Raw genomic sequence first — 115,343 nt, forward strand, 5'->3', positions numbered from 1 at the left:
TGGTTGTCGTTTCCGCCTTGGTTGTCGTTTCCGCCTTGGTTGTCGTTTCCGCCTTGGTTGTCGTTTCCGCCTTGGTTGTCGTTTCCGCCTTGGTTATCTAACGGCTTAATGCTACCTTTATCAAATGCAAATTGAATATCGTAAAAATGGTGATAATTCATTGAATCGATATCTACTTTTACTTTTGCATTTAACTTTTTCGATAAATCTGGTACTTCTACTTCCACTACGCGTGTATCAGCTTTTTTATCTTCACTTATTACATTTGCATCAACAAACGAACCATTTTTCTCAAATTCAAACTTTGTAATCCATGCACTATTCGTTAATGTGAATGATACATATTTTTTACCATTTTTCACCTTTAACACGCCTGGACTCTTTGTATACGTGTTCATCATTGAAATTTCTTCTGTTTGATCTTTTAAAGCTTTGAAATTGATGCTGTATTCACCGTCTTTAATTGTTTCAGCATCTGGTTTTTCTACTTCTGGCTTTTTATCACCGTCTGGTTGTTTTTCTTCATTCTTAATTGGCTCAAGCTTTTCTTGATCAAATTGAAGTTGTAACTCATGCGTTTGCTTATAATTTCTTGATGCAATTTCGATAAATACTTTTATATTTAGTTTTTTAGATAAATCGTTTACTTCAAACTCTACTACTCTTGTATCTTTTTCCTTATCCTCACTCACTACTTTTGCATCAACAAATGCGCCATCTTTTTCCGTTTGGAAATTTTTAATTAATGAGCTACTTTTTAATGTTACAATTGCTTTTTTCTTACCGTTTTCTACTTTTAATACTCCTGGATTTACCATGTAAGTATTCATCTTAGATTCTTCATCTGTTTGATCTTTTAACACTTTAAATGGAATGCTGTACGCACCATCTGTAATTGTGTTAGAATTTGGTTGTTGATCTGGGTCAGGCTTTTGGTCGGGCTTCTGACCTAGATCGGTAGTTTCATTTGGATCTGGCTTATTAGCTGGATCCTCTTTTTCATTTGGTTTTTCTACATGAATTGGTGTAATGCTATTTTGATCAAATGCAATACGAACGTCGTACTCATGATGATAATTTAAAAAATCAATATTTACTTTTACTTTTGCATTTAATACCTTCTCTACATCTTCTACATCAAATTCTACTACTCTTGTATCTTTTTCTTTATCTTCACTAATTACATTTGTCGCAACTAGCTTACCTGCTTTTTCTGTTTCAAACTTCGTAATCCATGAACTATTCGTTAATGTAAAGGATACTTTCTTTTTCCCATCCTTCACTTTTAAAGTTCCCGGGCTTACTGAATATTGGTTCATCATCGATTCTTCATCTGATGTATCTTTTAAAACTTTGAAGCCAATTGAATATTCACCGTCAGCCAACTTGGTAGCTGCTTGAACTGCAAGTGGTTGTAATGTTGATACGAATGTAAATATCATTAAAAACATAGCAACAATAATTTTTGTATACCTGTTCAATTGAACGACTCTCCCTTTTGAAAATTATTTAATACTGTTCCCATCAAATACAAAGCGAATATCATACGAAGCATTATAATTAATAATTGGAATATTAATTTTCACCTTGCCATTTAGTTTTTTTGACAAGTCAGCAACTTCAAATTCTACAACTCTAGTATTATCTTTTTTGTTTTCACTTAACACTGTTGTTTCTACAAATTGACCATCTTTTTCTACTTGGAAACTTTTAATAGAAGCACTATCTTTCACTTTAAATGAAACATATTGTTTTCCATTTTTAACTGTTAATGTTGCTGGGCTTTCAAAATAACTATTCATTCTAGACGATTCATCTTTATCGCCTTTCCATATAGTAAAAGCAATATTATATTTTCCATCAGCTAGTTTTGTAGCAGCCTTTGCATCTTGTAAACCTAGTGTTGCGATAAACGTAAATAAAACAGCAAATACGGCAATAATCATTTTAAATTGTTTAAACATATATTCATCACCCTTCAAAAGATTTATTTACTCAACTTCACTTTACGAATTAAGAAAGCACCTGAAATAAGAATTAACGCTGCAAACAATCCAATACGTGCTTCATCGCCTGTTTTTGGATTATCTGTTTTTTCAGCTTTTCCATTTTCATTTTTTGTTTCTTTGTTCGCTTCTTTAGCTGTTTCCTTACTCTCTACTTTTGTTTTCTCTTCTTTTACTTGTGTATCTGTTTTCGCTTGATCATTATTTTTTGTTGTAGCAGCTACGCCGTTATCGCCACCTACAGCTTTTACATTTGCATCAAAAGCAAAACGAATTGTGTAGTGGTGGTCATAATTTACGTTTGGTACAACAACATGAATTTTTGCAGCTGCTGGTTTAGATAAATCGTCTATTTTAAACTCTACAGTTCTTTTATCTGCTGATTCGTCTTTACTAACAACTTTTGCATCAACAAAATTCCCGTTCTCAGGTGCTTTAAATTCTGTAATCCAAGCACTATGGTTCATCGGAATTTGTACTCTCATCTCGCCATTTTTTACAACTAACTTAGCTGGTTTTTCAAAATAATCATTTGCCATTGAAGCTGAATCGTTTTCCGCTTTTTGAATGACGTAGTTAATATCATAAGTACCGTCAGCTAGTTGTGCTGAAGCTTTCCCATATGGCATAACAAGAAAAGCTAGCATACATACGAACGTTATAATAAAAGCAGGTAATACAGAAATCTTTCTCATTTGGCTTACTTCCTCCTTGTTTATCTTTCATCCGCACTTTTTGAAAATGATAATTATTCTCAATTTATAAGAAAAAAATAATAATCCTCTACCATTATTTTATTGTAATTTATTTATGTACTGTAGATATTATTGATTATCATTCTCACTTAATGTTAAAAATAATATCCCTCTCTATTCCGTATAAAGAGCGATTCACATTTTAACATAAGTCCCTATCTCTTTCGTTGATTATCATTCTCAATGAATCTCAAAAAAAATAAAACTATCCATTTTCCTACTCTATCACCTCTATTTACAAAAATGATATCGTTATAGAAAACTTTATACCTTTCACTCCTCACTTTCCTTCCAATATTTCCACAACTAAGTCAATCTTAGCCTACTCATAATTTTTTTGTCAACTATATTACGTATAAAATTTTAAATATCTAAATATCTCTATATACGGCTTTTTCTACAAAAAAAGAGGCTTTCTTTCATAGAAAGCCTCTTTACTCTATTTTTCTACAGCAATTTCCTGCTTTTGAAACTTAGAAACTATATAACCAAATCCTATACCGATTATGCCTGGAACTAACCAACCAATGCCTACACTATATAATGGAATCTTATCTAAAATAGGGGCTAGCGCTGCAATTTGAAGGTTTGCATTGTGTAATCCATCAAAGAAACTTATTGCAAATGCTCCTACAATACCTCCTACATACATCGCTAATGGAAGACGAACGTAGTTTTCAACAAGTGATAATACAATGAGCACAATACCAATTGGGTAAATTGCAATTAAAATTGGTAATGCTAATGCATTTAACTGCGTTAACCCAAGATTCGCTACCATAAATGCTAATACAGAGAAAATGAAAACAACTTTTTGATAAGAAAGCTTCGGTAATAAAGAAGAGAAATATTCTCCGCAAGCTGCGACAATCCCTACAGAAGTTGTTAAACATGCTGCTGTAATTGCGATTCCTAATAATAAAGTCCCGTAACTACCAAATAAATGATTTACAACGTTTGTTAAAATAATTCCTCCGTTTGCTCCCATTCCAAGAGATACACTAGAAGCTCCAAGATAAGCAAGCGCCAAGTAAACTAGTAGTAAACCAAGTGCTGCAATAAATCCTGCAAAAATTGTTACTTTTGCAATGCTATTCTTATTTGTAATACCTTTTCCTTTTAAAGCATTAATAACAACATTTCCGAAAACAAGTGCTGCAAGTCCATCTAAAGTTAAATATCCATCAATAAAACCTTTAAAGAGCGGAGCATTATATGCTTCTGTCGGTGCACCAAATTCACCCATTGGTGTAATAATTGCTTTCACTACAATAATTGCAATAACAGCTAATAAAATCGGAGTTAATACTTTACCAATACGGCCCACTAATTTTGATGGGTTTAAAGCTAAATAGAAAGTTACGGCAAAGAAAATGAATGTAAAGATAACAAGTGGATACGATTGACCCGCTATCTCACTTGGTAAAAACGGTGCAACACTCATTTCATAAGCAACAGTTCCTGTACGTGGCACACTTACGAATACGCCTAAACATAAATAAATTGCAGTGATAAAAACTAGAGCGAATATAGGGTGTACACGTCCTGCAAGCTCATTAATATCTCCCTTTAGAGCTATAACGATAACTCCTAATAAAGGCAATCCAACGCCTGTTACGATAAAACCAAATAACGCGATCCATACATCTGTTCCAGCACCTTGTCCTAATGCTGGTGGAAAAATCATATTACCCGCACCGAAAAATAGTGCAAATAACATTAAACTTATTGCAAACATCTCAGAAAACTTTAAAGATGATTTCATTTCTACTAACCTCCTAATCTTTTATTTAACAAAATATTCTGAATTAAAAACCGTCATATATCCTCTTTCAAGCATACTTCCCCGTAAAAGAACGCAAAAAACACCCGTCCCTAACAAAGGGACGAGTGTTGAAATCGTGGTTCCACCCTTATTCTAATAAAATGAATTTATAACGAAATAAGCTCATTTTATAGCTCGTGTAAATTGATAACGGTTTTATCCGCCAAGAATTACAATGCATCATGCATGCAGTTCACTCTTGAAGTTTAGAGGTGGTAAGCTTGTCTTTTCGTATTAGGAAGCTCACAGCCTAAGGCTTCCCTCTCTGAGAATCGTAGAAAACAACTCATGTCCTCATCATTACTTTTATAAAATATCTTGTCGAAACTTGTTGTTTTTTATTATATGGGCTATTTTTAAAAAAATCAATAGTTTTATTTTTTCTGACAAAAAAATATAGGGAGAAAATTTTTCCTCCCTATAACTGTCCTATTAATAATTTTAATTCTTCAGCTGTAATGTCTCGCCACTTTCCTACTTCAAGATCATTTAGCTCTATATTCATAATGCGTTCTCGCTTTAGTTTTGTCACAGTAAACCCGAAAGCACGGCTCATTCTACGAATTTGTCTGTTCATCCCTTGCGTTAAAACGATGCGAAATGTAGACTGATCCACTCTCGTCACTTTACATGGCTTCGTCATGCCATCTTTAATCTTTACACCACTGGACATCTCATCAATAAACCAATCTGTAAAAGGTTTATCGACTGTGACAACATATTCTTTCTCGTGCTCATGATCACCATGTAAAATTTGATTGGCAATCGCACCGTCATTCGTTAATAAAATAAGTCCTTCTGACGCTTTATCCAATCGCCCAACAGGAAAGATACGCTCTGGATAATTAATATAATCAATAATATTATCTTCAATGTGATCGGCTGCTGTACAAGTAATTCCAACTGGTTTATGAAAGGCGATATACACCTTTTCTTTCTCTTCTTTTGCAATCACCTGTCCATCAATCGTTACTACATCACCCTCGCTCACGAGTGCACCGTGCGTACATATTTCACCGTTAATTGCCACGCATCCTGCTTTAATAAGGCGATCTGTTTCACGTCTTGAGCAGGATTTTGCTTCGCTTATGTATTGGTTGATTTTCATGTTTTATTCCTTTTCATATATATTAAAAGCGTCAATCTATGGCAATATCACTCTGCCACGATTGACGCTCGTTTACTTCGCAAAAACAACTAAATAAATAACCCCAATCACCAAAAATATTCCGCAACAAGCTAACAATACTTTTGCAAGTTTGTCCATAAACATATAATGGTTTCCCCTTTGTTTCGTTGTTTTCTATTTTAATTCGACAACTGTTACGCCTAGGCCTCCCTCGCCCATGTCACCGTAGCGATAGTTTTTCACGCCGCGATGTTTCTTCAAGTAATCTTGTACACCTTGGCGAAGCGCTCCTGTTCCTTTACCATGAATAATTGACACGCGCGGATAGCTTGCAAGCTGTGCATCGTCTAAATATTTTTCAACGCGCATCATTGCATCTTCATAACGTTCACCACGAAGGTCAAGCTCTAATGAAACGTGATAATCTCTACCCTTCACACTTGCGACTGCTTTTTTCTCAGTTTGCTTCGGTGTATTAATGTATTCCATATTGGATTCTTTCACTTTCATCTTCAGAATACCAATTTGTACGCTCCACTCTGTATCACTTACTTTTTCAAGTAGTTGACCTTTTTGACCGAACGTTAACACTTTTACTTCATCGCCTGCTCGTAATTGTTGTTTCGGCGCAGTGTTTTTCACGTTTACTTTTTGTTTCTTCACAAGCTCTGGCGCTGCCCCTTCTAGGCGGCTCTTCGCTTCAATAAGCTCATGGTCTTTCACGTTTACAAGCTGTGCTTTACGCAATTGACGAAGTTCTTGAATAATGCCTTCTGCTTCTTTCTTTGCAGCTTCGACTTTTTCTTCTCCTTCTTTTTGCGCTTTTAATAATTTTTCATCGCGCTCATCGTTAAATTCAATAATTTGACGCTGTAATTCGCGATGCAGTTTTTCAGATTGCTTGCGAAGTGCTTCTGCTTCGTTCCAGTCACGCTCTGCGTTCTTTTGACTTTCTTCTAACTTCGCAATCATATTTTCAATTTTGTTTGTATCTGTACTAATGTGGTTACGTGCTTGATTAATCACGCGATCAGATAATCCAAGGCGTTTCGAAATTTCAAAGGCATTACTACGTCCTGGTACACCAATTAATAATTTGTATGTTGGGCTTAACGTGTTCACATCAAACTCAACACTCGCATTAATAACTTGCTCACGGTTATATCCGTATGCTTTTAATTCTGGGTAATGCGTCGTTGCAACAACACGAGCACCACGATTACATACTTCATCTAAAATTGAAATGGCAAGTGCAGCCCCTTCTTGCGGGTCTGTTCCAGCACCTAATTCATCGAATAAAACTAAGCTTTCAAAATCAGCTTTTTCTAAAATATCTACAATGTTCACCATATGTGAGGAGAACGTACTTAAACTTTGTTCAATCGATTGCTCATCACCAATATCAGCAAAAATATTTTTGAATACACAAATTTCTGACTCATCCATTACTGGAATATGAAGACCAGACTGCGCCATTAATACACAAATACCAACTGTTTTCAGCGTAACTGTTTTACCACCTGTATTCGGCCCCGTAATAACAATTGTCGTGAAATCTTTACCTAACATAATGTTATTTGGCACGATAATTTCTGGATCAATAAGCGGATGACGTGCTTGTCTTAAATCCATGTAACGCTCGTTATTTACGATTGGTTTCGTTGCTTTAATACGCTTCGCGTAAAAAGCTTTCGCAAAGATGAAGTCAAGATTTGCAACTACTTCTACGTTTGATAAAACGATATCCGCTTCTACTGCCACTTCTTCTGTTAACATCAATAAGATACGTTCTACTTCTTGTTTTTCCTTCACGCGTGCTTCTTGAAGTGCGTTATTTAATTCTACAATGACTTGTGGTTCAATAAATAACGTTTGTCCAGAAGCAGATTGATCGTGAACAATACCGCCATATACGCCGCGGTATTCTTGTTTTACTGGGATTACGTAACGTTCGTTACGAATCGTTACAATCGAGTCAGATAGCATCTTTTGCGCGTTTGAAGAACGGGTCATATTTTCTAGCTTTTCACGAATACGACTTTCCGCAGTACGAATTTGAGTACGAATGCCACGCAGTTTATCACTTGCGCTATCGACTACTTCCCCGCCGTCACCGATGCAATTTGTAATTTTCTTTTCTAAATCATATAAAGATACAATTTGAGCGACATGAGTTTCTAAAATGGGAAGCTCGACACCATTATCAACCATATCTTCAATGAAACGTTTCATATTGCGACTACCGTACATCGTATTGGCAATATCAAGTAGTTCATTTGGGCTTAACATACTTCCAATCTTTGCACGCTTCACATTTGAGCGAATATCCGTAATACCCCCTAATGGTGCATTACCTTTTAAACGAATGACTTTCGCTGCTTCATCCGTTGTATCTTGCATCTCTACAATTTCTTCAAAATCAGTGCTCGGCACTAAGTTCTTCACTTTGTCACGACCAAGTGAAGAGGCTGTATGTTCAAGTAATTGTTCTTTTACTTTATTGTATTCTAATACACGCAACGTTCTTTCTAACATGTTGCAGGTCCCCCTTGTGTTACTTATTACGTTTAATATAGTCTAATAAACGTTCGATATCCCACGTGTTAATCACGTTATCTTTTTGAATCCAGCCTTTACGTGCTGCCGCTACACCTGTTTCCATATCTTCTAACATTTCAAGTGTATGAGCATCCGTATTAATCGCTACTTTTACACCAGCATCTTGTGCTTGTTTTAATAATTTTGCGCTTAAATCTAGACGATTTGGATTCGCATTTAATTCTAAAACTGTATTTGTCTCTTTTGCGAGTTCAATTAATAAATCTGTATCTACATCATAACCCTCACGGCGTCCAAGAAGACGTCCTGTCGGATGAGCAATCATTGTGACATGTTTATTCTCAAGTGCTGTACGAAGACGTTTCATAATCGTTTCACGGTCTTGTGAGAAGCTAGAGTGAATCGCTCCAATGACATAATCTAATTCCGCTAATACTTCATCATCAAAATCAAGTGTTGCATCCGGTAGAATGTCCATTTCAATCCCGCGTAAGATTGTAATGTCTGGATACTTTTCGTTCATACGTTCAATTTCTTTCGCCTGTTCACGAAGGCGCTCTTCCGTTAAACCGTTTGCTACTTTTAAGTATTGTGAATGGTCGGTAATTGCCATAAATTTATAACCACGAGCACGACATGCCTGTACCATTTCCTCAATTGAAAAGGCACCGTCGCTCCACGTTGTATGCATATGTAAATCACCTTGTATATCAGAGAACTGAATTAAGTTTGGATACTCTTTAATTAATTCAATTTCCTTTCCATCTTCACGCACTTCTGGCGGGATAAATGGAAGACCGAAATGAGCGAAGAATTCTTCTTCAGTCTCAAATGTTTTCACTTCACCTGTCTCTAAGTTTTCCACACCGTACTCACTAATTTTCTCGCCTTTATCTTTTGCAATTTGACGCATTTTCACGTTATGGTCTTTTGAGCCTGTGAAATGATGAAGCGTTGTAATAAACTCTTCTGGTTTTACTAAGCGGAAATCGATTGAAATATCGTATTCATATTGAAGACGAACAGAAACTTTCGTATCACCGCTCGCGATTACTTCAATCATATTATCAAACTGTAATAAATGCTCACGCACTGCTGCCGGCTCTGTCGTTGCAATAATGAAGTCTAAATCCTTCACTGTCTCACGAACTCGGCGCAAGCTACCAGCGCGCGAGAAACGAATTACTTCAGCAATATTCGACAATTTCTCCTCTATTTCCCCGGCAATAGGCAATACCATCGCGATTGGTAAACGCTCTGGACGAGACCCTACTTGATCAATTGCTTCTAATATTTTTTCTTCTGTCTTCTTACCAAAACCTGCTAAAGCTTGTACTTTATTTTCCTCACAAACAGCTTTTAGCGATTCCAGATCAACAACACCAAGTTCTTTATATAACTTAGCTACCTTCTTACCACCAAGACCTGGTAGCTTTAATAACGGTAATAAGCTACTTGGCACTTCTTGTTCAAGCTCTTGTAATACTTCAGATGTTCCCGATTCTATATATTCTTGAATAACTGCTGCCGTCCCTTTTCCAATGCCCGGAATCTTCGTGAAATCTTCAATCTCAGAAAGACTACGATCATCACTTTCTAATGCTGCTGCCGCTTTACGAAATGCAGATATTTTAAATGGATTCGCGCCCTTTAATTCCATAAAAAGCCCGATTGTCTCCAATAATTTAATAACTTGTTTTTTATTTACTTTCATCATTACCCCGCCTTTCTTTCATAGAAAAAAACTCCTCTTTCCGAAAAAAGAGAAGTTATACTCTGCTACCTGTCTGCCATAGTTCCTTCACCTTTTCAGAGAGAATCGGTGTATCGTCTACAATTATTTTGCTAATTGATGATTTTTGTAATGGTGTTTGTACTTGTTCAATCGGAAGAATGTTTCCAATGATAATTAAGACAAACAAAATAATATATACTTCTAAAAATCCGAGGATTGCCCCCGCAAACGCATTTACTTGCTTTAAAACCGGTATTTCTGCAAACATATTTAACAAATTACCAAGTAATGAAAGTGCAATTTTTGTAATAATAAACAATATGATAAACGCAAGTGCTTGATAAAATACTGTCTCAATATTATTTGCATCAATCCATTCTGGAACAGATACGTTTTTATCAAATGGATACGGAATAAATTTCGCAAGTGCTGGCGCTAAATCTTTACAGTACCAGTATGCAACAAGGTATGCGATAATAAAGCTTGTTAACTTTACAAGTTGCAGAATAAACCCTCTGCGTAAGCCGAGAAAAAATCCCATAACAAGCAGTAAAATGATAATAATATCAATCATGTTATTCCATTCCTTTTTTTGTCATACTTTCTTTCAATTTCTCATGTTCTTCTTTTAATTTTATGTAATCGTGTATGACGTTTACCGCCGTCAATACCGCTAGTCTACTCGTGTCAAGCGAAGGATTCTTGGCATTGAGTTCGCGCATTTTATCATCCACAATCGCTGCTACCATGCGGATATGACTTGTACTTTCATCGCCAACAACTGAATATTGTTGACCATAGATTTCTACATTAATTCGACTTTTCTTTCCCTTTTGTTGTGACAACTCACCGGCCTCCAATCACGTACAGAATCCTAAAGTTTATCATACCATGAACCATCATATTATGGAAACAGAAAGAACAATCCGATATGATAAAAATAACAATATAAAAAAAGGGGTGACTCTTATGTCAAATTCTATCGTAATTCAAACAAATTCTACAGTAATTGAAGACATGAAACAACAATATAAACATTCGCTTAGCCCGAAAATTCCACAAGGCGGAATCTTCATGGCAAAGGTGCCCTCTTGCACAATTACAGCTTATAAATCTGGAAAAGTAATGTTCCAAGGTGGACGTGCTGAAGCAGAAGCTTCCCGTTGGCAAACTGTCTCTCAAACACCGAAAACAGCTGTAAAAAAATCTGTCGATTCACACCGTTATGCACCGCCTACTTCCATCAGTACAATGTCTATCGTAGGATCAGATGAAGTTGGTACTGGTGATTTCTTCGGACCGATGACAGTAGTTGCTGTATATGTGGATGCGAAGCAAATTCCACTACTAAAAGAACTTGGTGTAAAAGACTCTAAAAACTTAAATGACGATCAAATTACTGCCATTGCGAAACAACTTCTACACGTTGTTCCTTATAGCTCTCTTGTCCTTCATAACGAAAAATATAACGAGCTATTTGATAAAGGAAACAACCAAGGTAAGTTAAAAGCTTTACTACACAATAAAGCTATTACAAACTTATTAACTAAAATTGCACCTACAAAACCTGAAGGCGTCTTAATCGATCAATTCACACAACCTGATACATACTACAAATATTTAGCAAAACAAAAACAGGTACAGCGCGAAAATGTTTACTTCGCAACGAAAGGTGAAAGCGTTCATTTAGCAGTAGCCGCTGCTTCTATTTTAGCTCGTTACTCATTCGTAAAACAGTTTGACGAGCTAAGCAAAAAAGCTGGTATGCCACTTCCAAAAGGTGCTGGTAAACAAGTTGATATCGCTGCTGCTAAATTAATTCAAAGGCTTGGTAAAGAACGATTACCTGAGTTTGTGAAACTGCATTTTGCTAATACGGAGAAGGCGCTTCGCTTACTAAAATAGTATCGACAAAAACAGGAGCCTACAAACTCCTGTTTTTTGCTTCACCCTACTATCGCCCTTATATTTTTGTTACAATATAAATATACATATTATTCAAATTAAAGGAAGGGATTCCCATTTCTACTTCTACAAATGATTCTAAATATTTTACTAGGTGATCCACACGAAAGACAGTTTGAAATTAGAAAAAACCTTCAGCTACTAAGTGAACAACCAGCGTTCAACGATTTAATAGAGCGCTATGGTCGATCTTTCTTATTAAACTTTCGGATCCGCAGATTTATCGGAAAACACGATGCCCACTTGTTAATACATAATCCAGCAAAACTACAACACTTCTGTGAAGAACTTGAATGTATGATTAGAAAAAGGAGGTATTTCATATGAACGCTGTAAAAGTTATTATATGTTTCCGTACACCTCGTAGGTCCACTTTCTTACCTCACTATTTCTACCATTTGGGGTGCTTTTTTCACTACTAAATCCACATTCGAAAATATATCTGATAACCTCGGCGTTATGGCCATCTATTACGTGTTCATGAGTTTACTGTGGTTTTTCTATTTAGATCGATTAGACAAAGATGTAGATAAAATTACAAAAGAAATTAACGATAATAAGGTGTAATACATAAAAAAGGAGAGTCGCCAAGACTCTCCTTTTTATGTTAGCTTCTTTTCTGCTTCTTATTAGATGAAGATACTTTATGAGAACCTGTTTCATGTGTCGTCGTTCCTTGTCCTTCTACTTCCGGAGAACCTAGGCCTGATCTTGAATGATCTTTTTTCACTTTTTTACTCATTTATATTCACCCCTTCGCGTTACTTTTTGCTATGAGGTAATAAACTATACAAAATAAAAAGCGAGAGGAAATCCTCTCGCTTTTTTCATATTTTAGAATTCAGAAGAACCTGGAGTTCTTGGGAATGGAATTACGTCACGGATGTTAGCCATACCAGTGATGTACATTAGGAAGCGCTCGAAACCTAGACCGAATCCAGCATGTTTTGTACCGCCGTATTTTCTAAGTTCTAAGTACCACCAGTAGTCCTCTTCGTTCATACCTAATTCTTTAATTCTGTCTACTAAAACGTCCATTCTTTCTTCACGTTGACTTCCGCCGATTAATTCGCCGATGCCAGGAACTAGAAGGTCAGTAGCAGCTACTGTTTTACCGTCTTCATTCATACGCATGTAGAACGCTTTAATGTCTTTCGGATAGTCAGTTACGAATACAGGGCGTTTGAAGATTTCTTCTGATAAGTATCTTTCGTGCTCTGTTTGTAAATCAATACCCCATTCTACGGGGTATTTGAAGTCAGCACCTGATTCTTGAAGTACTTTAATTGCTTCTGTATATGTGATACGACCGAAGTCAGAGTTAATTACGTTGTTCATGCGCTCTAGAACTGTTTTATCAACGAAGCTGTTGAAGAAGTCCATTTCTTCTGGTGCATGCTCTAGTACGTATTTCATTGCATATTTCAGCATATCTTCTGTAAGATCCATTACATCGCCTAACTCAGCGAATGCAATCTCGGGCTCAACCATCCAGAACTCAGCAGCATGGCGAGTTGTGTTTGAGTTTTCCGCACGGAATGTAGGTCCGAATGTGTATACATCACGGAATGCTAATGCATAAGCTTCAGCGTTCAGCTGTCCACTTACTGTTAAGTTTGTTTCTTTGCCGAAGAAGTCTTTTGCTTCATCAACTTGTCCGTCTTCACCTTTTGGTACGTTGTTTAAATCTTGCGTTGTTACGCGGAACATTTCGCCAGCACCTTCTGTATCACTACCAGTGATGATTGGTGTGTGAACATGTACGAATCCACGCTCTTGGAAGAATTGGTGAATCGCAAATGCTGCGATAGAACGCACACGGAACGTTGCAGAGAATGCATTTGTTCTTGGACGTAAGTGAGCGATTGTACGTAAGTATTCAAACGTATGACGCTTCTTTTGAAGTGGGTAATCAGAATCTGATAGGCCCTCGATATCAATTTTTTCTGCTTTAATTTCAAATGGTTGCTTCGCTCCAGGCGTTGCAATTACTTTTCCTTCTACTTTCACTGAAGAGCTAAGTGGAAGTTTTGCAATTTCTTTAAAGTTCTCTAATTCTGTATCGAAAACGATTTGAACGCTTTTGAAGAAGCTACCGTCGTTTAATTCGATGAAACCGAATGCTTTTGAATCACGTAAGTTACGAATCCACCCTGATACTTGTACTGTTTGACCTGCATACTTTTCTGTATCTCTATATAGACTTTTTACTAATGTGTTTTCCATAGTGAAATTCTCCTTTGCTGATATATTTAAATACAAAAAAACCTTTCATCCATAAAGGGACGAAAGGTTAAACTTCGCGGTACCACCCAATTTGTCATAAAGACCAACTTTAACTCGTATGTAATACATACTTCCCGGTTTGTAACAGGCCGGATTCCCGTCTAAGTCTACTCTTGAATACAAAATTCAATTTCGGTTAGCAACTCCAAGGTGTTCTTCACATATACCGCCTCATCAGGCTCTCACCATCCCTGACTCGCTTTGGATTATAGTATATACTACTTTTCCTTATCATCGTCTTTCGTTTTGTTAAACTAAAATTAATGTACTACATTCGAGAGAAAGATGCAAGATGCCAGAAAATATATAAGCGATTTTTATAATATATCGACTTACCGACATCTTTTGACGATTGTGCAATAAAAAAATTGCCGGAATGAATCCGGCAATTTTCTAATTACTTACGTAACTCCGCACCAAATTTCTCTTCTACCGTTGTTAATACACGGTTATGTGCTTCTGTTACTTCTTCGTCTGTTAACGTACGTTCTGCATCGAAGTAGGTCATAGAGAATGCAAGTGATTTCTTGCCTTCTTCCATTTTTTCACCTTCGTATAAATCAAATAGTGTTACGTCTTTCAGAAGTTCTCCGCCAGCCTCAGCAATGACTTGCTTCATTTCACCAGCTTTTGTTTCTTTTGTTACTACAACAGCCATATCACGTGTCATAGATGGGAAACGTGGAATTGCTGAGTAATACGTTTCTTCTGCGTCTGCACCGAATACTTTTACAAGGGATAGTTCAAATACGAATGTATTTTTCACATCTAATTGTTTTTCTGCTTCCGGATGCAATTGACCGATGAAACCAATTACTTCGCCATCTAATACGATGTCAGCTGTACGGCCTGGGTGCATACCTTCACGTTTTGCTGGTGCATAAGTGATTTGGTTTGAAACGCCAAGTACGTCGAATAGTCCTTCTAGTACACCTTTCATAACGAAGAAGTCTACTACTTTCTTCTCACCTTGCCATGCATGGTGAAGAGCAAGACCTGTCATCACACCTGCAAGATGTTGTTCTTCTTTCGGAAGTTCTCCTGCTTCTGTCGGTAAGAAGATAGAACCTACTTCGTATAAAGCAACACTGTCGTTTTTACGAGCGACATTGTATGAAACTGCTTCTAACAATTGTGGCACTAAGCTTAAACGAAGTTGGCTACGCTCTTCACTCATTGGAAGTGCAAGGTTTACAGGAGCTTTTTCGTTTGGCTCAACCATATATTGCTTCGCTTTATCAGCGCTTGTTAATGAATATGTGATTGCTTCATATAAACCAGCACCTTCTAGGAAGCGACGTACTTTACGACGTTTCGTTTGTGCTGATGTTAATTTACCACGAGTCATTGTTCCAGAAGGTAATGTAACTGGAATGTGGTCATAACCGTATAGACGGCCCACTTCTTCTACTAAGTCTTCTGAAATTGTAATATCAGGACGACGTGCTGGTACATTCACATGGAATGTTCCTTCTACTTCTGTAAATGGGAATTTTAAGTTTGTGAACATTGTACCCATTTCACTTGCAGAAATATCTGTACCTAATACACGGTTTACTTTTTCAGCAGTAACAGATACTGTACGCTCTTGTACTTGTAAGTTATCAGCTTCTACTACACCTTCAAGTGCTTCTCCGCCAGCGTATTTCGCCATTAATGCAGCTGCATGTTGAATTGCTTCAAATGTACGTGTTGGGTCGATTCCTTTTTCGAAACGTGCACTTGATTCACTGCGAAGACCTAAATCTTTTGATGTACGGCGCACCGTTTGACCTGCAAAGTATGCAGACTCAATTAGAACGTTTACTGTCTCATTTGTAACTTCTGAATCCGCTCCGCCCATTACACCTGCAACAGCTAAAGCTTTTGTTCCGTTTGTAATTACAAGGTGGTGGCTTTGTAATGTACGTTCTTGATCATCTAACGTTTCAATTTTTTCGCCTTCTTTTGCAAGACGAACAACGATTTCTTTTGAACCTAATTTATCGTAATCAAATGCATGTAACGGTTGACCGTATTCCATTAAAATGTAGTTTGTAATATCAACTACATTGCTAATTGGACGAATACCAGCTGCCATAAGACGAGTTTGCATCCACATTGGTGATGGACCAATTTTTACGTTCTTCACCATTTTTGCAATATATAATGGGTTTTCTTCTTTCGCTTCTACACTTACAGAAATGTAATCAGCAGTTTTTTCTTTTGTTTCTTGTAAGTTAATAGCTGGAAGTTTTACTTCACGGCCATAAATAGCAGCTACTTCATACGCAACACCTAACATGTTTAAGCAATCTGCACGGTTTGGTGTTAAACCAAGCTCAAGTACTTCATCATGTAAGTTTAAAATTTCAAGTGCATCTGCACCAACTTCAGCGTCACTTGGGAAGATAAAGATACCATCTGCATATTCTTTTGAAACTAACTTTCCATCAATACCAAGCTCTTGAAGAGCACAAACCATACCGTGAGAAGCTTCACCGCGTAGTTTTGCTTTTTTAATTTTGAAGTTACCAGGAAGTACAGCTCCAACTTTTGCAACTGGTACTTTTAAACCTTTTGCAATGTTAGCAGCTCCACAAATAATTTGAACTGGCTCTTCTTCACCGATATCGATTAAGCATTTGCTTAATTTATCAGCTTCTGGGTGTTTTTCACATTCTAATACGTGACCAACTACAACACCTTTTACACCTTTATTTAATACTTCAACACCTTCTACTTCAATACCACTTTTCGTGATTTTGTCTGCTAGTTCTTGTGCTGTTACATCTTTAATATCTACATACTCTTGTAACCAACGATATGATACGAACATATTTATCCTCTCCTTCCCTTACGCTCGTTTGAATTGTTGTAAGAAACGTACATCATTTGTATAGAAATGACGAATGTCATCAACGCCGTATTTCAACATTGCGATACGCTCTGCGCCCATACCGAATGCGAAACCTTGATATTCTTTTGAATCATAACCAGCCATTTCAAGTACGTTCGGGTGAACCATACCTGCGCCTAAAATTTCGATCCAGCCAGTTCCTTTACAAGTGCCGCAACCTTTTCCGTGACACATCATACAAGAAATATCCATCTCTACAGATGGCTCTGTGAATGGGAAGAAACTTGGACGAAGGCGGATTTCACGATCTTCACCAAACATCTTCTTCACGAATACTTGTAGTGTACCTTTTAAATCACTCATGCGAATGTTTTTATCAATTACAAGACCTTCAATTTGCATGAACTGGTGTGAATGCGTCGCATCATCGTCATCGCGGCGATACACTTTACCAGGACAAATAATTTTAATTGGGCCTTTTTCTTTATTATTTTCCATCGTACGTGCTTGCACAGAAGATGTATGTGTACGTAGTAACGTTTCTTCTGTAATGTAGAATGTATCTTGCATATCACGTGCTGGGTGATCTTTCGGTAAGTTTAATGCTTCGAAGTTGTAGTAGTCTTTTTCTACTTCTGTTCCTTCAGCTACTTCATAACCCATACCGATGAATACATCTTCAATTTGTTCAACAACAGCTGTTAACGGATGGTGACAACCTGTTTCAACAGGACGACCTGGCAGTGTAACATCAATTGTTTCAGTAGCTAATTTCGCTTCAATTACTGCTTTTTCTAAGTTACCAATTTTGTCTTCTAGACGCGTTTGAATCGCTTCACGTACTTCATTTACTAACGCTCCCATACGTGGACGCTCTTCTGCTGATAATTTTCCCATGCCGCGTAATACTTCTGTAATTGGACCTTTTTTTCCTAAATACGCTACGCGTACGTCGTTTAAGCCTTTTAGCTCTTTCGCTTCTTCAATCAGCTCTAACGCTTTTTGCTTTAGCTCTTTTAAACGTGCTTCCATTTTGGAACCCTCCTAATTTTAAAAATAAAAAAACCTCGCTCCCAAAAAGGGACGAGGTAAATTCGCGGTACCACCCTAAATTGACAGAACATGTCTGCCCACTCATTAGTTATAACGATCAATTCTGACCGGAACGCCTTTACATATACATGGTCCTGGCGTCAACTCCAGAGGTGAATTCACTTCCGTCTACCATAAGAATGCTTTCAGTCTACGGCATTCTCTCCCTATATGGCGATTTTGTAAGCTACTCTTCTCTATCAACGTTTTTCGTTATTTAACTTTTATTATATGTTCATTACGAACATGTACTTCAACTTATTATAAGAAGTTTTTTATTTGTTCGCAACTGGGCTTTGTAAATAATACGTTAAAATCCCTGCTGCAACCGCAACATTTAATGATTCTGCCCCGCCGTAAATCGGAATATACAAGTTTTGATTTGTTTTTGCAAGAATTTCTTGGCGTACGCCATTTCCTTCATTTCCTACAATTAATGCAAAACTTCCGGCCGGCGTTACTTCACCATAAGGAACTCCATTTTCAAGAGCTGTTCCATATACAGGAACGTTATTTTCTTTTAGCTTGTCTACCCATTCTTCTAAGTTCCCTTTTACAATTGGTAAGTGGAAAATAGAACCTTGTGTAGAGCGGAGTACTTTACTATTGTAGACATCAACACAACCTTCTCCAAGCACTACGGCATGAATACCAGCTGCATCAGCTGTACGAATAATCGTTCCTAAATTACCTGGGTCTTGCAGGCCATCTAATAGAAGAAATTTCCCATCAGTAAGAACTACTTCTTTCTCATGCTTCTCACAAACAGCAAATACACCTTGCGTCGTTTCTGTTTCACGAAGTACTTTTACGATTGCTTCAGGCACAATATACATTTCCACATCATTAACTGTCCAATCTTTCGGAAGATCTGTCTGATCTGAAACGATAAGTTCTGTTACAACCCCTGCCTTTAAAGCTTCCTCCACTAAATGGAATCCTTCTACAAAGAACAACCCTTGTTTATCGCGTTCTTTTTTCGTTTGCAGCTTTTTCCACTGCTTTACACGCGGATTTTGTAATGAATCAATGTTTTTCATAATATGTATTTCCCTCTCTTCTTGTCTTATCATTATAGCCTATTTTTCATACATATTTACATAAAAAAGAACAAAAACTAACGTCAGTTTCAATTCTGAAGAAGAGGTGAAAGCAATGAGTTTTAATTTACGCGGTGCTGTATTAGCAAATGTATCTGGAAATTCACAAGACCAATTACAAGAAACAATTGTAGATGCAATTCAAAGCGGTGAAGAAAAAATGCTTCCAGGTCTTGGTGTTTTATTCGAAGTCATTTGGAAAAACGCTGATGAAAATGAAAAGCACGAAATGTTAGAAACGTTAGAGCAAGGATTAAAAAAATAAACAATTTGAAAATCACCTTTGCATAAGCTAAGGTGATTTTTTGCCGAAAATTTTTTTCTTTCCCTAAACATTTCTACTTTACTAACGCTACTCGATGGAGTACAATGTTCAAAATACATTTAAACCGATCGATTTTTCTTCATATACACCATTAGATAAAAGGAGTGAATGTTTTATGCACCGTATTACGCTTGAACAAATTTTTAAACACCATATTACACAAAAATACGTAAATCGTTCTGGGATGGTCCACGCGATTGCTGTCGCTTACCATGCGTTTCACTTAGCTAAAAAGCATCACGCCTCAGTCGATGCTGCGACAAAAGCTGGTTTCCTTCATGATATCGGACATCATACGTGGTACACAGGCGGCGAATGGGACTATGACTTATATAAAAAGAATGATATCCATGCAATTAAAGGAGCGGAACGAGCTCATAAGTTATTAATCCGATTAGGCGAACATCCAAAGCAAGCAAAAGAAATTTCTGTTGCAATTCTATTGCATACTGATTCTTTCCTAGTAGAACAATCACTTGAAAGAACACCTCTACAAAACATTATTAAGTGGGCAGATGAAGCAGATGAAGAACCGGGAGGAGCGCACCATTACCGGACTATCTCTTATGAAAAAGCACTAAAAGCAATTCAGCAGTTAGATCGATTGGTAGAGCGTGAATTGCAAATAGAGCAATCAAAATCGAATAACAAAGCAGAACATAGTTATCAATAAGAAAGAGGCATCACTATAGGGTGATACCTCTTTTATTATTTTATGGAAAATAAACCTTTATATGTAATATTTAAATGTTACATTCAAAAACGAAATACTTTATAATTAAATATACAAATATAAAGAGGTGATTCTAAATATGCAACCCGCTACACAACTTCCTTATGAACAGAAACACTCTATGTCATGGGGACAATTCATTAGCTCCGTTTTATTTGCTTTTTTTGGAACCGGACTTATTACTGTGTTCCTCGCAATGCCCTTAACAATTTATACAGCAGGTCTTACAGATAAAAAACAAATTGCCCTGTACGAATCTATTGCCAATACTGCAAGTACCGTATTACAACTAACCGTGTTGTTATTCTTCATTTTTAAATTCGAACCCGCAAAAAATTTACTATTAAAATCTTTTAACTTTAAAGCACTGAAAGAATGGCGCACATACGTATACTTACTTCTTTTCTTCGTTATAAACATCATACTCAATTACATACTGTTAAATTATGTGTTCCAAGACGCAACAAAGCAGCAATCTTCCGCACTAAACTTAGACATTTTTAAGCAGTATCAAATATTATTACTTCTCAGCTTTGCAATACTCACACCAATTTTTGAAGAGCTTATTTTCCGTGGTTTTTTACTTCACTTCTTCTCTGAACGCTTTCCATTTTGGATTGCAGCCATCGTAACAAGTTTCTTCTTCGGGATCGCTCATACATACTCACTTGGGGTAATGGTAATTACTTTCTTCTTGGGATTATTAATGGCTATTTTATGTAAAAAAACAAAATCCATTATTCCAGCTATGTTACTTCATATTATGAATAATATGTTGGCATTCTTAAGTTAAAAAGAGGTATCATCGCGATACCTCTTTTTACTCTTTTATAACAACTTCAAACTCTTCTTCCGTTAGCACTTTTCGATAATTCGTTTTCTTTTCTCCTTCTTCACCAGAAGTTAGGACAGGCGTCAGTATAATTTTCGTTACACGATCTTCTAGCTTTTCAAATCGCCAATAACTATTTTTTGATAATGTAAGGCCTGAATGTGGTATTAGCTCGTTTCCATCTTGATCTTTCGCGATAAATTTCACCTCTAATTTTGTTCCATTCAACATTTTATAGTTCAACTTCGTAGATATAGGAGAAACTTTTAAATCTTCCACTTCTATTTTTTGACCATTTTCTAATTTAAAATGTTTATGGATTGGGATTGTCTTCGTTTCAGCTTTTAATTTGTCTCCAGATGCTTTAAAGGAAAAGCCCCATTCTCCTTTCCATGTTGAATTCTCTTCTTTTAAAGAGATATCTCTATATACAACTTGTATATCACATTCTCCATGAATTTCTAGAGGGTTCATTTCACCATCTTTTAAATCTATATTTGAGAAAAATGTATACGTGTATTCATTTATTTTCTTGTCCCCGCCGCTACCGCTACCATTTAACTGTTTTCCATTTATATAAATATCAGGGCTAGGATAAGAGCCCTCTAAATTGATACGACTAGACTTAAACGTACTATTAACAATAATCTGCCCCTCATCTATCATCACTTCATCTAATCGTACTTCTACACCGTTATCATAAACTGTTTGTCCTATTGTCGTTTTATATTCTTTTAAAGGTTCGCCTCTACTGTTCACGTAGTCTTCCATTTTACTTCCGATTAACGGTATATCTGCAATCATCCTTCTCATATCTACAGTCATCATCATGATAAATAATGCCGCAGCCGTTGTTACAATAGCTATATTCCGTTTCGTATGAGCTTTGTTCGTTTTTATTTTTTTACGAATTCGCTTTTTTATTTTCTTTTTCTCTATGTGCGTTAAGTTAACCTCTTCATATTCATTCTCATCCATTTTTATATCATTTAACATTTCATATGGATCTTTCATTTTCTTCACCTCTCTTCTTATTTATTTCATCCGGTTATGTAAAAATAATGCCCTTAGCTTCTTTCGACCTCTCGATAGACGATTGTATATAAAAGAAGTTTTCACTCCCATTTTCTCCGCAATATCTTCTACACTATCCTCTTGCACGTAATGCTTCATAAAGATTTCTTTATCGTTCTTCTTTAAATGATTTAATATATGTTCCATATCATTACTCATTTCATTTTTAGTAGTATCGGTATGCATCGCTATTTCACCTATTTGATCTAATCCTTTTTCATTTACTGTCTTCGCATATTTCCTCGCATAATCGATAGATTTATATTTTGTAATAGCTGCAATCCAATTTTTTAACGTATTTTTCTCTTCATCATACTTTTCAATATGATTCCAAATCGCCAACAACACATCATCCATACATTCCTCTTGCACATCTTGAAAAGAAGCTAAATGCTTCTGAACAATACTTTTTATAAGTCCGCCGTACTGGTCGATAATAAAGTATAACGCTTTTTCATCCCTTTTTCTTAGCTGCATTGCAACGTTCTCTTCTGTAATTTTCATATGCCCACTCCTCTCTAACATGCTCTATATCTATTAATTCGTATCGGTACTACTCATTTCTATCAATTTATACATATTTATTAATAATATCCAAAATAAACCTCATGTAGTAAAATATAACTTAATTCACATAAAGGAGTTTACATATGTTCAGTATTATTTGGATGCTTTTTACGCCACTTCTCTTACTATGCGGGATTGTTGGTGGTATTTTTTTAATAGTAACAGGGATTAAATATCGGAAATTACGCGTTGGTTTAATGGGGCTACTTAGCCTATCCTTTGTCATACTACCTTTTGTTCTTTTAAGTGTAGGGATTCATATCGATACAATTTTCCCGATTCCAACTGCTCTTTACTGGACCCTATTTTCTTTAACTGGATTATTAGCAGGGGTAAGTGGAGTACAAGCAAAAATTAAAAGTATACGTAATATGGGATTCATTATTTTTACCACTGGAATATTAGGTGTTATCTTCTGGGAGCTCATGTCTGTAGGTGATTCATTCTATATATAATATTTTTAGCAACTTACAAATCGGAGGTAATGCAAAAGTGTTTGGAATATTAACTTGGATGATTTTAGCTCTTACTTTAATGTTATGCGCATTTATCGTTGGTATTTTTTTAATTATTGCTGGTATGAAATGTCGTAAATCACTTACTATTATAGCTGGTTTAATTAGCATATTACTTATCGTTGTTCCTATCATTTGTATAGGCTCTGGAATAGATTTAGAGAGGATTGTTCCAATTTCGGGAACTTTATATTGGTGTTTCTTCTCTTTAGCTGGACTATTAGCTATTATAAGCGGAAGACAAATATCGAGTATTCGTTCTATGGGGACGATTTTGGTTATAACAGGATTGTGCTCTGTAACTGGTTATCATCTTTTATATCTAACTGCATAAAAAACACAAAAAAGCAGGGAAATTAATTCCCTGCTTTTCTATTTGGCTTATTGCCTGATGGTAAGAAGAACGATAACACCCAAGCAACACCTGCGAGTATTGTTGCAATTAAGAAGGCATCGTTAATACCATTAATTGCAGATAGCTTTGAAATTTGTCCATATAATAGTTGTGTGCCCATCGCATCTCCTGCTTGCGCTGATCCGGCTAAGGCCGCTAAGCTTTGCCCCATACCGTGTACTTTATCAACTAAAATTGGATTTGACGTTGTTAACATATTACCGTAATCTGCTACGTGAGCAGTTGTTTGTTGCGTCATAAGTGTAATTAAAATCGCTGTCCCAATTGAACCCGCTACTTGTCTTGACGTATTTTGCGTTGCTGTACCGTGAGAAATTAATTTCATCGGCAGTGCGTTCATACCTGCTGTCATAATTGGCATCATAATGAATGACATACCAATTGAACGTATAATATAATCCGTCATAATAACGCTATACGGTGTATCCATCGATAATTTTGTAAATTCATATGTCGCATACGTCGTAATTGCCAATCCAATTATTGCTAATGGACGAATGCCATATTTATCGAATAATTTACCCGCTACCGGTCCCATGATTCCCATAATTAATGATCCTGGAAGAAGTAGTAAACCAGATTCAATTGGCGTAAAGCCACGAATATTTTGTAGATATACTGGAAGTAATAGCATACCTCCGAATAATGCCATCGTTACGATTGCGTTAATTACTAAAGTGAAAGTAAATACTGGATATTTAAACACTTGTAAATCAAGCATTTTATTGTCCGTTGTTAACTCTCTCCAAATAAATAACGCTAAACCAATTACACCGATAACAAGTGAAATAATGACTTCTGCACTAGTCCAACTATTATTTCCAGCTTCACTAAATCCATACAATAAGCTTCCTAGTCCAATACTTGAACTAACCACACCAAATATATCTAATTTCGTTTTAGACACTGGCTGAGCTAGTGTAAAGAATTTTAAAGATAGGAACGTAATAATTAAACCAATAATAAACATCGCATAGAACATTAAGTTCCAGCTGTAATTTTCAATCACCCAACCTGTTACAGTTGGTCCGATAGCTGGTGCTAAAATCATCGCTACACCTAGTAATCCCATCGCTGCTCCGCGCTTATGAGGCGGGAATAATGTCATGAAGATATTCATACCAACCGGCATTAAAATACCCGCACCAACCGCTTGAATAACGCGGCCCGTCATCATCATTGTAAAGTTTCCTGAAATAGCACAAATGATAGATCCTACAGTGAAGAATAACATTGCTGCTACGAATAATTTACGATACGTAAATCGCGAAACTAAAAAGGCACTAATCGGTACTAAAATACCATTTACAAGCATGAAACCTGTAATTAACCATTGTGCTGTTGAAGTTGAAACGTTAAATTCATTCATTAACGGTGGCAATGCAACGTTAATGATTGTTTGGTTTAAAATAGAAACGAACATGCCGAGAATTAATACAGCTACAACTGCTTTTACGTTCACATTCTCTACAGGCATAGACATTTGTTTTTTCGGCACTTCTTTTTCTTGTTTTACTTCTTCTTGATTTCCTGTTTCTAACTCAACTACATTAGAGATTTCCGATTCTTGCTTCCGTTCAATTTCTTTCTCTTCTGTTTCTACTTTACTTACTTCTATTTTACTTACGGCTGGGACTTGTTCTTCTCCCACATTCGTTTTTTTCTTTCGTAAAAGACGATTTACAAGGAAGAAGACGATTATACAAAATAGTGCATATCCTGCAATTATGATTGAGGACATCTCATCTCCCCCTTACTTATGAATACGAACTGTCACATTCATGCCAGGAACAATATTTACTGATTTACTATGATCTAAAGAAATTTTAACTGGTACTACTTGTGTTACTTTCGTATAGTTCGCTGTTGCGTTGCTTGATGGTAACATAGAGAATGTGTTCGCTGTTGTTAAGCCCACTTGCTCTACTTTTCCTGATAATGTTGTATCTGGGTATGCATCTACATACACATCTACATCTTGACCTTTTTGAACATCATCAACATCTGTTTCTTCAATGTTTGCTGTTACCCATAAATCGTTCATGTCAAATGCGTAAGCGATCGGGCTACCTGCTCCAACGAAAGCATTTGTTGTTGCGTTTGATTGTACAACTGTTGCATTTTGCGGAATTGTTACATCTACTGTTTGTTCTCCATTAGCTGCTGCTACAGTGACAGCACCTAATTTATCATTCTCATTGTAATTCTTACCTACCTCAGCTTTCCAGTCCGTTAATTTACCCGCTACTGGTGATGCAATCGGAATTACCTTTCCATCAATTTTTGCATTGTCTGTTTTCAAGTAATTTTCCGCTTGATTGTAATAGTAATAACCGCCAATACCGCCGCCAACTAGTACAATTAATGTGATAATGTTGATAATCACCATTCTTCGAAACTGATTCATTGCATTCCTCTCCTTATATCGCATATAATTTTTTTCTAAACTATTTACGCCCTTATTGTTTAGAGTGTTTAATTGTTAATTATGTTAACCTTTAAACAAAAAAATCACACCATCTGCGGTGTAAATCGAAATTTATCTACCTGCGAGCGGTGCTGATTTCTGAAGGACTATCGTTTATAATTATAAATAATTATTTTGAAACTACAACCAACAATTTACGTATGAAATGTCGCTTAAACAACAATATAATACCAATATGTTGTTTAAGTACAGAAAATTAAACGGGGAGAAGTAAAATGTCTATTAAAAATACAAATGATCCACGTGTTAAGCGGACGAGACAACTCATACAGGATGCTTTTGTCGCTTTAGTAGGCGAAAAAGGTTTTGAAAATGTAACTGTTCAACATATCGCCGAACGTGCTCCTGTAAACCGCGCTACATTTTATAGCCATTACCATGATAAATATGACCTATTAGACAAGAGCATTGAAGAAATGTTAGAGAAGCTAACAGAAGTAATTAAACCGAAGAATAGAAATAAAGAAGATTTTCAACTAACATTTGATTCACCTCATCCGACCTTTTTAGCTTTATTTGAACACATCGCAGAAAATGTGAATTTCTATAATGTTATGCTTGGAGATAAAGCTGCCGGAAACTACTCTTATAAAATGATGAAAACGATACAAGTACATTTAACATTAAGCTTATCTATTTCACAACCAGATGATAAAGATCTTATGGTTCCTCGTGATATTTTGATTAGCTATGTAACAGGAGCTCATATCGGGATGATTATGTCATGGCTAAAAAGAGGGATGATATATACCCCGCATTTCATGGCTATGCAATTAACTCGTTTAATTATTTTAGGAGCTCATACTGCTGCAGGATTAGAAAGACCTTTTTAAAACATAAAAAAGCGAAGGAAAATCTCCTTCGCTTTTTCTATTAATTAAATGTAATGTTATGTACAGCCTCTTTATCAAGACGTTTAATAACTTCTACAATTAACTTCACTGCATTTTCATAGTCATCACGGTGCAACATTGCCGCATGAGAATGAATGTAGCGCGTTGCAATCGTAATTGCCATAGACGGAATACCATTTACAGCAATATGAATTGCACCTGCATCCGTTCCTCCGCCAGCTACTGAATCATATTGATACGGAATTTGTAATTCGTCAGCAACATCAACTACAAAGTCACGTAAACCTGTATGTCCAATAACAGAAGCATCATATAAAATGATCTGTGGTCCATCACCCATTTTACTTTGCGCTTCTTTTGCCGTTACACCTGGCGTATCTCCAGCGATACCAACATCTACTGCGAATGCGATATCTGGTTTAATATAGTTTGCAGATGTTTTCGCACCACGAAGACCGACTTCTTCTTGTACAGTCCCTACGCCGTATACAACGTTTGGATGCTTTTCATCTTTTAATTGCTTTAATACGTCAATTGCGATTGCACAACCAATTCGGTTATCCCATGCTTTTGCAAGTAACATTTTTTCATTCTTCATCACTTGGAATTCAAAGTAAGGTACAACTTGATCTCCTGGTCGTACGCCCCACTCCATCGCTTCTTCTTGGCTAGAAGCACCAATATCGATGAACATGTCTTTAATTTCAACCGGCTTCTTACGCGCTTCTGGAGGTAAGATGTGCGGTGGTTTTGAACCAATTACACCTGTTACATCTCCTTTACGCGTTACAATTGTCACGCGCTGTGCAAGCATAACTTGTGACCACCAGCCACCAACAGTTTGGAAACGAAGGAAACCTTTGTCATCAATTTGCGTAATCATAAAGCCAACTTCATCTAAATGACCAGCAACCATAATTTTCGGGCCGTTTTCTTCCCCTACTTTTTTCGCAACTAAACTTCCTAAATTATCAGTAGAAAGTTCGTCCGCAAACGGCTCAATATATTTCTTCATTACTTCGCGTGGCTCACGCTCGTTACCCGCAATACCACGTGCATCTGTTAATTCTTTTAGCATTGTCAATGTCGCGTCTAATTTTGTCATTGCCAACACCCTCCTTTTTCTTCAGTCACTTCATTATACAAAACGAAATTGAAATATTCAAAAATTAAATTAGTATCCTTGTGTTTGACGCTGATGATTTACTTCGTTTTTATCTAAATATGCCTTTTCAATCTCTTCTTGTTCAAACTCAAGCGCTTGTCCAAGTCGAAGATAGCTTGTAAATAATTCAATATAGTTCGTAATAGATGGTTGATCTGTAAAACGAATTACCTTCGCATATGTGTCTAAGAAAATTTCTACTTGTGTTTTATTCGTTTGTGCACATTTATAGAATAGGAAGTTTTTATCGATACCTAAATCAATTCCAATTGATAAAATAAAATGCAAACCATCTACGTATTCTTCTAATATTACTTCACGTTCTGATGCTGGTTTGTTGCTCCAATATTTAAAACAACGTGTTTCGTTTGCTAGTTCTCCAATTTCTACAAGAAGAGCTAACATTTTTTCTTTTAACAACTTTTTCGGTTGTAAGTCATGTTCTTTCGCAATACGGTCATCTAACTCTTTTTGTAATTTAAATAGTTGTAGTAAGTCCATTCTATTGTCCTCCTCCAACATCGCATTTTACGCAACAATGTTGTTTCATCTCAAAGTTCATTATTATTTTTCGTTTCTTATTAACAAGTCAGCCATTTACCTCTTTACAAAATAGCTTGTCCTTAATTTACAAATACGTTTCAATCATCACGATTAGATTGTTCACTCCGATTGGTGATAGTTAATAATTATCCCGGGATTGCCCACTGATAAAAAATTTATTTTATCTGATGAAAGTTCCATATCATCTTTCCATTATAGCAGTGTCGTTTCACCTAGGAAAGATACTCTTCTTTCCAAAGGGGTATAATAAAAAAAAGCCAGGAGGATTCTCCTGACTTCATATGTATATTCTTCTATATCGCTATTACTTTTATATTCCTTTTGTCATATCGATAACAGCATACTTCTTCTCTTTGCATACAAATAAAAAAACCTTAGAAGAAAAATCTTCTAAGGTTTCAACTAATTAATTAGTTAATGTTGTTTTTTGCAACTGTTGCTAATTCAGCGAAAGCTTTTTCGTCATGAACAGCTAAGTCAGCAAGCATCTTGCGGTTAACTTCGATGCCAGCATTTTTAAGACCGTGCATTAAGCGGCTGTAAGAAAGACCATTCATACGAGCTGCTGCGTTGATACGTGTAATCCATAATTTACGGAAGTCACGTTTCTTTTGACGGCGGTCACGGAATGCATACATTAGAGATTTCATAACCTGTTGGTTAGCAACCTTGAATAATGTATTTTTTGAACCGTAGTAACCTTTTGCTAATTTAATTACTTTTTTACGACGTTGACGAGTAACTGTACCACCTTTTACTCTTGGCATAATATTACCTCCTAATTGTTCTATATATCAGCCGAACTTATTTTAAGTTGTCAAGCATTTGACGAATGCGTTTGAAGTCACCAGCGCTTACTACACCAGCTTTACGTAGTTTACGTTTAGCTTTTGTAGATTTGTTAGCGAATAAATGGCTTGTGTAAGCGTGAGAACGTTTCAGTTTACCTGATCCAGTCTTTTTGAAACGCTTTGCAGCGCCGCGATGAGTTTTTTGTTTAGGCATAGGTATTTCCTCCTCTATCTATTACTTATCGTTTTTCGGTGCTAAAACTAAGAACATACTGCGTCCTTCCATTTTAGGCTTAGATTCAACTGTACTAACTTCAGCACAAGCTTCTGAGAAGCGATCTAAAACACGTTGACCGATTTCTTTATGAGTAATGGCACGTCCTTTAAAGCGAATTGACGCTTTAACCTTGTCGCCTTTCTCTAAAAACTTGATAGCATTACGAAGTTTTGTGTTAAAGTCGTGTTCATCAATTGTTGGACTTAAACGAACTTCTTTCATGCTAATTACTTTTTGATTTTTGCGCTGCTCTTTTTCTTTTTTCTGTTGCTCAAAGCGGAATTTACCGTAGTCCATAATGCGGCATACTGGCGGTTTCGCATTTGGAGCAACTAATACTAAATCAAGATTAAGATTTGCAGCTAAGTCTAAAGCGTCATTACGAGACTTGATTCCAAGTTGATCGCCATTTGCGCCAACTAAACGTACTTCACGTGCACGAATTTGCTCGTTAATCATCATATCCTTGCTAATAGTAAGCCACCTCCAAGGTTTTTTCAGAACATATTTTGTAGTCATAGAACCCGACAAAAAAAGTGCGGGCATACGACACCCACACTTGTAAAATCTTAAGTAAGAAATACATTACCTGTTAACTGCGAATGCGTCCATCAGGTGAGAAGCGGGTGCTTCTACTTGTTCCACAAAACAATATTCTATTATCCTTGATGAGTTTATCATAGGACATAACGTCTGTCAAGAAGACGCGATGTGTTTTACTAACAACAAGAAATATTGTAACAAACAACTAACATACTTGCAATACTTTTTTATGATAAGTGTTACATAGTTATTTTTTCCAATTCATCTAGCTTATATTACATAGAAAAGCCGCGGTATACCGCGGCTCTTTCTTATCGTTTACCTTCTACTTTAATCATATCAACAAAAGCATCTAATGCGATTGTTTCTGATTTTTGTTCACCATATTTACGTACGTTTACGCCGTTTTCAGTTACTTCATTGTCACCTACTACAAGCATGTACGGAATTTTTTGCATTTGTGCTTCACGGATTTTGTAACCAATTTTCTCTTCACGAGTATCTAATTCAACACGGATACCAGCACGGCGTAATTCATCTTGTACTTTCTTCGCATAGTCTAAATGTACTTGCGGAGAAACTGGAATTACTTGTGCTTGAACTGGAGCTAACCAAGTTGGGAATGCACCTTTGTATTCTTCAATTAAGAAGGCTACGAAACGTTCCATAGTTGATACAACACCACGGTGAATTACAACTGGACGGTGTTGTTTACCGTCTTCACCAACGTAAGATAGTTCAAAGCGTTCTGGAAGTAAGAAGTCTAATTGTACAGTTGAAAGTGTTTCGTCTTTTCCAAGAGCAGTACGAACTTGAACATCAAGTTTTGGACCGTAGAATGCCGCTTCACCTTCAGCTTCGTAGTAATCAAGACCCATTTCATCCATAGCTTCTTTTAACATACCTTGTGCTTTTTCCCACATCTCATCATCAGCATAGTACTTTTTAGTATCTGCTGGGTCGCGATAAGATAGACGGAATGAGTAGTTCTCTAAACCGAAATCTTTGTACACTTCTAGCGTTAAGTTTACAACACGTTTTAACTCTTCTTTAATTTGATCTGGGCGTACGAAAATGTGCGCATCGTTTAAAGTCATTCCGCGTACACGTTGTAATCCAGATAACGCACCTGACATTTCATAGCGGTGCATTGTTCCAAGTTCCGCAATACGGATTGGTAATTCACGGTAGCTGTGAATATCGTTTTTATAAACCATCATGTGGTGAGGGCAGTTCATTGGACGAAGAACTAACTCTTCATTATCCATTTCCATTGATGGGAACATACCATCACGGTAGTGATTCCAGTGACCAGAAGTTTCATAAAGCTCTCTGCTTCCTAATACTGGAGTGTATACGTGATCATAGCCTAAGCTCGCTTCTTTATCAACGATGTAACGCTCGATAATGCGGCGGATTGTTGCACCCTTTGGTAACCAAAGTGGTAAACCTTGTCCTACTTTTTGGCTATTAGTAAATAGTTTTAATTCTTTACCTAATTTACGGTGATCGCGCTCTTTTGCTTCTTCAAGCATACGTAAGTGCTCATCTAATTCTGCTTTCTTAACGAATGCAGTACCGTAAATACGTTGTAGCATTTTATTATTGCTATCACCGCGCCAGTAAGCACCCGCAACGCTTAATAATTTAAATACTTTAATTTTCCCTGTAGATGGAAGGTGAACACCACGGCAAAGGTCGAAGAATTCGCCTTGCTCATAGATTGAAATAATCGCATCTTCTGGAAGATCGTTAATTAAATCTAATTTTAACTCATCGCCGATTTCTTCAAAGCGACGAAGTGCTTCTGCACGTGGTACTTCATGGCGAACGATTTCTAAGTTCTCGTTCACAATTTTTTGCATTTCTTTTTCGATTTTCTTGAAGTCTTCAACTGTAATTGCTTCTTCCATATCAATATCGTAGTAGAAGCCGTTTTCGATTACTGGGCCAATGCCAAGCTCAAGCTTAACATCTTTATATAAACGTTTTAACGCTTGTGCTAAAAGGTGGGCTGTTGAATGGCGTAAAATGTATAAGCCATCTTCAGAATCTAATGTAATAATAGAAACTGCACCATCTTCTTCGATTGGTGTAACAAGATCGATCATCTCATCGTTTAATTTTCCAGCCACAGCTTTTTTCTTTAAGCCTGGGCTAATAGAAGCTGCGATTTCTTCAGTTGTTACGCCTTTTGGAAACTCCTTCACAGCTCCATCAGGGAAAGTAATTTTAACTACATCTGCCATCACTGGTCACTCCTCTTTTTCTCAAAATAAAAAACACTCATCCCGTAAAAAGGGACGAGTGTTGAATTCGTGGTTCCACCCTTGTTCCAATTAACCTTATTGTTAATTGCTCAAGTTCAACATAACGGTGTTGTCCGTTAGCAATTACTAGAAAAACCGTTCACTGCTAAAGTTTAGAGGTGGTAAGTAATAATCCCGTACTAGGAAGCTCACACCCTAAGGCTTCCCTCTCTGAAAATCGTAGAAAACTACTCATGTCCTCATCATAACATTTCAATATATTTCATTTATGTAGGTAATTATATGCTCAAAAACTTAGAAAATCAAGGGCGTTACCTTTATTTTTTAAATTTTTCACATTGCGCTCAAACTCATGTAAGCCATGTAATTGGACCCGTTCTTGAAATACATTTCGCAAAGTAATAATCATATTATGATCTTGTTCTTTCGTATATAAATAAATTTTTTTTGGCGAAATAGAAAGAAGTGGTGCAATTACTTTCGTATCAATATATACATCCTTTTGCTTCAATAATTCCTCATCTATATATTGGACCAATTTCTCCTGTTTTAAACGTCTACCTTTATCATCATAGAAAATAAAACTTTCATCAAAAATAAGATGCACACAGGACAAACGTGATTTCCGGCTACGTACTTGTTGCCGGAGCGTCTCAATAAACATTTGATATTCTTGCTCCAACTTATACTCATCAATCGCCACTTCAGCAAGCTTAGCTACCATTTCCCTATATGTACGAAGACGAAAACGAACATATGATGAAAACGAGAATGAGAGCGGATCACAAAGCCAATTATTTAAAGAAGACTTAATATATGATTCAAATGTGTGACGTGTTAATTCACGAGCAATCCCTTTTCTTCTTCCCTTTAAAATCTCTTGTGCCATATGCAATATTTGATGACACTCTTCTTGTTCTTCATAAAAAAACTTTTCTTTTAAAATTGTATAAATCCACTCATTTTGCTTTACATTCACAATGAAATACACCATTACTGGCAATAAAATCTTTTCAATATAATTCGATTCACCTACCGGTATGTGAATTACAATCTTTTGTTCCTGTAAATACACACTCGTTTCCTTATATAACAGTTCCGCTCTTTTCAGTAGTTGTCTGTATACATGCATAGCATCATTTTTTTCTTCGAAGCAAATTTCAATCACTCTTGTCCCCCCTTTTATCCCCGCTCTAAAGGATTGTATCTATACGTTACAAATCCTATAAGAGTCCGACCTGTGGAAGTTCACTCTTAGTAGAATTACATTTCCTATCGTTAGAAAATCCACTCGATATGGCTTGCTAATTTTATATATATTAAGGGAGGGAGAAAAAAATGATACAAGCTACAATGAATTTTCCATAAGAACTTTTCGTTTTACAATTCATCTAGTCTAAAAAGTGTTCAAAACGAAAAAAGAGCAAGCTTTTCAGCTTACTCTTTACTTATGACGTCGGTTTTTCCCGCCAATTGTAATTGGCTTCGCTAAATATTTAATTCGTTCCATAATACGCGCTGCTTTCATTTGTTCTGCTTCACCACGCTGTGTATACGTTAAATGATGTTCCAATTCCTTGAAATCAAAGTTAGACGTAAAGAACGTCGGTAAGTTTTCTAACATACGGAATTGCAAAATTGCACCAAGCACATCATCACGCACAAAGCTTGACATCGCTTCCGCTCCAATATCATCTAACATTAAAACTTGTACGCGTTTCACTGCATCAATCTTTTCCCCAATCGAATTATCTTGAATCGAACTTTTAATTTCACGTAGAAATTCAGGGAAATATACGAGCATCGAACTAATTTTCTTTCGAGCAAGCTCATTCGCAATTGCTCCTAATAAATACGTTTTCCCTACACCAAATTTACCGTACAAATATAAACCTTGTACTTTTTTACCAGGTTCATATGTACTTAAAAATTCATTGGCTGCACCGATTGCATCAATACGCGCATCTAAATCAGACGGATCTAAGTTTTCCATCGTTGCCTGTAAAATGTCAGTTGGCATATATACACTTTGAACGAGTTTTTCATATTTCTTTCTCTCGTCATATGCTACTTTTCTAACGCAACGATCGTATTGAATATCAATCATCTTCCCTTGAATAACAAGCTTTGGCTCATATCCTTGCAGCATGTTTTTACACGAACCTAGATCTGGACAATCTGCGCAACCTACACTTTGTCCAATATATTCGTATAATTTTACAAGACTGCGCTCAATCATAGAAGTTGTTACTTCACCTTTATGTTCGTCTATAAATTCTTTCACACGCGGATGTGCCATTACTTCCGCCTTTAATACTTCATATCTATTTTTAAAATTTTCATTTTCCATTAACTTTGCAAATGAATTTTGAATATGCTCCATTTTCTCACCTCAAAGAGCGTTCATTCTCTTCTATTAATCACGCTTATATTTTTTCAACACTTCTTCTAGTCGTTTTCGTTCATCATCTAACGTATTTGCATCTTTTTTCTTACTTACATCTTTCTTCACTGTTTCTGTTTCTTTCTCTTGTTCTTCCGGCTCTTCTTTCAGCCAATCTGGTACCATTTCTTTTCGGACCGTTTTCTTCGACGTACGGCCTTTCTTCTTCGTCTCAGCCCATTCTTGATATTGACGGTTTTCTTCTTTCGCTAACGCCATTGCTTCAGCTACTGTACCAACCTTTTTGCGTGCCCAATGCCCTGCAATCTTCTCCACATACGTTTTCGCAAGTTTCATATCTGAGCGTAGCATAACGTAATAAATAAGTACATTCACAACACCTGGCGTTAACTTTTGATTAATCATTACATCTTCAACGATTTGCAAGTCAGCCTTCGTCGCCTCTGCACCACCAGAAATCTCTTTCAATAGTTGTTTTGGTGAGATTTCCTCTAACTGTTTTATTAACATCTCTTCTTGCGTAGAAGGCTCTTTCTCTTTCATCATACGTGCAGCGTGAGGCTGTACTCTTTCACTTAATACAGGTAATGCTTGACCGTTTTCGAACTGATACCAATCACGTGCTCCTTTTCTAAGCCTTTCAATATCAATTGTCTGCATCTCTGTCACCGCACCAAGAACGATATTTTGCATCGATAACACATCTACACCGTATACGTAAGCAAGCGTAATGACGCATTCCCGCACTTGATCTGTAATCGCCTTTTTAGGAACAAGAGCGGACAAGCCATCTACAAATAAGGAGAAATCAAAGAAGTCATTCCAAACTTTCGGAGCGTCCCCCTTCTCGTTACTTGGCATAGCTGTCGTTTTTGGAATACGAAGATCTTCTTGCGCATGCTCAAGCTGACCTGGATTAAACGAACCAAACACATCATTGAAAGAACGTGTAACATTTTCATAAGATACAAAATCAAATTCTTCTTCTAAGAAATATTGCTTTACTTGATTATATTTTGTCCGACTCAATCGATTGTATAAAAAGATACTTAAAACAATATCATCAAAAAACTGTTTCGGCGATAAAGGTGGTTGCAGCTCGTATATAAACATTCGAATATCTTTTTCTTTCTTAATATATACTTTCAAAAGCCCAATTGCCTCTAACTTTACCCGTTCCTCATATATTTCGGGAAGCTGCATTTGCATGATCACCATAAGGGAATGATGCGTATTCTCTTTTCCAAACACACGATCTTGCTCTAACTCTCCCCATAGCGTCATGTACAAGCTAAACGCTCTACTACCTATTAACGGCTGATACAACATCGTTAACACTTTTCGGTCGTAATTATGCAGTAACCCTTTCGCACTTACTTTATAACGATCAATTGGCAATAGCTCCATCCATGACTGTTTTTCCATTCTTGCTTTTCCTTTCTCTCATCCAATCTATCCTCTACTTCATTCGTTCTATCTTCATTATATAATTTCTTAGCGAAAAAGAGCTATTAGCTTTCGCTTCTAGCTCTCTTATCTCATTACTTACGGTATGTAAAGAGAATACAATACAGATTCTACTCTCTTTCTTTTTGCAGTATATCTTTTAATTCTTCAATAAATACATTTAAATCTTTAAATTGGCGATATACAGATGCAAAACGTACGTAAGCAACATCATCAATATCACGCAGTTCTTCCATAACAATTTCGCCAATCATATCACTTTTCACTTCTGATATACCTAAATTACGAAGTTCACGTTCCACACTTTGAGTTACTTCTTCTAATTGCCTTAAAGATACTGGTCTTTTTTCGCACGCTTTAATTAAGCCACGTAAAATCTTTTCTTTATTAAACTCTTCTCGTGTGCCTTCTTTTTTTACAACGATAAGAGGTGACTCTTCTACTCTTTCGAATGTCGTAAAGCGGCTTAAACAACTTTCACACTCTCTCCTTCTTCGAATAGAGCGCCCCTCGTCTACCGGACGCGAATCTAACACTCTTGTACCATTATGAGAACAGGATGGACAACGCAATATATTCACTCCTTTACACTATACTCTTTATTTTTTCTCAACTTACTTCATCTGACAATATATATACAATATTATATAACTCATTCTAACTCTCTTACCACTTTAAGTTTAAGCGCATTATTTTATCATCCCGTTTTCAAAAATAAGATGGTAGATAGGGTGCTAACTTATTCGTAAGAGCTCAGTTTATCTAACTAACAAGTACGTTATATTTTTCCTTTTTTATAAACTAAAAAAGAGGTGCATTATACACCTCTTTACATTTTAAATCAATTATGTTCTTTTTTAAAGAGCTTTTGTTTCTCTCTGCTTAATTTCGAAGCTACCAGTGCCTCGAGGAAGCTCGATGCTCTCACGCGTTTTCGCGTTTAAACCTTCTGCAATATATTCTGCAGCAACATTTGGATCAATACGATCCCCACAAGTATAAACATCAATACTTGCGTAACCGTGCTCCGGAAAGCTATGAATTGTTAAATGTGATTCCGAGATAATTACTACTCCACTTACACCTTGTGGTGCAAATTTATGGAAAGCAACCTCACGCACTTCAGCACCAGCTCTTAGTGCTGCATCCACAAATAATTGTTCAATATACGGCATGTCATTAAGCTTGTCGAAATCGCAATCCCAAAGTTCAGCGATTACGTGACGACCCATCGTATCCATAGTATCCATTCTACAGTTCCCCCTTGTAAATTTATTCTAACTGTTCGAATTGAAAACTAATTTGCAATTTGGCTTGCTCCACTACCACGGGGGAAAGTTAGTCCAGAGAGGTCCTAACCCTTTAAGTAGTGACTACGTACCTCAGCTCTTAAGTTTACGAGTGTTAGTATACTTTGTTTATTTTCATTTTGCAACAACAGTTTTTTCGATTTTCTGTCATATTTTCCTCTTTACTTTTCCCTAAAAAAAAGAAATGATTCACAAATACAGTAATAACAACGCTTCGTGGTATGTCCACTTTCCAAAATATACTCATATAATTTTTTTCCTTTTCAGAAAAAATTAAAAAAAGAGAGGGCAATATTCACTTGCCCTCTCCCTTATTCACTTAAATATGTTGCACATTTTTTTGTTTCGCTAATTCGTCAACAACTAACGTTACAAGATCTACAACACGACGAGAGTAGCCCCACTCGTTATCATACCAAGCAAGTACTTTTACTTTACGATCACCCATTACCATTGTAGATAAACCATCAATAATAGCTGAGTGTGTATTTGTATTAAAGTCAATAGATACTAAAGGCTCTTCACTGAATTCTACAATGCCTTTTAACGCACCGTTTGCAACAGTTTTGAATGCATCGTTAATAGCTTCAACTGTCACATCACGTTTTACATCTACTACTAAGTCAACAAGAGACACGTTTGGTGTTGGTACACGAAGTGCCATACCATGCAGTTTTCCGTTTAAATGTGGAAGAACCTTTGCTAGCGCTTTCGCAGCACCTGTCGTTGTCGGAATGATTGATTGTCCGCAAGCACGTGCTCTTCTTAAATCTTTATGTGGGTTATCAATATTTTTTTGATCATTTGTATAAGCGTGAACAGTCGTCATTAAACCGTTTTCAATTCCAAACTGCTCATCTAACACCTTCACAACAGGTGCTAAACAGTTTGTTGTACAAGATGCATTTGAAATAACGGTATGTTTTGTAATATCTAATTGGTCTTCGTTCACACCAACTACAATTGTTACATCTTCATTTTTACCAGGCGCTGTTAAAATAACTTTTTTCGCTCCAGCTTCAACATGAAGAATTGCTTTTTCTTTTGAATTAAATTTACCAGTTGCTTCAATTACAACTTCAACACCTAAATCTGTCCAAGGCAATTCCTTTGGATCGCGGTTGTTTAAAAGGCGAATCATTTTCCCATCAACTAATAAGTGATCTTCAAATGCTTCTACTGTTCCGTCAAACTTACCGTGAACTGTATCATATTTAATTAAATGTGCTAACGTTTCAGATGGATAGCTTGCATTGATTGCTACAATTTCGAATGCGCTTTCTTTTATTGCCTGACGAAATACCATTCTCCCAATACGTCCAAATCCATTAATTGCCACACGAGTCATAATATGTTATCCCCCTTGAATGCGTTATACTATTTATCTCCAATCCCAATAATAGTATAACACAAAAAGGGGATATGTCACTAAGCATTTTCATTAATTTCACAATTTTTTAGTCAATAATGTTCCAATTCTTTAAAATAACCTGCAATTGTGTTTTCGTTCCCATAATTGTGCCATCATTATTTATCACTTCATCTGCATTCTTCACCTTTTCTTCTAATGGCATTTGAGATTGAATGCGAGCTGTTGCTTCTTCTTCTGAAAAATTATTTCGCTTCATTAAACGTTCTAATTGCGTTTGTGGCTTAACTGCTACAACTAAAACGCGGTCAACGAGACTTGTTAATTTGCTTTCAAATAAGAGAGGAATATCTAACACAACCGCTTGCATACCTTCTTTTATGTACATTTCTTTTTGCCTATTCATTTCCTCACGCACTGCAGGATGAACAATTTTATTTAACTGCAATCGTTTTTCTTCATTATAGAAAACGACACTTCCTAGTTTTGGACGATCTAATTCTCCATCTTCTTGTAACACTTCCGTTCCAAATGCCTCTACAATTTTGTTATATGCAGGTTTTCCTTGTTCTACAACTTCTCGCGCAATAATATCTGCATCAATAACTGGTATACTCAGTTCACGAAACATTTGAGACACTGTACTTTTTCCACTTGCAATGCCTCCCGTTAATCCAATTACTACTGTCATCATAATCCTCCTCACAATATAAAAGGCGCGAAACTAATGTTCCACGCCCATACTTACATTTTCCAAATTCCAATAATAATGAGTAATACCCCAGGCAGGAATGTAAATTTTTGTAACCATTTCATATTTGATAAAACTGTTCCAAGTTTCATTCCAATAAATAAAAACAAAGAACTCATCACTGCAACTAATATCGCCATCATAGCCGGTGCATACCCTAATAAAGATGCACCAATTCCAGCACCGAACGAATCTACAGATAGAGCAATACCAAGAAGCAATGCTTCTCCTGCAGAAATGGTGCCTGATTTATCGAAATCTGCTACAGTCGGTTTCCGTAAAATTTGAATCACTAACCCAAGCGAGGCAATCTCTAATTTCCAGACCTTCTCCTCTTGCTTCAGCTCTTCTTTTTTCTCACTTCGAAAAAATTGATATAATACCCAAATTCCTATTCCAATAAGAACAAGCCCACCGATACGCGTTGCGATAACAGGTGAAAATATTTTCGCGATCATATGTCCAATCCCCATTGAAACAAGCATAACAGCCGCTGAACACATTCCGATAATTATAATTGACCTTAGTGGAATTCTTACACTTCTTAAACCATATGTTAGCCCTACACTACAGCTATCTAAGCTTAATGTAAAAGCTAATAAAATAAGAGATAAATAAAGGTACATCGGTAAGCTCCTCCCTTATACATAGCTCTGCTGTATGTATATGACAAATGCCTATCCGATGTTATCTCTTTTCTATATTCTCGGCTGACAAATTGGGCAGTAATGCGTTCCTCTTCCGCCAACAACTGTTTTTTCTAATATCGTACCGCAAGTCACACACGGTTCTCCTTTTTTTCCATATACATTTAGAAGTTCTTGGAATGAGCCAATTTGCCCTTGTGAGTTGATATATGTTCGAATTGTACTTCCGCCTCGCTTTACCGCTTCGCCTAGCGTTGTAACAGTCGCCTCGTAAATTCGTTCGATTTCTTCTGCTGTTAAAGACGACGCTTCTCGTTCTGGGTGAATTTGAGAACGGAATAGAACTTCATCTACATATATATTTCCAAGCCCCACTAAAAGACGCTGGTCTAATAATACAACTTTTATTTTGCGATTTGTCTTTTGCAATCTTTCTTGTAAATATTGCGGTGTCAATTCAGCATCAAATGGCTCCGGACCTAAGTCAGCGAGAGGCATTTGATTCAACTCTTCACCTTTCTTAAAGAGATGCATCGTACCAAACTTTCTCACATCTTTATAATGTAATTCAGTTCCATCTGTAAATAAGAAACGGACGTGCGTATGCTTATCAATTGGCTCATCCTCTTGATGCAGTAAAAACTTACCTTCCATACGCAAATGTGAAACAATAACATAATTCGTTACATATAAAAGCAAAAACTTTCCTCTTCGCTTTATATTTTCAATCTTCTCGCCTCTTAGCATTTCTTTAAAGATTTCTGCATCATCCGGTCGTTTTACTATTTTCGGATAGGTAACAATAACATCTTCAATCGTTTTTCCTGTTACAAGATTTTCAAGTGTCCGTCTGACGTTTTCAACCTCTGGTAATTCAGGCATTTCATCACTTCCTTATTTTGCGTCGTACCAAGTTGGACCGTACGAATAATCAACTTTCAGCGGAACTGCAAGTTCAATTGCATGCTCCATCACTTCTGGTACAAGCTTCTCTAATTTTTCAATTTCTTCTTTTGGTGCTTCAAATATCAATTCATCGTGTACTTGCAGAAGAAGACGCGCTTGTAATCCTTCTTCTTCTAAACGATCTGCCATAATAATCATCGCTTTTTTAATAATATCTGCTGCAGTACCTTGAATTGGTGTATTCATAGCTGTACGCTCAGCAAAGCTACGTAAATTGAAATTACGACTCGTAATTTCCGGAATGTAACGGCGGCGATTTAATAATGTAGCCACATATCCTTTTTGCTTCGCATCTTTTACGATGTCATTCATGTATTCTTGTACACCAGGGAAACTTTCTAAATACTTCTCAATAAATTCCGCTGCTGCTTTTCTTGTAATTCCTAAGTTTTGTGAAAGACCATAATCACTAATACCATATACAATTCCGAAGTTAACAGCTTTCGCTTGTCGTCTCATATTTGAAGTTACTTCATCTTTTTCAACGCCAAATACATCCATAGCTGTTTTCGTATGAATATCCATGTCATTTTGGAAAGCTTCAACTAGCCCTTTATCGTTTGCAATATGAGCTAATACACGAAGTTCGATTTGTGAATAATCTGCCGCATACATAATCCATCCTTCTTCTGATGGAACGAATGCCTGACGAATCTTTCTTCCTTCTTCTAATCGAATCGGGATATTTTGCAAGTTTGGATCCGTTGAACTTAATCGACCTGTTTGCGTTAATACTTGATTGAAACGAGTATGGATTTTAGATGAATCTTCATGTACAACTTTTAATAAACCTTCAATATAAGTTGAGTTTAGTTTCCCTAATTGACGATAATGTAAAATGTTTGGAATAATTTCATGGTGATCCATAAGCTTGTCTAGTACATCAGCTGACGTAGAATAACCTGTTTTCGTCTTTTTAATAACTGGTAAGTTTAAGTTCTCAAACAGAATAACACCAAGCTGCTTCGGTGAATTAATATTAAATTCTGTTCCCGCAAGCTTATAAATTTCCTGTTCCATTTCCTTTAATCTACCTGCAAGTTCTTCTCCCATACTACGAAGACGTTCCGTATCAACTTTTACACCTTTTACTTCCATATCAGCTAATACACGCGCAAGTGGTAATTCTAACTCTGTAAACAGGTCATATTGCTCATTCTTTTCTAACTCTTCAATGAATGTTTGCTTTACATCATATAATACATGCACTTTACGAGCTACATGCTCCGCTACTACCTCTAGCTCTGGAACAGCACGCTTCGCGCCTTTTCCGTAAACTTCTTCATCCGATTTCACAGCATGCGTTTCTTTCATTTTCGCTACAGTACGGAAATCTTTATCTGTGTCAGCCGGGTCAAGTAAATAAGCAGCGATTAATAGATCAAAATCAATCCCTTGTATATCTATACCGTTCCATTTCAGTGCAACGATTGCACGCTTCGCATCAAATGTATGCTTTCTCATCTCTCCATCTGCAAGCCAGTCTTTAAATGCGTCTGACTTAAGAGCAATGTCTGTCTGAATAAAGTAGCAACCATTTTCATTTTGAATACCAAAACCTTGAATGTCTGCTTTATGATAGTTATCTTCTTGTACTTCAACAATAAGCGCACTATCTTGCTGAAGCATTTCTTCTGTAACTTCTTCCACAATATCAAATGTAATATCATCTAATTCAGCTGGAGCCGTTTCTTCTGGCGTAACACCTAATTTATTTAAAAGAGATGTAAATCCTAAATTCTCGAACATTGGAATGACATCGCTCGGTTCATACCCTTTATATTCCATATCATCTACATGCACAGTAATCGGTGCATCTATAATAATAGTAGCAAGATCTTTACTCATAAGAGCTTGATCCTTATTCGCTTCCAGTTTCTCTTTTAATTTCTTCCCGCTTACTTGATCTAGATTTTCATACACTTCTTCAACCGTTCCAAACTGTGTTAACAATTTAATCGCAGTTTTTTCACCAACTCCTGGTACACCTGGAATATTATCTGATTGGTCTCCCATTAAACCTTTCATATCGATAATTTGCTTTGGTGATAAGCTGTATTTCTCAAATAAAGCTTCTTTCGTATATTCATCTACTTCCGTAATCCCTTTTCGAGGAATACATACAAGCGTGTTATCAGAAACAAGTTGCAGTAAATCTTTATCTCCTGAAATAACTTTTACACTTGCTCCTTGTTCACTCGCTTCTTTTGCTAGCGTTCCCATAATGTCATCCGCTTCATAATTTTCTAATTCATAACGCGGTACGTTGAATGCATCAAGCATCTCACGAATAAACGGGAATTGTTCTGATAATTCAGGCGGAGTCTTTTGACGCCCTCCTTTATACTCACTATATGTTTTATGACGGAATGTCGTTTTACCCGCATCAAACGCTACTAACATATGCGTCGGTTTTTCTTCCTCTAATATTCTCATTAACATCATTGTAAAACCGTAAATTGCGTTCGTATGTATACCTTTGTCGTTATTTAAAAGCGGTAGTGCAAAGAAAGCACGATACGCGATATTATTACCATCTACTAATACGACTTTTTTTTCCAAATCAGAAACCTCCCCATACAAATTTGAAATGATTTTTTTCACAGAAAAAAACCGTTCCTTTCCTCTCTCTATATTAACATGACTAATAGAGAGAAGAAAAATAACGGCTATTTTCTATTATATATACAAACGTTTACTAACATAAAAGGGAAGTGACGAGAACAGCGTAACTATTCTCGTCCAAAATTACTCCTTGGATGAAGGGGTTTTCATGTATTATATTAACAGAGCTTTATTAATATTTAATTAAGCCATTGTTAATATATTGTAAACATCCTTCATCCTATTTTTCAGTTGCTGATTTTGGTAAAACAACTGTAAATGTTGTCCCTTCCCCAACTTCACTATCCACTGTAATTGTACCGTGATGTGCCTCTACTAAATGCTTTACAATTGATAATCCAAGGCCTGTACCACCAGTATTTCTACTTCTCGCTTTATCCACTCGGTAAAAGCGTTCAAAAATACGCGGAATTTCATCTTTACTAATACCAATTCCAGTATCCGATACTTTTATATAAGCATTATATTTATCTTCTGCTAATTCTACAGAAACAACGCCTCCAGCCGGCGTATATACGATTGCGTTATTCATTAAATTAATAAAGATTTGCTGCAAACGACTCGGATCTCCAATGACAGAGACACGTTTTATCGTATTTACTTGTAAGGAGATTTCTTTTTCTCCTGCTTTATTATCAAGCACCATATGAATGTCTTCAAGAAGTCCCTTCATATCAACGGTCCCCATACTTAATTTAAATCCTTGTTGCTCAATCTTTGATAAATCTAATAAATCTTCAATTAATCCTTGCATACGTTCACTTTCTTTTAAAATAATGTGCAAGAAATGTTCGCAGAATTTTTTATTATCCATAGCACCGTCTAAGAGTGTTTCTGAAAAACCTTTAATAGAAGTAATCGGCGTTTTTAGTTCATGAGAAACATTCGCTAAAAAGTCTTTTCTCATTTGTTCTAACTTTTTCAGCTCAGTAATGTCATGGAATACAAGGACAATCCCTTTCCATTCATGGTTCGTCCCGATAATCGGTGCCCCATATACCTCGAAATGCTTTCGCTCAATTCCAAGTGGCAATAACATTTGTTTACGCACTTTCACTTCTGTCATAAAGATTTCTTCTACAAGCTCTATAATTTCCGGGTGATGAAACGACTCATAATATAATCGATCTAAATATTCTTCATCTGTTACATGGAAGGTCTCCTTATACGAACGGTTTACAAGGTTTATATAACCGCGGCTATCAATTAAAATCATTCCACTTCCCATATTTTCAATTAACGTATGCAGACGATCTTGTTGCATTTCTTGCTCAAGTGTCATCTCTTGTAAATTACGGGCTAAAATATTAATCGCTTTACTTAACATTCCCGTTTCATCCGAATGACTTTCATAAGCGCGCGCTTTATAATTCCCTTTCGCTAATTCAATAGCAACTTTCGTAACAGATTCAATTGGCCTAATATATTGCCCTGTAATTTTCATACCTAAAAATACAACTACGAGACAAGCGATAACAAATCCGATAATTAATAATCCCCACGTTTTTTGATGAACAGCTTTCAAAGGCTCAATTGTACTTTTTACCAAAATGTACCCTTGTTTCCCTGCTATATCTTGAACGAATACCGCATGGTAAAATTCGTTATTCTGATCTGTTTCTTTCGTAATGACTTTATTTCTTTGCTTTGTTGTTTCAGAGGAAAGTTCTTTAATTATTCCTTGGCTAAACGCAGACTGTTCTCCCCCGCTATATTGAACTTTCTTTTTTTCATCTACAAATGCAATAGAAGCCTGTATTTTTTCTTCTAACTTTTCAAATACATATGGATTTTTTAAAACATCATCAAAACCTTGTTCTTCTGCTAATACCGCAACATACTCTGTCTCTTTTACCATTCTCTCTTTGGCATGATCTATATAGTAGTTTTCAAACACGGTTTCTAGCAATAAACCGAGTCCGACTAAAATAAACACAATAAGAGAAACAAATGTAAAAAGAAGCCTGGAACGAAATTTATTCATCCCCTTTTGGCTCCTCTAATTTATATCCTAAACCACGTATCGTTTTAATGTACGTCGGTTTTTTCGTATTTTGTTCAATTTTATCGCGCAAATGGCTAATATGAACGTCAACAATTCGTGTATCACCAGCAAAATCATAATTCCATACAGCACTTAATAATTGATCACGTGTCAACACGCGACTTTTATTTTTCGCAAGATAAACAAGTAATTCAAATTCTTTTGGTGTTAATTCAAGCTTTCTTCCTTGGAAATATGCCTCATAAAACTCTGGTAAAATTTTAAGTTCAGCAATCATGATGCTCTCTTCATCTGACGTTTCTGCAACTTGCTCTTCTTGTTGTAATTTCGTACGACGCAAAATCGCCTTCACACGAGCGACAACTTCCCTTGGGCTAAATGGCTTCGTCATATAATCATCTGCCCCAAGTTCAAGACCTAGCACCTTATCAAACTCATCATCTTTTGCTGTTAACATTAAAATCGGCGTCATAATACGCTGCAATCGTAATTCTTTACACACTTCCATACCATCCATTTTCGGAAGCATTAAATCTAATATAATTAAATCTGGACGTTCTGTTGTCGCTTTTTGAAGCGCCATCTCACCATCCATCGCTGTTATTACTTCAAAACCAGCTTGTTGTAAATTAAATTCGATTAAAGTTAAGATAAACTCCTCATCATCAACTACTAAAATACGATTGTTCATTCTTTTCCTCCAAGTTATAGACTTGAAACCTTCTTCATCCTAGTATTTTCCCCGTTATTCTCATCATACTAGAAAACAAGGTCCCTCTCAATATAATTGTCTATTCACGAATTCGGATTGCGCAATTAACTTGTTGTGACCCATACTTTATGCACTTTTATATCGTTATTAAACTCAACACTCGTATGGATATTAAATTCTCGATTTTGCGCTTAAAAAAACGTGAGAGCATATGCAATTTTATAGTCTAGCGTTTCATATCCATTAAATACTCTTTCATACATTTCATTTGCGACCCCGTCTGCCCACACTTCAGCTTCTCTTATCGTATCAAAGATAACTTTTTCTCTTTTCCACCTCATCTTAAAAAACCACCCCTTTAATTGACTTCAATTACCAATGAATATATTATTAATTTTAATATATAAATAAATATTATACAGGGGGCTATTATGCGAATATTACTACCTATTTTAACTTTAGTAGTAACATGTTTCCTTACTTTTAACGTACCAAGCTGGGATACGATTAAAACAGGTTGTTCAGATTTCGCTGAAGGGTTCAAAGAGGGATTCTTCAACTAAAAATAGCGCTAGCACCCTTATAAAAGGTACGCTAGCGCTATTCATATTTTCATGTTTTAAAAATTATCTAATGCTTTTTCCATAATAGAGACTGATTTATAAGGTGGCGTTACCGTTAATGAGCCTTTCACAACAGTATTCCCTTTTTCGTCATGAGCAGATACAAGCATATCAATTGTATGTTCCTCCTCAGAAACAGCCACAACTTCAAAGTGGATTTGTAACGTTTCATAATGGTGAACATGCTTCACGAATGTAAGGTCCTTTCTCGTAATATGACTACCTGGACCTGGTAAATATTTCGTAACTGCCGTTGTAATCATTCCAGTTAGCATAATGCTTGGTACAATCGGCTTTTCATACGGAGTTTGGGATGCGTAATCATGCTGAATATATAATGGATTGGCATCATTCGTTAACCCTAAGTACAATAACAAATCTTTATCCTCAATTTTTTCAGTGATAGATAATTTCTCTCCTACTGTAATTTCATCCATTTTACGACCAATTTGAACTTTTTTCTTTAACATGTTACAACCCCCTCCGATTTTTTCACCTTATTATCCTACTAAAAGCGATACCTTATCCGAAATTTACTATGATGAGGGCAATGTATAGTATAAATCTATAGTTTCATTATAGGATATTACAAATGATAGCGTTTTCATATTATTTCAAAAAAACATTTCAATAAATAGTAGAAAAAGATTCGGGACCCCGAATCTTTTTCCGCTTATATTTAATTATTAAACAAGAACCTTCATAACATTACGTACAGATTCTACAGAGCGATCTAACGCTTCTTTTTCATCTGCAAGAAGTTCTAATTCAATAATTTTTTCAATTCCGTTACCACCTAGAATTACTGGTACCCCTAAGTAAAGGTCACTATAACCATATTCACCTTCAAGGTACGCAATAGCCGGTAATACACGGCGTTGATCTTTTAAGATTGCTTCTGTCATTTCAACTAAAGAAGCAGCTGGTGCGTAATATGCACTACCGTTTCCTAATAAGCCTACAATCTCGCCGCCACCTTTACGGGTACGTTCTACGATTGCTTCTAAACGCTCTTTCGGAATTAACGTTTCTAACGGAATGCCACCTGCATAAGAATAACGTACAAGAGGTACCATATCGTCACCGTGTCCTCCAAGAACAAATCCTGTAATGTCTTTCACAGAAAGATTTAATTCTTGCGCGATGAATGTACGGAAACGAGCTGTATCTAATACGCCCGATTGGCCAATAACACGCTCTTTCGGGAATCCTGCTTCTTTAAATACAGAATATGTCATTGCATCAACTGGATTTGTTAATACAACAATAATCGCATTTGGTGAATGTTTTGCAATGTCGCGCGTAATACTTTTCATAATTTTAGAGTTTGTTGCTACTAAGTCATCACGGCTCATACCAGGCTTACGTGCAATACCTGCTGTAATAACGACAACGTCAGAATCAGCAGTATCTTCGTAGTCAGATGTTCCAATAATGTTAGCATCAAAACCTTGTACTGGGCTCGCTTCTAACATATCTAACGCTTTCCCTTTTGTTGGATTTTCCAGTTGTGGAATGTCCACTAATACAACATCTGCAAGTTCTTTTTGTGCTAATAAGAATGCTGTTGTTGCTCCTGTAAATCCTGCACCGATGACTGAAACTTTCTTGCGTTTGATTGTCATAATTTACCCCCCGCTTTAATTATGCGTTTTTGATTATCGCTACATCCATGTTTTTAATAAGTTCATTAGCGAACTCAGAACATTTCACTTCTGTTGCACCTTCCATTAAGCGTGCGAAATCATAAGTTACTACTTTTGAAGCAATTGTTTTCTCAACTGAAGCAGTTACTAATTTCGCAGCTTCGTTCCATCCTAAGTGCTCTAATAATAATACACCAGAAAGAAGAACCGAAGATGGGTTTACTTTATCTAAACCTGCATATTTTGGAGCTGTACCGTGTGTAGCTTCAAAGATAGCATGTCCAGTCACATAGTTAATATTTGCACCAGGTGCAATACCAATTCCACCTACTTGTGCAGCAAGTGCATCAGAGATGTAGTCTCCGTTTAAGTTCATTGTTGCAACAACATCGAACTCACGTGGACGCGTTAAAATTTGTTGTAAGAAGATGTCTGCAATAGAATCTTTTACGATGATTTTTCCAGCCACTTCAGCGTCTGCCATCGCTTTATTCGCTGCATCTTTACCATCTTTCTCAACGATGCGATCATATTCAGCCCAAGTAAATACTTTGTCGCCGAATTCTTGTTCCGCTACTTCGTAACCCCAGTTTTTGAAAGCACCTTCTGTAAATTTCATAATGTTTCCTTTATGAACTAATGTAACAGAAGAGCGTTTTTCGTTAATTGCATATTGAATTGCAGCACGAACAAGACGCTTTGTCCCTTCTTCCGAGATTGGTTTAATACCAATACCAGATGTTTCTGGGAAGCGGATTTTATTAACACCCATTGCTTCTTTTAAGAAAGCAAGAACTTTTTCTGCTTCTGGAGATCCTTGTGCATATTCAATTCCAGCATAAATGTCTTCTGTATTTTCACGGAAAATAACCATATCAGTATCTTCCGGACGTTTTACAGGTGAAGGAACACCTTCAAAATAACGAACTGGACGTAGACATACATATAAATCTAATTCTTGACGAAGTGCTACGTTTAGAGAACGAATACCACCGCCAACTGGAGTTGTAAGTGGACCTTTAATCGCGATTAAATATTCACGGATTAAATTTAAAGTTTCTTCTGGTAACCACTCGCCTGTTTGGTTGAATGCTTTTTCCCCTGCAAGCACTTCTTTCCAAACGATTTTCTTCTCACCATCATAAGCTTTTTCAACTGCTGCTTCTAGTACACGAGATGCAGCTGCCCAAATATCAGGACCAATTCCATCTCCTTCGATAAATGGAATAATCGGATTGTTTGGTACATTCATAACACCATTAGTTACAGTAATTTTTTCACCTGTCGTCAATGTGATAACCCCCATGTTTGAAATTTCATATGTATGAAACTGAGGGAATAACCCCTCAGTTCAAACCGTTAGTCAAATTAAAATATTCTAATCATTACATCTTTCCGAAAAAATCAGACTTTTGAAAGCGTATTTTTACTATCGAAATAGTGTTATTCGCTTATCGTTGTGCAATTGGAACATACACTTGATGTGTTGGTCCATTATAATCTGCACGCGGACGGATTAAACGGTTGTTTTCATATTGTTCTAGAATATGAGCTAACCAGCCTGACATACGGCTAATTGCAAAAATAGGTGTAAATAAGTCATGGTCAATTCCTAAACAATGGTATACAGAAGCTGAATAGAAATCAACATTTGGTGGAAGACCTTTTTCTTTTGTTACGATGTCTTCAATTTTGATAGACATATTATACCATTTTTCTTCTCCTAAAAGCACGCATAATCTCTTAGACATTTCGCGTAAATGTTTTGCACGCGGATCACCCTGCTCATATACACGGTGGCCAAAGCCCATGATTTTCACTTTATTTTGAAGAGCATTATGAATATATGATTCTACATTTTCTTCTTCACCAATTTCAGTTAACATCTTCATTACATTTTCATTTGCCCCGCCGTGAAGAGGACCTTTTAATGCACCAATTGCTGCTGTAATACCAGAATACACATCTGAAAGTGTAGCTACACAAACGCGTGCAGTAAATGTAGAAGCGTTTAACTCATGATCTGCGTGAAGTACAAGCGCCTTATCAAAAGCTTCAATTTCAACTTCATTTGGCTCGCGATCATTTAACATGTACAAGAAGTTTGCAGCTAATGATAAATCGTTTCTAGGCTCAACAATATCTAAACCTTTACGAATTCTTGCATAAGCAGCAACTAAAGTTCCCACTTGCGCCTGCAATTTAACCGCTTTCAAATAATTGGACTTTTCATCCATAATTTCAGCGCTCTCATCGTATAATGATAGCATGGAAATTGCAGTTCGTAAAACAGACATCGGATGTGCGATTTTTAAATCTACTTGTTTCAAATATGTTAAAATCTCACCTGGAACTTTATAGTATTCACATACAATTTCATTAAATTCCGCTAGTTCTTTTTCATTAGGAAGCTTGCGGTGCCATAATAAGTACACTACTTCTTCAAACGTAGCATTCTCAGCTAAATCATCAATATTATACCCAACATAAGTTAATGTATCATCAATAATAGAGCTCACAGATGATGTTGTTGCTACTACCCCTTCTAAACCTCGAATAACAGTCATGACATTCTCTCCTTTTCCTGAAAATTCTCCCAACCTTGCTCCTTATATCTATTTGCTCCCCTTTTGAATTATGAACGCCCGTTCACTCTTTAGGCAAGCAAAATGCACGATCATGCAAATTTGTTGCGATGTTCCCCTCTTATTGTCCATTGTCTACATGGAAAGCATGAGCGTGAATGTCTCCCCGAATCCTCACGCTCAAAACAACAAGTTAGTGAGGAAAATTAATTCCGAAGAGTTTTATGATAAAAACAACATAAAACAATATCATTATAAAATTGTTTTATGTTGTTTTTATTTTATCTGGTGTAAAGTCTCTGCTGTTATGTAACTTTTCAAAGTTTCTAATCCTATTATAAACAATTATCTGACTTTTGTGAACAGAAAGAATTCAAAATTTTTATATTACTATAAAATTCCTTATTTAAACATCTGTATAATACTCATAACTGCATAGGCAATTCCAGCCCCAATTAATGGCCCTACAGCAACCCCATTAAATAAAGCAACTGCTATAATTGTCCCGAAAACGAGCGCAGTTGTAATATGAGGATCCGTTGTCAATAATTGTACGCCGCCTTTCGCTAGCAAAGCAACCGCTACCCCTGAAGCTAAAGCAATCCATGCATAATACGACTTCGCTGCTTCTCCAAGTTGTTTAAACCCTATTTCCCCCGTTGCAATCGGTACGAGTACCGCTATTGTAATAACCGTAACACCGAGGTTAATCCCTTTCGTTTGTAGATAAGGAAAGACTTTATCTCCTAGAAACGTAAATTTCAATAAAAATAACACACCAATAGCTACAGTAAGCGATTGGTTTTTCGCAATAAGTCCTATAATAAGTAGTATGAATAAAAATAACGTTGACTGACTAATCATGTTTGCACTTCCTTTCTGAAAATAATGAACTCATTTCCAAACAAAAATACCTTTAAACCGATCGTTATACATGATATACGGATGCCTATTTATCAATAACACCTTCAATTTTTTATGCATTTTAAAATTGAAAAACGAGACTTTCACCAAAAAAATTCAAGCATGTATACATGTTTGAAAACGATCGTCTCTTCTTTCTTTTCTAATAAGAAACAGGTAAAATAAAAAGAAGAGAAAATGAAGTTTTTACCATATAGTAGAAGCATCAACATCGAGCTTTTACAGTCACTCATATACTGAAAAAGCAGGAAAAAATCCATCATTCCACTATAACATAACGTGAAACTTTAATCAGTGCATTACACTCGTTATAAGTTGAACGAATCAAGATAATCCAAATTGGAATGGGAGGTATACATCTTTGAATCGAAACTTACTATATATGATATTGCGACTCATATTTGTCATCGTAGCGACGGTAGTCGGGTTCTATGCATTACTATATATGTCAGGACTTATCTATCCTTTTATTATCGCTTTCGCATTTGCTTATTTGATTAACCCTGTCGTCAATTTCCTTAATCAAAAACTACAATTTCCTCGTGCACTAGCTGTGCTCGTTAGCTTAATTCTCGTGTTCGGAGCTATCGTCGGACTCGTTACATACCTTGTAACGGAAGCCATATCTGCCACAACATACTTACTACAACTTGTTACAGTAAAGTTTCCGGATATCGTTACCTTCGCTCAGCAGTTTGCACTTAATCATATTATGCCTCTCTATGATGATTTAATTTCTAAATTTAATCATCTTGGGGAACCACAGCGCTATACGATTACACAAAACATTCAAAACTTAGGAACCGAAGCAACGACGCAAATGAAAGATCTTTTATCAGCTATTATAAGCGGGTTAACAAATTTCATTAGTGCACTACCAACAACGTTAACTGTCCTTGTATTCGTTTTATTAGCCACTTTCTTCATTAGTTACGATTGGCATCTTCTTGCTCAAAAAGTAAGAAAATTTTTACCCACCCGTGTTCACGGCTATGGAAAAACTATTTTTGTCGATTTAAGAAAAGCTTTATTTGGTTTTGTTAAAGCACAACTAACGCTCGTATCTATGACAACTGTTATTGTACTAATCGGCCTTTTAATATTACGCGTACCATACGCCATTACGATCGCGATTATTACAGGAGTTGTAGATTTACTCCCGTATTTAGGAACAGGAGCTGTCTTCGTTCCTTGGGTTATATACGTATTTTTCACTGGCGACACTGCTTTCGCCATCGGTCTTCTCATTTTATACATCGTCGTGATTGTCCAAAGACAAATTATGGAGCCTAAAGTGCTTTCATCTAATATCGGCCTCGATCCATTAGCAACACTGATCGCTCTATTTGTCGGCTTTAAACTCTTCGGCTTTTTAGGATTAATCATCGGTCCAGTCATCTTAGTACTACTTAATACATTGCACAAAGCTCGTGTATTCCATGATTTGTGGAAATATATTAAAGGCTTACCTTCAAAATAATAGTTTCTAATTCATATACAACAAAAAACTTACATGTAATCAGTGGGCATTTCCCACTGATTATTCCTTGTACTTATTTTTCACACTCATTACATACAACAAGAGGATTTACCGAAAAAAAGGATAATCCTCTTGTTTTTTTGCATAAAAACACATATTTCGAGGTATTTTTACATATTTATTCTATTTATTTTATAATTATTACTTACATTTATTACTTTTTATGTAAATGAATAAATATACAAAATAGCGTGGAATGAGACTTAAACTAACAATCCCCTACTCTTATCTAACTTTTTTCCATACCAATTGATTCATTTTATACTTAAAAATAAACTTTAGTTCAGAAGGATCTTCCTACAACACACTCATTACGAGCCACCAAACCCTAAAATCACATAAATACACAGTACATATAATAAATTAAAACTTTAATTAACAGAACTTTGACCAGCCTCTCATCCTTTTGCAGGCAAAAAAAAATAGTACTTAGATCGCTATAATCTAAGTACTATTTCTGCACAATAATAGTAGAGTTCTTTCTAAACTTCCATTCCATCCACTTCATAACAAACGGTTTCAACAAAGCCCTCGTCACAGGAATAACAAAGATAAAACCCATTATATCCGTTACATATCCAGGAAGCACTAAAAGAATACCTCCTACAAAGATAAAAATACCATCTAGCACTGCCCCTCCTGGCATTTCTCCTCTATTCAGCTTAGATTGAATCTCTCCAAGCACTTTAAACCCTTGCCTTTTCGCTAAATAGACACCTACAACACCCGTAAATACAATCATAGCGAACGTAGACCATAAACCTATTACATGACTTGATCCAATTAAGACTATAATCTCAATCGCCGGTATTAAAATAAACAAGAATAGTAACCATTTCACAGTTCTACACTCCTTCCATATATCATCACTTTAAACACCCTCACAACACCTGTATACACCATGTAAAAACCTAATACATTTCCGTATCAAACTCATAGTAAACAGCTTTTAAAAGCAATTTCAGGCGTTTCAAGCTAGTTCTAACTTATTTTTTGTGTAAAAAAAAGAGAAGGACTCCGATCCTTCTCTTCGTATTACTTATAGCACTTCCGCATGTCCATTATAAACAATTCCGCGCGCTGCATCAACTGTTACTTCTTGGCCATTTTTTAAAGTTGCTGTTACGCCGTTTACACCAACGATAACAGGAATACCGATTGATACGCCTACAACAGCAGCATGGCTTGTTAGACCGCCTTCTTCTACAACTAGAGCAGCAGCTTTTTCGATTGCAGGAATCATATCTTTATCAGTACTTGTTGTAACAAGGATATCACCTTCGTTTACGTTCGCTACAGCTTCAGCAGCTGTTTTTGCTACAACTACTTTACCTTTCGCAGCTTTACGTCCGATTCCTTGTCCTTTAGCAACTTCTTCACCCACAACGTGGATTTTCATTAAGTTTGTTGTACCAGTTTCAGCAACCGGAACACCAGCAGTGATTACAACAGTGTCTCCAAGTCCGATTAGACCTGCATCCATACCTGTTTGAATTGCTGTATCTAACATTTCGTCAGTAGAAGCTGCGCGCTTCTCAGCCATAAATGCTTGTACACCCCAAACAAGTGCAAGACGACGTCCTACTTGCTCGTCAGATGTTACAGCAACGATTGGAGATTTCGGACGGTATTTAGAGATCATTTTCGCAGTATATCCACTTTCTGTTGGAGCTACGATTGCAGCTACATCAAGAGCAAGTGCTGTATGCGCAACAGATTGGCTAATTGCATCTGTAATTGTTGGAGTGAACTCTTTAATACGTTTTTTGAACATATCTTCATATTGTAATGATTTTTCAACACGTACTGCAATGTTAGCCATCATAGTTACTGCTTCTACTGGGTATTGTCCAGCAGCTGTTTCACCTGAAAGCATAATCGCATCTGTACCATCGAAGATTGCGTTAGCTACGTCACTTGCTTCCGCACGAGTTGGACGTGGGTTACGTTGCATAGAATCTAACATTTGTGTCGCAGTAATAACTGGTTTACCTAACACGTTACATTTTTTGATTAGACGTTTTTGTACTAATGGTACTTCTTCTGGTGGAATTTCTACACCCATGTCACCACGAGCTACCATTAAACCGTCAGAAACTTCTAAGATTGAATCGATGTTGTCGATACCCTCTTGGTTTTCAATTTTTGGTACGATTTGGATGTATTGAGCGTTATGCTCTTCTAATAATTCACGGATTTCTAATACGTCAGATGCTTTACGAACGAAAGATGCTGCGATGAAATCAACTTTTTGCTCGATACCGAAGATGATATCTTTTACGTCTTTTTCAGTGATACCAGGAAGCTTAATGCTTACGTTTGGTACGTTAACACCTTTTTTATTTTTTACAGTTCCGCTGTTAAGAACTTTTGTACGGATGTTTCCGTCAGCTTTTTCGATTACTTCTAGTTCGATAAGACCGTCATCGATTAGAATACGAGAACCTGGGTCTACATCGTCATAAAGACCAGCATAAGATACAGAGAACTTCTCTGCAGTACCTAATACTTGCTCAGTAGAAAGAACTACTTCTGCACCTGTTACAAGCTCAGCTTGTCCGTCTACGAAGTCATGAGTACGAATTTCTGGACCTTTTGTATCAAGTAAGATACCAACTGTTTTACCAGTTTTCTTTGAAGCTTCACGGATGTTTTTAATACGAGCGCCGTGCTCTTCATGGCTACCATGAGAGAAGTTTAAACGAGCAACGTTCATACCCGCTTCCATTAATTGTTCTAATTTCTCAATACTTTCACTAGCAGGACCTATAGTACATACAATTTTAGTTTTACGCATATTGCACCTCCGAAAATTATGAAACCGTTCCCAAATATCCGACATTAAGCCGATTAGATGGATAATTCTTTAGATAATTGATACATATCTTTATCGATTGTATGCTTTTGAGCTAACGCTTCGATAATATCATGATCAACAAGTTTGTTATCTTGAATACCTACACAACGTCCACCTTTACCAGCAATTAATAATTCAACTGCTCTTGCGCCAAGACGACTTGCTAATACACGGTCTTGTGCACTTGGTGATCCACCACGTTGTACGTGACCTAATACAGTTACGCGAGTATCAAAGTTTGTTGCTTCTTCAATGTGCTTACCGATGTCAATTGCACTTCCAACACCTTCAGCCACAATGATAATACTGTGTTTTTTACCACGTTCGCTACCGCGCTTCAGACGAGCGATAACATCATCCATGTCATACTCTTCTTCTGGAATTAAGATTGTTTCTGCACCATCAGCTAAACCAGCCCATAATGCGATATCACCAGCGTGACGTCCCATTACTTCGATAACATATGTACGTTCATGAGATGTAGCTGTGTCACGGATTTTATCAATTGCATCAATAACAGTGTTTAGAGCTGTATCGAAACCAATTGTGAAGTCTGTTCCAGGGATATCATTGTCAATTGTACCTGGTACACCAACACACGGGAATCCTTGTTCAGTTAATTTTTTAGCGCCTTGGTAAGAACCATCTCCACCAATAACAACAAGTCCTTCGATACCGTGTTTCTTTAATTGCTCGATACCTTTTAGTCGTACTTCTGGGTCTTTAAACTCAGGACATCTTGCTGTATATAATTTCGTACCACCGCGGTGGATAATATCGCCAACAGAACCAAGTTCTAATTTTTCAATGTGACCAGAAATTAATCCAGCGTATCCATGGTAAATACCATATACTTCAATATCATGGAAAATCGCTTTACGAACAACTGCACGAATGGCAGCATTCATACCAGGTGAATCTCCACCACTTGTTAATACACCAATACGTTTCATTTGTACTCACCTCATAAAGATTATTTGCCTTATAATAAAATAACACGAAAAAATATAAAAACACAATGGAGAAGATGTGTCTTTTCATAATAAAAACGTGCATTCGCGAAGAGGAACGCACGCTTTTCTTATTTTATCCCAATGGAAGCGTTTGAAAACGAAACTTGCCCAATTTTCATATATTTTTCATAACGTTTTTCGATTAATTCATCTTTCGAAATTCCGCTTAATTGTTCAAAAGTTTTTTTAAGCATTAAATCTATGTTTTCTGATTGTTTTAAAAGATTACGATGTGCTCCGCCTTTTGCCTCTGGAATAATTTCGTCAATTACACCTAATTCTTTCAAATCCGCTGCTGTAATTTTCATCGCTTCTGCAGCTTCTTTTGCTTTACTAGCATCTTTCCAAAGAATTGCTGCCGCACCCTCTGGTGTAATAACAGAATACGTGGAATTTTCTAGCATATGAATGTAATCTCCTACTCCAAGACCTAACGCACCACCGCTACCACCTTCACCGATAACAATACAAATAACAGGTACAGTTAAACCCGCCATTTCAAATAAATTACGGGCAATTGCCTCACTTTGTCCACGCTCTTCAGCTGCTTTACCAGGATAAGCTCCCTTCGTATCGATGAAACAAATAATAGGACGATTAAACTTTTCCGCTTGTTTCATTAGACGCAGTGCTTTTCGATATCCTTCTGGATGAGGCATCCCAAAATTACGACGAATATTTTCTTTCGTATCTTTTCCGCGTTGGTGCCCAATTACAGTTACAGGCATCCCCTTATATTTCGCAATGCCGCCGACAATCGCTGCATCGTCGCCAAATAGGCGATCTCCATGACATTCAAAAAAATTAGTAAATAAGTGCTCAATATAATCGAGCGTTGTCGGTCGTTCTGCATGACGAGCAATTTGAACACGGTCCCATACTTTCATATTGCCGTATATATCTTCCTCTAATTTTTCTAGCTTGTCTTCCAAAATACGAATCTCCTCACTGAAGTCCATCTGGCTGTTTTTCGTATAGTCTTTCAGTTCACGGATCTTATTTCTTAGCTCAACAACTGGTTTCTCAAATTCTAGCTCTGCCATACAGCCATTTCCCCTCCTTGATGAACTTCTAAAATCTTACGGAGCGATTCTCTCATATCATCACGATGCACCACCGCATCTAATTGACCATGTTCTAGTAAGAATTCTGCCGTTTGGAAATCTTCCGGTAGTTTCTCACGCACAGTTTGTTCAATTACACGTCTACCAGCAAATCCGATCAGTGCCCCTGGTTCTGCAAGATTATAATCACCAAGTGAAGCGAAACTTGCTGAAACCCCGCCCGTCGTTGGGTGAGTCATAACAGAAATAAATAATCCTCCTGCATTACTATGCTTTTTCAAAGCTACGCTTGTTTTTGCCATTTGCATTAAACTTAATATCCCTTCTTGCATACGGGCACCACCCGAAGCAGTAAAGATAATAAATGGAACTTGTAAGTCGTATGCCTTTTCAACCGCACGGGCAATTTTTTCTCCTACAACAGAGCCCATGCTCCCCATTCGAAAACGAGAATCCATTACTGCAACAACAACAAGCATGTCATCAATTGTTCCTTCACCAGTTACAACCGCTTCGTTCAATTCAGTCTTCTTACGATCGCTCTCTAGTTTCTCTTCATAATCTGGAAACTCGAGTGGATTTAATGAAACCATTTCTTTGTCATACTCACGGAATGACCCTTCGTCCAATATACTATCAAGACGTTCCCATGCATTCATAGGATGATGATATCCACAATTCACACATACTTTTAAATTTTTTAGAAGTTCTTTCGTATACATGATTTTTTTACATTTCGGACATTTTGTCATAACGCCATCTGGTACATCTTTTCGTACTTGTTCTGAAGGTATTGCAGCATACTTTTTCTTTTTCACGAATAAATCTCTTAGCACAATTTGACCCCCTTCGTTGAGAGCTAAGGTTAGCGTAAGAAGAAAATTGGGCTAACACCAAAGTTTGATGTTAGCCTTATCTTCTCAATCTGTCTAATAACCTCACTCTTTACGTTTAACTTTAACCGCTACGCGATAGAATGTTTGTCATAACGTGTCATGGTCATTTCGACAAATTTTATACATTACGAGTGAAACTGTATATTCTCTACTAATTCATCGTAAATTTTTAGTGCATCATTTTCTTGTTTTTCTTCCAAAGTAGCATAAAGCTTTCTATACATATCGATAGAATCTCCTGAAACTTTACAAGAAAGAGTTGCTACGTAATCATTTACGATCATCCAAATGCGATATAGTAAATAATTATCGACTTGTTCAATAAGTGTTTTAAAGAACGTTTGATGAAGCGTCGGAATTGAATTTTCATTTTCTTCAAGCACTTGATGTAACTTACTTAGCACTTTAGAAAACGTTTCTTTCGGTAAATTACATACAATTCGAATCATATCTTTCTCAAGCAATCGTTTTGTTTGTAATAAATCACGAATTGTTTTCTCATCTTGCAGCAAGAACGGAGCAATCAATTGTACAAGACCGTTATCGTAAAAGTTTCGAATAAACGTCCCTTCACCACGTCTCGTTTCAATCAATCCTACAAGTTCTAAAGCACGCAACGCTTCTCTTACAGAGGAACGCCCTACATTTAAACGTGAACTTAACTCACGCTCAGACGGCAAACGATCCCCCGCTACCAATCCATCCTCTTCCATAATGGAACGGATTTTTTTTACAATTTCGAGATATACTTTTGTGTTTGATGATGTCAATGGAAATTCCTCGCTTATTCTTTACCAATCAGCGCTAATTGTTTTGTTTTCTCAGCAATCTCATTTGGATCTACTTGACGGCGAGCTACTCCTGTTTCCATTGCTGCTTTCGCAACGTAAGCTGCCACTTGAGGCGCTACACGCGCGTCAAACGGTGCTGGAATGATATAGTCTGCATTTAACTCATCTTCTGCTACAAGCTCAGCAATAGCCTGTACAGCTGCCATCTTCATTTCTTCGTTAATTTGTGTCGCATGAACGTCAAGTGCACCGCGGAAAATACCAGGGAACGCTAGTACATTATTTACTTGGTTTGCAAAGTCAGAACGACCCGTTCCAACAACAGCTGCGCCCGCTGCTTTTGCCAATTCTGGCATAATTTCTGGAACTGGATTCGCCATTGCAAAAATAATTGCATCGTCATTCATTGTACGAACCATCTCTTCTGTTAATGCACCTTCTGCAGATACACCAATGAATACGTCCGCACCTTGTACAACATCAGCTAAAGAACCTTCGATACGATTCTTATTTGTATATTTTGCAACTTCATCCTTCACCGGATTCATACCTGTAGGACGACCATCATAGATTGCCCCTTTACGGTCACACATAATAATGTCGCGTACGCCATAGCGATATAAAAGTTTAATAATTGCGATACCTGCTGCACCTGCGCCATTTGCGACAACTTTAATGTCAGACATTTTCTTTCCAACTAATTTTAGCGCGTTCACAAGACCCGCTACTGTTACGATAGCTGTTCCGTGTTGATCATCATGGAAGATAGGAATATTTGTTTCTTTTTTCAAACGTTCTTCAATAATGAAGCAGTTTGGTGCTGCGATATCCTCTAAGTTAACGCCGCCAAAAGTTGGCTCCATTAATTTTACAGTTTCAACAATTTTATCTACATCGTTTGTATTTAAGGCAATCGGGAATGCATCTACACCAGCAAAGCTCTTGAATAATACAGCTTTACCTTCCATTACTGGAAGAGATGCTTCAGGTCCAATGTTTCCAAGACCAAGTACAGCCGTTCCATCTGTCACAACTGCTACCATATTTCCCTTCATTGTATATTCATATACCTTACTTTTATCGTCATAAATTTCTTTACAAGGCTCTGCAACCCCTGGAGAATATGCAAGGCTTAAATCTTTTGCATTTTCTACTTTTACTTTTGATACAGTTTCTAATTTTCCTTGATGCACTTTATGCATGTGAAGTGCTTCTTCACGAAGTGTTGACAAACTATCCACTCTCCTCAAATTATTCTAGCTGATATCAATTTCTCCAAGTGGTCTGACCACGAACACTACTACTATAATAATCGAAGTGTAGGGAAATTGTCCATTATATTTTCACAACTACATTTTCTTCCCCGACAATTTCACGAAGTGCTCCTAAACATTCTTCACTTGGATGAATCGATAAACTTCGAGATAATTGTACCATTTTATGTTCCTTTTCATAATAAATTAGTACTTTCGCAAAACCTGAATAGTCAAACAATATTTTAGTAACCTGATTCAAAAGCTTTTTCTCATACTGAGACGGCAATTTCACGTAAACAGATGCATCTTTCTTTTCTTCATACACATCCATTTCTTCTAACGGATATAGTCCATTTACAATCCATTGCAACTTATGATTTCTAAGCTCAATCATGCCGTCAACTAAAACAATCGCTCCTTCTTGTAACTTATCTGAGAAATGTATATACGTTTCAGGGAAAAGCACTGCTTCCATTTCATCATTTTGGTCACAAAATGTAATAAACGCCATCTTTTGCAACTTTTTCGTACGAATCACTCTCACGCTTGTTATATACACGATAGCTCTTTGTACTTTTTTCTTATGTCGCATTGCTTGCGCGAGAGATGGAATTTCTAATTCTTTCGCTAACTTCACATACTGCGCTGTCGGATAACTTGATAAATAAAAACCTAGTGCTTCCTTCTCTTTATTTAATTGTTCAATAAAAGGGAGTTCTTCTCCTTGTACATATTTTGATTTTGGAACCGCATCTCCTAAATCACGTGCAAGGTTTGCGTACTCTAACGCCCCTTTAAGACTTTTCCATAAATTCGTTCTTGAAACGCCAAAGTCATCAAAACATCCAGACCAAACGAACGCCTCTAAATTTCGCTCTGTTACAAACTTTGATGGCATGCGAAGACAAAATTCAAATAAATCTTCAAACATTTTTTTCTCTCGTTCTTCTAACAAAGCTGTCACTGTAGCCATTCCGATATTCCGAATGGAAAGTAAACTATAACGTATCGCATTGCCTTCTATTTGGAAATTGTAACCACTCCTCTGAAGGGACGGCGGCAAAACGTGAAAACCTTTTCGCTTCGTTTCTCGTATATACTGTACAATCTTATCTTCATTTCCAATTGCACTTGATAATAGTGCTGTCATAAATTCCAGCGTATAATTCGCTTTTAAGTAAGCAAGCTGATATCCAATCATACTGTAGGCTACAGCGTGACTTCGGTTAAAACCGTAATCCGCAAATCTTACAATTAAATCATAAATTTTCTCTGCGGATGTCTCGTCATAACCGTTTTGTAAACACCCTTGTACAAAATGCTTACGTTCCTGATCTAAAATATCACGATTTTTTTTACTCACTGCACGGCGTAATAAATCTGCTTCTCCAAGCGAGAATCCCGCCAACTTCGACGCAATTTGCATAATTTGTTCTTGGTATACAATTACACCGTATGTTCTTTCTAAAATCGGCTTTAAATCTGGATGTAAATATTCAATTTGTCTTTTTCCGTGTTTTGATTCAATAAAGGTTGGAATTTGTTCCATCGGTCCTGGTCTATATAACGAGTTAACAGCGACAATATCTTCAAATTCATTCGGTTTTAACCCGCGAAGTACATTTCGCATACCACCTGATTCAAGCTGGAATACACCTGTTGTGTCCCCTCTACCTAACAATTGGAACGTCTTTTCATCTTGAAGTGGTAAATTTCTTATATCAATTTGTGTCCCAGTCTTTTTCACGATAAACTTTATAATATTTTCAAGTAACGTTAAATTACGTAATCCTAAAAAGTCCATCTTGAGCAATCCAAGTTCTTCTAATGCATCAGCTGGGTATTGCGTAACATACACATCGTTATGCCCTTCTTGAATTGCAACACTTCCGGTTAACGGCTCTTGGCTCATAATAACGCCAGCTGCATGGATAGACGTATGACGTGGTAAGCCTTCTACACGTTTTGCAATTTCAAACACACGCTCATGCAGAAGATTCCCTTGTATAAACTCACGAAGTGATTGCGATTCCTCATATGCATCTTTTAACGTTATACCAAGCTTTGATGGGATAAGTTTTGAGAATATGTCAATATCTCGCGGCGGAAGCCCCATTACACGCGCAATATCTCTAATTGCCGCTTTCGCTGCAAGCGTCCCGAACGTTACAATTTGTGCAACACGAAGCTGACCATATTTATCTTTCACATATCGAATCATCTCATCACGTCTTATATCCGGAAAATCGATATCAATATCTGGAAGTGTCACACGTTCAGGGTTTAGAAACCTTTCAAATAATAGATCGTATTCAATTGGATCAATATCTGTAATTTCTAATACGTAAGAAACGAGTGAGCCAGCTGCCGATCCACGGCCTGGCCCTGTTAAAATATGATTTTCATGCGCATACTTCATAAAATCCCATACGATGAGGAAATAATCACTAAACCCCATACTAGAAATAACGTTTAATTCATGATTCAAACGCTTTATATGTACTTCTTTCGGCGTACCATAACGTTTCTGCAACCCTTCTTCACAAACGCGGCGTAAATACATATCATTTGTCTCGTTAGCTGGAACAGGGAATTTCGGTAATTGATTTACATGAAACGGTATTTCTACTCTGCAACGTTCTGCAATTTCTACTGTGTTATAAATCGCTTCTTCTACGTGAGAAAATAGTGCTTCCATTTCATCTGATGATTTTAAATAATATTGATCTGTTTTCAGCCTCGGTCTATCTGGATCCGTCATTTTCGTTCCACTTTCAACAGATAATAAACATTCATGAACAAGTGCGTCACTTTGATTGATGTAGCGTACATCGTTTGTTGCAACGACTGGAACATTTATCCTACTCATAAATTCAGGTAATTTCTCTTGCAGGAGCAGTTCATCTTGAATCGCATGATGCTGCAAACTCATATAAAAATTGCCGAACATATTTTGATATGTGCGAGCTACTTCTTCAGCCTGACTTTCTTTGTCTTCTAATAATAATTGTTCAATTTCCCCATCTTTACCTGGTGAAATAGCAATTAGCCCTTTCGCATAATGCGCAAGCCATTTCTTAGGAATACCTTCTTTTGACTTTGTCATAATGCTACTAGAAATCTTTAATAAATTTTGATAGCCCATTTCATTTTCAGCGAGTAAGACAAGCGGATAAGACTTTTCTTCTTCTTCACTAAAAATAGAAGCTGTTAAACCGATAATAGGCTGTATATCATGTTTCTTACATGCTTTATAAAACGGAATAACGCCATACATAACATTTTCATCTGTAATAGCCAACGATGAATAACCGAGCTCTTTCGCCCTGACTACAAGCTCATCAATTTTACAAGCACTTTTTAATAAACTAAAAACGGTTTGACATTGTAAATGCACAAACTTCACTGTTGTACCCTCTCTTTACCTATTTGACTACTTTTATTATAGGTGAAGAGGAAAGCGGAAATCAAAACATACTTCTTATACTTTGTCCATATATATGAAGAAGAAAGGGGAATGACGATGGATGTAAGAGAACATACTTTTTTCTCTCTGCTTATTATTAGTTATTTTATTGCCTTTGGGGTTATACTTGGTGGTTCATTAATTGGTGGATTTGGTGCATTTCTTATCGGAAAACCAACTCTAACTTACATTAATCAATTCGCCCAAAATTTAAGAATTTGGGCACTCGTTGCAGCGATTGGCGGAACATTTGATACCTTTTATAGCTTTGAAAGAAGTTTTTTTGGCGGGGATATGAAAGATATCGTAAAACAAATTCTCCTTATTTTTTTCGCAACGGGTGGTATGCAAACCGGTCTTACTATTATTAAATGGCTAACGCAGGAACATGTATGAGAGTACCAAGTGCCAATACAGCAAAAAGATGGTATTTAGTTTTAGCTGGTGCTGCTGTTGGGGGCGTGTTGAGCTGGTTCATTTTTTTGTACATATACGGTGTTTTTCAAGAAGAACAAACTAGTAAAATAGCAGAACAAAGAGAAATTATAGAAAAACAAGAAGCAAAGCTCCACGTCCTTCTCGAAGATCAAGAAAAATTGAATACAGAAAATAAACGGCTCTTAACCATTCAAGAGATTAAAATAAAAATTATAAATCGGGAAAAATACGATTTAGACAACCTTACACTCGAAAATATGACCACTTCTATCCATAATGACCTCCAGCATCTTTTAACGAAAAACATACAAAGTATCGCAAAAAATAAAGACCTACTCAAAAAAGCAATCGAAAATAAAACGTATAAACATTACGATCGTCTATATCGTTTTAAAGTCGACACCATATCTTTCGATACCGTGCTTGAAATTAGCATTGCTATAGAGAAAGAAAAATAAAGAAGGAGGGCTTTAGCGCCACTCCTTCTTTTCGTTTTAATATATACTCTCTTATTTACAAATCTCACGTAAATCAGCAAACAGACGATCCGCTTCTTCCCAAGAAGATGCTTTTGCACCAGAAGCCATCGGATGCCCTCCGCCATTATATTGCATTGCTAATTTATTTATCACTGGTCCTTTTGAACGAAGGCGAACACGAATCACATCGTCTTCCTCTAAGAATAGAACCCATGCCTTTAATCCATCAATATTACCAAGCGCTCCAACAACACCAGATGCTTCAGAAGGAAGTACATCAAATTCTTCTAATACTTCTTTCGTTAATTTAATGTAAGCTGCTCCTTCTTCTACCATCGTAAAATTCTGTAAAATATAGCCGTTTAAACGAGCGATCTTTTCTTTCGTCTTATACATTTCATTGTATAAATCTGTGAATTTCACACCCATATCAACAAGCTCACTTACGTAACGAAGTGTTTTTGCTGTTGTATTCGGGAATAAGAAACGTCCTGTATCTCCAACAATTCCTGCTAAAATAAGGCGAGCAGCTTCTGTTGTTATTTGTAATCCTTTATCTTTTCCATAACTGTAAAACTCATAAATCATTTCACTTGTAGAACTTGCTGTCGTATCTACCCATGTAATATCTCCATATGGATCTTCATTTGGGTGATGATCAATTTTGATTAACATTTTCCCTTTTGTATAGCGTTGATCGTCAACACGTTCTTGGTTCGCGGTATCACAAACGATAACAAGTGCATTTTCGTATACACTATCTTCAATATCATCCATTACTCGTAAGTATGCTAGTGACGGTTCATTATACCCAACCGTATAAATATTTTTCTCTGGAAACGATTCTTGTAGAATTGTACTAAGACCGCCCTGTGAACCTAGTGCATCTGGATCTGGACGTACGTGACGATGAATAATAATCGTATCAAACTCTTTAATTGCTCCTAAAATTTGCTCATGCATATGTATAATCTCCTTTTTATTCAACTTCTTCACTTGATTCCGCATTAACGTGCAGTAAAAGTCCAATTGGTGCGGGCTAATCATTAGCGCGTGGAAACATCCTCACACTAATTAAAGTTTCACTTTATCCTTCATTATAACGGAAAGTATTTCATACATGCGAACAATTGCTTTATAATAAAAGTTAGAAAGTTTAGATATTTCTTTTTTCTCCACTATTATTTTTCACAAAACGATGGGAGTGTGTATTATGCCAGTATTAGTCTTCTGTATTATCGTCTCATTTATGTTGTATCTCTTCTACAAAACAAAATACTTTCGTACAAGCCGCCCAATGGAGAAAGGTTGGCTCTCCGGAAAATCTGCAATGGCACTCGGTTCATTCGTCTTATTCTTCGGGATAAACCAATTCTTTTTAGAACTTTCAACCGCTCGTATTATCGTTGGTGTCTTATTTGTTCTATTTGGTAGTGCAAGTGTATTTAATGGATTTCGCCAATATAAACATTTCTTACCATTAGCAGTTAAAGAAGCAGAAGGCTATGAAGCAACGTAAAAAAGCATCAACATTGTGATGCTTTTTTACGTCCTCTAACTTTCAAAATCATATATGCGACAAAAGCAGAAGGTATATTAAATGGGTTGCCTTGTACGTGAAAATGTAATTGTTCTTCTTCAAAAGACATTTTTTCATATAGTTCTCGCTGAGATAATCCTGTTTTTTTCTTTTTTTCATGTAATCCTTGTAAGTATAAATATTGAAGCGGTATCATCACAAGAAAGTAAAATAGTGCGATACTACCAAAAAAGAGTACTGTTGATGACATAATGCATACCACCTTCCTGTAATCCATTTTCTTACAATTTAATTATAACATAGTCTAGGATCTAATTAAATTAATATTCTGTTTTTTAATCAGACAATTGTCTCACCACATAATTCTTCTTCGACATACTGAATATACCGCCGAATAAAACTTCCGGGATTCTTTTTAATCGGTTCAATATCAAGTCTTAATGGTATTTTTCCGGCCATATAAAAGATTCTTGAAGCGGTCCCAAGTCGAATGGCTGCTTCCGAAATATTTTCCCCATATCCCATCATGAAGTTCCCCCATACTTCTTCTAACTGTCCCGAAGCAATTAAATGCAATCTCGGAACACCAATATCAAACTCTTTATACCCAAATCCACATTCATCAAAATCAAGTAAATACCAATCCTCTTTATCTACAAGAACATTGCCAAAATGCATATCGCCATGAACAAATTGTTTTTCTCCTAGTTGAGTTGAATTTGTAAGTTCTTGTATTCTTTCTGCAATTCTCAAGCATTTATTTTTATCCGCATAAGATAAAAATGAAGTATGTAATAAACGTTGTAAAGGCTCGTGAATTGTCTTTTTCTCGCTATATATAGGCCTTTCATAACCTCTCCAAGTTTGCGGCATTCTTTTGAGCACTCCATTTGTTTTTTCATGAAACATTCGCATTAATGATCCAAGCTTTTCATAATCTTTATCCTTTGGTTCTAAAATTTCACTTCCGCTTATAAACCTAAAGACAACAAAATACTGGATACTTCCCACATCTTTCTTAACAGATGTGATCCAACCACCATTTTTATTTACAACTACTTCTGGTACTAACATTTGTTTTTGTATCGCTATTAACCAGTGTATTTCAGCCTCTATTTGCTCGGCTGTATAACGTCCTCCTCTATACTGCCTAACTACAAATTTATTTTTTTCCGATTCGAATATATATGTTTGATTTTCTCCTCCATGCAATAATGAAACTTTCATAAGACTATTTAAATTATATTGCTTACATAACTGCTCTTTAATGTGAAAATCCATTCTTCTCCCCCCTAGTACATATAGTGCAGCATAGTTTCCCTTTAATAATTAGTAGTGTAAGCTTTTCTATCGACTAACAACCAATTCTCTAACCTGATATAGATTAGCTAAAGTCTCCAACATATCCTGCTATTTTTGCACTTCACTACCCAAACTCTTACGCAGCTTAAATAACAGCTTCAAAATCCAATAAAACAAAATAAAGTTAAAGAAAAAGCCTAATGGATGAAACGAAATTTCCCATCCGCCATAATAAATGAAATTTTCTGCTGGCATACCAAAGTAAAGAAAATCGCTATTATTTTCTCCAGTTGTAGGGATAAAGGAAAAAATAATAGCGAAAATCAAACTTATTACATACAATTTCTTTTTATTTGAATCCATTATTCTATGAGTTATCACATGAACAGTAATTACAGATATTAAACCTAAAAAGAAAAATATTACTCCCATTCGACACCTCCACAATTATTGTCCAAGCATCTTCAAGTGATTGCATGCCCTACTTATAAATATGAAACAGAACGTGATTTAATTTTCTCTTTTGCAGTTCAAAACATAATGGATTCAGTTGATAACTAAATTTTAAAACGCCCTACTGTACCTTCTAAAAAAAAGGAACAAACCAAAGCGGTCTGCTCCATCTTTTTATTTATCAATCAACTGCACCATAAGTAATGCTTTCCCAACAACATTACCTTCATGATGCACTTCTACATCAACCTTACCAAATTTACGTCCAATTTCTAATACTTTCGGATGAACCGATACAACATTATCAATTTGGACTGGCTTCACGAAATAAATTGTTAAGTTTTCAACAATTAAATCGCTTTTCTTTTGCGCACGAATAACGCGATTCGTTGCTTCCGTCACAATTGTTGCGAATACACCGTAAGATAACGTTCCAATTGAGTTCGTCATTTGCGGCGTCACTGAAAATTGATATAGATGTTCATTTTTCGCTTCTTTCGGCGTCATAAATTGATTCGTTACAATATCATCAATTGTTTCGCCGACTTGTGGTTGACGCTGAATCATTTGCAACGCCTGAAGTACATCTTGACGGCTAATAATACCTTGCAACTTATTTCCTTCATCAACAACAGGAAGTAACTCAATACCTTCCCACACCATCATACGTGCCGCCGCTGCGACAGACATTTTTCCATTTACCGTAATTGGATGCCTTGTCATTACTTTATCAATTGGTGTTTCTTTTGCAACACCAATCATATCCTTAGAAGTCACAATACCTAATACCTTTTTATTTTCATCAACAATTGGATACCTTCCGTGCATCGTCTCTTCGTTATATGCATGCCATTGCTGCACTGTATCATTTGGTTTTAAATATAACGTTTCTTCAATAGGTGTTAAAATATCTTCAACGAGTACAATTTCTTTCTTAATCAGCTGATCGTAAATCGCACGGTTAATTAACGTTGCAACTGTAAATGTATCGTAACTACTTGAAATAATCGGCAGTTTTAATTCATCTGCTAATTTCTTCACATGATCTTCCGTATCAAATCCGCCCGTAATTAACACCGCAGCTCCAGTTTCTAACGCTAATTGATGTGCGTTCGTACGATTACCGACAATAAGTAAGTTTCCAGCTTCTGTATAGCGCATCATCGCTTCTAATTTCATTGCCCCGATTACGAATTTATTTAACGTTTTATGTAGTCCTTCTCTGCCTCCAAGTACTTGACCATCGACAATGTTAACGACTTCTGCATATGTCAGCTTTTCAATATTTTCTTTCTTCTTTTGTTCAATTCGAATTGTTCCGACACGTTCAATCGTACTAACATACCCTTTATTTTCTGCATCTTTAATTGCACGATAAGCTGTACCTTCACTTACACTCAAATCTTTTGCAATTTGCCTTACAGAAATTTTATGCCCTACTGGCAGGCTATTAATATGTTCTAAAATTTGGTTATGCTTGGTAGCCAAATGGTTTCACCATACTTTCTTTTCCCTAAATTCTTCATGTGTTGTATTTTCAGTATACTATATTTTCAAAACTGTTACACTCTCTCTTTATATATCTGTACTATTTTTTTTATAACAAAATACGCCTTACATTACACCACTTCTTCCATTACAACAATGTAATGGTATTGTCATCTCGTTCGATAGTTTGTCCAGCCGCTTCAATATACAATGAAGACAAGAAATGAAACAAAGGAGCGGATAGATGATGAAAAAATTATTAGAAGTTGTAGGTGCTGTATTTTTAGCTTTCGTAGACGGGAAAAAAGTTGCAATGGAATTAAATGAAACACCTGAACAACCACTTCCAAAAAGAAAAGAATCATCAAAACAATTACAACCTTTAAAAGCTGCCCTACACACATAAAAAACCCTTCACTTGTCTTTTCAAATGAAGGGTTTCTTTTTTATAGTGTAATACTTTCTCCAGCTTCTAATACTTTCCCTGTACAATTTTGTAGCTTTTCTACAAATTGATATGGATCTTGTTCAATTACTGGGAACGTATTGTAATGCATCGGTACAACAGTTTTCGCCTGAACCCATTTTGCTGCTAAAACAGCATCTTCTGGTCCCATTGTGAAATTATCACCAATTGGTAAAAATGCTACATCAATGTTATGTAGTTCCCCAATTAATTTCATATCAGAGAATAAAGCGGTATCCCCTGCATGGTACACAGTTTTCTCTTCTGCTGTAAATAAAATACCCGCTGGCATACCTGTATATGTAATCGTCTTATTTTCTTCATCAATATAACTAGAACCGTGGAATGCTTGTGTAAACTTCACTTTGCCGAAGTCAAATTCATGTGAACCACCAATATGCATCGGATGTGTATTCACACCTTGCCAACTTAAAAATGTCGCTAGTTCAAATGGCGCTACAACAACCGCATTATTTTTCTTCGCAAGCTCTACTGTATCTCCAACATGATCACCATGACCGTGCGATAAAAGAATCGCATCTACTTTTACATCTTCAGCCTTTAAATCTGTTTTCGGATTTCCTGTTAAAAACGGGTCAATTAAAATGACTTTTCCATTCGTCTCAATTTTCACAACTGAATGTCCATGATAAGATACTTTCATTATTACATTCCTCCCCTTATTACATTCACACTTTTTATTCTACATGATTTTTCAATTCCCTGTCTTTTCTAACATCTATTTACTTGTCATAACACTTTCCTCCGATGTAAAGTTATATTTGTAATTAAATATCTCGGGGGTGCCAATCAATGAATGCTAGATTAGAAAATTTAATGCAATGGCTAAAAGAAAAAAACGTAGAAGCTGCGTTCCTAACTTCTACACCAAACGTCTTCTACATGACAAACTTCCACTGTGAACCACACGAAAGACTTCTTGGTATGTTTGTATTCCAAGACAAAGAGCCTATTTTAATTTGTCCTAAAATGGAAGAAGGTCAAGCGCGTAATGCTGGCTGGGCACATGAAATTATCGGATTTACTGATACTGACAGACCATGGGATATGATTGCAAAAGCAATTAAAGACCGCGGTATCAATGCAAATGCAGTTGCAATTGAAAAAGAACATTTAAACGTAGAGCGCTACGAAGAATTAACAAAACTATTCCCAAATGCAGCTTTCAAATCAGCTGAGGAGAAAGTTCGTGAACTTCGTTTAATTAAAGACGAAAAAGAACTTTCTATTTTACGCGAAGCAGCTAAAATGGCAGACTATGCTGTTGAAGTTGGTGTAAATGCAATTAAAGAAGATCGTAGCGAGTTAGAAGTATTAGCAATTATTGAACACGAATTAAAAACAAAAGGCATACATAAAATGTCATTCGATACGATGGTATTAGCAGGTGCAAACTCTGCCCTTCCACACGGTATTCCAGGTGCAAACAAAATGAAGCGCGGCGATTTCGTACTATTTGATTTAGGCGTAATCATTGACGGTTACTGCTCTGACATTACACGTACAGTAGCATTCGGTGACATTTCTGAAGAACAAACTCGCATTTACAACACTGTACTTGCTGGACAACTACAAGCAGTTGAAGCATGTAAACCAGGTGTTACACTTGGCGCAATCGATAATGCTGCTCGTTCTGTTATCACAGATGCAGGTTACGGAGACTTCTTCCCGCACCGCCTTGGTCACGGACTTGGAATTAGCGTACACGAATATCCAGATGTAAAAGCTGGTAACGAATCTCCATTAAAAGAAGGTATGGTCTTCACAATCGAGCCTGGTATTTACGTACCAAACGTAGGTGGCGTTCGTATTGAAGATGATATTTATATCACAAAAGACGGATCAGAAATTTTAACGAAATTCCCGAAAGAATTACAATTTGTAAAATAAGAAAAAGGCAGCGTGAGTGCTGCCTTTTTTATTTCTCTACTATTTCAAATTTCTCTACAATCATTTTTGCTGGATAACTCTCAAGCGTTTGAGAAGACCATACTTTTATTTTATCCCCTGTGTTCAATTGATTATATGCGTCTTTATCCTTAAAACTCAACACTATATCTGATGGATGCTCTTTATTCATTTGTTGTTCTATATAATGTTGCAACTCTACTTTTGTATGAAACGTTTTATCACCGACAAAAAATACCGCATCATTTCTTACTACGATATACCCTTCTTCAGGCACTTTTTTTACCTCTACTTGTTTTGTAGTACACGCTGATAATACGAGTAGCAATACACTAAAAAATATATACATAGAAATTTTCACATGCCTATTCATTCTTAACTCCTTATCCTACACTATTTCCGCTTTAACACCATCTTCTCTTCATACTTATCATCCCATTTAATCACAATCTCTATCGGTTCATCTTTAGAAAGCGGCGCGCAACTTACACAAGAAGACTTCATTTCAATTCTTGCTCCTTTATGAACTTCTAACGTTTGTGTCATTGTACTAAAGGTCCCATGAATAGAAATCTCCAAATTTTTAAATTCTGTATTCCCATCTCCGCCCTTATACTGAAATATAAACATTCCATCTTCACTGTCATCCTTAATATGGCCTTTATATTGTCCCGTCCAACTTTTGCTCTCGCTAGAAAAAGTAAAATACCAAATTGAGCAGCTTCCTAAAAAGAAAATACTAATGAAAAAGAATAATGCTCTCTTCATCATGCCCCTCCATTCAAATGCACTTATTTATCCCGCATTAACGGGCAGTAAGACCCCCACCTCAAAATTCGGTGAAAGCAAAGAAGTTAGGTGGGGGATCAACTGTCCGTAAAAGCCCGATTAGTTCAACTAATAATCAGCGGGGGATGACCCCCCCACTGATTAAAGTTTCATTTTATTGCCTATTTCTTCCTCTTATTATACTATTAAAATACAGAATTTTCTAAAATAGGAGGTTTATATGTTACAACAACAGTTAGAAGAAATTCGTAATAATAATTACGTAATCAATGGTACTCTCAATATTGATTCCTTAAGTTCCAGTATGCTTGAGCATATTGGGGATACTGATAGCTATTTAAGAGACAAACTTATTTACTCTACTTTTTATCATCTCATCAAAAAGGAATACATTTCACACACGCAATTACAGAGACTATTATTAGAAAGCAGCGGTGAAAAATATTTATTGTATAAGATTCATTCGGATAACGAAGATGCGGTATTTACCCGTGCATTTACAACATTATTAATTGCACTTATTATTGATGCCGATACGAATCATAATTTCTTATCACAGAATGATATTTTAACTGTAAAAGATCAATTAATTCTATATATGAACAATGAGCATGATTTCCGCGGATATGTTCCAGACCACGGCTGGGCACATAGTATTGCTCATGCTTCTGATACGTTTGAGGCACTTGTTCGTAATCCTAAACTGGAAACTTTATATTACGAAGAAATATTACAAACTTTATTAAACAAAGTTTGTGTCCATTCTATTTACTACAAATATGAAGAAGATGAACGTCTCGTTTATCCAATTGTCGCAATGCTACAAAATGGTCTAAAGGAAGACGTACTCATATTAGCCCTTCATGACTTAGTAGCCCAATTACCAGTCCAAAAACAAACACTACATATTAAATCGTACGAGTTTCTATATGGAAATATAAAATCTTTCTTACGTAGCTTATTTTTCAGACTACGTACACTGTCTATATGTGAAGAAACTGAATGCGAAATTGAAAAATTGCTACAAGAGCTTCCAAAATATTATTAAAAAAAGAAGGCCACTTAGAAAGTGCCTTCTTCTATTTCACTAATATTTAATTGAAATTTCACGATCCAGACTGAGAAAAGGTGGACAAGAAGCGCAAATGCCATACATGCTCCGCTTAAAAAAGTTAGTATAGGATGCGAATACACGTGCCCTAATCCATAGGATATTGCCACGAAAAACATTGTTATGTAAATATAAATTGCTCCATGTATTTGCCTCATATTAACCTCCTTTTCATATAGTATAACATAAATTTTCTGATTATTCACATTAATAGACTGTAATTAATATTTCTCAACTGTTACACCTCTAACAGCAGCCTTAATATATAGTGCTCCTTGTAAACTTTGTAAATCCTCTGTTTTATCTGTTACAACTACACCGTATATCGCTAATTCTTTTGCTTCGAAGTTTTTTATCTCATTATATTTTTCCCTAAAATATTTTTGATATCCCCCTTTATTTTCACTTAAAGATATCTAAATACAACTTTCCTTTAAATTTTTTTCAAAATAAAAAGCACATCTATTTTGATGTGCTTCTCTCAAAAATACTATTCTATTATTTCATCGCGTCCTTCACAATATCCTGAATCATAACAACTTCTGTTTTCATATCAACAGAGGGTGCTTCTTCATCAATACATTCATACCAAAACGCTAAGTGCTTTTTATCAATTTCATGATGAGAATTTTCGACAGGAGCTTCTCCTTGTACAGAATACCAATATAAGTATTCTTCTCCATCTCTTATTTCCCGGAAAATTGTCTCTACATACATCTTTTCGTCGTTTAATGTCAAAAGCACTTCTTTCATATTGTCATTCAGAAGCTGCATCCATTCATCTACTCGCTGACTTTTACCCGGCTTCACTTTAAATCTCGTTAGTTCTACATTCATTTTTATCCCCCCGTTTTCTTACGTACAAATAAACTATATTCTACTGGATGATGAAAACTTAATTTACTAGCTAATTTTTGCGAGGGAATATTGTCTACATAACAATCCCAGCACGGTGTAATATCATTTTGTATGCAATGTTTAATGAACCGTGTTGCAACAGCTTGGGCTAATCCTTTCCCTTGATATGTTTTATGCGTCGCAATATCAATTTCAGCAAATCCATTCCCGCTAAATATCGAAACACATTCCGCTACAATCATTCCCCCTTGTTCTATACAAAATCCAAAACCACCGTTTAAAAACGTTTCTTTTGATCCCCAATATTCTTTGTAGTACTCCTCTGTAAATTCACTGCTTCGTTCTATATCTCTTCTATCAATACGTTTTACTTCATATGTATTTTTGTTACAATCTCGTTTTCTCTCTTCAAAGGTTACGCTTTGAAACTTCATTCGCGTGATGTTCCGAAGTACATTACTAAAACGCTCTTCTATCATCATTTCCCACTCTTCACTCGAAGTGCATAATGTAAATCTCTTCTCTGTTTTTTCAATAGACTTTTTTATATACGAAAATAAATCTTCGTTATAATTTTGATCACAAGTATCACCAAACAAATAATAAATACCATTAGCTGTACGAATTAGTCCTGCTGTTAACTCCTCGTTTGCAAAAACCTCACCATCTATCATTTGATCACATACCGCATAAGCAAAAGTCGTGGTTCTTGTATCACTTTCTAAAATCGAAAGTACTTGTCTATACTCAGCTACAGATAATTCCCTCATAATTGCTCCACTTTAATCGTATCAGCCTCTATATTTTCAAAACAAAGATTTACCGTTCTCTTTAATGCTCTCGTTCTATGAATCTTGCATGCTGGAATTAAAATAGAATCATTTGGCTTTAATACCGCTGTTTCTCCATCTTCAAAATCAATAAGTAATTCTCCCTCTAACACAATAAATAATTCATCCGAATTAGAATGATAGTGCCAATCATATTCACCAGTAAATACGGCGATTCGTAAGCAATGATTATTTATATTTGAGACAACAAAGTTTTTGTGTTGATCTTGAATATCCTTTGTTAATTCTATTAAGTTCACAGTTTCCATCTTTCGTCTCATCCTTTCATTAGTCGTTCTTCTGAAAAACTAACTTAGTCGCCACCACCTCCGCAGTCACCTCCACTATCACCTGAGCTGCTACAATCATTGCTACTATAGTCACCAAATCCACTTGATGAGCTTGAAGCGTACGAAGATTTTTTGCTCCTTTTTCTTTGCTTATCTTTCTTACTTTCATGACTAGGCCATACTGTATCAAAAAATATAAAGAATAAGACTAATTCTATTGCAACAAGGAGAAATTCTAAAATACTCTCAATAATATTAGGAGTTATCTCAAAACTGTAAAACACTCCAAATGAATACATACACAAAATTACATACAGAGCCATACAAATATACCGAAATGTTTTCTCTATCATAATGACTACTTTTTGTGAAAAAGGTATGTTCTGTTCCTGTTTTTTCTTTATATATTTTTGTCTTTTAGCTTGCTTTTGCTTCCTCTTTTTGCTTCCCATCCAATTCCCTCTTTCGACTTCTATTTTTCATTTAATTCCAAATTATCACAAAAAATAACATTATAACAAGCTATATTTCACGTAAAGTTTTGTTTACTTTTTGTAAAGTTTCATTTACTTATTACCTAAAAATGGATATAATGAATGTAACAAATTTACAAAAAGGAGACTTTGTATATTTGATTAAAAATAAGGTAAAACAATTCCGCGTCGTTAGAGACATCACCCAAGAACAATTAGCTTCCTCTGTTCAAATTACTAGACAATCCCTCATCGCTATCGAGAAGAATAAATACAACCCAAGTTTAGAATTAGCATTGAAATTATGTGAGTTTTTCAACTGTAAAGTAGAAGATTTATTTCAATTAGATAAAACTGGGGAGGAAAAGAATGAAAAATACTTTTAATCAAAAGTTCATCTCACATCTTACTATTTTATTGTTAGGATCATCTTTTTTGTATTTCAATAGTAATGACGAAGAAAAGATTAGTTCTGTCCTTCTATTCGTTGGCTTATACATACTCTTAGATTTAATACTATTAGTAGTAAAAAAAATATTCTTTAAGAAAAAAAAGAGCGTTTCTGAGAAATATCCATTACCTGAGATGGATGAAAGAATCGAGAAGATGAGTTTAAAACTTATGGCACAAATTTTCGGTCTCTCTCATTTAGTCGGCTCTGCGATACTATTTATTTTATATATCACTGACAAAAATTCGATGATACGAGTTGAGTATGCCTTATATTACTTGTTCGGCATTCTTTTCTTTACAATGATGTTCGGATTGAAAATTATAAAGAAACTAGACAATTAATTTAAATAAAAAGCCCCTCCTTACGAAAGGAGGGGCTTACATGTATTTCTATTATGATAAAGCAGGAGCTTTTTCAAGTAGCTCTTTCGCATCAGCATATTGTAAACCGTGTGCTTCTGCAACTGCTTCGAATGTTACATAGCCATCTAATGTGTTAATACCTTTTAGTAATGCAGTATTGCCTAAGCAAGCATCTTTATAGCCTTTGTTCGCAATTTGTACTGCATATGGTACTGTTACGTTTGTTAATGCAAGAGTTGATGTACGTGGAACCGCACCTGGCATATTAGCAACTGCATAATGAACAACGCCATGTTTTTCGTAAGTTGGGTTGTCATGAGTTGTAATACGGTCAGTTGTTTCGAAAATACCACCTTGGTCAATCGCGATATCTACAACGACAGAACCTGGTTCCATTGATTGAATCATTTCTTCTGTTACAAGTTTTGGCGCTTTTGCACCTGGAATTAATACCGCACCAATAACAAGGTCAGATTCTTTTACAGCTTCTGCGATGTTATATGGATTAGACATTAACGTTTTTACTTGGTTACCGAAAATGTCATCTAGTTGACGAAGACGTTCTGCACTTAAGTCGATGATTGTTACATCTGCACCTAAACCTACTGCAATCTTCGCTGCGTTTGTACCAGCTTGACCACCGCCGATAATTGTTACTTTTCCGCGTTTTACCCCTGGAACGCCTGCAAGTAAAATACCTTTACCACCTTTGTTTTTCTCAAGGAATTGTGCACCGATTTGTGCAGACATACGACCAGCTACTTCACTCATAGGTGCAAGTAATGGTAATGAACGATTGTCTAATTGTACTGTTTCGTATGCAATTGATACAACTTTGTTATCAATTAATGCTTTCGTTAATTCTGGTTCTGGAGCTAAGTGTAAGTATGTGAATAAAATTAAACCTTCACGGAAATAGCCGTATTCACTTGCTACTGGCTCTTTTACCTTCATAACCATATCTTGATTCCATGCTTCTTCAGCAGTTTCAACAAGTTTTGCACCAGCTTGTACGTATTCTTCATCCGTAAAGCCAGATCCTAAACCTGCTCCTTTTTGAACAAAAATTTCATGACCATTTTGTACTAAATGTACTGCTCCCGCTGGCGTCATTGCCACGCGGTTTTCATTGTTTTTAATTTCTGTTGGAATACCGATACGCATTATTAGTTCCCCCTTGAGTTATGAAATGACCCCTGAATCATTTTTTAAAGCGCTTTCTATGCTCTTATATTTTAACATAATATCTCAATATTTGACAAAAAAATAATACAAGTTTTCCGATAGATTTAATCTTACATTAAAGGACAGTATTATCCGCACCTATCAGCACAAAGGATAAACTGTCCAATTATTCGAAACTTCACTTCACTTTATTTTACTCTATCGATGTCTATGAATAACATCAACTGCACCCGTTACTTCAATAATTGTGCCGGTAATCATATCGGAATCGTCCTCACATAAAAACGAAATCGTTCTTGCGATATCTTCGCCTGTTCCAGATCTACCAATTGGTGTGTTATGTTCTTTCAACTGACGTGCTTCCTGAATTGTTGCTTCTTTCATTTCACCAATAATATCACCAGGACATACCATGTTTGCAGTAATACCATACTCTGCTTCTTCGTAAGCAACTGTTTTCGTTAATGAAACAAGTCCTACTTTCGCTGCTGCAAAAGCTGAACGATAAATCCATCCCGGTGCGCTATCTGCCCCTTGGAATCCGTAATTAATAATACGGCCAAAGTTCTGTTTTCTCATAACTGGAACGACAAGTTTCAACAAATGAAACACCGCTGTTAAATTACCCTGAATCATTTCATTCCATTCGTCTTCTTCATAATCGACTAACTTTTTTCGTTCAAATACATATGGACCAGCATTATTAATTAAAAAGTCAATTTTGCCAAAACGGCTTATCGCTTCTTCTACTATTTTATGTAAATCTTCCTTTTTCGTGACATCCGCTTGCACGAATTGTAGACGCTCTTCCATATTTTTATATGTTTCTTTCATCGTTTCCATAGCTGCTATATCGCTATGATATGTTACTGTTACTGAATATCCTTTAGCCAATAACTTTTCTGTTACTTGCTTTCCTAAACCTTTCGTACCGGCTGTAATGAGCGCGTGTCTCACAAACATGCCTCCTTTTAAATTGCTATACTTCATATGTAACAAGTTCTCGCACCAATTACAACTAAAATGAATCAAAACAGAGTTTTCGAAATTCTGTAACGTTTCCGACAAGCATATTACCAAAATTTGTTTTATAATAAAGTTGTAAACGGTAATAAAAATGATTGGGAGGAATTTACTATGAATAATACATATACAAATATTTTAATCGCGGTGGATGGTTCTAAAGAAGCAGAAAGAGCCTTTAAAAAAGCAATTCAAGTCGCAAAACGAAACAACGCAACATTAACAATTGCTCATATCGTTGATGTAAAAGCATACTCAGCAGTAGAAGCTTATAGCCGTGCAATTGCTGAACGTGCAAATCTATTTGCAGAAGACTTATTAGAAGACTACAAAAAAACTGCGCTTGAAGCTGGCCTTGAAAAAATTGAAACTGTATTAGAATTCGGTAATCCTAAATCTAAAATTTCAAAAGAAATCGCTCCAAACCATAAAGTAGATTTAATTATGTGTGGTGCAACTGGTTTAAATGCTGTTGAGCGTTTCCTAATTGGTAGCGTCTCTGAACATATTATTCGCTATGCGAAATGCGATGTCCTTGTTGTTCGTGGTGATGAAGAGCAAGGTGAGCTTTAATTTATAAATAAAAACACCAAGTCCACATGGGCTTGGTGTTTTTTATTTCACATATTTTACTATAAATACAAGACAAGCCACAATAACAACAGTAATTGCTAATACATAAGGCGGAAGAAATTTTAAGGACCACAGTGCCATCATGATCGTAGCTACCGTTAAATAAGATTGCTTTGCATCTTCTGTCATTTTTTTACGAAATAAGAAAACATACAAATAGCCAATTGGCGGCGTAATAAAGCAAAGAACATATATGATTTTTGATTTCAAATATCATTTTTGTTCCCCGAGCTTCTTTATGTCTTCTTCTATTCTCTTATGCTCTTGTTCTCTCGTTTCTCCTACAAGCGGATCTTCCTCTTCTCCTCGCTTTTCTTTCATATAAGGAAGAAAGTGCATGAAAAAATAGTATGCAAATACGAACGCTCCAAATCCAATATTTAATCTTTCTAATGGAATATGTTCACTAAAAAAAGCAGCAATAAGCACTAAAGATAAACAGTACGTCATCATCCAAAATGAACGTTTTCTCTTTTTTCGTTCCATTTCTTTTTTATCTTGTACATGTTTTCTTTTCGAAAGCCATATCGAAATACAGCAATCTACTACAAATAGAATAAAGATAAATATCCCGATGTGTACTATTTCTACATCCTCAAATGAAAAGATATTTGGGAATGCAACGTGTAATACAATTAGCGTGTACAAAATTAACCGATACGATAAACTTAACTAAATCTATACAATTCAATCAAATTTACACAAGTTAGTGCTCCATCGTGTTCTCGCAGCCCCAAAGGGACGAGGGGTATAACACTCCACACGAGGCAATATCGTTACCTCCTATTATCAAGCATTTATTTTACCCATCTTGATAAATTTATCGCAGCATTTATATCCCTATCGTGATGGCTATTGCACCCAACACAGTCCCATTCACGAATCTTTAAACTCCACTGTCCTTCTGGTTGAACTGAATGGTCGTATTTAACTCCGCAACATGAACAAATCTTGCTTGAAGCGAACCATTTATCAGCTTTTACATACTCAATGCCGTACTTCTCACACTTGTATGATAAACATTGAAAGAAGAAGTTTAATTTTTGAAATGAAAATGCTTTCGATAGTCTTTTGTTTTTTAACAGGTTTGAGATAGATAAGTCTTCCACAACCATCCTCATTGGTTTTCACCAATTTAGCTGTTGCTTTATGGATATGGTTATTTCGGATATTCGTAATTTTCCTAGATAACCGCAGGTGCTCAGCTTTCGCTTTTTCATATCCAGCAGATTGAATTTTTACACCTTTTTTAAATCTCCTAGACATATCTCTTTGCGCTGACTTTTTCCTTTTCAAAAGTTTTTTAACCTTAGCATCTTTGTTTATATTTCGTTCTTTCATACCATTAGAAGCTACAAACAGCTCTTTTAAACCAACACCCACACCAATCGACTCATCGGTTAATTCTTGTGCTTCAAAGTCTTCTTGGAACCCTACACTAATCCACCAGTGATGACCATCAAAGGTAACTCTTGGATTGGATGTTTTTTTGTTTCTTGGTAGTTGTTGGCTTGTTTTCACTTCCCCAATGGACTGAATATGAACTACTTTCTTTCCTATAATCAGTCTTTCATAATTGGCATAAAATCCTTGGATTAAATCTTTTTTGGATTTATAAGAAGTGTGATAACCATTTTTGTACTTTTTGAACGAATGTTTTCTCGCCGTATCAAAATCTTTTGAGGCCTGTCTGGGAACTTGTGCATTGATGTATTTTAACCACTCATATCTCTTTCGCTTCTTGATCTTTGTAAATCGTTTCTGTAAAGCTAACTGTGAAACAGATTTTCCAAATAGCTTATAGTATCTATCACTCATTCTTTTACAATAGTTATAAGCGAATCTTGAAGCGCCAGCATGGTCTCTAAGCACTTTTTCTTGTTCAGGCGTCGGAATTAGTCTGACTTTCTTCGCCAATATCATCAGAATGTAACTCCTTTAATGAAAGATTTGTTCTTCTGAATCGTAGCGTGTTCCACCAGCATTCTCCTTAGACTACTCGGATGCAAACCTGTTAATTCTGATACTTGACTAACTCGTGAAAATTTCATTATTATTCTCACCTCATTGCATTTACCATCATGCATAGGTTCGGTAGATTCAATGAGACTTGATAGATTTAATTAAATTTATCTCGTTCAACTAAGGGCGCAATTCCTTAGCCAGTTCTCTTATGAACTTCTCATGTTTTCACATGAGCGCAGACTATATGTTTATCTACTTAAAGATAGAGGATTTTTCCACCACCATAGGCTTGTGATGTACTCTCGTCAGCTATACGAGATAGTCGTTGAACGTTCATCTTATCCATTTTGACTTAGATGATTCGAGGCGGAAGACCCATTGTTCTAATGTTTAGGATTTAACCTTGCATCATCTGATTGATTTTTTCTGCTTTCGCGACATTCACGCTCGCTATTTCTAGCCACGTTGTAGTTCAATCAGCTTTAGGGATTGCCCGCAGTTAACCCTCACTACTAGCCAATCACTTGACTAGCAGGGCTTACTGATATATTTAATTAACTATGGTTATAATTGGTTAAATAAATCGTAACAGTTAGTTACCCTACAAAATAAATACGTCTCATTTTCCATCCCTTTCTTATTTCCTAACTTTAGGTTAACATACATTTTTTAGAAATAGACGGACAAAATATATATGTTTAAAAAAGGAGGATGCTACATGGATGATTCTGAACGTATTATTTTAGATGTGAATGGGAAAGAACTCGAAATGCTAGATATGATTCGTACTCATTTTAAAGAGAAACACGGCGTGGAACTAAGTAATGGTGCATTGCTGCGAGATTTGATGGATATTGAGTATATTCGAATTACGGAAGATCGACATAAGTATGATTAATTTTGGGCTATAAAAAAAAGAAGGTAAGCTTATCTCCATCAAGATTAGCGTACCTTCTTTCCTATCAATTAACTTCCTACAAACTCTCCAACTAATCCTTTCGCCTTCTCCAAAGCTTTTTCAATTTGCTCAAATCCAGTCCCGCCAGCACTGTTACGACGCTTTACAGCTGCATACGGCGAAAGAACTTCATACAAATCTTCTTCAAATAACGAGCTCATTTCTTTATACGCTTCAAGTGGTACATCTAATAAATAAATTCCTTTTTGTGTGCAGTATAGCACTAACTTCCCAACAATTTCATGCGCTTGACGGAATGGTAGTCCTTTACTTGCTAAGTAGTCAGCAATTTCTGTTGCGTTAGAGAAATCTTGCGTTACAGCTTGCCCCATCTTTTCTTTGTTGACAGTCATCGTCTCTAACATGCCTGCCATAATATGAAGGCAGCCTTCTACTGTTTTTACTGTATCAAACATTCCTTCTTTGTCTTCTTGCAAGTCTTTATTGTAAGCGAGCGGTAATCCTTTCATTACTGTAAGTAAACTAAATAAATTACCGTACACTCTGCCTGTTTTACCACGAATAAGTTCCGCCATATCTGGATTTTTCTTTTGTGGCATAATACTGCTTCCCGTTGCGTATTGATCGCTCATTTCAATAAATTGAAACTCTTGGCTACTCCATAAAATAAGTTCTTCGCAAAAGCGTGATAAGTGCATCATGAGCATGGATGAGTTACTTAGGAACTCCAGTATGAAATCACGATCGCTTACTGCATCTAAACTATTTTCATAGATTCCATTAAATCCAAGAAGCTCCGCACTATATTCTCGGTCAATCGGGAATGTTGTACCAGCTAACGCCCCTGCTCCTAATGGCGACACGTTAATACGCTTTAACGAATCTTCATAACGATTCACATCACGCTCTAACATCCAAAAATAAGCGAGAATATGATGAGCAAATGAAATTGGCTGGGCACGCTGCAAATGCGTATAGCCAGGCATAATGGTTTCAATGTTATTTTCTGCTTGATGAACAAGAACCGTTTGCAATTGTTTTGTAGCTTTTATAATATGTTCTACTTTTTCTTTTAAATATAAATGCATATCAGTCGCTACTTGATCATTACGGCTTCGACCTGTATGAAGTTTCCCTCCTACTTCGCCGATTTGTTCAATTAACATTTTTTCAATGTTTAAGTGAATATCTTCAGCTTCAACTGAAAAATGCAATTTATTTTGTTTCGCTTCTTTTAATAAATACTGAAGCCCTACCTTTATTTTCTCTGCTTCTTCTTTCGTAACGATGCCTTGCTTTGCTAGCATCGTTACGTGTGCAATACTACCCTTTATATCTTGATTTACTAATTGTTGATCGAAGGAGATAGATGCTCCAAACTCTTCAACCCACGCTTCCGCTTCTTCTGTAAAACGTCCGCCCCAAAGTTTGCTCACGCTTCCACCTTCTTTTGATTCACTTGGCTGTATACTTTCGTCGGTAAACCGAATAATGAGATGAATCCAACTGCTGCATCATGATTAAATTCATCCTGGGCAGTATATGTTGCAAGCTTTTCATCGTATAAAGAGTACTCAGATTTACGTCCTTCTACAATCGCATGGCCTTTAAATAATTTCACACGCACTGTACCTGTTACATTCTTTTGCGTTTCTTGTAAGAAAGCATTCAGCGCTTGTTTTAAAGGAGAGAACCATAAACCGTTATAAATAAGTTCTGTTATTTTCTGCTCAATCATCGGTTTAAAATGCGCTACTTCTTTTACGAGTGTTAAATCTTCCAGTTCCTTGTGCGCCGTAATTAATGTCATTGCTGCTGGGCATTCGTATACTTCACGCGATTTTATACCAACAAGGCGATTTTCTACGTGATCGATACGTCCAACGCCATGTTTTCCAGCAAGCGCATTTAACGTTTTAATTAATTCTGAAAGTGGATATGCAGTGCCATTTAAAGTAGTTGGTACGCCTGCTTCAAACCCGATTTCTACAAATTCTGGTTTATTCGGTGTATCTTCTAATGCCAATGTCATCTCATATGCATCTTCTGGCGGCGCTGCCCATGGATCTTCTAAAATTCCACATTCATTACTGCGTCCCCATAAATTTTGATCGATTGAAAACGGGCTATCTAAATTAATCGGAATCGGTACGTCGTTTTCTTTTGCATAGGCAATTTCTTCTTCACGTGACCATTTCCATTCACGTACAGGTGCAATTACTTCTAAGTAAGGATTTAACGCTTGAATAGAAACTTCAAAACGAACTTGATCATTCCCTTTCCCTGTACATCCGTGTGCAACTGCAGTCGCTCCTTCTTGTTCTGCGATTTCTACTAATTTTTTCGCAATAAGCGGACGAGATAATGCAGAGACAAGAGGATATTTCCCTTCGTATAACGTGTGTGCTTGCATCGCCATCAATGCATATTCATTTGCAAATTCTTCTTGAACATCAATCATATATGATTTAATTGCACCTACTGAAAGTGCCTTTTCTTTTACAAATGCTAAGTCTTTACCTTCCCCTAAGTCTAAACAAAGCGCGATAATATCATAATTCTTCTCTTGTAACCATTTAATTGCGACGGAAGTATCAAGACCTCCGGAATATGCTAATACAACTTTTTTCTTCTCCATTTTGCATCCCCCTAAAGAATAAATATTCATTTTCTTTTATAATAATTCACACTTTAACACCTTTTACAAAATGTATCAAGAGTCATTTTCAAATTTTTTCAAACAATTTCGTCGAACTTCTTTCTGTTTTTATGTACAATATAAGCAGGAAAACGGGGGTGAACTTATGGAAAAGTATTTCTTATACAATGAACATCTAGGAATTGAAATTCCACATTTACAAGAAGACTGGGAAGATATCCCCGAAAAAATGCAACATGCGATTTTATTAAAATGGGAACAAATTCGCGGGAGAATCCCTGATCGTATAAAAGAACTGGAACACTATATAAATGCAAAGCAACATCATTTAAATAACGAAGAAGACTTCGAAATTTCTTGCAAACTTAATTCAGAAATTGCCGATTTCGCTTCCATTATTAATGACCTTTGGCTTTGGTATCGACTCACTCAAAATGTATCTGAGGGAAAAGCACACCAATGAAAAAAGCATGCCCCTCAATTACTTTGGGTCATGCTTTTTTGTCGTAACACGATTTACAATATATCTCTTGTGCTGTTTTTGCCAAACATACATCAAATGGACCTACCAACAGATTTCTCTCCTTAGGCAGTTTCACAAAAGCAACTAGCTCTTCTTCATATTGAATCTTTTTCTGACATGAAACGCATGTTAATTCTTTTCTTTTGAACATGTCTTTTAGCATACCTTCAATCTCTCCTTTATCTATCTATATTAATATATTCTCATAATAGTTAAGACTTGTAAAAAAATGACACATTCTGAATTGAATCATTCATATACTATGTACAAAAGGAGGTCTAAAGCTTATGCGCGCTTTCATTATTATCGCTTTAACTTTTTTAAGTGTGATTAGCTGGGATGCGTTTTTTAAAGATAAAAGTGATGAAAAGAATACAACTGAATAAAACTCATTTTTTCTTACTTATTGGACAAACCGTTAAAAACTGTCCAATTCCGCAAAATAACTTAGGCTTTTCTACAAAAATATTTAAACATAACAATTTTTGTAGATTCCCTCCGTTTATTGTCGGTTTCCATCCGCATACATTTTTTGAAAGTATGATATAATAATATAAATCTTGAAGGAAGGGATTTTGATATCATGATCGCTCGAAGGAGCATGTGGCATCGTATTGACGAATCATACACGTAGCGTATTTTTCAGCTTAGATACTTTAGTCTAGCGAAAAAAATACGAGAGTGGGGAAATTATGATTGCCCGAAGGATAATTTGGCAAAAAAAAGACTCTTCTTACACATAGCGTTTTGTTTAGGACTTAATTGTTACTAACTAAACAAAACAAAGAAGAGCAGGATTGCTAAATGAAGAATCCTACTCCACGTTTTGTTTAGTCGTTTTTAAGACTTAAACTAAAACGAAGGTAGGGAGAATTGATGGACGAGAGGATTATTCGTTATTTCTTCAGCGACATATAGCGTAGTTAGTTTTTTCGTAAACTAACTGAAAGCTACATGTGAGCTCGTAGTTAGTTTACAACACAAAAAGGACTACTAACTACGGAAAGAAGGAATAACGATGAGGAACATCCAAAGTCGACAAATTATTAAAGAAGTTTTTATGGTTTTAATCGGTTCATTTATTTTAGCAGCAGCGCTATATCACATTCACTTCCAAAACCACTTAACAGAAGGTGGCTTTGTAGGTATTGCACTATTCATCCAAAATTTTTATGATATTTCACCATCTATTTCAACTGTAATCATGGATATCCCAATTATTTTACTGTGTGCTTCATTTTTAGGTAGAAAAATGGTTGGTTATTCATTTCTAGGTTCGATTTCATTCGGAGTATTTTATTCTCTTATGGAAAATTATTCTCCATTTACGGTAGATTTATCAAATAATTTATTTGTAGCTGCAATAGTTGGCGGTGCGTTAGCTGGTATTGGACTCGGTTTTATATTGCGATTTGGCGGTGCAACCGGTGGAGACGATATTTTAACAATTGTAATAAGTAAACGAACTCGCTTTACAATTGGGCAAATTTTCTTCGTCTTTGACGCGATTGTTCTTGCGCTTTCATTATATTATTTAAATTGGACAGAAATTGCTTTCACTATTCTTTCGATTGCTGTACAGGCAAAAACATTGGATTTAATTTATTATCCAAAAGCAGAAAAAACAGCAGAAAAGCAACCAGTATCTGTTCCAATGCCAAAAAAACATGCAACAAATTAAAAAGCGAAAGGCTTCGGCCTCTCGCTTTTTTTTACGCTCTCTTTTCTTTTTCAACTATGTGGCGCACTTGATAAAATCTATTGGCAAATTCAGTAACGTTTCTTGTTAAACGATAATTCACTGTAGATCCAATTGCCATCCCAATTACCGGAATACCTTGGAATAATTTACGACGAAGAGCATAAATCGAAAATGTTTTCAAAATTTGTTTTAACACAACTTCAGTAGAAGCTGGTTGTAACACTGCTTCATCTCCTTCATAGAAGAATGAATCTTCTTGCTCTAGCTCTTGCAATAAATTGTACCATGCGTATTGCTGAAGTCTTCCTGGTAGTAATGACGCATGAAATACCTTTAATGCAAGCATCATTTCATAAGGCTTGTTCACATCATGCCCAAATGACGTTGCAATAAGTTGGACAGCCTTCACATTTAATGCGATCATAACCGGAAAATCAGCCGTTAATAATAATAAACCTCCAGCACCCGTTGCTCCGCCTTGCACGAATGAATATAGGCGATGACGTGCTGTTTGCTGCTCTGCTATGTATGTTAATTGATCAATAGATAATGCTTTCAAATCTTCTAGTTGCTCAATCGATTCATCAAATAATCTCGATGTTCCTAAAATACGATTACGCGCATCTAACTGTGATTGTGAACTTTGGATCAATGCATGCAAATGAAAGAGCCATCCATCTGCTTTCGTAAAGAAATCTTTTCGTTTTTTCTCAGGCAATTTTGCAATTGTATTATGTACCCATTTATCAAACATTTTTTGAAAATCAGTCGCCTCTTGCTCAACTAATTGCAATTCCCATTCTTTTATATTGTCTAAAATGGCTTGTTCTCGCTTCGATCGCATCGTAACAACCACCTCGTTCGATTTTTTTCTATTGTAACATATTTCCGCTTATTCTTTGCAAATTTGCTTGTCTATCTTCATTCACATACCATTTTTTAATGACATAAAATATTAACAAAAAGGATGAGATGAATCACATGAATCTATCCAATATAAAAAAAGAATATAATGCCGTATTCAGCTTAGGACAAAACTGTTGGCCTGCTTGGGCGTTATATCAATTCGGATTATCACCATTTTTTGGCGTTATTGATTTTATGTTAAGCCCTTCATTAGAAAAAGTGAACTTATTATTACAAAATCGATTTGACCGTTTTTTACATTTCGAAAACTTATCCTTCATCTCATTTTGGGATGATGCTGCCAAATTAAGACTAAGGGACAACCTATATGAAATCGACTCCTGTCACGATTTTAAAACAGATGTAAACACACCAACTTCTTGGCCTTCTTATTCAGAAATCAAGCTAAATTATGAGCATCGAATTACTCGTTTTCTAACTACAATTGAAATAGAAAAATCCATATTGTTTATTCGGACTGGAGGAACATACGAAGAAGCACGATCTCTGGAACAAATTTTATCTCAACTAGTCAAACATAAATTCTCCGTCCTATTACTGATTCCTGCGGATGTAACAACTGTCACCCAAGAAGATTGGGGATTACAAAATATTTGCGTTATAAAATGCCCTATTATGGATGTATACCAATACAATGAAGGATTTTGGAATGACTTATTTGATGGGATCTCAATTAGACCGCACGCTTAAATACACGACACTTTTTATCAAGCAATACATTATAATCATCCTTATACAAAATAAATAAGGAGTGATTCTATATGTATCCACGTGCAAAAGCATTCGGTCTTGCCACACATCACGGTCGCCTTCTCGTACAAGAATATCATACAGGCGATGAAATGTATTACCGACCTCTTGGCGGCTCAATTGAACTTGGCGAACAATCAGCACATACCGTTATCCGTGAATTTAAAGAAGAGCTTCATACAGAAGTGGAAATCACCAATTATTTAGGCTGCTTAGAAAACATCTTTCAGCTAGATGAGGAAATTGGTCATGAAATCATTCAGCTATATTCTTTATGCTTATTAGACACATCACTATATGAAATGGAAAAAATAAATATACAAGATGAGCAAACAGTATCGTATGCGAAATGGATTCCCTTTACAGCATTCATTCAAAAAGAGAAAGCACTATATCCAGATGGAATTTTGAAATATCTCCAACAGAAAAAAGACGAAATCCTATAGGATCTCGTCTTTCTTTTCATATAGTATATTAACCAATATCTCCAAGACGTAGTACGTCACGAGCGATCATAACTTCTTCGTCAGTTGGAATTACGATAATTTTTACTGGAGAGTGTGGGAAGCTGATGAATGCTTCTTCACCAAATACGTTATTACGTTTTACGTCGAAGTATACGCCCATGTACTCAAGGCCTTCTAATACGCGCTCACGAATAATTGCACTGTTTTCCCCTACACCAGCTGTGAAGATGATTGCGTCTACACCTTTCATACGAGCAGTGTAAGAACCGATGTATTTGTGGATACGGCTTACGAATACATCAAGTGCTACTTTCGCACGGTGGTCGCCTTCTTCTTCTTTCGCAATAATGTCACGTAGGTCACTAGAGTAACCAGTAAGACCTAGCATACCACTCTTCTTGTTTAATACGTTAACTACTTCTTCTACTGTTTGGCCTGTTTTTTCCATGATGTATGGAATTAACGCAGGGTCAAGATTACCAGAACGTGTACCCATTGTTACACCAGCAAGTGGAGTGAAGCCCATAGAAGTATCGATAGATTTACCGCCTTCTACTGCTGCGATACTTGCACCGTTGCCTAAGTGACAAGAAAGTAAGCTTAAGCTTTCAAGTGGACGACCTAATAGTTCAGCCGCACGCTCAGTTACGTATTTATGAGAAGTTCCGTGGAAACCGTATTTACGGATGCCGAATTTTTCATAGTACTCATATGGTAAGCTGTATAGGAATGCAGATTCCGGCATTGTTTGGTGGAATGCTGTATCGAATACTGCTACTGCTGGTACGTTTGGTAATACTTCTTGGAATGCTTTAATACCAACAATGTTTGCTGGGTTATGAAGTGGTGCTAAATCGCTTAATTCTTCGATATCAGCTAATACTTCATCAGTAATTAAAACAGAGTCAGCAAATTTTTCGCCGCCGTGAACAACACGGTGACCGATACCGCCAATCTCGTCTAGAGATTTAACGATTCCGTTTTCAGTTAATTTTTTAAGAAGCATATTAACTGCTACTGCGTGATCTGGAATGTTTGTAATTTCTTTTTGTTTTTCGCCATCTACAGTAATAGTGAAGATACTATCTTCTAAACCGATACGTTCTACTAAACCTTTTGTTAATACTGTTTCACTTGGCATTTCAAATAATTGGAATTTTAAGGAAGAGCTTCCTGCGTTAATCGCGATGATTTTTGACATCTAGTCTTTCGCCCCTTTTTCTCTTGGTAGTTGTGTGGATGTTTCCACAAACCGCTCGATTTTATCTAATTAAATTTACTAAATATGAAAACGTTTCATCATTAGCAAATTTTATACTCACGATTTTAATTTAAACATCGTACGACATATATTTCAAGTGAAAAAATTGTAACACCAAGAAAAAAAATATATTACAGATTTCAAAAAAATTCAGTTAAATCTTGTATATATTTAAAAATATGACATATCATATAAAACTGTACTACATGAATTACTAACCCTGTTACATATACCTAGCCTTATTTATGCGTTGCAAACCAAGTATTTAATTGGTCCATAATGTTCTCCATCGCCTTCATGTTGGAGAATTTAGGTAACTCCACTAATAACGCCTGTTTTGGCATCGTTACACTAGGGCCTTTCTTTTGGAGAACAAATATACTTTTTGCATTTTTCTCGTTTTTAAACATGGAAACAGGTAGTTGCAATAGTCCTTGAATAAAACATGTTTCTTTAATAAATGCATGTAATTTTGGTGCTTGATCACTTTCAAAAATGAAGTTTGGTACTAAGAAGAATAAGTATCCGCCTTCTTTCGTATGTTTCACACTTTGTTCAATAAATAAGTGATGTGCATACGACATTCCTTCATCTGCTTTTAACTTATATTCACTTGCACCGATCTCATTTGGATAATAACCAATCGGTAAGTCTGAAATAACTGCATCAACTGGATCGATATAAAGTGGCGCTAGTCCATCTTGATGGAAGAATTCGATTGCATGCTTTTGTAAATTCGCATTTACTAAAGCAAGTTTAATTAGCACTTCATCCACTTCTACACCAAATCCACTCATTGCTAGTTCTTCTTTGGCGCTATTAAATACAGTAGTCATTAAATTACCTGTTCCAATTGCAGGATCTAAAACAGTAATTTCGTTTTGCCCTTGCATAAATTTATGGAATAAGTAGCTCATGAACATACCAACTGCATCAGGCGTCATTTCGTGATTCGCTTGTACGCCTTCTTTCATTCCTTTTAGAATGGCTAACTGAAATGCTTTACGAATTTCTTCACCTTTATATGTTTCTTCATTAAACGTACTATATTCACGATTCAGCCTTTCAATTGCTGATTCGGATAATTCCTCTTGTAAAATCGCTCCTTCAAACAAGTTATCCCCTGTTTCTACAAGCGCCTCTAAATATGTTACATCTAATTCTTTACGTAAAACTACCGCAGAAGAATCAAAAATAGAAAATAATGTTTCCACTGTCTGACTCACGTACATTCCTCCTTCTCTCTTTTACACATAACTTATATCATACCACAAAGTGATTTTTTCCAAAAAGAAAAAGCGACCTCCTGTCAAGAGCTCCCCTTTTAATTATATATGATATAACGTTTTTTCTCATATATTGGTACCATTACGCAGCAATATATGAGAAAAAACGACCTCTTTATAAGAGGTCATTTTCTTCACATTACTTCGCAGATTTTGCTGCTTCTAATGCTGCTTCATAGTTTGGATGGCTTGTACCTTCATTTACGTATTCTACGTAAACTACTTTGTCATTGCTATCTACTACGAATACTGCACGAGCAAGTAAACGAAGTTCTTTCATTACTAAGCCGTAAGCTTCACCGAATGAAAGGTCGCGGTGGTCAGAAAGTGTAACAACATTTTCTAAACCGTTTGCTGCACACCAGCGTTTTTGAGCGAATGGTAAATCAGCGCTAATTGTTAATACTTTTGCGTTTTCAATACCTGCTGCATCTTGGTTAAAACGACGTGTTTGTGCATCACACACACCTGTGTCGATTGAAGGTACAACACTAATTAATTTTACTTCGCCTTTGTATGTTTCTAAACTTACTGGAGATAAGTCATTTGCTAATACTTGGAAGTTTGGCGCTTGATCGCCAACTTTAACTTCTGTTCCAACTAAAGTCATTGGATTACCTTTAAAAGTTACGTTTGCCACTTGAGAATCCTCCCTTATTTAAACAAAATATGTACAATGTAAATGATAGTTTGTCCCTATCGATAATGCAAATAAAATCGCTTTATTTACAAAAAAATTAAAGAAGCTAATCTATTGATCAGCTTCTTTGTTCGTTAAATTTGAAATTCAGGATCGTCTTCTTTTCGTTTATCCATCATTTCCTTCACTTTATCAACAGCTTGTGGCGCTAATTCAATTATTTTATCGATGACATGTGTTTGCTTATCTAAATGCAACACTTTTACACCTTCTCCATTTATAACAAGAAAAGCAACAGGATTAATAGAAACTCCTCCACCGCTTCCACCGCCAAATGGATGACGGCCTGAATGTTCTACTTTACCAAATTCACTTCCACCAGCAGCAAATCCGAAACTAACTTTCGAAACAGTAAGAATTACACTTCCATCTGCCGCTTTAATTGGGTCACCAACAATTGTATTTACATCAGTCATTTGTTTTAAATGCTGCATTGCAGTTGTCATTAAACCTTGAATTGGATGGTCCATTCTATATCCCCCCTATGCTTGAACAGATTTTTCTGTCGTACCAGATCTTTGTCTTCTCATAAACACGAGTAATTTCACCGCTGTTTTTATAGTACGGAATATACGAAAAGATGCTGTTAACTCACATCTTGATGCAAATCCTTTCCCTTGAAAAACAGGAGTAATTTCAAATTCTGGTACGTCGACAATATGCATATATTGTCCTACAACTCCAGCAGCCATTCCTTTTGTCCCCCATGCATATCCAGTGACAATTCCAGTACTAGCTGCGTCGCCTGCTCCTATTTGCGTATGCCATTTCCAACCATTGATTTTCACTCGTTTGAGAAAATCTTTAACAATAGTATGAACTTCTTGAAGCTTTTTTATCAGTTCCCCCATGCTATCAAGTTGTGCCATAATTTTATTATCTAGTCCGCCGTCCTCTTCAGCTTTTTCGATTTTTTGTCCTGTTTTCTTCTGCTGTTTTTCAATTCTTTCCAACACATCAAATGTATATCGAATCATCCATATTTTCACTTGAAGCAAACATTGCTTTTCCATTTCTGAATATAAAAATGTCACCTTAAGCTTTATTTTCGACAATAGTATAAACAAAATAAAAAGGAGAAGAATTATTATTCCAATTGCGAGCCACTTCATACGTATCATCCTTTCACTCCGTACCCATTATCGACAACTTTATTCATCATTAAACAGAGTTCCATAAGATTGAATATAAAAATTTTTCTAAAAATAAAAAGGTATTTTGACAATTTATATCGAAATATATTATTTGAACATATCATCAGGGAACGGACTCTAATGATATGTAGCACGAAAAACAGAAAATTTAACTGCAGTGGAGGGATACATAATGGCAGATCGTCGCAATTTATTTTTCTTTTATGGTGATGACAAAGCAACGCTCGTTGAAAAAATGAAACCAATCTATCGTATTTTAGAAGAGAATGGATTTACCATATTAGATCATCCAAAAAATGCAAACGCTATCGTCAGTGTTGGAGATGATGCAACTTTCTTACAAGCCGTTCGTAAAACTGGTTTTAGAGAAGATTGTTTATACGCAGGGATTTCTACGAAAGATGAAATTTCGTTCTACTGCGATTTCCACCTTGATCACATTGATACAGCCCTTCAAGAAATTACAAAAAATGAAATTGAAGTGCGAAAATATCCAACAATTCAGGTAGATGTAGATCACGGTACATCTTTCCATTGTTTAAATGAGTTCTCATTACGTTCTAGCATTATTAAAACATTCGTTGTAGATGTTCACGTTGATGATTTATATTTCGAAACATTTAGAGGTGACGGTTTAGTTGTTTCTACCCCAACAGGAAGTACAGCTTACAATAAATCATTGCACGGTGCAGTTGTTGATCCGCTCATCCCTTGCTTCCAAGTAAGTGAATTAGCATCTTTAAATAACAACACATACCGTACACTTGGTTCACCGTTCATTTTAAATCACGAACGTACATTAACTTTAAAACTAAGACCAGACGGTAACGATTATCCTGTTATCGGTATGGATAATGAAGCGCTCAGCATTAAACAAGTGGAAAAAGCTGTTGTACGCTTAAGCGATAAACAAATTAAAACAGTTAAACTAAAAAACAATTCTTTCTGGGAAAAAGTACAGAGAACGTTTTTATAGCATGAAAATAACCGCCGAATTATGGAATTCCATAATTCGGCGGTTATTTATTTCTCTCGCTATCAGTCACTATTCTTGTCATTTCTTGTCGGTAAGTCGATATAATTTAATAATCGCTGATATATTCCGGATTGTGGTCGATATATTCCAATAATCGCTGATATATTTCAAGTTGCGGTCGATATATTCCGAAAATCGCTGATATATTTTCACTCATCTTTTCTATAGACGATCCGGCCATCTATTACAGTCATTGCTGCTTGTACTTCTTTTATTTCTTCTGCTTCTATTTCAAAAATATTGCGGTCTACTATCGTAAAGTCTGCTTCATATCCTTTTGTAATCTGCCCTCGCTTCGCTTCTTTTCCGATTGCATAGGCACTCCCTGTTGTAAATAAAGAAACAGCCTCATATACCGTTAATCTTTCTTCTGGCATATAACATACGCCGTCAATAAAACTTCTACGTGTAACAGCGCTATATATGCCTAGAAATGGATTTACTTGTTCAATTGGAGCATCTGAGCCACCGTTACAGTGTAATCCTGCTTCCAGTAACGTCTTCCAAGCATACGCATAACGAAGACGATGCTCGCCTAGTTTTTCAATGACTGATGGAAAATCCGATGAAAGAAAGACTGGTTGTATATCAATAATGGCTTGCAAGTTTTTCATTCTTTCAATCAACTCTTCACGGGCAAGCTGACAATGAATAATGCGGTCACGCAATCCGTCTGCTGGTGGATATAGTTCAAGTGCATCAATAACATACTGGAGCGATAAATCACCGATTGTATGAATCGCAACTGGCATATGTAAGTCTCGTGCTTTTTTCACTAACTCTGCAAGCTCTTCACGCGAGAAGATTGCAACCCCATTTGTTTCCTTCGCATCTTCATATGGTTCACTTAATAAAGCTGTTCTTCCGCCAAAAGAGCCATCAGAAAAAATTTTCATCGCCCCAAATTCAATATAGTGCTCATTTTCATATTCTTTTCGCTCATGCGCTACTTCATGGTGAACGAGCAAATGCGCTTTAAATGGCATTTCTTTTATAACATGAGAAAACGCATTATGCGTTTTTCTAAAACCACCGTAATAATTTAAATCTTCCGTATGCCCACCAACGAGTCCATATTGCCAACAATCTTTAATCGCTGTTTGCAAAGCGCTTTGTAAGTAGACTTCATCAATTTCAGGCTGAACATGTTTTATTAATTCTTGTCCTTGTTCATATAAAAGCCCGGTTAACATATTGGATGAATCTCGGCCAATTCTTCCACCCTTCGGATCTTTTGTCGCTTCTGTTATGTTCGCTTCTTGCAGTATGTATGAATTCACCCATGTGACGTGGCGACAAATGCGCTTTAATAAAATCGGATGTTCTTTCGAAATCGCATCTAAATCTTTTGCATGAACATCTTTCGTATCTGTAAAATTATTTTCATTCCAGCCTTCTCCAATAATCCAAGAGCCTTTTGGTGCTTCTTCTACTCGCTTCTGAACGAGAGTAAGCATGTCACTATACGATGTGCAATTTGATAAATCTAGACGAAGTAACCTCTCTCCATGCCCAATAAGGTGCATATGGCTATCAACAAGACCTGGAATCATTGTTTTCCCTTTTAAATCGTACAATTCTATCGCAGCATATCGGTTTTCTAACTCTTCCTTACTCCCAATATCAACGATCCTGCCATTTTCAACATAAATAGCTTCCACTTTTTCATTTTCTTCCCTCATCGTGTAAATGATGCCGCCGTACCAAATTTCTCCCATATATCCCATCTCCTTTGTTTTATTGTATAAAAAAAAGCACCATTTCAAAACATGGTGCTTTTCTAAACATTACTTTTGTTCAGTAGTAGACGTTGTAACTTGCCATTCAATATTAAATTTATCTTTTACTTGTCCGTATGCTGGGCTCCAGAACGTTTCTTGAAGTGGCATGATAACCTCTCCACCTTCTTGTAACTTATCGAATACTTCTTTCGCTTTTTCCGCGTTACTAATTTGAATTGCGATTGTTACTTGAGATCCAATTGCATGCCCTTGACCTGGGAATGTATCAGAAATCATAAGTTCCGTATTACCAACTTTTAAAGTAGCATGTAGAACGCGCTCTTTCGCTTCAGCTGGAATCGGGTATTCTGGATTTTCAGGCATGTCACCAAAAGTTTGCATGACTTCTACTTTTGCGTCTAACGCATCTTTATAAAACTGTACAGCTTCTTGCCCACTACCATCTAAAACTAAGTAAGGATTAATACCTAAAATCATACGGACACCTCTTTTTTAAGTTTATAAAATCGAACTTGTGTTCGTTTTTATATTATCATTGTTTTCCATTTCATTCAACTATTTCCTTCACTGTTTTCAAAATTATTTTGAGGGTAGCTCCATCTCTTGTTTTCTAAGTTCAATACGGCGAATTTTTCCAGAAATTGTTTTTGGTAGTTCATCTATAAATTCAATTTTGCGAGGGTATTTATATGGTGCAGTGAGTTCTTTGACGTGTTGTTGGAGTATTGGAATTAATGTTTCTTCGTTCTTTTCTATATTCTCTCTTAATACAATAAATGCCTTCACGACACTTCCGCGAATTTCATCAGGGCTTGCGACAACCGCACACTCTCTTACATAAGGATGTTTTACAAGCGCATCTTCTACTTCAAACGGACCGATTGTATAACCAGAGCTAATAATAATATCGTCACCGCGCCCTTCAAACCAGAAATAGCCATCTTCATCTTTCTTCGCTTTATCACCGGTAATATAATAATCACCGCGAAATTGCATCGCTGTGCGTTCATCGTCTTTATAATATTGTTTAAAGAGGGCTGGTGTTTCAATGTGAACTGCAATATCACCAACTTCTCCTACCTTTACCGGCATACCTTCCTCATCTACAATATCAACGTGGTTGCCTGGCGTTGGTTTCCCCATTGATCCTGGTCTAATATCCATCCCTTTCATTATACCAACAAGTAATGTATTTTCCGTTTGCCCATAGCCGTCTCTTACTGTAATATCAAAGTGTTTTTGGAACGTCTCAATGACTTCTCTATTTAACGGCTCACCTGCGGATACAGCGCTATGTAACGCTTCTAAATTATACTCACTTAAATTCTCTACTTTTGCCATTAATCTATACTCAGTCGGCGTGCAACAAAGCACATTCACCTTATTATCATTTAATAAATTTAAATATGTTTTCGGTTCAAACTTACCGTTGTACACAAATCCTGTTGCCCCAGAGCCTAGAGTTGCTAAAAACGGGCTCCAAATCCACTTTTGCCAGCCTGGACTAGCCGTTGCCCATACAACATCATTCTCTTCAATTCCAAGCCAATTTGGGGCGCTCGTACGTAAATGAGCGTATGCCCACGCATGCGTATGAACAACACCTTTTGGATTTCCTGTCGTTCCTGACGTGTAAGATAAAAAGACCATGTCCTCTTTATCTGTCTTCGCCATTTCTAACATGTCACTTTCTGTTTCTAACGCTGTTTTTAAATTGATCCATCCATCTACTGACTGCTCGCTCAGAACGAATTTTCGAAGAGATTCCATCACTTCTATATCATCAAACTGGCCAATGTACGGCTCATAACTTACAATTGCCTTTACTTCACCATGCCCGATTCGATATTCAATATCTTTTTTACGCAACATTTCCGAACTTGGAATTACGACAAATCCTGCTTTAATCGCTGCGATATACGTCATGTACGCTTCAATTAAACGCGGCATCATAATGAGGAGCTTGTCCCCTTTTTGCAGACCACTCTTTATAAAAGCGTTTCCAATTTTATTCGCACCTTGCATTAACTCAGCGTATGTAACTTCTCTTCTATTCCCTTTATCATCTTGCCAAATTAAAGCAAGCTTCTCTTTATCACCTGTATATTTCTCTATTTCAGAAACTAAATTATAAGACGGCGGTGCCAACAATTGTTCTCTCTTCATAAACATCCTCCTTTTTTATGCCTCCCTTATATAATAAAGAATTTTCTGTCTATTTTGAACCCTCTTCTTTTGACAAATTTTTTAGTTCTGTCGAATTGGTAAATGAAATTGTATCGACGATTTTTTAAATATATCGAACACAACTTGGAATATATCAACGATTTTTGGAATATATCGACGTTTCGACAAAGGATATTGACTTACCGACAAATAGCGACACAACACAAAAAAAGAAAGAGCGGGAGAACCCGCTCTTTCTAAGCCATCGTATATGGGATTATTTTTGGAAACCGCCTAATTGTTGCTCAGCTAGTGAAACTAGACGTTTAGTAATTTCGCCACCAACAGAACCGTTAGCGCGAGATGTTGCATCCGCTCCAAGTTGAACACCAAACTCTTGAGCGATTTCGTATTTCATTTGGTCTAATGCTGATTCAGCACCAGGAACCGCTAATTTATTTGTGCTACGTGCCATGTTATATCACCTCCTTGTGAGTATAGAGTGTGATAAATAACATGACTTCATACACGGTTTAGATATGGTAATTTATGGTTTTAGAAAAGTTCTTCGAATTTTTCTTCTTCCGCCACTACTTCTACTGTTTGCAATACCATTGTTTCTTTGTTCGCTACAGCTTCATCAATTAATGGTGTGAAATCATATTTCGCTTCAAAACGATTCGCTTTTTCACGCTTCGGCTTCGTCGCTGGGCTTGCTGGTGTGAATACTGTACAGCAATCTTCGTACGGACGAATTGAAATCTCATATGTGCCAATTTCTTCAGCGATTTTAATAATTTCTAATTTATCCATCGTAATAAGTGGACGAATAACTGGATAGTTTGTTACTTCGTTAATCGTATGCATACTATCTAATGTTTGGCTTGCTACTTGTCCAAGACTTTCACCAGTCGTGATTGCAAGTGCATTACGCTCCTCTGCGATACGCTCTGTAATACGCATCATCATACGGCGCATAACTGTCATTGAATAGCTAGATGGAATTTCTTTATTAATCGTTTTTTGCACTTCTGTAAATGGAACAAGGTGAAGTGTTACACGTTTACAGTATTTCGTTAACTCTTGTGCTAAATCGATTACTTTTTGTTTCGCACGCTCGCTTGTGAAAGGTGGGCTATGGAAGTGAACTGCTTCCACAGATACGCCGCGTTTCATCGTTAAGTAAGCTGCTACCGGGCTATCGATACCACCAGAAAGAAGTACCATTACTTTTCCGCCAACGCCAACTGGTAAACCGCCAGCTCCCATACGCTCATCGCACATAATGTAGCTATAACCACTGCGAATTTCTACACGTACATTTACATCTGGATTATGAACATCTACTGTAATATCTTCTGTATTTTCTAGAATGTGCCCACCAATCTCAGGTAATAATTCCATCGTTCTCATTGGGAAATGCTTATAAGAACGGTGTACAGTAATTTTAAATGTTTTCACATCGCCTTTTACTTGTAAGAAAGCTGCTAATGCACCTTTTTTAATATCTTCTAATTCTGATGGTACTTTCATCGCTAAGTTAAACTTATGAATACCAAATACATCTTTCAATCTTTCAGAGATCGCTTCATGATCTTCACCATTTAATTGGATGTACATACGGTCATGTGTTGCATCGATTTTAATATTTGGGAACTTTTTCAGTTTGAACTTCACGTTATCTTTTAATGTGCTTACGAATTTAGAACGGTTCTTACCTTTAGTCGTCATCTCTCCGTAACGAACTAAAATATATTCATATGTCATCATATTCCTTTACCTCATCACTTCATATAATTTTGGCATTGTTTGTTTCACAATACCTTCAAATTGTTTTACTTCTTCCATCGTGTTTTCTGGTGCCAAACTAATACGAATCGCACTTGCAGCAGCGGCATGCGGTACTCCCATTGACACTAATACTCTGCTCACTTCATTCGCTTTTGAAGAACAAGCAGACTTCGTCGATACATATACACCGTGTTCTTCTAAAGCATGAACGACCACTTCTGGTTTTAAACCAACAAATGATACATTTAAAATGTGCGGTGCTGCATATGCAAGCGACGTATTGATCGTTACATCTTCCATCTCTTTAAAGAAACGGACAAGCTCTGCTTGTAAACTTTGCAAATGAGCTACCTTTTCTTTCACTTGTTCCATTGTCATGCGAAGTGCTTTCACCATCGCTACAATGCCAGGTAAGTTCTCTGTACCAGAGCGATACTTCAGCTCTTGTTGACCACCTGATAAAATTGGATCTAACCTTACGCCATCACGTATATAAAGCAGACCTGTTCCTTTTACACTGTGGAATTTATGTCCAGATATTGAGCAAAGATCAATATGAGAAGCGTATAAATCAAGCGGTACTTTTCCTATCCCTTGTACATGGTCCACATGGAATCTTATTTTCGGATAATTCGATAATAACGTTCCAATTTCAACAACAGGCTGAATCGCTCCAGTCTCGTTGTTCACGTGAATAATTGACACAAGAATCGTATCTTCACGAAGTGCTCGTTTTACATCCTCTACCGATACAACACCATGCTCATTAACCGGTAAATATGTTACATCAAAACCGAGATCTTCTAACTGTTTATATGCTTCAAACACAGACGCGTGTTCAATATTTGTTGTAATGATATGTTTACCGCGCGAACGATTCCTCATCGCTATCCCTTTAATCGCAAGGTTATTCCCTTCCGTTCCACCTGATGTGAAAATAATTTCAGAAGGTTTAACGTGAAGAAGTTGCGCTGCAATCGTTCTTGATTGTGTTAATAGACGCTCTGCCTCTCCTCCAAGCGAATGAATAGAAGAAGGGTTTCCAAAATATTTTCCAGCAACCGTTACGTACGATTGAAGAGCTTCTGGATATGGCTTCGTCGTCGCACTATTATCAAAATAGATCATCGTTCTTCCCCTTTCAGCGCTATCACATCATATAATCATATCACAAATACGTGTAATTACGCTAAGACTACTCAAAGGTTCCATTTTATCCCGATTGTGAAGGACAATAATTAGCGAGGATGCCCACACTGATTACAGTTTCACTTTATTTTAAAACGAATAACCTTACTGTATTCCGCTATTCATTATAGCAACATCGCCCTCAAAATTACACAAAAAAACAAACCCTTTATGAAAGGGTTTGTTCATTGTCTACATATTCAGCTATTTTTTGAACAACGCCAGGTTCAAGTTGCTCTAGTATAGAAGCCGCTTGTTCTAAAGCTGCATCGTATTGATATTCACGGAATAATTTCTCCGCATAATTTAAGCTCTCTGCAAGACTCTCATCATGACTACGGTAACGATTACCGTATTGAATTAATTTTTCAACTAAATACGCTTGTCCAATTAACTCTTCTGTCATTTCAGCTACACCATTAACAGTTGTGTATGCTTCTTCTAAACTGCTATTTACAGCGTTCATATTTAATGGCTTCACTTCTAATTGATCATATACAGCTTGCATTGCCATTTGTCCTCTTTTTAAATCTTCCATAATACTCTCTGGAAGACCTGGCAAATTCGACTTTTGCATAAATCGTTTCGTTTCGAAAATGATATTTCGCATTTCTTGTAATTTCTCACGCGCTTCAAATTCTTCTTTACGCATCGTTTGCAGCATTTCTTTATATTCTGCATGAAGTACTTTCAATGTTTCACATTGCTCATAAACCTCTTCTAATTCCTCACGAATAATAGAGAAGGCAATATCTTGTTCAGCAACGCGTAATTGTAGCATTTCAAAACGTTTCGTTAAAATGTGCATTTGCTTTTCAATTACTTTTTGAGACTCAATGTCCTTATCTTGTAACTGATAACTTTGTTTCACAAGTTGTGTTTCTGCTTTTGTTTCAATCGTTTCAGTGCGAATTTCTTCTAAATCTTCATAAACAGAAAGTGTTTTTTGCTCCACATAATGTCTCGCATGCACCTCTTGCTCCAGCTGATCATAGAAACCATCTAAACGCGTTTTTAAGTTTTCTACTTTTTCAGTCGCTTCCGTTATATGAAGCTCCTGTATATCCATTAAACATGTGTGTAGTTGTGTCGTCATATCGCGAACTTCTTTAGGGATTTCCAAATACTCTAATACATAACCTTGTCTTACCATATCGTTATGTCCGTGCAATAAGTCTTCCAGCTGAACTGGTAACGTCGCTTGACACTCTACCAATAAATCTGGAATTTGGTGAATAATGATTTCTAAATCTGCTAAACCTTCTTCCAAACTAATAACAATTTCTCTCGCTTTTAAATAGTCACCATTATCTGTTGCCTCTTCAAAGCTTTTAAATTTATTAGATTCAGCATCTAGCATCTCTTCAATTTTCTGCTCTGCTGCTCCATACATATGTCTATGGGCAAGAACACTCTTCTTCATACTACGATATGTATCACGTAACTCTTCAATTTCCGAGCTATTTTTTTCATGGCTTTCTAACAATTGCTGTAATTCATTTAAAATGTCTGTAATACGATTATCAGCGTCATCTAAACCACTTATGGATTCATTCATCGCATGCTTTGCTTTTCGGAAGGAGAATTGCGAGGCGAATTTTCGCGCTTGCGCTAAATCTTTGTCAGCTTTCGGAAGGGTTGTTGATACAATTTCATCCCATTCTTCACGCCATTTGCCAAACAGCTCTTCTGTTTGACCCGTCATATTTAAATCTTTTACCCGCTTTAGTTCATCTGCCACAGGTTTATCTTTTATCTCTTGTTTCCACTGCTCCAGTGCCTCAATATCTTTATATGAACGATTTCTTATCACAAGCTCTATCATGAGCAGCACTAGAATAGAGCTTACTACAATGATAACGATCGTCAGGATAGAATCCATGCAAAAAAGCCTCCTAGTTATATCTCTTTTTTTGTCCGTTCCGTTTATGAAATGGAAGGCATTATGTATAAAAAGGGAATCCCCCTATATTTAACAACTAACAATGTACTAATCATACCATGTAATGGCTTGTTTTTGACCTAGTTTTTTAAAATTTCATGTTTCTTTCAATGCAATTGTAATCTTTCTCAATATTCTATTTGGATTATCTCTCATCATCAAATAAATGCAATAAAGTGAAACTTTAATCAGTGGGGGTTGTTTCCCACCCACTGATTATTAGCCCTCACCAATCGGGCTTTTACGGGTAGTTGATTCCCCACCTAACTTCTTTGCTTTCGCTGAATTTTGAGGTGGGGTCTTACTGCCCGGCAAATAGCGGGACAAAGGGCCTTCTTCCATATGAGATGCGAAATAAATTTTCCGCACAAGTGGTGGCTCAATAGAAATCGCATGCACATTCCCTTGCTTTACCGCTTGCTCTACTGACATTTCTGGAAGTAACGTGATACCAAGTCCAGCACCGACCATCGCAAGCATCGGTTCTGCATAAGAAGTTTCAAATGCAATGATTGGTTTCGCACCTATCCCTTGAAACATATTCGTAATCATTTTCCTTACATCACAGATTTCTGGATATACGATTAACTTTTCATTTTGAAAATCTTCCATTCGGATTACTGTTTTTTCTTTATAAAGATGATCATTTGAAACGACACAAACAATTTTTTCTTCTCGCATTTCTTTTATACATGTAGCGCCTTCTACTACTGAATCAATGAACATCGCTTCAATCTTCCGTTCTTTAAAGAGTCCCATTAGTACTTTCGTATGCTCAATTCTCCATTCTACTTCGAACCCGTCACCTAATATATCTTTACATTTTGATATGTAATGTGCTGCTAAACTTGGCAATATGCCTATAGAAATGCTCCGCTTCTCTTGAAACTTCTTCATTTCGGCTTTCACTTCATGTATGTGTTCCAAAACCGGTAACATTCTTGTTATAAATAACTCTCCAGCACTTGTTAATTCGACTCCTTGCGCGGAACGCTTGAGTAAAGTAACCTCTAAATCCGCTTCTAACCTTTGAATTTGTTTACTAAGCGCCGGTTGAGAAATATGTAAAAGCTTACTTGCCTTTGATAAACTTCGCGTGTTCTTTACTTCAATAAACGATCGTACTGCCTCTAAATCCATCGTACACACCTCTAACAAAAAGTTATAACTGTCATAAGAAATCGGTATTTCCTTCTATAAACAATTACTCTTTATACTTATTTCATCAACTTACTATAACGAAATGTAAAGGGGAAAGATACTCTTGAACAAAAAACAAATGCTACTCGGATCCCTCCTATGCTTACTTGCCGTAACGGCTTGGGGATTTATGTTTCCTGTAATGGCAAACGCCTTACAGTTTATCGATCCGTTCTTCTTCACAACTATCCGATACGGATCAGCAGCTATTATTTTTCTTATTCTGTTATTAATTACCGAAGGGACACAGTCGCTCCGCTTAGAAAAGAGAACACTTTCGTTATTCTTTTACGGAACAGTCGGTTTCGCTGGATATGGTTTTCTCGTTTTCTACGGACAACAACTTGCCGGACCTTCTGGAGCCATCCATGCGGCTATGATTCAGTCTCTTATGCCACTCATCGCTTTATTATTGCAGTGGATAACAAAAAACAAACGCCCACAAAACTACACATTCCTTTGTATGTTCGTTGCACTAATCGGTGTTATGCTTGTCATTTCAAAAGGAAATATTCACTTATTATTTGGAGCTGCCAGTCACGTCTCAACAAATATACTTATGCTATGCGGCGTTACTTGCTGGGTCATTTACACGAACGGTGGTGCTCGTTTTCAATCTTGGTCACCACTTCGATATACGACGTTAACTTGTTTATTCGGCTCAATTTCACTCATCGTTATTGTCACTTTCTTCACTTACACAAACGTCGTTACTGTACCGTCACTCTCTACAATTATGAGCGTTCGTTTTGAACTCTTATATATGTCGATTATTGCAGGGGTTATCGCTGTATTTTGCTGGAACACAGGAAATCGCTATATTTCATCTATTAACGGCATATTATTTATGAATTTAGTTCCTGTCCTTGCACTTATCGGTTCCATCTTTCGAGGTTATACAGTCGACAAAATTGAAGTTACCGGAGCCTCATTAACAATTATCGCGCTATTATGCAACAATTTATGGCAAAGAAAAGAAAGCACAAGAATCCCCACCTCAGTTCGTTAGGTGGGGATTTTTCACATATGAACGGCTCTTGGCAATTCATAATACATATTCGTTATACATAATGTTTGTTCCATCCATTGTTCAATTTCTTTCGTGTACATTTCTAAGAAAAATGTTTCAGACGGAAAAGAATGCAGTACTTCTGATATATATTGCGGATATAAAAACGGCATATTCATCATGCCTTTTAATTGCGTCATAAACATTGTAAAAGATACCTTTCTAAACTCTTGCTTCATTTGTCCCTGTCTAATTATTTGCTCTATATAATATCTTTCTTTAGAAAAATAAACGGTCATCACTTCACGAATTAATGTCGTATCAAGCGAAAGCTCTCGGTAGAAGAAACGTGTCAGTTCCCTATTTTCAAATTGATATCGTAAAATTCCGCGCACCATTTGCACCATCACATCTTTAGCTGACAAATACTCTCTCTGTTCAAACGACATTTCAATCACATGAATATATCCTTCTAAAAAATCAGTAATAAGCCGTTCTAATAAACCTTGCTTTCCAGCAAAATAATATGAAATATTCGCTACATTCACATCCGCTCGCTTTGCAATGTCTCGCACCGAGGTTCCATCATAACCTTTCGTATTAAACAACGATATTGCCGCATCAATTACTTTTTGTTTCGTCTGTTTCATGCGCTCACTTCCTCTCACTGAACAGCTATAGTTTAAATTTCTTGACTTTTAAGACAAATTCCTTTAATTTTCTATCGACAAAGTCATGTGAAATACATCGTGTTTTGCTAATATTTTACACATCTCGATAAAAAAGGAGCTGTTTCCATGTTTACTAAAGAAAGTTATGCAGGATCTCGTGAAGAGCAATATGAGACAGTAATTAAACAACTGGATGCATTATTAACTGGCGAATCAAACGTAGTCGCAAACTTATCAAATGCGTCCGCATTATTAAACCAATTTTTAGATCGTGTGAATTGGGTTGGCTTTTACGTAACAGAAGGAAATCAGCTTGTTCTTGGACCATTCCAAGGAATGCCTGCTTGCGTACGCATCCCATTTGGACGAGGCGTTTGCGGCGTTGCAGCTGAAACGAAAACAACGCAGCTTGTAGCAGACGTTCACCAATTCCCAGGACATATCGCTTGCGACAGTGCTTCAAATTCAGAAATCGTCGTACCGATTGTAAAAGAAGGAACTGTCATCGGTGTACTTGATATCGATAGCCCTGAAAAAAATCGTTTTGACGAAGTAGATCAGCGCTATTTAGAAAAGTTTGTGGAAACACTCCTAACACATATGTAAAAGGAAAAGAGCGAGTTATCGATTGAGTACATCACGTACAAAACCGATAGCTAGCTCTTTTTTATTGATTGACCGTAGATATGTTCTTTAACGCTTGCTCTAAATCAGAAGCAATATCCTCCCATGATTCTAAACCGACAGATAAACGTATTAAATTATCATAAATGCCCATTTCTTGTCTTAGCTCAGCTGGAATCGCAGCGTGCGTCATCGTCGCTGGATGCTGAATTAACGTTTCTGTATCTCCTAAACTTACCGCAATTGTAATAAAGTGAAGGTCATTGATAAACGCTTGCGTCTCTTCTTTCCCGCCTTTTACTGAAAAAGAAATCACACCGCCGCCCCGTTTCATTTGGCGAGATGCTAGTTCCCCTTCTGGATACCAAACACCTTCTACCGCATCATGATTTTTTAGGAACGACACAATTTTTTCTGCATTATCACAATGACGATCCATTCTTACCGCTAACGTCTTTAATCCACGTAACAATAACCACGCATCAAACGGCGCCATAATACCGCCGATATCTTTTCGCATCGGGCGAATTTTTTCAGCTAACGCTTTCGTTTTACAAATCGTTACCCCTGCTACAACATCACCGTGACCCCCGATATACTTTGTCGCACTATGCACAACCGCGTCACAGCCGAGTTCAAGCGGCCTTTGTAAATAAGGTGAACAAAACGTATTATCAACAATGACAAGTAAGCCATTTCGCTTTGCAACCCGAATCACTTGTTTTAAATCAATTAATTTCATTGTCGGATTAATCGGTGTTTCAACGAAAATAAGCTTTGTATTTGGGCGAATCTTATTTTCAATATCAGCCTCTGTTTCCATATCACAAAAAGAATGCGTAATCATAAATTTTTCTTCTAACACTTCTAAAAAACCGTACGTGCACCCATATAATCCATTTGAACAAATAATATGATCTCCAGCCTTTAGAAAACCAATTAAGGTTGCTGAAATAGCTGCCATACCGGATCCGAAAGCAAGTGCTTCCTCTCCTCCTTCTAACACCGCCATACGTTCTTCAAATAATTTTACAGTTGGATTTCCAAGTCTTGAGTAAATATAAGATGGATCTACTCCCGCAAAACTCGCCTCACCTTGCTGTGCAGTCTCAAATGTAAATGTAGACGTTTGAAATAAAGGTGGTGTTAAACTTCCTTTATGTTCCTCAGATGTATAACCGTGATGAATTAACGCTGTCTCCATATGCTTCTTTTTCATAAAAACATCCCCTTTTATGTTTTTACTGCCGCATATTCATCAACAAAAATTTGATGAACGTTTTCACCATATTTTATGTAAGCGTTTTATTTGTGTTTCTATCTCTTCTTTTATATCTTTTTAAATTCCTTCTTGTTAATTTCCAAAATTTATATGCATAAAACAAAAACGTACTCGCTTGACGAAACTCTGGGTAAAAGATATAATAGCGTTTGTGTAAAATAAAAAGGCAGCCTTGTAATGTGAGTTTATCGTTTGTATTTTGTTCCTCTACGGAGGTGTATCTCGTAACTCCCTGCTGCTGGAGCGAAGGTACATGAAAACAAAATGCCCGTAAATATCGATTACGTCTGTTTTTATTTTACGTAAATAAAAACATTTTTAAAGGAGGAGTCAACTATGGCTCGTTATACAGGTCCAGCTTGGAAACTGTCTCGTCGTCTTGGAATCTCTCTAAGCGGCACAGGAAAAGAATTAGAAAAACGCCCTTACGCACCAGGTCCTCACGGTCCTAACCAACGTAAGAAACTTTCAGAATACGGTTTACAATTACAAGAGAAACAAAAACTTCGTCACATGTACGGCATGACTGAGCGTCAATTCCGTCGCACATTTGACCAAGCAGGTAAAATGCCTGGTAAGCACGGCGAAAACTTCATGATCCTTCTTGAAGCTCGTCTTGACAACCTAGTTTACCGTATGGGCTTAGCTCGCACTCGTCGTGCAGCTCGCCAATTAGTAAACCACGGTCACATCACAGTTGATGGATCTCGCGTAGATATCCCATCTTACCGTGTAAAACCTGGTCAAACTATCAGCGTTCGCGAAAAATCTAACAGCCTTGTTGTTGTTAAAGAAGCGATCGAAGTTAACAACTTCGTACCAGAATACTTAACTTTCGATGCTGATAAATTAGAAGCTACTTACACTCGTCACGCTGAGCGTTCTGAGTTAGCAGCTGAAATCAACGAAGCATTAATCGTAGAGTTCTACTCTCGTTAATCTCGGTACTCTGAAAAGAGTATTATTAAAAGCCCTAGGAACCTTGTTTATCAAGGGGCCTGGGCTTTTTTTATTTTATAAAACACATATAATTAGGCCAAAAATAAAAAAGCTGGTGTGTATATAGAAATGGGTAAGTACAAAAAACAGATGAGAAAAGAAGCTACTTGTTTTGAAAGAAGAATTTACCACGATCCCTCTTCATTTAAAGAACCTCAAAAAAATAAAAATGCTATTAGAAGAATTAGTACAAGATGAAGTAATATTCATGGTAGAGCATTATGTCGTTACACGAATTAGAACAGATAAACCCCTTTCCCGTTCCCTAACAATGGTTCAGGATCATTTAAAAAATCGAGAAACAAAATACTGAATCACAAGGATAGAAATTACCTCTCCGAAAAAAAAACCAATCCTGTGGATTGGCTTTTTTCGTTTATATATAAAATAAAATTATTTATTTTCCTCTTTCTGAACATATACATAAGCATCTTTCTGCTCTTTATGTATATCCACCTTCGAATTCTCTGCAAGCTGACCCGCATTTAGCAAAGAAAAAATAATGAGCGCTTCTAGTGACATTTCGTTTTACCACTCCTTTCTAGTTGTTATACATTTATCATACCGCTTACATGTGATTTCCGTATGAACTCGAAAAGGAGATTACAACAAAAAGGTTACAGGAATATGAATGCACGCTATAATAACCATAAAATAGGAGGTGGATTCTTTTTGACAATAAATCAAATGGTTCAGTTAGGCAGTGCATGTATGCTATTTATTACTTCAGCACTTATGAGTTGGTATCAGGGGAGTAATTTAATAGATTATCCTGATGAATGGAAATATAGCGCTAAGTTTACCAATTACTTTAAAGGTACTGTCTCAAATTACCAAGATATTTATCAAATCGATTTCTTTATATATGCAGCAAAATTTTATCCCGCGGCATTTATCGTTATGCTAATTAGTTTACTTTATATGCTCATATTAATTCTTTATATTCTATTTAAAAGAAAAGATCCGGCGATTTAAATCCATACATAAAAAAACCCGAATCATAAACTTTTCAGCCTACAATTCGGGGTACTATTTGTTTTATATTCGTTTCTAATTAGTAACGAATTAAGAAATATTTCTTTTTACCGCGGCGAATGATTGTGAATTTACCTTCGATGCGGTCATTTTCTGTTACAACGTAGTCTAATGCTTGTGTACGCTCACCGTTTACGTAGATTGCGCCGTTCGTTACATCTTCACGTGCTTGACGTTTTGATGGAGAGATTTTGCTTTCCACAAGTAAGTCGATTAATACTGTATCTTCTGCAGTACGTTCTACAGATGGTACATCTTTGAATCCTTGCTCGATTTCGCTTGCAGTCAATTCTGCTACAGAACCACTGAATAATGCAGCTGAAATTTTAATTGCTTGCTCTAATGCTTCTTCACCGTGAACAAGTTTTGTCATTTCAGAACCTAATGCTTTTTGTGCTACACGTTTTTCTGGCGCTTCAGCTACTTGCTTTTCAAGCTCAAGAATTTCTTCATGAGATAAGAATGTGAAGTATTTTAAGTATTTAACAACATCACGGTCATCTGTGTTAATCCAGAATTGGTAGAACTCGTAAGGAGTTGTTTTTTCTGGATCTAACCAAATTGCGCCGCCTTCTGTTTTACCAAACTTCGTACCATCAGATTTAGTAACAAGTGGAATTGTTAAACCAAATGCTTTCGCATCTTCTTCTGATTTACGGATTAATTCAAGACCAGCTGTAATGTTACCCCATTGGTCACTACCACCGATTTGTAGGCGGCAATTATGGTGTTGGTATAAGTTTAAGAAGTCGTATGATTGTAAAATCATGTAACTAAACTCAGTGAATGAAATACCAGTCTCTAAACGAGATGCTACTGTATCTTTTGCTAACATATAGTTTAAACCGAAGTTTTTACCGATATCGCGTAAGAATGAAATTACATCTAAGTTACCAAGCCAGTCATAGTTATTAGCCATTGTTGCTGGGTTGTCCACGTTTTCAAACTCTAAGAAGTTTGAAAGTTGGTTTTTAATGCTTTCTGTGTAGTAAGCAACTGTATCTTTCGTATTTAATGTACGCTCTGCTTTTTTACCACTTGGATCACCGATCATACCAGTACCACCGCCAACAAGTGCGATTGGTTGGTGACCAGCTAATTGGAAACGACGTAACATTAATACTGGTAACATATGACCGATGTGTAAGCTATCCGCTGTCGGGTCGAAACCACAGTATAATTTAACGCTTTCTTTTTCTAGTAATTGCTCAAGGCCCTCAGCATCTGTTTGCTGATTAATTAGACCGCGAAATTCAAGATCTTGTAAAATACCCATATCCTACATACTCTCCTTTAAGTTCATTACTGGCGTGAAGGTTGAAAACATAAAAAAATCGCCCCTTCAAATAAGGGACGATTTTGATTATCGCGTTACCACCCTAGTTGCAGACCAAAAAAGCCTACCACCTTATTTACATAACGGCTTAGCACCGTCTTTTCCCTTTTGAATACAATTCAATCGAAAAAAGATGCTCTAGGGGCGTAATTCGCGATCATCTATGTGCTGATTTCCACCGACCATCAGCTCTCTAAAACAGGGAAATGATCACTACTTCTCCCTTTCCACGCTCAATTATTCATATACTTTTCTTTATACCATCATTTATATAGGCGTGTCAAATAGAGGTGGAATTTCTCACCTTGCCAATCCTTTACAACGTCGCAAAGAGTATCGTAATAAGAGAAAGAATCGGAACTCCAACTAGCAACGATACATGAAACAAAACTGATAAATCATTTCCTATCGTCGCCTCCACAGGATCTTTCGCCGGAGAACCAAGAAATCCGATTAATCGATCGAAGCGACTTACCGTTTTTGGAAAGTCCGGTACTTCTACATGGTCACTATCTAAATGCTGTTTTAATTTATATTCACTCTTAAAGGGATTTTCGCTCAATTTCATCCACCTCCAGCAATTGTTTCAATTTCTTTATCCCGTTATGAAGTCTCGATTTCACTGTTCCAATCGGAATGTTTAATATTTCTGCAATCTCTTTTTGCTGCATATCATGATAATAAGAAAGGATCAGGACCGCTCTTTGCTCTTCAGGAACTTTCAAAATCGCTTCCCTTACTGTGAGCCGATCTTCGTGAGAAAATTCTTTTTCCGGAATCGGCACTAAAAACGGCAAAAGCGTACGCCACTTTTTTCTCCTATTTAATTTATTAATCATAAGACGATAACCGATTTGAAATAAATACGTTTTTATTTTTCCTTTTTCAGGCTCATACATATGTTTCTTTCGTTCTAACGTCAAAAACGTATCTTGCACAAGGTCGATACTCAGCTGTTCATCTCGATTAAAGCGATACAGAAATGTATATAGCGCTGGTTTAATTAAAACGTATAGTTTTTCCCCAGCCTGCTTATTTCCACTTTGATACGCAAGCATGAGCTCTTCCTCAATCCCAATCTGCGCCATGATTTTTGATCTCCTTTATTCCTTTTAACGTTAACGAAATGCGGGAAATTAAATAGCAACTTGCGACAATAATCCATACTTGTGATTGATTCGTAAAAAATTGAACGTACGGGTTTTGAATTGTCTGGCCGGTTGAAACTAAAATATTTAATGCTTGCACACATATGCATGCATACACTGCAAGACAAGCCGAAATC

The 115,343-nt window shown here is 36.4% G+C and carries 117 protein-coding genes, 6 pseudogenes and 6 other annotated features (1 of these 129 only partly in view); of the genes and pseudogenes, 30 read left to right on the plus strand and 93 right to left on the minus strand.

The window, feature by feature from the left end; genetic code table 11:
* The 9 genes from V7S50_RS07405 to zapA form a co-directional block, all read right to left on the minus strand.
* Positions 1 to 1,481: NEAT domain-containing protein (locus V7S50_RS07405; RefSeq protein WP_336375982.1), on the minus strand; the 1,481-nt coding region annotated here is incomplete at its 3' end.
* Positions 1,482 to 1,505: 24 nt separating this feature from the next.
* The gene (locus tag V7S50_RS07410; protein WP_242252548.1) at positions 1,506 to 1,964 is read right to left on the minus strand and encodes an NEAT domain-containing protein; all 459 of its coding nucleotides are present in this window, start codon (positions 1,962 to 1,964) and stop codon (positions 1,506 to 1,508) included.
* A gap of 23 nt (positions 1,965 to 1,987) precedes the next feature.
* Positions 1,988 to 2,701, minus strand: coding sequence for a heme uptake protein IsdC (gene isdC, locus V7S50_RS07415; RefSeq protein ID WP_242252547.1), 714 nt, complete (start codon positions 2,699 to 2,701; stop codon positions 1,988 to 1,990).
* Positions 2,702 to 3,200: 499 nt separating this feature from the next.
* The gene (gene brnQ6 / locus V7S50_RS07420; RefSeq protein WP_242252546.1) at positions 3,201 to 4,526 is read right to left on the minus strand and encodes a branched-chain amino acid transport system II carrier protein BrnQ6; all 1,326 of its coding nucleotides are present in this window, start codon (positions 4,524 to 4,526) and stop codon (positions 3,201 to 3,203) included.
* A gap of 114 nt (positions 4,527 to 4,640) precedes the next feature.
* Positions 4,641 to 4,896, minus strand: a binding site (T-box leader).
* 108 nt (positions 4,897 to 5,004) lie between these two features.
* The gene (locus tag V7S50_RS07425) at positions 5,005 to 5,694 is read right to left on the minus strand and encodes a 23S rRNA pseudouridine(2604) synthase RluF (RefSeq protein ID WP_242252545.1); all 690 of its coding nucleotides are present in this window, start codon (positions 5,692 to 5,694) and stop codon (positions 5,005 to 5,007) included.
* Between the two features lie 195 nt (positions 5,695 to 5,889).
* Positions 5,890 to 8,250 carry an endonuclease MutS2 gene (locus V7S50_RS07430; RefSeq protein ID WP_242252544.1) on the minus strand — a complete coding sequence of 787 codons (2,361 nt, stop codon included), beginning with the start codon at positions 8,248 to 8,250 and terminating at the stop codon, positions 5,890 to 5,892.
* A gap of 19 nt (positions 8,251 to 8,269) precedes the next feature.
* Positions 8,270 to 9,988, minus strand: a complete 1,719-nt coding sequence (polX, locus tag V7S50_RS07435) for a DNA polymerase/3'-5' exonuclease PolX (RefSeq protein ID WP_242252543.1) — start codon at positions 9,986 to 9,988, stop codon at positions 8,270 to 8,272.
* 55 nt (positions 9,989 to 10,043) lie between these two features.
* Complete coding sequence (locus tag V7S50_RS07440; protein WP_000565409.1) at positions 10,044 to 10,583, minus strand: CvpA family protein; 540 nt, start codon at positions 10,581 to 10,583, stop codon at positions 10,044 to 10,046.
* Position 10,584: 1 nt separating this feature from the next.
* Positions 10,585 to 10,854, minus strand: a complete 270-nt coding sequence (gene zapA, locus V7S50_RS07445) for a cell division protein ZapA (protein WP_000082701.1) — start codon at positions 10,852 to 10,854, stop codon at positions 10,585 to 10,587.
* Positions 10,855 to 10,978: 124 nt separating this feature from the next.
* Between zapA and rnhC the strand changes: the two genes are divergently transcribed.
* From rnhC to V7S50_RS07460, 3 genes and pseudogenes are all read left to right on the plus strand, one after another.
* Complete coding sequence (gene rnhC, locus V7S50_RS07450) at positions 10,979 to 11,914, plus strand: ribonuclease HIII (RefSeq protein WP_242252542.1); 936 nt, start codon at positions 10,979 to 10,981, stop codon at positions 11,912 to 11,914.
* Positions 11,915 to 12,046: 132 nt separating this feature from the next.
* Positions 12,047 to 12,301 carry a hypothetical protein gene (locus V7S50_RS07455; RefSeq protein ID WP_242252541.1) on the plus strand — a complete coding sequence of 85 codons (255 nt, stop codon included), beginning with the start codon at positions 12,047 to 12,049 and terminating at the stop codon, positions 12,299 to 12,301.
* Positions 12,302 to 12,310: 9 nt separating this feature from the next.
* Positions 12,311 to 12,541, plus strand: a pseudogene (locus tag V7S50_RS07460) (hypothetical protein); the annotation flags it as partial.
* Between the two features lie 40 nt (positions 12,542 to 12,581).
* Here the strand turns inward: V7S50_RS07460 and V7S50_RS07465 are convergent.
* The 5 genes from V7S50_RS07465 to V7S50_RS07485 form a co-directional block, all read right to left on the minus strand.
* A complete protein-coding gene (locus tag V7S50_RS07465) occupies positions 12,582 to 12,716 on the minus strand; it encodes a YuzL family protein (RefSeq protein ID WP_000039590.1) in 135 nt (44 codons plus the stop codon).
* A 92-nt stretch (positions 12,717 to 12,808) separates the two neighbouring features.
* A complete protein-coding gene (asnS, locus tag V7S50_RS07470) occupies positions 12,809 to 14,200 on the minus strand; it encodes an asparagine--tRNA ligase (RefSeq protein ID WP_063224745.1) in 1,392 nt (463 codons plus the stop codon).
* Between the two features lie 52 nt (positions 14,201 to 14,252).
* Positions 14,253 to 14,504: a binding site (T-box leader), on the minus strand.
* Between the two features lie 153 nt (positions 14,505 to 14,657).
* Positions 14,658 to 17,078 carry a phenylalanine--tRNA ligase subunit beta gene (gene pheT / locus V7S50_RS07475; protein WP_242252540.1) on the minus strand — a complete coding sequence of 807 codons (2,421 nt, stop codon included), beginning with the start codon at positions 17,076 to 17,078 and terminating at the stop codon, positions 14,658 to 14,660.
* 18 nt (positions 17,079 to 17,096) lie between these two features.
* Entirely contained in the window at positions 17,097 to 18,131 is a 1,035-nt protein-coding gene (pheS, locus tag V7S50_RS07480) for a phenylalanine--tRNA ligase subunit alpha (RefSeq protein ID WP_000388220.1), read from the minus strand.
* Positions 18,132 to 18,175: 44 nt separating this feature from the next.
* Positions 18,176 to 18,404, minus strand: a binding site (T-box leader).
* 62 nt (positions 18,405 to 18,466) lie between these two features.
* Complete coding sequence (locus tag V7S50_RS07485) at positions 18,467 to 19,264, minus strand: TrmH family RNA methyltransferase (protein WP_242252538.1); 798 nt, start codon at positions 19,262 to 19,264, stop codon at positions 18,467 to 18,469.
* A gap of 82 nt (positions 19,265 to 19,346) precedes the next feature.
* Between V7S50_RS07485 and sspI the strand changes: the two genes are divergently transcribed.
* From sspI to V7S50_RS07500, 3 genes are all read left to right on the plus strand, one after another.
* Entirely contained in the window at positions 19,347 to 19,556 is a 210-nt protein-coding gene (sspI, locus tag V7S50_RS07490; RefSeq protein WP_000009509.1) for a small acid-soluble spore protein SspI, read from the plus strand.
* A gap of 175 nt (positions 19,557 to 19,731) precedes the next feature.
* Positions 19,732 to 20,289, plus strand: a complete 558-nt coding sequence (locus V7S50_RS07495) for an HD domain-containing protein (protein ID WP_000554798.1) — start codon at positions 19,732 to 19,734, stop codon at positions 20,287 to 20,289.
* A gap of 139 nt (positions 20,290 to 20,428) precedes the next feature.
* A complete protein-coding gene (locus V7S50_RS07500) occupies positions 20,429 to 21,142 on the plus strand; it encodes a CPBP family intramembrane glutamic endopeptidase (protein ID WP_242252537.1) in 714 nt (237 codons plus the stop codon).
* Between the two features lie 27 nt (positions 21,143 to 21,169).
* On the opposite strand, the gene V7S50_RS07505 is transcribed toward V7S50_RS07500, so the two are convergent.
* Both V7S50_RS07505 and V7S50_RS07510 read right to left on the minus strand, forming a co-directional pair.
* Complete coding sequence (locus V7S50_RS07505) at positions 21,170 to 22,195, minus strand: DUF4179 domain-containing protein (protein ID WP_242252534.1); 1,026 nt, start codon at positions 22,193 to 22,195, stop codon at positions 21,170 to 21,172.
* Positions 22,196 to 22,216: 21 nt separating this feature from the next.
* The gene (locus tag V7S50_RS07510) at positions 22,217 to 22,759 is read right to left on the minus strand and encodes a sigma-70 family RNA polymerase sigma factor (protein ID WP_242252533.1); all 543 of its coding nucleotides are present in this window, start codon (positions 22,757 to 22,759) and stop codon (positions 22,217 to 22,219) included.
* Positions 22,760 to 22,905: 146 nt separating this feature from the next.
* On the opposite strand from V7S50_RS07510, the gene V7S50_RS07515 reads away from it, so the two are divergent.
* Together V7S50_RS07515 and V7S50_RS07520 are read left to right on the plus strand one after the other, a co-directional pair.
* The gene (locus V7S50_RS07515) at positions 22,906 to 23,277 is read left to right on the plus strand and encodes a DNA-binding protein (RefSeq protein ID WP_336375983.1); all 372 of its coding nucleotides are present in this window, start codon (positions 22,906 to 22,908) and stop codon (positions 23,275 to 23,277) included.
* A gap of 37 nt (positions 23,278 to 23,314) precedes the next feature.
* On the plus strand, positions 23,315 to 23,671 hold the full coding sequence (locus V7S50_RS07520) for an ammonia permease (RefSeq protein WP_242252531.1): 357 nt from the start codon (positions 23,315 to 23,317) through the stop codon (positions 23,669 to 23,671).
* Positions 23,672 to 23,693: 22 nt separating this feature from the next.
* Here V7S50_RS07520 and V7S50_RS07525 read toward each other — a convergent pair whose 3' ends face one another.
* Positions 23,694 to 25,493, minus strand: a complete 1,800-nt coding sequence (locus tag V7S50_RS07525) for a DHA2 family efflux MFS transporter permease subunit (protein ID WP_242252530.1) — start codon at positions 25,491 to 25,493, stop codon at positions 23,694 to 23,696.
* Between the two features lie 12 nt (positions 25,494 to 25,505).
* Positions 25,506 to 26,159 carry an HlyD family secretion protein gene (locus V7S50_RS07530; RefSeq protein WP_063224738.1) on the minus strand — a complete coding sequence of 218 codons (654 nt, stop codon included), beginning with the start codon at positions 26,157 to 26,159 and terminating at the stop codon, positions 25,506 to 25,508.
* A gap of 296 nt (positions 26,160 to 26,455) precedes the next feature.
* Between V7S50_RS07530 and V7S50_RS07535 the strand changes: the two genes are divergently transcribed.
* The gene (locus tag V7S50_RS07535; protein WP_063224737.1) at positions 26,456 to 27,073 is read left to right on the plus strand and encodes a TetR/AcrR family transcriptional regulator; all 618 of its coding nucleotides are present in this window, start codon (positions 26,456 to 26,458) and stop codon (positions 27,071 to 27,073) included.
* 40 nt (positions 27,074 to 27,113) lie between these two features.
* Here the strand turns inward: V7S50_RS07535 and V7S50_RS07540 are convergent, their stop codons facing one another.
* The 19 genes and pseudogenes from V7S50_RS07540 to V7S50_RS07630 form a co-directional block, all read right to left on the minus strand.
* Positions 27,114 to 28,199: a M42 family metallopeptidase gene (locus tag V7S50_RS07540; RefSeq protein ID WP_242252529.1), complete on the minus strand. Its 1,086-nt coding sequence runs from the start codon at positions 28,197 to 28,199 to the stop codon at positions 27,114 to 27,116.
* Positions 28,200 to 28,268: 69 nt separating this feature from the next.
* Positions 28,269 to 28,760, minus strand: a complete 492-nt coding sequence (locus V7S50_RS07545) for a dUTP diphosphatase (RefSeq protein WP_000365050.1) — start codon at positions 28,758 to 28,760, stop codon at positions 28,269 to 28,271.
* Between the two features lie 473 nt (positions 28,761 to 29,233).
* Positions 29,234 to 29,590, minus strand: a complete 357-nt coding sequence (gene rplT, locus V7S50_RS07550) for a 50S ribosomal protein L20 (protein ID WP_001138362.1) — start codon at positions 29,588 to 29,590, stop codon at positions 29,234 to 29,236.
* 37 nt (positions 29,591 to 29,627) lie between these two features.
* Complete coding sequence (gene rpmI / locus V7S50_RS07555) at positions 29,628 to 29,828, minus strand: 50S ribosomal protein L35 (RefSeq protein WP_001125945.1); 201 nt, start codon at positions 29,826 to 29,828, stop codon at positions 29,628 to 29,630.
* A gap of 21 nt (positions 29,829 to 29,849) precedes the next feature.
* Positions 29,850 to 30,353 (minus strand): translation initiation factor IF-3, encoded by a 504-nt coding sequence (gene infC / locus V7S50_RS07560; protein WP_000973215.1) that lies wholly within the window; start codon positions 30,351 to 30,353, stop codon positions 29,850 to 29,852.
* A 62-nt stretch (positions 30,354 to 30,415) separates the two neighbouring features.
* Positions 30,416 to 30,535 (minus strand) — a sequence feature (ribosomal protein L20 leader region).
* 210 nt (positions 30,536 to 30,745) lie between these two features.
* Entirely contained in the window at positions 30,746 to 32,683 is a 1,938-nt protein-coding gene (gene thrS / locus V7S50_RS07565) for a threonine--tRNA ligase (RefSeq protein WP_060632485.1), read from the minus strand.
* 47 nt (positions 32,684 to 32,730) lie between these two features.
* Positions 32,731 to 32,959, minus strand: a binding site (T-box leader).
* A 31-nt stretch (positions 32,960 to 32,990) separates the two neighbouring features.
* Positions 32,991 to 33,872: a putative sporulation protein YtxC gene (ytxC, locus tag V7S50_RS07570; RefSeq protein WP_063224735.1), complete on the minus strand. Its 882-nt coding sequence runs from the start codon at positions 33,870 to 33,872 to the stop codon at positions 32,991 to 32,993.
* Positions 33,873 to 34,148: 276 nt separating this feature from the next.
* The gene (gene dnaI, locus V7S50_RS07575) at positions 34,149 to 35,087 is read right to left on the minus strand and encodes a primosomal protein DnaI (protein ID WP_098760125.1); all 939 of its coding nucleotides are present in this window, start codon (positions 35,085 to 35,087) and stop codon (positions 34,149 to 34,151) included.
* A gap of 33 nt (positions 35,088 to 35,120) precedes the next feature.
* Complete coding sequence (locus V7S50_RS07580) at positions 35,121 to 36,533, minus strand: replication initiation and membrane attachment family protein (protein WP_242252528.1); 1,413 nt, start codon at positions 36,531 to 36,533, stop codon at positions 35,121 to 35,123.
* A 152-nt stretch (positions 36,534 to 36,685) separates the two neighbouring features.
* The gene (gene nrdR / locus V7S50_RS07585; protein WP_001203687.1) at positions 36,686 to 37,147 is read right to left on the minus strand and encodes a transcriptional regulator NrdR; all 462 of its coding nucleotides are present in this window, start codon (positions 37,145 to 37,147) and stop codon (positions 36,686 to 36,688) included.
* A gap of 285 nt (positions 37,148 to 37,432) precedes the next feature.
* On the minus strand, positions 37,433 to 37,816 hold the full coding sequence (gene speD, locus V7S50_RS07590; RefSeq protein WP_002003660.1) for an adenosylmethionine decarboxylase: 384 nt from the start codon (positions 37,814 to 37,816) through the stop codon (positions 37,433 to 37,435).
* A 388-nt stretch (positions 37,817 to 38,204) separates the two neighbouring features.
* Positions 38,205 to 39,233 carry a glyceraldehyde-3-phosphate dehydrogenase gene (locus V7S50_RS07595; protein WP_000198973.1) on the minus strand — a complete coding sequence of 343 codons (1,029 nt, stop codon included), beginning with the start codon at positions 39,231 to 39,233 and terminating at the stop codon, positions 38,205 to 38,207.
* A gap of 109 nt (positions 39,234 to 39,342) precedes the next feature.
* On the minus strand, positions 39,343 to 39,945 hold the full coding sequence (coaE, locus tag V7S50_RS07600; protein ID WP_242252527.1) for a dephospho-CoA kinase: 603 nt from the start codon (positions 39,943 to 39,945) through the stop codon (positions 39,343 to 39,345).
* Positions 39,946 to 39,998: 53 nt separating this feature from the next.
* Complete coding sequence (ytaF, locus tag V7S50_RS07605) at positions 39,999 to 40,631, minus strand: sporulation membrane protein YtaF (RefSeq protein WP_242252525.1); 633 nt, start codon at positions 40,629 to 40,631, stop codon at positions 39,999 to 40,001.
* A gap of 72 nt (positions 40,632 to 40,703) precedes the next feature.
* Positions 40,704 to 41,534: a DNA-formamidopyrimidine glycosylase gene (gene mutM / locus V7S50_RS07610; protein ID WP_063224731.1), complete on the minus strand. Its 831-nt coding sequence runs from the start codon at positions 41,532 to 41,534 to the stop codon at positions 40,704 to 40,706.
* 12 nt (positions 41,535 to 41,546) lie between these two features.
* Complete coding sequence (gene polA / locus V7S50_RS07615; protein WP_242252523.1) at positions 41,547 to 44,180, minus strand: DNA polymerase I; 2,634 nt, start codon at positions 44,178 to 44,180, stop codon at positions 41,547 to 41,549.
* A 283-nt stretch (positions 44,181 to 44,463) separates the two neighbouring features.
* Positions 44,464 to 46,227: a sensory box histidine kinase PhoR gene (gene phoR, locus V7S50_RS07620; RefSeq protein ID WP_242252522.1), complete on the minus strand. Its 1,764-nt coding sequence runs from the start codon at positions 46,225 to 46,227 to the stop codon at positions 44,464 to 44,466.
* Positions 46,220 to 46,939, minus strand: a complete 720-nt coding sequence (phoP, locus tag V7S50_RS07625; RefSeq protein WP_060632494.1) for a two-component system response regulator PhoP — start codon at positions 46,937 to 46,939, stop codon at positions 46,220 to 46,222. Before phoP ends, phoR begins: the two co-directional genes overlap by 8 nt.
* A gap of 125 nt (positions 46,940 to 47,064) precedes the next feature.
* Positions 47,065 to 47,301 (minus strand): annotated as a pseudogene (locus V7S50_RS07630) (hypothetical protein).
* 90 nt (positions 47,302 to 47,391) lie between these two features.
* Between V7S50_RS07630 and V7S50_RS07635 the strand changes: the two are divergent.
* Positions 47,392 to 47,523: a hypothetical protein gene (locus V7S50_RS07635; RefSeq protein ID WP_001993614.1), complete on the plus strand. Its 132-nt coding sequence runs from the start codon at positions 47,392 to 47,394 to the stop codon at positions 47,521 to 47,523.
* 56 nt (positions 47,524 to 47,579) lie between these two features.
* Here V7S50_RS07635 and V7S50_RS07640 read toward each other — a convergent pair whose 3' ends face one another.
* From V7S50_RS07640 to V7S50_RS07660, 5 genes are all read right to left on the minus strand, one after another.
* The gene (locus V7S50_RS07640) at positions 47,580 to 48,053 is read right to left on the minus strand and encodes a MaoC/PaaZ C-terminal domain-containing protein (protein WP_063224726.1); all 474 of its coding nucleotides are present in this window, start codon (positions 48,051 to 48,053) and stop codon (positions 47,580 to 47,582) included.
* 216 nt (positions 48,054 to 48,269) lie between these two features.
* Positions 48,270 to 49,208, minus strand: a complete 939-nt coding sequence (gene mdh, locus V7S50_RS07645; RefSeq protein ID WP_000153242.1) for a malate dehydrogenase — start codon at positions 49,206 to 49,208, stop codon at positions 48,270 to 48,272.
* A 19-nt stretch (positions 49,209 to 49,227) separates the two neighbouring features.
* Positions 49,228 to 50,520 carry an NADP-dependent isocitrate dehydrogenase gene (gene icd, locus V7S50_RS07650; protein WP_000206898.1) on the minus strand — a complete coding sequence of 431 codons (1,293 nt, stop codon included), beginning with the start codon at positions 50,518 to 50,520 and terminating at the stop codon, positions 49,228 to 49,230.
* A gap of 160 nt (positions 50,521 to 50,680) precedes the next feature.
* Entirely contained in the window at positions 50,681 to 51,829 is a 1,149-nt protein-coding gene (citZ, locus tag V7S50_RS07655; protein WP_142332791.1) for a citrate synthase, read from the minus strand.
* 387 nt (positions 51,830 to 52,216) lie between these two features.
* Positions 52,217 to 52,678 carry a DUF441 domain-containing protein gene (locus V7S50_RS07660; protein ID WP_000625507.1) on the minus strand — a complete coding sequence of 154 codons (462 nt, stop codon included), beginning with the start codon at positions 52,676 to 52,678 and terminating at the stop codon, positions 52,217 to 52,219.
* A 421-nt stretch (positions 52,679 to 53,099) separates the two neighbouring features.
* Here V7S50_RS07660 and ytvI point away from each other — a divergent pair, with 421 nt between their 5' ends.
* On the plus strand, positions 53,100 to 54,218 hold the full coding sequence (gene ytvI / locus V7S50_RS07665; RefSeq protein WP_242252521.1) for a sporulation integral membrane protein YtvI: 1,119 nt from the start codon (positions 53,100 to 53,102) through the stop codon (positions 54,216 to 54,218).
* A 511-nt stretch (positions 54,219 to 54,729) separates the two neighbouring features.
* Here ytvI and V7S50_RS07670 read toward each other — a convergent pair.
* The 8 genes from V7S50_RS07670 to dnaE form a co-directional block, all read right to left on the minus strand.
* Positions 54,730 to 55,119 carry an FxsA family protein gene (locus V7S50_RS07670; protein WP_063224723.1) on the minus strand — a complete coding sequence of 130 codons (390 nt, stop codon included), beginning with the start codon at positions 55,117 to 55,119 and terminating at the stop codon, positions 54,730 to 54,732.
* A gap of 198 nt (positions 55,120 to 55,317) precedes the next feature.
* Positions 55,318 to 57,075 (minus strand): pyruvate kinase, encoded by a 1,758-nt coding sequence (gene pyk, locus V7S50_RS07675; RefSeq protein ID WP_199678070.1) that lies wholly within the window; start codon positions 57,073 to 57,075, stop codon positions 55,318 to 55,320.
* A 53-nt stretch (positions 57,076 to 57,128) separates the two neighbouring features.
* Complete coding sequence (pfkA, locus tag V7S50_RS07680) at positions 57,129 to 58,088, minus strand: 6-phosphofructokinase (protein ID WP_000821156.1); 960 nt, start codon at positions 58,086 to 58,088, stop codon at positions 57,129 to 57,131.
* A 128-nt stretch (positions 58,089 to 58,216) separates the two neighbouring features.
* The gene (gene accA / locus V7S50_RS07685) at positions 58,217 to 59,191 is read right to left on the minus strand and encodes an acetyl-CoA carboxylase carboxyl transferase subunit alpha (RefSeq protein ID WP_063224721.1); all 975 of its coding nucleotides are present in this window, start codon (positions 59,189 to 59,191) and stop codon (positions 58,217 to 58,219) included.
* Positions 59,179 to 60,048, minus strand: a complete 870-nt coding sequence (accD, locus tag V7S50_RS07690) for an acetyl-CoA carboxylase, carboxyltransferase subunit beta (protein ID WP_060632501.1) — start codon at positions 60,046 to 60,048, stop codon at positions 59,179 to 59,181. The genes accA and accD overlap by 13 nt, the downstream gene beginning before the upstream one ends.
* A gap of 185 nt (positions 60,049 to 60,233) precedes the next feature.
* Complete coding sequence (locus V7S50_RS07695; protein ID WP_060632502.1) at positions 60,234 to 60,878, minus strand: FadR/GntR family transcriptional regulator; 645 nt, start codon at positions 60,876 to 60,878, stop codon at positions 60,234 to 60,236.
* Between the two features lie 14 nt (positions 60,879 to 60,892).
* Positions 60,893 to 62,101, minus strand: coding sequence for an NAD(P)-dependent malic enzyme (locus V7S50_RS07700; RefSeq protein WP_161796084.1), 1,209 nt, complete (start codon positions 62,099 to 62,101; stop codon positions 60,893 to 60,895).
* A 133-nt stretch (positions 62,102 to 62,234) separates the two neighbouring features.
* Positions 62,235 to 65,561, minus strand: coding sequence for a DNA polymerase III subunit alpha (gene dnaE, locus V7S50_RS07705; RefSeq protein ID WP_242252520.1), 3,327 nt, complete (start codon positions 65,559 to 65,561; stop codon positions 62,235 to 62,237).
* A gap of 42 nt (positions 65,562 to 65,603) precedes the next feature.
* On the opposite strand from dnaE, the gene V7S50_RS07710 reads away from it, so the two are divergent.
* Together V7S50_RS07710 and ytrI are read left to right on the plus strand one after the other, a co-directional pair.
* Positions 65,604 to 66,017: a YtrH family sporulation protein gene (locus V7S50_RS07710; protein WP_286676864.1), complete on the plus strand. Its 414-nt coding sequence runs from the start codon at positions 65,604 to 65,606 to the stop codon at positions 66,015 to 66,017.
* On the plus strand, positions 66,014 to 66,517 hold the full coding sequence (gene ytrI, locus V7S50_RS07715; RefSeq protein WP_063224718.1) for a sporulation membrane protein YtrI: 504 nt from the start codon (positions 66,014 to 66,016) through the stop codon (positions 66,515 to 66,517). The genes V7S50_RS07710 and ytrI overlap by 4 nt, the downstream gene beginning before the upstream one ends.
* Before the next feature lie 51 nt (positions 66,518 to 66,568).
* On the opposite strand, the gene V7S50_RS07720 is transcribed toward ytrI, so the two are convergent.
* On the minus strand, positions 66,569 to 67,501 hold the full coding sequence (locus tag V7S50_RS07720; RefSeq protein ID WP_063224717.1) for a DHH family phosphoesterase: 933 nt from the start codon (positions 67,499 to 67,501) through the stop codon (positions 66,569 to 66,571).
* A 250-nt stretch (positions 67,502 to 67,751) separates the two neighbouring features.
* On the opposite strand from V7S50_RS07720, the gene V7S50_RS07725 reads away from it, so the two are divergent.
* On the plus strand, positions 67,752 to 68,057 hold the full coding sequence (locus V7S50_RS07725) for a YtpI family protein (RefSeq protein WP_063224716.1): 306 nt from the start codon (positions 67,752 to 67,754) through the stop codon (positions 68,055 to 68,057).
* A gap of 7 nt (positions 68,058 to 68,064) precedes the next feature.
* Here the strand turns inward: V7S50_RS07725 and V7S50_RS07730 are convergent, their stop codons facing one another.
* The 4 genes from V7S50_RS07730 to V7S50_RS07745 all read right to left on the minus strand — a co-directional run bounded on the left by V7S50_RS07730 (position 68,065) and on the right by V7S50_RS07745 (position 71,321).
* Positions 68,065 to 68,328 carry a DUF3949 domain-containing protein gene (locus tag V7S50_RS07730; protein WP_063224715.1) on the minus strand — a complete coding sequence of 88 codons (264 nt, stop codon included), beginning with the start codon at positions 68,326 to 68,328 and terminating at the stop codon, positions 68,065 to 68,067.
* A gap of 89 nt (positions 68,329 to 68,417) precedes the next feature.
* The gene (locus tag V7S50_RS07735; RefSeq protein ID WP_242252519.1) at positions 68,418 to 69,359 is read right to left on the minus strand and encodes a phosphotransferase enzyme family protein; all 942 of its coding nucleotides are present in this window, start codon (positions 69,357 to 69,359) and stop codon (positions 68,418 to 68,420) included.
* A gap of 129 nt (positions 69,360 to 69,488) precedes the next feature.
* Positions 69,489 to 69,812, minus strand: coding sequence for a hypothetical protein (locus V7S50_RS07740; protein ID WP_242252518.1), 324 nt, complete (start codon positions 69,810 to 69,812; stop codon positions 69,489 to 69,491).
* 195 nt (positions 69,813 to 70,007) lie between these two features.
* Positions 70,008 to 71,321, minus strand: coding sequence for a CBS domain-containing protein (locus tag V7S50_RS07745; protein WP_000201587.1), 1,314 nt, complete (start codon positions 71,319 to 71,321; stop codon positions 70,008 to 70,010).
* Between the two features lie 244 nt (positions 71,322 to 71,565).
* On the opposite strand from V7S50_RS07745, the gene V7S50_RS07750 reads away from it, so the two are divergent.
* Entirely contained in the window at positions 71,566 to 71,727 is a 162-nt protein-coding gene (locus V7S50_RS07750; RefSeq protein WP_063224713.1) for a hypothetical protein, read from the plus strand.
* 40 nt (positions 71,728 to 71,767) lie between these two features.
* On the opposite strand, the gene V7S50_RS07755 is transcribed toward V7S50_RS07750, so the two are convergent.
* Positions 71,768 to 72,451, minus strand: a complete 684-nt coding sequence (locus V7S50_RS07755) for a metal-dependent hydrolase (RefSeq protein ID WP_242252516.1) — start codon at positions 72,449 to 72,451, stop codon at positions 71,768 to 71,770.
* 149 nt (positions 72,452 to 72,600) lie between these two features.
* Here V7S50_RS07755 and pepQ point away from each other — a divergent pair, with 149 nt between their 5' ends.
* Positions 72,601 to 73,698, plus strand: coding sequence for a Xaa-Pro dipeptidase (gene pepQ, locus V7S50_RS07760; protein WP_242252515.1), 1,098 nt, complete (start codon positions 72,601 to 72,603; stop codon positions 73,696 to 73,698).
* Between the two features lie 28 nt (positions 73,699 to 73,726).
* On the opposite strand, the gene V7S50_RS07765 is transcribed toward pepQ, so the two are convergent.
* Both V7S50_RS07765 and V7S50_RS07770 read right to left on the minus strand, forming a co-directional pair.
* Positions 73,727 to 74,089, minus strand: coding sequence for a DUF3221 domain-containing protein (locus V7S50_RS07765; protein WP_242252514.1), 363 nt, complete (start codon positions 74,087 to 74,089; stop codon positions 73,727 to 73,729).
* Positions 74,090 to 74,109: 20 nt separating this feature from the next.
* Complete coding sequence (locus tag V7S50_RS07770; RefSeq protein WP_242252513.1) at positions 74,110 to 74,484, minus strand: hypothetical protein; 375 nt, start codon at positions 74,482 to 74,484, stop codon at positions 74,110 to 74,112.
* Positions 74,485 to 74,725: 241 nt separating this feature from the next.
* On the opposite strand from V7S50_RS07770, the gene V7S50_RS07775 reads away from it, so the two are divergent.
* Positions 74,726 to 75,553, plus strand: a complete 828-nt coding sequence (locus tag V7S50_RS07775) for a DUF2785 domain-containing protein (RefSeq protein WP_242252512.1) — start codon at positions 74,726 to 74,728, stop codon at positions 75,551 to 75,553.
* 14 nt (positions 75,554 to 75,567) lie between these two features.
* On the opposite strand, the gene V7S50_RS07780 is transcribed toward V7S50_RS07775, so the two are convergent.
* The 6 genes and pseudogenes from V7S50_RS07780 to V7S50_RS07805 all read right to left on the minus strand — a co-directional run bounded on the left by V7S50_RS07780 (position 75,568) and on the right by V7S50_RS07805 (position 78,046).
* Positions 75,568 to 75,774 carry a hypothetical protein gene (locus tag V7S50_RS07780; RefSeq protein WP_001248905.1) on the minus strand — a complete coding sequence of 69 codons (207 nt, stop codon included), beginning with the start codon at positions 75,772 to 75,774 and terminating at the stop codon, positions 75,568 to 75,570.
* Between the two features lie 63 nt (positions 75,775 to 75,837).
* Positions 75,838 to 76,029 (minus strand): annotated as a pseudogene (locus V7S50_RS07785) (hypothetical protein); the annotation flags it as partial.
* A gap of 85 nt (positions 76,030 to 76,114) precedes the next feature.
* Positions 76,115 to 76,453 carry a DUF6176 family protein gene (locus tag V7S50_RS07790; RefSeq protein WP_242252511.1) on the minus strand — a complete coding sequence of 113 codons (339 nt, stop codon included), beginning with the start codon at positions 76,451 to 76,453 and terminating at the stop codon, positions 76,115 to 76,117.
* A gap of 2 nt (positions 76,454 to 76,455) precedes the next feature.
* Positions 76,456 to 77,244, minus strand: a complete 789-nt coding sequence (locus tag V7S50_RS07795) for a GNAT family N-acetyltransferase (protein ID WP_242252510.1) — start codon at positions 77,242 to 77,244, stop codon at positions 76,456 to 76,458.
* The gene (locus V7S50_RS07800) at positions 77,241 to 77,573 is read right to left on the minus strand and encodes a cupin domain-containing protein (RefSeq protein ID WP_242252509.1); all 333 of its coding nucleotides are present in this window, start codon (positions 77,571 to 77,573) and stop codon (positions 77,241 to 77,243) included. Before V7S50_RS07800 ends, V7S50_RS07795 begins: the two co-directional genes overlap by 4 nt.
* Positions 77,574 to 77,617: 44 nt before the next feature.
* On the minus strand, positions 77,618 to 78,046 hold the full coding sequence (locus V7S50_RS07805; RefSeq protein ID WP_063224704.1) for a hypothetical protein: 429 nt from the start codon (positions 78,044 to 78,046) through the stop codon (positions 77,618 to 77,620).
* 131 nt (positions 78,047 to 78,177) lie between these two features.
* On the opposite strand from V7S50_RS07805, the gene V7S50_RS07810 reads away from it, so the two are divergent.
* Positions 78,178 to 78,453, plus strand: a complete 276-nt coding sequence (locus tag V7S50_RS07810; protein ID WP_242252508.1) for a helix-turn-helix transcriptional regulator — start codon at positions 78,178 to 78,180, stop codon at positions 78,451 to 78,453.
* A complete protein-coding gene (locus tag V7S50_RS07815) occupies positions 78,437 to 78,862 on the plus strand; it encodes a hypothetical protein (RefSeq protein ID WP_242252506.1) in 426 nt (141 codons plus the stop codon). Before V7S50_RS07810 ends, V7S50_RS07815 begins: the two co-directional genes overlap by 17 nt.
* A gap of 51 nt (positions 78,863 to 78,913) precedes the next feature.
* On the opposite strand, the gene ald is transcribed toward V7S50_RS07815, so the two are convergent.
* Complete coding sequence (ald, locus tag V7S50_RS07820) at positions 78,914 to 80,047, minus strand: alanine dehydrogenase (protein WP_242252504.1); 1,134 nt, start codon at positions 80,045 to 80,047, stop codon at positions 78,914 to 78,916.
* A 219-nt stretch (positions 80,048 to 80,266) separates the two neighbouring features.
* The gene (locus V7S50_RS07825; RefSeq protein ID WP_061677493.1) at positions 80,267 to 81,058 is read right to left on the minus strand and encodes an SDR family oxidoreductase; all 792 of its coding nucleotides are present in this window, start codon (positions 81,056 to 81,058) and stop codon (positions 80,267 to 80,269) included.
* A gap of 147 nt (positions 81,059 to 81,205) precedes the next feature.
* On the opposite strand from V7S50_RS07825, the gene V7S50_RS07830 reads away from it, so the two are divergent.
* A complete protein-coding gene (locus tag V7S50_RS07830) occupies positions 81,206 to 81,664 on the plus strand; it encodes a universal stress protein (protein WP_001066681.1) in 459 nt (152 codons plus the stop codon).
* Positions 81,665 to 81,706: 42 nt separating this feature from the next.
* Here the strand turns inward: V7S50_RS07830 and V7S50_RS07835 are convergent.
* From V7S50_RS07835 to V7S50_RS07845, 3 genes and pseudogenes are all read right to left on the minus strand, one after another.
* A pseudogene (locus V7S50_RS07835) lies at positions 81,707 to 82,372 on the minus strand (hypothetical protein).
* 149 nt (positions 82,373 to 82,521) lie between these two features.
* Positions 82,522 to 83,647, minus strand: a pseudogene (locus V7S50_RS07840) (RNA-guided endonuclease InsQ/TnpB family protein).
* Positions 83,647 to 83,775, minus strand: a complete 129-nt coding sequence (locus V7S50_RS07845) for a hypothetical protein (RefSeq protein WP_000672785.1) — start codon at positions 83,773 to 83,775, stop codon at positions 83,647 to 83,649. Before V7S50_RS07845 ends, V7S50_RS07840 begins: the two are co-directional and overlap by 1 nt.
* Before the next feature lie 632 nt (positions 83,776 to 84,407).
* Between V7S50_RS07845 and V7S50_RS07850 the strand changes: the two genes are divergently transcribed.
* The gene (locus V7S50_RS07850) at positions 84,408 to 84,587 is read left to right on the plus strand and encodes a hypothetical protein (RefSeq protein ID WP_029440113.1); all 180 of its coding nucleotides are present in this window, start codon (positions 84,408 to 84,410) and stop codon (positions 84,585 to 84,587) included.
* A 68-nt stretch (positions 84,588 to 84,655) separates the two neighbouring features.
* On the opposite strand, the gene argH is transcribed toward V7S50_RS07850, so the two are convergent.
* Together argH and V7S50_RS07860 are read right to left on the minus strand one after the other, a co-directional pair.
* Positions 84,656 to 86,044 carry an argininosuccinate lyase gene (gene argH, locus V7S50_RS07855; protein ID WP_242252502.1) on the minus strand — a complete coding sequence of 463 codons (1,389 nt, stop codon included), beginning with the start codon at positions 86,042 to 86,044 and terminating at the stop codon, positions 84,656 to 84,658.
* The gene (locus V7S50_RS07860) at positions 86,041 to 87,246 is read right to left on the minus strand and encodes an argininosuccinate synthase (RefSeq protein WP_042512163.1); all 1,206 of its coding nucleotides are present in this window, start codon (positions 87,244 to 87,246) and stop codon (positions 86,041 to 86,043) included. Before V7S50_RS07860 ends, argH begins: the two co-directional genes overlap by 4 nt.
* A 166-nt stretch (positions 87,247 to 87,412) precedes the next feature.
* Between V7S50_RS07860 and V7S50_RS07865 the strand changes: the two genes are divergently transcribed.
* Positions 87,413 to 87,730: a hypothetical protein gene (locus V7S50_RS07865; RefSeq protein WP_063222496.1), complete on the plus strand. Its 318-nt coding sequence runs from the start codon at positions 87,413 to 87,415 to the stop codon at positions 87,728 to 87,730.
* A 28-nt stretch (positions 87,731 to 87,758) separates the two neighbouring features.
* Here V7S50_RS07865 and V7S50_RS07870 read toward each other — a convergent pair whose 3' ends face one another.
* Positions 87,759 to 87,953, minus strand: a complete 195-nt coding sequence (locus V7S50_RS07870; protein WP_060632527.1) for a hypothetical protein — start codon at positions 87,951 to 87,953, stop codon at positions 87,759 to 87,761.
* 855 nt (positions 87,954 to 88,808) lie between these two features.
* Here V7S50_RS07870 and V7S50_RS07875 point away from each other — a divergent pair.
* A complete protein-coding gene (locus V7S50_RS07875; protein WP_242252501.1) occupies positions 88,809 to 89,471 on the plus strand; it encodes a YitT family protein in 663 nt (220 codons plus the stop codon).
* A 31-nt stretch (positions 89,472 to 89,502) separates the two neighbouring features.
* On the opposite strand, the gene V7S50_RS07880 is transcribed toward V7S50_RS07875, so the two are convergent.
* The gene (locus V7S50_RS07880; protein ID WP_060632529.1) at positions 89,503 to 90,336 is read right to left on the minus strand and encodes an EcsC family protein; all 834 of its coding nucleotides are present in this window, start codon (positions 90,334 to 90,336) and stop codon (positions 89,503 to 89,505) included.
* Between the two features lie 137 nt (positions 90,337 to 90,473).
* On the opposite strand from V7S50_RS07880, the gene V7S50_RS07885 reads away from it, so the two are divergent.
* Complete coding sequence (locus tag V7S50_RS07885) at positions 90,474 to 91,109, plus strand: DUF1796 family putative cysteine peptidase (protein ID WP_063222493.1); 636 nt, start codon at positions 90,474 to 90,476, stop codon at positions 91,107 to 91,109.
* Between the two features lie 71 nt (positions 91,110 to 91,180).
* Complete coding sequence (locus tag V7S50_RS07890; protein WP_242252500.1) at positions 91,181 to 91,615, plus strand: NUDIX hydrolase; 435 nt, start codon at positions 91,181 to 91,183, stop codon at positions 91,613 to 91,615.
* 28 nt (positions 91,616 to 91,643) lie between these two features.
* On the opposite strand, the gene ackA is transcribed toward V7S50_RS07890, so the two are convergent.
* The 5 genes from ackA to V7S50_RS07915 form a co-directional block, all read right to left on the minus strand.
* Positions 91,644 to 92,837: an acetate kinase gene (gene ackA / locus V7S50_RS07895; protein ID WP_000034570.1), complete on the minus strand. Its 1,194-nt coding sequence runs from the start codon at positions 92,835 to 92,837 to the stop codon at positions 91,644 to 91,646.
* Positions 92,838 to 93,136: 299 nt separating this feature from the next.
* A complete protein-coding gene (locus tag V7S50_RS07900; protein ID WP_242252498.1) occupies positions 93,137 to 94,123 on the minus strand; it encodes a class I SAM-dependent methyltransferase in 987 nt (328 codons plus the stop codon).
* A gap of 199 nt (positions 94,124 to 94,322) precedes the next feature.
* Positions 94,323 to 94,823 (minus strand): thiol peroxidase, encoded by a 501-nt coding sequence (gene tpx / locus V7S50_RS07905; protein WP_060632534.1) that lies wholly within the window; start codon positions 94,821 to 94,823, stop codon positions 94,323 to 94,325.
* 134 nt (positions 94,824 to 94,957) lie between these two features.
* Positions 94,958 to 95,353: a GerW family sporulation protein gene (ytfJ, locus tag V7S50_RS07910; RefSeq protein ID WP_000350005.1), complete on the minus strand. Its 396-nt coding sequence runs from the start codon at positions 95,351 to 95,353 to the stop codon at positions 94,958 to 94,960.
* 12 nt (positions 95,354 to 95,365) lie between these two features.
* Positions 95,366 to 96,004 (minus strand): DUF2953 domain-containing protein, encoded by a 639-nt coding sequence (locus tag V7S50_RS07915; protein WP_242252496.1) that lies wholly within the window; start codon positions 96,002 to 96,004, stop codon positions 95,366 to 95,368.
* A 205-nt stretch (positions 96,005 to 96,209) separates the two neighbouring features.
* On the opposite strand from V7S50_RS07915, the gene V7S50_RS07920 reads away from it, so the two are divergent.
* Positions 96,210 to 97,013, plus strand: a complete 804-nt coding sequence (locus tag V7S50_RS07920) for an NAD kinase (protein ID WP_063222489.1) — start codon at positions 96,210 to 96,212, stop codon at positions 97,011 to 97,013.
* A 209-nt stretch (positions 97,014 to 97,222) separates the two neighbouring features.
* Here the strand turns inward: V7S50_RS07920 and V7S50_RS07925 are convergent, their stop codons facing one another.
* From V7S50_RS07925 to V7S50_RS07960, 8 genes and pseudogenes are all read right to left on the minus strand, one after another.
* A complete protein-coding gene (locus V7S50_RS07925; protein ID WP_242252494.1) occupies positions 97,223 to 98,791 on the minus strand; it encodes an amidohydrolase in 1,569 nt (522 codons plus the stop codon).
* 69 nt (positions 98,792 to 98,860) lie between these two features.
* Entirely contained in the window at positions 98,861 to 99,292 is a 432-nt protein-coding gene (locus V7S50_RS07930) for a VOC family protein (RefSeq protein ID WP_063222487.1), read from the minus strand.
* A 102-nt stretch (positions 99,293 to 99,394) separates the two neighbouring features.
* Complete coding sequence (gene mbcS / locus V7S50_RS07935) at positions 99,395 to 100,981, minus strand: acyl-CoA synthetase MbcS (protein ID WP_242252492.1); 1,587 nt, start codon at positions 100,979 to 100,981, stop codon at positions 99,395 to 99,397.
* A 277-nt stretch (positions 100,982 to 101,258) separates the two neighbouring features.
* The gene (locus V7S50_RS07940; RefSeq protein WP_000124490.1) at positions 101,259 to 101,456 is read right to left on the minus strand and encodes an alpha/beta-type small acid-soluble spore protein; all 198 of its coding nucleotides are present in this window, start codon (positions 101,454 to 101,456) and stop codon (positions 101,259 to 101,261) included.
* A gap of 80 nt (positions 101,457 to 101,536) precedes the next feature.
* Positions 101,537 to 102,751, minus strand: coding sequence for a tRNA uracil 4-sulfurtransferase ThiI (thiI, locus tag V7S50_RS07945; RefSeq protein WP_060632540.1), 1,215 nt, complete (start codon positions 102,749 to 102,751; stop codon positions 101,537 to 101,539).
* A gap of 6 nt (positions 102,752 to 102,757) precedes the next feature.
* Positions 102,758 to 103,900, minus strand: coding sequence for a cysteine desulfurase family protein (locus tag V7S50_RS07950; protein WP_063222485.1), 1,143 nt, complete (start codon positions 103,898 to 103,900; stop codon positions 102,758 to 102,760).
* A gap of 229 nt (positions 103,901 to 104,129) precedes the next feature.
* On the minus strand, positions 104,130 to 105,842 hold the full coding sequence (gene ezrA / locus V7S50_RS07955) for a septation ring formation regulator EzrA (RefSeq protein ID WP_242252490.1): 1,713 nt from the start codon (positions 105,840 to 105,842) through the stop codon (positions 104,130 to 104,132).
* A 384-nt stretch (positions 105,843 to 106,226) separates the two neighbouring features.
* Positions 106,227 to 107,042: pseudogene (locus V7S50_RS07960) on the minus strand (LysR family transcriptional regulator); the annotation flags it as partial.
* 124 nt (positions 107,043 to 107,166) lie between these two features.
* Between V7S50_RS07960 and V7S50_RS07965 the strand changes: the two are divergent.
* The gene (locus V7S50_RS07965) at positions 107,167 to 108,111 is read left to right on the plus strand and encodes a DMT family transporter (RefSeq protein WP_242252488.1); all 945 of its coding nucleotides are present in this window, start codon (positions 107,167 to 107,169) and stop codon (positions 108,109 to 108,111) included.
* Between the two features lie 11 nt (positions 108,112 to 108,122).
* Here the strand turns inward: V7S50_RS07965 and refZ are convergent, their stop codons facing one another.
* Positions 108,123 to 108,761 (minus strand): forespore capture DNA-binding protein RefZ, encoded by a 639-nt coding sequence (gene refZ / locus V7S50_RS07970; RefSeq protein ID WP_242252487.1) that lies wholly within the window; start codon positions 108,759 to 108,761, stop codon positions 108,123 to 108,125.
* 147 nt (positions 108,762 to 108,908) lie between these two features.
* Here refZ and V7S50_RS07975 point away from each other — a divergent pair, with 147 nt between their 5' ends.
* Positions 108,909 to 109,388, plus strand: coding sequence for a GAF domain-containing protein (locus V7S50_RS07975; RefSeq protein WP_063222481.1), 480 nt, complete (start codon positions 108,909 to 108,911; stop codon positions 109,386 to 109,388).
* Positions 109,389 to 109,449: 61 nt separating this feature from the next.
* Here the strand turns inward: V7S50_RS07975 and megL are convergent, their stop codons facing one another.
* The gene (megL, locus tag V7S50_RS07980) at positions 109,450 to 110,625 is read right to left on the minus strand and encodes a methionine gamma-lyase (RefSeq protein ID WP_242252485.1); all 1,176 of its coding nucleotides are present in this window, start codon (positions 110,623 to 110,625) and stop codon (positions 109,450 to 109,452) included.
* Between the two features lie 399 nt (positions 110,626 to 111,024).
* On the opposite strand from megL, the gene rpsD reads away from it, so the two are divergent.
* Positions 111,025 to 111,627 (plus strand): 30S ribosomal protein S4, encoded by a 603-nt coding sequence (rpsD, locus tag V7S50_RS07985; RefSeq protein ID WP_000135322.1) that lies wholly within the window; start codon positions 111,025 to 111,027, stop codon positions 111,625 to 111,627.
* A gap of 453 nt (positions 111,628 to 112,080) precedes the next feature.
* On the opposite strand, the gene V7S50_RS07990 is transcribed toward rpsD, so the two are convergent.
* On the minus strand, positions 112,081 to 112,209 hold the full coding sequence (locus V7S50_RS07990) for a hypothetical protein (protein ID WP_000050940.1): 129 nt from the start codon (positions 112,207 to 112,209) through the stop codon (positions 112,081 to 112,083).
* A 105-nt stretch (positions 112,210 to 112,314) separates the two neighbouring features.
* Here V7S50_RS07990 and V7S50_RS07995 point away from each other — a divergent pair, with 105 nt between their 5' ends.
* Positions 112,315 to 112,662 (plus strand): YjdJ family protein, encoded by a 348-nt coding sequence (locus V7S50_RS07995; RefSeq protein WP_242252481.1) that lies wholly within the window; start codon positions 112,315 to 112,317, stop codon positions 112,660 to 112,662.
* Between the two features lie 79 nt (positions 112,663 to 112,741).
* Here V7S50_RS07995 and tyrS read toward each other — a convergent pair whose 3' ends face one another.
* The 4 genes from tyrS to V7S50_RS08015 form a co-directional block, all read right to left on the minus strand.
* On the minus strand, positions 112,742 to 113,998 hold the full coding sequence (tyrS, locus tag V7S50_RS08000) for a tyrosine--tRNA ligase (RefSeq protein ID WP_242252480.1): 1,257 nt from the start codon (positions 113,996 to 113,998) through the stop codon (positions 112,742 to 112,744).
* A gap of 70 nt (positions 113,999 to 114,068) precedes the next feature.
* Positions 114,069 to 114,297 (minus strand) — a binding site (T-box leader).
* 77 nt (positions 114,298 to 114,374) lie between these two features.
* Positions 114,375 to 114,620, minus strand: coding sequence for a hypothetical protein (locus V7S50_RS08005; protein ID WP_242252478.1), 246 nt, complete (start codon positions 114,618 to 114,620; stop codon positions 114,375 to 114,377).
* On the minus strand, positions 114,601 to 115,146 hold the full coding sequence (locus V7S50_RS08010; protein ID WP_242252476.1) for an RNA polymerase sigma factor: 546 nt from the start codon (positions 115,144 to 115,146) through the stop codon (positions 114,601 to 114,603). The genes V7S50_RS08005 and V7S50_RS08010 overlap by 20 nt, the downstream gene beginning before the upstream one ends.
* A protein-coding gene (locus V7S50_RS08015) for a hypothetical protein (protein WP_000066442.1) crosses the window boundary here: on the minus strand, positions 115,127 to 115,343 show its 3' end. The gene runs 239 nt beyond the window's last position; the window shows 217 of its 456 coding nt (coding positions 240–456); its start codon lies beyond the right edge, outside the window; the stop codon is at positions 115,127 to 115,129. Before V7S50_RS08015 ends, V7S50_RS08010 begins: the two co-directional genes overlap by 20 nt.

Source organism: Bacillus sp. CCNWLW194 (assembly GCF_037120585.1).
Taxonomy (GTDB): Bacteria; Bacillota; Bacilli; order Bacillales; family Bacillaceae_G; genus Bacillus_A; species Bacillus_A basilensis.

Bases quoted from the DNA above. Each gene is read 5' to 3' on its own strand.
- V7S50_RS07410 (WP_242252548.1), bottom strand. From the start codon at position 1,964: ATGTTTAAACAATTTAAAATGATTATTGCCGTATTTGCTGTTTTATTT.
- isdC (WP_242252547.1), bottom strand. From the start codon at position 2,701: ATGAGAAAGATTTCTGTATTACCTGCTTTTATTATAACGTTCGTATGT.
- brnQ6 (WP_242252546.1), bottom strand. From the start codon at position 4,526: ATGAAATCATCTTTAAAGTTTTCTGAGATGTTTGCAATAAGTTTAATG.
- V7S50_RS07425 (WP_242252545.1), bottom strand. From the start codon at position 5,694: ATGAAAATCAACCAATACATAAGCGAAGCAAAATCCTGCTCAAGACGT.
- V7S50_RS07430 (WP_242252544.1), bottom strand. From the start codon at position 8,250: ATGTTAGAAAGAACGTTGCGTGTATTAGAATACAATAAAGTAAAAGAA.
- polX (WP_242252543.1), bottom strand. From the start codon at position 9,988: ATGAAAGTAAATAAAAAACAAGTTATTAAATTATTGGAGACAATCGGG.
- V7S50_RS07440 (WP_000565409.1), bottom strand. From the start codon at position 10,583: ATGATTGATATTATTATCATTTTACTGCTTGTTATGGGATTTTTTCTC.
- rnhC (WP_242252542.1), top strand. From the start codon at position 10,979: ATGTCAAATTCTATCGTAATTCAAACAAATTCTACAGTAATTGAAGAC.
- V7S50_RS07455 (WP_242252541.1), top strand. From the start codon at position 12,047: ATGATTCTAAATATTTTACTAGGTGATCCACACGAAAGACAGTTTGAA.
- V7S50_RS07465 (WP_000039590.1), bottom strand. From the start codon at position 12,716: ATGAGTAAAAAAGTGAAAAAAGATCATTCAAGATCAGGCCTAGGTTCT.
- asnS (WP_063224745.1), bottom strand. From the start codon at position 14,200: ATGGAAAACACATTAGTAAAAAGTCTATATAGAGATACAGAAAAGTAT.
- pheT (WP_242252540.1), bottom strand. From the start codon at position 17,078: ATGTTCGTATCATATCGTTGGTTACAAGAGTATGTAGATATTAAAGAT.
- pheS (WP_000388220.1), bottom strand. From the start codon at position 18,131: ATGGAAGCACGTTTAAAAGAGCTAAAGCAAAAAGCGTTAGAGCTGATT.
- V7S50_RS07485 (WP_242252538.1), bottom strand. From the start codon at position 19,264: ATGATAAGACAAGAAGAGAGGGAAATACATATTATGAAAAACATTGAT.
- sspI (WP_000009509.1), top strand. From the start codon at position 19,347: ATGAGTTTTAATTTACGCGGTGCTGTATTAGCAAATGTATCTGGAAAT.
- V7S50_RS07495 (WP_000554798.1), top strand. From the start codon at position 19,732: ATGCACCGTATTACGCTTGAACAAATTTTTAAACACCATATTACACAA.
- V7S50_RS07500 (WP_242252537.1), top strand. From the start codon at position 20,429: ATGCAACCCGCTACACAACTTCCTTATGAACAGAAACACTCTATGTCA.
- V7S50_RS07505 (WP_242252534.1), bottom strand. From the start codon at position 22,195: ATGAAAGATCCATATGAAATGTTAAATGATATAAAAATGGATGAGAAT.
- V7S50_RS07510 (WP_242252533.1), bottom strand. From the start codon at position 22,759: ATGAAAATTACAGAAGAGAACGTTGCAATGCAGCTAAGAAAAAGGGAT.
- V7S50_RS07515 (WP_336375983.1), top strand. From the start codon at position 22,906: ATGTTCAGTATTATTTGGATGCTTTTTACGCCACTTCTCTTACTATGC.
- V7S50_RS07525 (WP_242252530.1), bottom strand. From the start codon at position 25,493: ATGTCCTCAATCATAATTGCAGGATATGCACTATTTTGTATAATCGTC.
- V7S50_RS07530 (WP_063224738.1), bottom strand. From the start codon at position 26,159: ATGAATCAGTTTCGAAGAATGGTGATTATCAACATTATCACATTAATT.
- V7S50_RS07535 (WP_063224737.1), top strand. From the start codon at position 26,456: ATGTCTATTAAAAATACAAATGATCCACGTGTTAAGCGGACGAGACAA.
- V7S50_RS07540 (WP_242252529.1), bottom strand. From the start codon at position 28,199: ATGACAAAATTAGACGCGACATTGACAATGCTAAAAGAATTAACAGAT.
- V7S50_RS07545 (WP_000365050.1), bottom strand. From the start codon at position 28,760: ATGGACTTACTACAACTATTTAAATTACAAAAAGAGTTAGATGACCGT.
- rplT (WP_001138362.1), bottom strand. From the start codon at position 29,590: ATGCCAAGAGTAAAAGGTGGTACAGTTACTCGTCAACGTCGTAAAAAA.
- rpmI (WP_001125945.1), bottom strand. From the start codon at position 29,828: ATGCCTAAACAAAAAACTCATCGCGGCGCTGCAAAGCGTTTCAAAAAG.
- infC (WP_000973215.1), bottom strand. From the start codon at position 30,353: ATGATGATTAACGAGCAAATTCGTGCACGTGAAGTACGTTTAGTTGGC.
- thrS (WP_060632485.1), bottom strand. From the start codon at position 32,683: ATGGCAGATGTAGTTAAAATTACTTTCCCTGATGGAGCTGTGAAGGAG.
- dnaI (WP_098760125.1), bottom strand. From the start codon at position 35,087: ATGGAGCATATTCAAAATTCATTTGCAAAGTTAATGGAAAATGAAAAT.
- V7S50_RS07580 (WP_242252528.1), bottom strand. From the start codon at position 36,533: ATGGAAAAACAGTCATGGATGGAGCTATTGCCAATTGATCGTTATAAA.
- speD (WP_002003660.1), bottom strand. From the start codon at position 37,816: ATGGATACGATGGGTCGTCACGTAATCGCTGAACTTTGGGATTGCGAT.
- V7S50_RS07595 (WP_000198973.1), bottom strand. From the start codon at position 39,233: ATGACTCGTGTGGCAATTAATGGATTTGGACGTATTGGGAGAATGGTA.
- coaE (WP_242252527.1), bottom strand. From the start codon at position 39,945: ATGACAGTAGTAATTGGATTAACGGGAGGCATTGCAAGTGGAAAAAGT.
- ytaF (WP_242252525.1), bottom strand. From the start codon at position 40,631: ATGTACCTTTATTTATCTCTTATTTTATTAGCTTTTACATTAAGCTTA.
- mutM (WP_063224731.1), bottom strand. From the start codon at position 41,534: ATGCCTGAATTACCAGAGGTTGAAAACGTCAGACGGACACTTGAAAAT.
- phoR (WP_242252522.1), bottom strand. From the start codon at position 46,227: ATGAATAAATTTCGTTCCAGGCTTCTTTTTACATTTGTTTCTCTTATT.
- phoP (WP_060632494.1), bottom strand. From the start codon at position 46,939: ATGAACAATCGTATTTTAGTAGTTGATGATGAGGAGTTTATCTTAACT.
- V7S50_RS07635 (WP_001993614.1), top strand. From the start codon at position 47,392: ATGCGAATATTACTACCTATTTTAACTTTAGTAGTAACATGTTTCCTT.
- V7S50_RS07640 (WP_063224726.1), bottom strand. From the start codon at position 48,053: ATGTTAAAGAAAAAAGTTCAAATTGGTCGTAAAATGGATGAAATTACA.
- mdh (WP_000153242.1), bottom strand. From the start codon at position 49,208: ATGACAATCAAACGCAAGAAAGTTTCAGTCATCGGTGCAGGATTTACA.
- V7S50_RS07660 (WP_000625507.1), bottom strand. From the start codon at position 52,678: ATGATTAGTCAGTCAACGTTATTTTTATTCATACTACTTATTATAGGA.
- pyk (WP_199678070.1), bottom strand. From the start codon at position 57,075: ATGCGTAAAACTAAAATTGTATGTACTATAGGTCCTGCTAGTGAAAGT.
- pfkA (WP_000821156.1), bottom strand. From the start codon at position 58,088: ATGAAACGTATTGGTGTATTAACAAGTGGTGGAGATTCACCTGGTATG.
- accA (WP_063224721.1), bottom strand. From the start codon at position 59,191: ATGGCAGAGCTAGAATTTGAGAAACCAGTTGTTGAGCTAAGAAATAAG.
- V7S50_RS07700 (WP_161796084.1), bottom strand. From the start codon at position 62,101: ATGCATAAAGTGCATCAAGGAAAATTAGAAACTGTATCAAAAGTAAAA.
- ytrI (WP_063224718.1), top strand. From the start codon at position 66,014: ATGAGAGTACCAAGTGCCAATACAGCAAAAAGATGGTATTTAGTTTTA.
- V7S50_RS07720 (WP_063224717.1), bottom strand. From the start codon at position 67,501: ATGCATGAGCAAATTTTAGGAGCAATTAAAGAGTTTGATACGATTATT.
- V7S50_RS07725 (WP_063224716.1), top strand. From the start codon at position 67,752: ATGCCAGTATTAGTCTTCTGTATTATCGTCTCATTTATGTTGTATCTC.
- V7S50_RS07730 (WP_063224715.1), bottom strand. From the start codon at position 68,328: ATGTCATCAACAGTACTCTTTTTTGGTAGTATCGCACTATTTTACTTT.
- V7S50_RS07735 (WP_242252519.1), bottom strand. From the start codon at position 69,359: ATGGATTTTCACATTAAAGAGCAGTTATGTAAGCAATATAATTTAAAT.
- V7S50_RS07740 (WP_242252518.1), bottom strand. From the start codon at position 69,812: ATGGGAGTAATATTTTTCTTTTTAGGTTTAATATCTGTAATTACTGTT.
- V7S50_RS07750 (WP_063224713.1), top strand. From the start codon at position 71,566: ATGATGAAAAAATTATTAGAAGTTGTAGGTGCTGTATTTTTAGCTTTC.
- V7S50_RS07755 (WP_242252516.1), bottom strand. From the start codon at position 72,451: ATGAAAGTATCTTATCATGGACATTCAGTTGTGAAAATTGAGACGAAT.
- pepQ (WP_242252515.1), top strand. From the start codon at position 72,601: ATGAATGCTAGATTAGAAAATTTAATGCAATGGCTAAAAGAAAAAAAC.
- V7S50_RS07765 (WP_242252514.1), bottom strand. From the start codon at position 74,089: ATGAATAGGCATGTGAAAATTTCTATGTATATATTTTTTAGTGTATTG.
- V7S50_RS07770 (WP_242252513.1), bottom strand. From the start codon at position 74,484: ATGAAGAGAGCATTATTCTTTTTCATTAGTATTTTCTTTTTAGGAAGC.
- V7S50_RS07775 (WP_242252512.1), top strand. From the start codon at position 74,726: ATGTTACAACAACAGTTAGAAGAAATTCGTAATAATAATTACGTAATC.
- V7S50_RS07780 (WP_001248905.1), bottom strand. From the start codon at position 75,774: ATGAGGCAAATACATGGAGCAATTTATATTTACATAACAATGTTTTTC.
- V7S50_RS07790 (WP_242252511.1), bottom strand. From the start codon at position 76,453: ATGAATGTAGAACTAACGAGATTTAAAGTGAAGCCGGGTAAAAGTCAG.
- V7S50_RS07795 (WP_242252510.1), bottom strand. From the start codon at position 77,244: ATGAGGGAATTATCTGTAGCTGAGTATAGACAAGTACTTTCGATTTTA.
- V7S50_RS07800 (WP_242252509.1), bottom strand. From the start codon at position 77,573: ATGGAAACTGTGAACTTAATAGAATTAACAAAGGATATTCAAGATCAA.
- V7S50_RS07805 (WP_063224704.1), bottom strand. From the start codon at position 78,046: ATGGGAAGCAAAAAGAGGAAGCAAAAGCAAGCTAAAAGACAAAAATAT.
- V7S50_RS07810 (WP_242252508.1), top strand. From the start codon at position 78,178: ATGGATATAATGAATGTAACAAATTTACAAAAAGGAGACTTTGTATAT.
- V7S50_RS07815 (WP_242252506.1), top strand. From the start codon at position 78,437: ATGAAAAATACTTTTAATCAAAAGTTCATCTCACATCTTACTATTTTA.
- ald (WP_242252504.1), bottom strand. From the start codon at position 80,047: ATGCGTATCGGTATTCCAACAGAAATTAAAAACAATGAAAACCGCGTG.
- V7S50_RS07825 (WP_061677493.1), bottom strand. From the start codon at position 81,058: ATGAAGTATAGCAATTTAAAAGGAGGCATGTTTGTGAGACACGCGCTC.
- V7S50_RS07830 (WP_001066681.1), top strand. From the start codon at position 81,206: ATGAATAATACATATACAAATATTTTAATCGCGGTGGATGGTTCTAAA.
- V7S50_RS07845 (WP_000672785.1), bottom strand. From the start codon at position 83,775: ATGAAATTTTCACGAGTTAGTCAAGTATCAGAATTAACAGGTTTGCAT.
- V7S50_RS07850 (WP_029440113.1), top strand. From the start codon at position 84,408: ATGGATGATTCTGAACGTATTATTTTAGATGTGAATGGGAAAGAACTC.
- V7S50_RS07860 (WP_042512163.1), bottom strand. From the start codon at position 87,246: ATGGAGAAGAAAAAAGTTGTATTAGCATATTCCGGAGGTCTTGATACT.
- V7S50_RS07865 (WP_063222496.1), top strand. From the start codon at position 87,413: ATGGAAAAGTATTTCTTATACAATGAACATCTAGGAATTGAAATTCCA.
- V7S50_RS07870 (WP_060632527.1), bottom strand. From the start codon at position 87,953: ATGCTAAAAGACATGTTCAAAAGAAAAGAATTAACATGCGTTTCATGT.
- V7S50_RS07875 (WP_242252501.1), top strand. From the start codon at position 88,809: ATGAGGAACATCCAAAGTCGACAAATTATTAAAGAAGTTTTTATGGTT.
- V7S50_RS07880 (WP_060632529.1), bottom strand. From the start codon at position 90,336: ATGCGATCGAAGCGAGAACAAGCCATTTTAGACAATATAAAAGAATGG.
- V7S50_RS07885 (WP_063222493.1), top strand. From the start codon at position 90,474: ATGAATCTATCCAATATAAAAAAAGAATATAATGCCGTATTCAGCTTA.
- V7S50_RS07890 (WP_242252500.1), top strand. From the start codon at position 91,181: ATGTATCCACGTGCAAAAGCATTCGGTCTTGCCACACATCACGGTCGC.
- ackA (WP_000034570.1), bottom strand. From the start codon at position 92,837: ATGTCAAAAATCATCGCGATTAACGCAGGAAGCTCTTCCTTAAAATTC.
- ytfJ (WP_000350005.1), bottom strand. From the start codon at position 95,353: ATGGACCATCCAATTCAAGGTTTAATGACAACTGCAATGCAGCATTTA.
- V7S50_RS07915 (WP_242252496.1), bottom strand. From the start codon at position 96,004: ATGATACGTATGAAGTGGCTCGCAATTGGAATAATAATTCTTCTCCTT.
- V7S50_RS07920 (WP_063222489.1), top strand. From the start codon at position 96,210: ATGGCAGATCGTCGCAATTTATTTTTCTTTTATGGTGATGACAAAGCA.
- V7S50_RS07925 (WP_242252494.1), bottom strand. From the start codon at position 98,791: ATGGGAGAAATTTGGTACGGCGGCATCATTTACACGATGAGGGAAGAA.
- V7S50_RS07930 (WP_063222487.1), bottom strand. From the start codon at position 99,292: ATGATTTTAGGTATTAATCCTTACTTAGTTTTAGATGGTAGTGGGCAA.
- mbcS (WP_242252492.1), bottom strand. From the start codon at position 100,981: ATGAAGAGAGAACAATTGTTGGCACCGCCGTCTTATAATTTAGTTTCT.
- V7S50_RS07940 (WP_000124490.1), bottom strand. From the start codon at position 101,456: ATGGCACGTAGCACAAATAAATTAGCGGTTCCTGGTGCTGAATCAGCA.
- thiI (WP_060632540.1), bottom strand. From the start codon at position 102,751: ATGATGACATATGAATATATTTTAGTTCGTTACGGAGAGATGACGACT.
- V7S50_RS07950 (WP_063222485.1), bottom strand. From the start codon at position 103,900: ATGATCTATTTTGATAATAGTGCGACGACGAAGCCATATCCAGAAGCT.
- ezrA (WP_242252490.1), bottom strand. From the start codon at position 105,842: ATGGATTCTATCCTGACGATCGTTATCATTGTAGTAAGCTCTATTCTA.
- refZ (WP_242252487.1), bottom strand. From the start codon at position 108,761: ATGAAACAGACGAAACAAAAAGTAATTGATGCGGCAATATCGTTGTTT.
- V7S50_RS07975 (WP_063222481.1), top strand. From the start codon at position 108,909: ATGTTTACTAAAGAAAGTTATGCAGGATCTCGTGAAGAGCAATATGAG.
- megL (WP_242252485.1), bottom strand. From the start codon at position 110,625: ATGAAAAAGAAGCATATGGAGACAGCGTTAATTCATCACGGTTATACA.
- rpsD (WP_000135322.1), top strand. From the start codon at position 111,025: ATGGCTCGTTATACAGGTCCAGCTTGGAAACTGTCTCGTCGTCTTGGA.
- V7S50_RS07990 (WP_000050940.1), bottom strand. From the start codon at position 112,209: ATGTCACTAGAAGCGCTCATTATTTTTTCTTTGCTAAATGCGGGTCAG.
- V7S50_RS07995 (WP_242252481.1), top strand. From the start codon at position 112,315: ATGAATGCACGCTATAATAACCATAAAATAGGAGGTGGATTCTTTTTG.
- tyrS (WP_242252480.1), bottom strand. From the start codon at position 113,998: ATGGGTATTTTACAAGATCTTGAATTTCGCGGTCTAATTAATCAGCAA.
- V7S50_RS08010 (WP_242252476.1), bottom strand. From the start codon at position 115,146: ATGGCGCAGATTGGGATTGAGGAAGAGCTCATGCTTGCGTATCAAAGT.